The following is a 114,930-nucleotide window of genomic DNA, read 5'->3' as shown; positions in this document are numbered from 1 at the left end:
GCGGCGATCGGCGAGTCGGTGCCCATGGAGCCGAGGGGTTCGCCGGCGGTGCGGGCCATCGGTGCGAGGAGGACGCGGAGCTCTTCCTCGGTGTAGCCGAAGGTCTGCTGGCGGCGGGTGACCGAGGCGTGGGTGTGGACGATGTGCTCGCGCTCGGGAAGGTCCTCGAGCTCGATCTCGCCGGTTTCCAGCCACTCCTCGTACGGGTTCTCGGCGGCCAGGGACGCCTTGATCTCGTCGTCCTCGACGATGCGGTGCTCGGCGGTGTCGACGAGGAACATCTTGCCGGGCTGGAGGCGGCCCTTGCGGACGACCTTGGCGGGGTCGATGTCCAGGACGCCGACCTCGGAGGAGAGGACGACGAGGCCGTCGTCGGTGACCCAGTAGCGGCCGGGGCGCAGACCGTTGCGGTCGAGGACCGCGCCGACCTGGACACCGTCGGTGAAGGTGACGCAGGCCGGTCCGTCCCAGGGCTCCATCATCGTGGAGTGGTACTGGTAGAAGGCGCGGCGGGCCGGGTCCATGGAGGCGTGGTTCTCCCATGCCTCGGGGACCATCATCAGCACCGAGTGCGGCAGCGAGCGGCCGCCGAGGTGGAGCAGCTCCAGGACCTCGTCGAAGGAGGCGGAGTCGGAGGCGTCCGGGGTGCAGACGGGGAAGATGCGGTCGAGCTGCGCCTCGCCGAAGAGGCTGGAGGCGAGCTGGGACTCGCGGGCCTTCATCCAGTTGCGGTTGCCCTTGACCGTGTTGATCTCGCCGTTGTGCGCGACGAAGCGGTACGGGTGGGCGAGCGGCCAGCTGGGGAAGGTGTTGGTGGAGAAGCGGGAATGGACCAGCGCGACCGTGGTGGCGAAGCGGCGGTCGGAGAGGTCCGGGAAGAACGGCTCCAGCTGCCCGGTGGTGAGCATGCCCTTGTAGACGATCGTGCGTGCGGAGAGCGAGGGGAAGTACACCCCGGCCTCACGCTCGGCGCGCTTGCGCAGGACGAACGCCTTGCGGTCCAGCGCGATGCCGGTGCTGGCGCCGTCGGCCACGACGAGCTGGCGGAACTCCGGCATGACGGCGCGGGCGCCGTTGCCGAGGATGTCCGGCGTGACCGGGACCTGGCGCCATCCGAGGACGTCGAGGCCCTCCTCGGCGGCGATCTTCTCGATCTGCTTGACCGCGTCGGTGGAGTCGTCCGCGGGCAGGAAGGCGATGCCCACGGCGTAGGAGCCGGCCTCGGGGAGCTCGAACCCGGCCTCTTCGCGGAGGAAGGCGTCCGGGACCTGGAGGAGAATGCCGGCGCCGTCACCCGAGTCGGGCTCGGATCCTGTGGCGCCGCGGTGTTCGAGGTTGCGCAGTACGGTCAGCGCCTGCTCGACCAGCTCATGGCTGGCCACACCGGTCAGAGTGGCCACGAACCCGACGCCGCAGGCGTCGTGCTCGTTACGGGGGTCGTACATCCCCTGCTGGACAGGGCGACCGTCCATGGGCGACCAGGCGTCGGAACGCATCGGCTCTCCCGTCGTCGTCGTGGCATGTGCTGTGCCGAGGGACGACGCTGGCCCTCTGCGAAATTTCGTGCAGGTTACATGATGGAACGCTTCTCAAAAAGCGGAAAGGCTGTTCCAACATGCGGACACCACGGAGTCGTGGTGTGCGGGGGTCACGATCGGGTGGATCCTTTTGGATCACTGTCCGGGGGAGACCGCAGAGAGCAGGCGTCGTTGCCCGCGAGTGTCTACGGCTCTTGCCCGGCGGTCATGGAATCGAAACCGCCGAGTAACGGCTACTTATGTGTAGCGCTGCATAGCGTCTCATTTTACGGCGGGCGCACCCCATCCGCCCAGTGACGTACACCAAGACGTACATCACACGATCGCAGCGCCGAGAGCCGTGGGGGAAGCCCCGTCCGAGGGGCGGGACGCAACCGGACCGGGACACATCGGACGCCCTGCCGGGCATCAGCCGACTGCCACGCCGAAGAGTGAGCCCAGACCGTAGGTGATCGCCGCGGCGGCGCCGCCGAGCACCAGCTGACGCAGACCGCTGAACCACCAGGTACGCGCCGTCACCCGGGCCACCACCGCGCCGCAGCCGAAGAGGCCCACCAGCGCGAGCAGCACGGCGGGCCACAGGACGGTCGCGCCGAGCAGGTAGGGCAGGACGGGCAGCAGGGCTCCCAGGGCGAAGGCGCCGAAGGAGGACAGGGCGGCGACGAGGGGTGAGGGCAGGTCGCCCGGGTCGATACCGAGCTCCTCGCGGGCGTGTATCTCGAGCGCCTGCTCGGGGTCCCTGGACAGCTGCCTCGCGACCTCCTGGGCGAGGGCGGGCTCGACCCCGCGGGACTCGTAGAGCGCGGCGAGCTCCCGCATCTCGTCCTTCGGGTGCTTGCGCAGCTCACGCCGCTCGACATCGAGCTCGGCCTCGACGAGTTCTCGCTGAGAGGCGACGGAGGTGTACTCCCCCGCGGCCATGGAGAACGCGCCGGCCGCGAGTCCGGCCAGGCCGGTGATGACGATGGTCTGCTGGGAGACGGCCCCTCCGGCGACGCCCGTCATCAGGGCGAGGTTGGAGACGAGACCGTCCATGGCGCCGAACACCGCGGGCCGCAGCCAGCCGCCGTTGACGTCACGGTGGGTGTGGTTGTCGCGGTGGGCCTCGTGCAGTACGGCGTCGGTCTCGATGATGGACACAGCTCTCCCCTTTTCCGGGAGCGGACCTCATGCTCTCCTCCGCCCCGCACCGTCGAAAGTACGCACGAAAAACGCCTCCCGCCAGCAAGGAAGGCCGAACTTACCTGCCCTGAAGTCGTCACCCGGCCAGCCGATTTGTACGAAATGCGCGCCTCTCTTCGGCGGGAGTGGGCAAACCTCGCACAACCGGATGTGCACGGGTGCGAGTGAAGGGTCGACACGATGGAGCTCAAGGCGGACAGCCGGGCGGCGAGCACGGGCGACCGGGCCCGGGGGGCGTTGCTGGGGCTCGCGGTGGGGGACGCGCTCGGGGCGCCGGCGGAGAACATGCGCCCCTCCGAGATCCGTCGCCGCTGGGGCCGCATCGAGGGCTTCGTCAGCGACGATCCCGCCGGGACCGACGACACCGAGTACGCGATCTTCTCCGGGCTGCTGCTGGCCAGGCACGGCTCGGCACTCACCGTCTCGCACGTCGAACGGGCCTGGCACCACTGGATCGCCGATCTGGACGAGGGGCCGTTCCGGGGGGCCGGGTTCAGTGAGCGCGGCACGCTGGAGAACCTGCGCCGGGGCCTCGCCGCCCCGATCTCGGCCCAGCACCGGCACGCCTGGAGCGACGGTCTCGCGATGCGGGCGGCGCCGTTCGGGGTGTTCGCCGCCGGCCGCCCCGCCGAGGCGGCCCGCCTGGTGGCGGTCGACGGGCGGGTCAGTCACGAGGGGGAGGGAATCTACGGCGGTCAGGCGGTCGCGGCGGGGGTGGCCGCCGCCATGGCGGGGGCCGGACTCGCCTCCGTGATCGCCGCCGCGCTCTCGGTCGTGCCGATGGACTCCTGGACCGCCCGCTCGCTGCGCCGCGCCGTCGCGGCCGCGCAGCGCCCGTACCCGGACCGGCTGACGGGGGAGCGTGCGGTGCGCTCGGCGGTGGTGATCGGGGGCTACCCCTGGACGGATCTGGCCCCGGAGGCGGTCGGTCTGGCCTTCGGTGCCCTCACCGCCGCGCGGGGCGACTTCCGTACGGCGGTGCTCACCGCCGTGAACATGGGCCGTGACGCCGACACCACGGCAGCCCTGGCGGGTGCGCTCGCGGGCGCCCTGCACGGGGTGTCGGCGATCCCCCGGGAGTGGGCGGCGGCGATCGGCCCGGTGCGGGGCAGCTGTCTGCCGTCGATGCGGGGGTATCACGTGCTGGACATCGCGGAGCTGCTGACCCCGGACGACGCGGAGGACCGCCAGGGGCCGTCCTCCCCGGGATCGCCGTCCGCCCGGGACGGGGGTGAGGGCGGACCGGCGGCGCCGCCCGCCCCCGGCCGGGAGCCAGCCGCCGCGCCCGCTCACCCCTGGCAGGAGACCTCTTCCGCGGCACCGCCGTCCGGTGCCGTCCGGCGCACACCCGTGAGCACCGGGGCGGGCGCCCGGTCCGCCGGCGTCCGGCAGGACGCCCGGTGACCGCCGGCCGCCGTGCGCCCCAGGGCTCGGCCGTCACACCGGCGGGCGCCGCCTCGCACCTGGCCATCCGGATCACCGCCGAGCCGGTGGCCGCGCCCGCCGGGAGCCGGGACGTCCCGGGCGGGGAGGCTCCGGACAGGCGGGCCCGGATCGAGGGGCTGCTGCTCGGGCTGGCCGCCGGCGACGCCGCCGGGTGGCCGGCCGCCCGGCACCGGGCGGCGCGGATGCCGGAGTGGACGCGGCGGCTCACGCGCGAGCTGGACACCTTCGCCGAGCAGAACGCGACGACGACGCTCCCCGTGCCCATCGCCCTCAACCAGCCGCCGGAGCCGCTGCGGCTCGGGCCGTCCGACGACGCCGAGTGGGCGGCCTTCGCCGCCCGGACGGTACTGGCGGCCGCCGCCGACCACGCGCCGGACCTCTCCCCCGGCCACCGGATGCGGGGCGCGATCGACCGGTCGTGGAACGCGCTGGCCGCGAAGGTCGCCGCGGCGAGCGCCCGGGCGCCCGAGGTCGAGTCGGCGGTCCTGCCGCTCCGGGCCCGGATCTCCGTGCGGGCCGGGCTCGGCAATCTCGCCGCGGGTCTGCGCCCGCCCGCCACCGGCCACGACAACCCGCACTACTTCGACGACGCGGCCTGCGTGCGCGCCGCCGTGCTCGCCGTCGTGCACCCCGGCGACCCGGCGGCGGCGGCCGGTCTCGCCGAGTTCGACGCCCGGTACACCCAGGACGGTGACGGGGTGCACGGCGCACGGGCCGTGGCCGCCGCGATCGCGGTGGCGCTCGCCGGTGCGGACGTGGACACGGCGGTGGACGCCGCGCTCCAGCAGCTGCCCGAGGGCACCGAGATCGCCCGCAACGCCGTCCACGCCGTGCGGCTGGCACGGGAGTTCGCGGACGAGGCGGCCGGGGCGTTCGCGCTCGTGCCGGTGCTGGAGCATCAGATCGTGGACCACGTCTACAGCTACGGGATCGCGGCGGCCGAGACCGTGCCGGTCGCCCTCGCCCTGGCGACCGCCGCCCGGGGCGACTTCACCCAGGCCGTTCCCGCGGCCGCCTGCCTGTCCCGGGTCGCCGACTCCGCGCCCGCGCTCGCCGGCGCCCTGACCGGGGCGCTGGGCGGGACGGCGACCGTCCCCGGGGGATGGCGTGAGGCGTGCCGGACGCTGGCCGGATGCGCGCTGCCCCGGCTCGCCGGCACGGATCTCATCGAACTCGCCGGGCTGCTGGCAGCCACGGAACCGGCCACCCCGGGTGGACAATTCCGGCATGGCACACAAAACATCCGCAACGCTCGCGGCCGGCGCGACCACCACGACGCTCACCCTGGATGAGCGCGTCACCGGAGCCCTCGTCGGAGCGGCCGTGGGCGACGCGCTCGGCGGCCCGGTCGAGGGCTGGACACCGGAGCAGATCACCGAGCGCCACGGCGGCCGGGTGACCGGCGTCGTCGGGCCCTGGTACGGCGACGACTGGCGCACCGCACGCCCCATCGCCCCGTACCACAAGGGCGACGGGCACGTCACCGACGACACCCTGATGACCCATGCGCTGGTCCGGGTGTACGAGACGGTGCGCGGCCACCTCGACGCCTACTCCGTCGCCGACCACCTGGTGCCGGACCTGATGTCACGGCCCCGCTGGATCCCGGAGCTGGAGGCCGAGGCGCTCCCCCTGCAGCGGATCTTCCTCGCCGAGAAGTGGATCGTCACTCGGCTGCACTACGGCCACGCCGACCCGCGGGAGGCCGGTTCGGGCAACGTCGTCAACTGCGGTGCGGCGATGTACATGGCGCCGGTCGGCCTGGTGAACGCGGCCCACCCGCAGGCCGCGTACGCGGAGGCGCTGGACGTCGCGGGTGCCCATCAGTCCTCGTACGGCCGGGAGGCGGCCGGGGTCCTGGCGGCATCCGTGGCGGCCGCGTGCACCCCGGGCGCGACCCCCGTCTCCGTCGTCGAGGCGGCTCTGGCGGTGGCCAAGGACGGCACCAGGTCGGCGATCGAGTCCGTCTGCGAAGCGGCCGCCCACCACTCGGACTTCGAGTCCGCGCTGGTGCCGCTGCGTGCCGCCGTCGCACCGTTCGACACGGTGGGGCCGCACTACCGCGAACCCTCGCTGGGCGCCCGGCGGCCCTCCCGGCTGCACTCCATCGAGGAGCTGCCCATCGCGCTCGGCATGCTGCTCGTCGGCGACGGCGACTACCGTCGCACGGTGCTCGGCTCGGTCAACTACGGCCGTGACTGCGACTCGATCGCCACGATGGGCGGAGCGCTCGCGGGCGCGCTCCACGGCGAGCAGGCGATCCCCCCGGCCTGGGTGAAGACGGTCGGCGAGGCCAGCCGTCTCGACCTGCACGCCCCGGCGCGGGCACTGGCGGAGGTGGCGCGCGAGATCTTCGTACGGGACACGGCCGAGCGCCGTGCGCACGAGGCGGCGTTCGCCGAGCTGGTGGGCGACGGACGGTGACCGTACGCCTGACCTGGGTCCAGCCCGAGGACCTGGTGGGCCACGAACTGCGCCAGGCCGCGCAGGACGGCCGGGACGCCCGGGACATCGAGCGGCGGTGGCTCTCGGCGGGCGGCGCACCGGCCCCGGAGAGGGCGGGTGCCTCGGAGCCGGCCGCGCCACGCCGGCTGCGCGCGCTCGCCGGGCGGCTCCTGGACGAACTCGCCCTGCTGGAATGCCCGTCGGCACGGGACGAGCCGACCGAGCTGTCCGGGATCCGGGCCGCCTGCCCGCGCTGGCCCGCCCCGCGTTCCTCCGCGGTGTCGGTCGGGCCCGACGCCCTGCACGCGGCCTGGCTGGGCCGGGCCGCCGGCTGCCTGCTGGGCAAACCGGTCGAGAAGCTGCCGCTGGCCGGCATCCGCGCCCTGGCGCGCGCCACCGGCAACTGGCCGCTCACCGGCTGGTTCACGGCCCGGGGGCTGCCCGGACCGCTGGCCGCCGCCTACCCGTGGAACCGCCGCTCGGCGCCCACCTCGCTCGCCGAGAACATCGACGGGATGCCCGAGGACGACGACCTCAACTACCCATTGCTGACGGTGCTGTTGCTCCAGCGGCACGGGCGGGGCTTCCGTACGTCCGACCTGGCCCGGCTGTGGCTCGACGAACTCCCCGCGGGCCGGGTCTTCACCGCGGAACGCGTCGCCTACCGCAACCTCCTCGACGGCATCGAGCCGCCGGACACCGCACGTCACCGCAACCCGTTCCGGGAGTGGATCGGCGCACAGATCAGGGCCGATGTGCACGGCTGGACCCACCCCGGCGACCCGGGGGCCGCAGCGGAACAGGCCCACCGGGACGCGGTGCTGACCCACACCGCCAACGGGGTGTACGGAGCGATGTTCACCGCCGCCGCCCTGGCCGAGGCCGCGGGCGGCGAGACCGATGTGCACGGCTGTCTGGCGGCCGGGCTCCGGGTGGTGCCGCCCCGCTCCCGGTACGCGCGCGCGGTGCGCCTCGGCATCGGCGCGGCCCGCGCCGAACGGGACTTCGACACGGTCGTCGACGGGCTCCACGAGACCTACGGGGCCACCCACCACTGGGTGCACGTCCTGCCGAACGCGGCCCTGCTCGCGGCCGCCCTCACCCATGCCGACGGTGACTTCGGCCGCTCCATCGGCTGTGCGGTGTCCGGCGGCTGGGACACCGACTCGAACGGCGCGACGGCCGGCTCGCTCGCGGGCCTGCTGGCCGGGCGGGCCGCCGCGATCCCCGACCACTGGACCACCCCGCTGAAGAACCGCCTCGCCACCTCCGTACCCGGCTTCGACTCGATCGGCTTCGACACCCTCGCGGAACTGACCCATCAGGAGGTACGCCGCCCATGACAGCGATCGCGGTGCTCGGCAGCACCAACATGGACCTGGTCGCCTACGTCGCCCGGGCACCCGGGCGCGGGGAGGCCGTCACCGGACGGGAGTTCCGGACCGTCCCCGGAGGCAAGGGGGCCAACCAGGCCGTCGCCGCGGCCCGCGCGGGAGGCGAGGTGGTGATGATCGGCGCGGTCGGGACCGACGAGTACGGCTCGGCCCTCCGCACGCATCTGGAGCACGCCGGAGTGGACACCGACCTGCTGCACACCGTCGCGGGGCCCAGCGGCACCGCGCACATCGTCGTCGACGACGAGGGGGCCAACTCCATCGTGGTGATCCCGGGCGCCAACGGCAGCGTGACCGCGCTCGGCCCCGGCGAGAGGGCGGCCGTCTCGGCGGCGGGCCTGCTGCTCCTGCAGCTGGAACTTCCGCTGACCGCCGTGACCGAGGCGGCCCGGACCGCGAGGGACCGCGGCGTACGGACGATCCTCACCCCCTCCCCCGTGCGGACGCTGCCGTCCGCGCTGCTGGCCGCCGTCGACCTGCTGATCCCCGACGAGCACGAGGCCACCGCGCTCACCGGCTGCGCGGAACCGCACGCCGCGGCGCAGATCCTGCTCCGCCAGGTACCCGCGGTCGTGATCACACTCGGCCGCAAGGGCTGCCTCTACGCGGCCCGGGGCGCCGAACCGGTCCTCTTCCCGGCCCCCGAGGTCACCGCCGTCGACACGACCGGCGCCGGCGACACCTTCGTCGGCACGCTCGCCGTGGCGCTCGGCGAGGGCCGGCCGGTGCCCGAGGCGGTGGCCTGGGCGTCGTCCGCCGCCGCGCTCTGCGTACAGAGGCAGGGTGCCTCGACGTCCATGCCCCACCGCAGCGAGATCGATGCCGCATGAGCACTCCCACGAACCCCGCGGCCCCGGCCACGACGCCGCCGCTCGCCGGCCTGCGGGTCCTGGACCTGGCCACCCTCTTCGCCGGGCCCCTCGCGGCCACCATGCTCGGGGACTTCGGCGCGGAGGTCGTCAAGGTCGAGCACCCGCGCAGGCCCGACCCCTCCCGTGGCCACGGTCCTGCGAAGGACGGCGTCGGCCTCTGGTGGAAGCTGCTCGGGCGCAACAAGCGGACGCTGACACTCGACCTGTCCTCCCCCGGGGGCCGCGACGTACTGCTGCGGCTGGCCGCGGACACCGATGTGATCATCGAGAACTTCCGGCCAGGGACCCTGGAGCGCTGGGGACTGGGCTGGGAGGAACTGCGTGCCGTGAACCCACGGCTGGTGCTGGCCAGGGTCACGGGCTTCGGGCAGACCGGCCCGTACGCGCACCGCCCCGGCTTCGGCACCCTGGCCGAGGCGATGAGCGGATTCGCCGCCGTCACGGGCGAGCCGGACGGGCCCCCCACCCTGCCGCCGTTCGGGCTCGCCGATTCGATCGCCGCGCTGGCCACGGCGTACGCGGTGATGACGGCGCTGGCCGGACGCGACCGCACCGGGGACGGGCAGGTGGTGGACATGGCGATCATCGAGCCGATCCTGACCGTGCTGGGGCCGCAGCCCCTCTGGTACGACCAGCTCGGTTACGTCCAGCCCCGGACCGGCAACCGCTCCCGCAACAACGCTCCGCGCAACACCTACCGCACCGCCGACGGCCACTGGGTGGCCGTCTCGACGTCCGCCCAGTCGGTGGCGGAACGCGTGATGCGTCTGGTCGGGCGCCCCGAACTGATCGAGGAGCCGTGGTTCTCCGCCGGGAGCACACGCGCCGAGCACGCCGACGAACTCGACGAGGCGGTGGGCCACTGGATCTCCCGGCGCACCCGGGAGGAGGCGGTGGACGCCTTCGAGAAGGCCGAGGCGGCGATCGCGCCGATCCATGACGTACGGGACGTGATGGAGGACCCCCAGTACCGGGCGCTCGGCACGATCACCGAGGTCGACGACCCGGAGCTGGGGCCGCTGCGGATGCAGAACGTGCTGTTCCGGCTCTCGGGGACTCCGGGTGCGGTCCGCTGGGCGGGCCGGCCGCACGGGGCGGACACGGAGGAGATCCTCACCGGGCTCGGGCTCTCCGCATCGGCGATCGCGGCACTGCGGGACGAGGGCGCGTCGTGAGCCCGGTGCCGCTGACCTGGCTGTACGTTCCCGGGGACCGGCCCGAGGTGGTCCGCAAGGCGCTCGGGTCGGGCGCGGACGTGGTGATCGTCGACCTGGAGGACGCGGTCGCCCCGGACCGCAAGGGGTACGCGCGGGCGGCGACGGTGGAGCTCCTGTCGGATCCGGTCGCGGCGGACCCGGTGGCGGTGCCGGTCCATGTCCGGGTGCACGGCGAGGACGACGTGAAGGCGCTGCACGGGCTGCCGGGGCTGTCCGGGATGCGGCTCCCGAAGATCACGCATGCGGCGTCCGTGCACCACGTCGCGGCTCTGGCGCCCGGTGTGCCGCTGTATCCGCTGCTGGAGTCGGCGCTGGCGATCGAGCACGCGTACTCGATCGCCGGGGCCCATCACGCCGTGCGGGGGGTCGCCCTGGGTGAGGCGGACCTCCGGGCCGATCTCGGCGTGCGGGACGACGCCGGTCTCGACTGGCCGCGCAGCCGTGTGGTGATCGCCGCCCGGGCGGCCGGCCTCGATCCTCCGGTGATGTCGGTGTTCCCCGACGTGCGGGACCTGTCCGGGCTGCGGTCGTCCTGTGCGCACGGGAGGGATCTCGGGCTGCTGGGCAGGGCGGCGATCCATCCGCGGCAGCTGCCGGTCATCGAGCGGGCGTTCCGGCCGACGGCACGCGAGGTCGAGGCGGCGGAGGAGGTGCTGGAGGCGTCCCGGACCGGGGTGGGGGCGCAGGCCCTGCCGGACGGGAGGTTCGTCGACGCGGCGGTGGTGGCGACCGCCGAACGCACGCTCTCCCTGGCGCGGCGCCGCCGATGACCCCGCACGTGCGAAGGGGCCGCCGGACCTGTGCGGTCCGGCGGCCCCTTCGCGTCGGTCACGGGGACGGGGAGCGTGTCAGCTCTTGTCGGCCTTCTGCGGGGATCCGTCGGCCTCCGGCGCCTGCTCCTCGGCCACGGGGTCCTTCTCCGGGCCCGCGGCGTTCTCACCGGTCGTGGCCGGAGCGTCGTCGGCGGTGTCCTCGCCGGTCTTCGCCGGGGCGTCGGTGGCGGTGTCCCCGCCGTCCTCGGCCGGGTCCGCCGTGGCGGGCTCGACGACCTCCTCGCGGCCGGGGCGCACCTTCGCGGAGATCACGATGTACGTCACGGCGAGCACGAAGACGATGATCGCGGTCCACACGTTGAGCCGGAGGCCCAGGACGTGGTGCGCCTCGTCGACGCGCATGTACTCGATCCATCCGCGGCCCGCGCAGTAGGCGGCGACGTACAGGGCGAAGGCCCGGCCGTGTCCGAGCTTGAAGCGGCGGTCCGCCCAGATCACCAGGAGGGCGACCCCGACGCACCACAGGGACTCGTACAGGAAGGTCGGGTGGTAGGTGCCCGCGACGCGGTTCGTGCCCTCGCTGATCTTCAGGGCCCAGGGGACGTCGGTCGGCTTGCCGTACAGCTCCTGGTTGAACCAGTTGCCCCAGCGGCCGATCGCCTGGGCGAAGGCGATGCCGGGGGCCAGCGCGTCCGCCCAGGCGGGGAGCGGGATGCCTCGACGGCGGCAGCCGATCCAGGCGCCGACCGCGCCGAGCGCGATCGCGCCCCAGATTCCGAGGCCGCCTTCCCAGATCTTGAAGGCGTCCACCCAGTTCTCACCGTCGCTGAAGTACAGCTGGTAGTCGGTGATGACGTGGTAGAGCCTGCCGCCGACCAGGCCGAAGGGCACGGCCCAGACGGCGATGTCGGCGACGGTGCCGGCTTTGCCGCCCCTGGCGACCCAGCGCTTGTTGCCGAACCAGACGGCGACGAAGACACCGATGATGATGCAGAACGCGTAGCCGCGGAGCGGGATCGGGCCGAGCTCGATCACCCCGGTCGACGGGCTGGGAATGAAGGCAAGGTTCATGACGGGGTCGACGCTACCTTGCCGGACGGGACGTACGGCAAGCCGTCCGGCAACTTCTCCGTAACGAGGCCCTCCGGCGGCGGGCCGCCGGAGGGTTCTCACGGTTCATGACGACGACGGCGTGGCGCCCACGGTGCCGGGCTTCTTGCCCTTGTTGGCCTCGGCGACCCACTTCTTGATGTTGGCCTCGGAGATCTGCTCGTCGCCCTTCTTCGGGAAGATCGGGTCGCCGTTGAGCAGCGCGGTCGGCGTGCCTTCGAAGCCGCCCTCGGCGAACGCCTTGTTCGACTTCTCGACCCAGCTGTCGTGTGTGCCGTCCTCCACGCAGCTGCGGAAGGCGGGGGTGTCCAGACCGTCCACCTTGCCGGCCAGATCGATCAGCTTGCCGTTGTCGCCGAAGGCGTCGTCGGTCTCCGCGGGCTGGTTGCGGTAGAGGACGTCGTGGTACGGGGCGAACTTCCCGACGTCCTGGGCGCAGGCGGCCGCGTTGGCCGCGCGCAGCGATCCGCTGCCGCCGAGGTTGCCGTCGATGATGGTGGCCAGGTGGTACTCCACCTTGAGCTGCCCGCTGTCGGCGAGCTCCGTGATCGTGTCGCGGAAGGCGTTCTCGAACTGGGCGCAGACCGGGCAGCGGAAGTCCTCCCAGATCGTGAGGGTGGACGGCGCGTCGTCGGCACCGACCTGGAGGGCGAGTCCGTCCTCGCCCATCGCCCCGGACGGGGTGACGGCGGGTCCGGCCTCCTTGTCCTTGTCGCCCTTCCCGGCGTTGGCGGCGATCACGCCGATCACGGCTGCCAGCGCCAGCACCCCCACCACGGCTGTCGAGACGATCAGCGTGCGGCGGCGGCGCTCGCGCGCCCGGTCCTGCTCACGCTGCTGGGCGAGCCGGTCGCGTGCGGCTCTGCTTCGGTCCTGGTTCTTCTCGCTCACACCGCGCAAACGAACCGGGGAGGCACGTCAGCGCCTCCCCGGTCCCAGGTCCACCCGTACGGATGACGGGTGCTGTCAGCGCTTTCGAACGCCTTCGGCCAGTTCGCCCGCCAGCGCGCGGACGGCGGCGAGCCCGGCCGCCTCGTCGGGGGCGTCCAGCATCCGCTTCACGAAGGCCGAGCCGACGATCACCCCGTCGGCGAAGCCCGCGACCTGCCGGGCGTGCTCGGCGGTGGAGACACCGATGCCGACGCAGACGGGCAGGTCGGTGGTGGCCCGGGTGCGCCGCACCAGGTCCTGCGCCTGCTGGCCGACCGATTCGCGGGTGCCGGTGACGCCCATCAGGGAGGCGGCGTACACGAAGCCGGACCCGGCGGCCGTGATGGTGGCGAGGCGGGCGTCCTTGCTGCTCGGGGCGACGACGAAGACGGTGGCGAGACCGTGCTTCTCCGCGTGCTCCCTCCACAGGGCCGACTCCTGGACGGGCAGGTCCGGCAGGATGCACCCGGCGCCGCCGGCCTCGGCGAGCTCGGCGGTGAAGCGCTCCACGCCGTACCGGTCGATCGGGTTCCAGTACGTCATGACGAGGATCGGCGCGCCCGTCGCCGCGTGTGCCTCGCGGACCGTGCGCATGATGTCGGCGATCTTGACCCCGCCGCGCAGCGCGATGTCGTCGGCGGTCTGGATGACCGGCCCGTCGAGCACCGGGTCGCTGTGCGGGAGCCCCACCTCGACGACGTCGGCGCCGCCCGCGACGGCCGCCTTGACCGCCGCGATGCCGCCGTCGACGGTCGGGAAGCCGCCGGGCAGGTAGGCGATGAGTGCCGCCCGGTCCTCGGACGCCGCCTTGGCGAGCGTCGCTTCGAGAAGTTCTCGGTTGCCGCTCACTTGGTGACCTCTTCCTCTCCGTCGGCCACGTCGGCCTCGACGACCGCGTCGGCGCCGTCGTACAGCCCGAAGTACCGGGCGGCCGTGTCCATGTCCTTGTCGCCGCGGCCGGACAGGTTGATCAGGATCAGCCCGTCCTCGCCCAGTTCGCGGCCGACCTCCAGGGCTCCGGCCAGCGCGTGCGCGCTCTCGATGGCCGGGATGATCCCCTCGGTGCGGGAGAGGAGGCGCAGGGCCTGCATCGCGGCGTCGTCGGTGACCGCGCGGTACTCGCCCCGGCCGACGTCCTTGAGGTAGGCGTGCTCCGGGCCGATGCCCGGGTAGTCGAGTCCGGCGGAGATCGAGTACGGCTCGGTGATCTGGCCCTCCTCGTCCTGGAGGACGTAGGAGCGTGAGCCGTGCAGGATCCCGGGCTCGCCCGCGGTCAGGGTCGCCGCGTGTTCACCGGTCTCCACGCCGTGTCCGGCGGGTTCGCAGCCGATCAGCCGGACGTCCGCGTCCGGGATGAAGGCGTGGAAGAGGCCGATGGCGTTGGACCCGCCGCCCACGCAGGCGACGGCGGCGTCCGGCAGCCGGCCGGCGCGCTCCAGGATCTGGCGGCGGGCCTCGACGCCGATCACCCGGTGGAAGTCGCGGACCATCGCGGGGAAGGGGTGCGGGCCGGCGACCGTGCCGAAGAGGTAGTGGGTGCGGTCGACGTTGGCGACCCAGTCGCGGAACGCCTCGTTGATGGCGTCCTTGAGGGTCCGGGAGCCGGACTTCACGGCGACGACCTCGGCGCCGAGCATCCGCATCCGCGCCACGTTCAGCGCCTGCCGCTCGGTGTCGATCTCACCCATGTAGATGGTGCATTCGAGCCCGAAGAGGGCGCAGGCGGTCGCCGTGGCGACGCCGTGCTGGCCCGCTCCGGTCTCCGCGATGATGCGGGTCTTGCCCATCCGCTTGGTCAGCAGGGCCTGGCCGAGCACGTTGTTGATCTTGTGCGAGCCGGTGTGGTTGAGGTCCTCGCGCTTGAGGAAGACGCGGGCGCCCCCGGCGTGCTCGGCGAAGCGGGTGACCTCGGTCAGCGCGCTGGGCCGGCCGGTGTAGTCGACCATGAGCGCGTTGAGCTCGGCGGCGAAGGCCGGGTCCGCCTTGGCCTTGTCGTACTCGACGGCGACCTCGTCCACGGCGGCGACCAGTGCCTCCGGGATGAACTTGCCACCGAACGCGCCGAAATACCCCTCGGCGCTGGGGATCAGACCCTCGGGGTCCGGGATGAAGAAGTCGGACGACATGCGACGTGCTCCTCGAATCGCAACGGGTGATGTGACCGTATGCGCCATGGGCGAAGCGCCGCGCCGACCGGTGGGCGGTCGGTGCGGTGGGGCGTGCGGATCCCCCCTGTACGGCGGGGGCGACGGCCGGGGCTCGCTACGGCGCGGACCCCGTGCGCCATCGCATGCCGTTGACCTGTCCCGGCTCGTCACCGATGACGTACCGCACCCGCCGGCCGTGCACACGCCGGGCGGGGGCGCGGCAGCCGCGGTGCCAGAAGGGCGGCGCGCAGCGCCTCGGCTGGGGGTGGCGGAGGGAGACGGGTGCGTGGCAGCCACGCGTCGGCGGCGCGTACGGGTCCCGGGTGCTCGCCCCGGCAGGGCGAAGCACGCCCTGCGGGATGCGGGCGGCGGACACGGGAGAGGTCAGCCCCGTCCGTGCCGGAGCGCGGGGTGGGCGCCGGCGGCGACCAGGTCGGCGACGGCGGCCCGGGGGTCGCGGCCTGTGACGAGGGACTCGCCGACGAGTACCGCGTCCGCGCCGGCGTTGGCGTAGGCGATGAGGTCGTGCGGGCCGCGGACGCCGGACTCGGCGACCTTGACGATGTGGTCGGGGATCTCCGGGGCGACGCGTTCGAAGGTGGAACGGTCGACCTTGAGGTCCTTGAGGTTGCGCGCGTTGACACCGACGATCTTCGCTCCGGCGTCCACGGCGCGCTCCGCCTCCTCCTCGTCGTGCGCCTCGACGATCGGCGTCAGGCCGATGGACTCGGCGCGCTCGATCAGCGAGACCAGCGCCTCCTGGTCGAGGGCGGCGACGATCAGCAGGGCGAGGTCGGCGCCGTAGGCGCGTGCCTCCCACAGCTGGTACGAGGTGACGATGAAGTCCTTGCGCAGGACCGGGATGTCGACCTTGGCGCGGACGGCTTCCAGGTCGGCGAGCGAACCGCCGAAGCGGCGCTCCTCCGTGAGGACCGAGATGACGGACGCCCCGCCGGCCTCGTAGTCCGCGGCGAGCGCGGCCGGGTCGGCGATGGCGGCCAGGGCTCCCTTGGAGGGGCTGGAGCGCTTGACCTCGCAGATGACGGTCACGCCCTCGCCGCGCAGGGCGGCGACTCCGTCCTTGGCCTGGGGAGCGCGCGCGGCGCGTTCCTTGAGCTCGTCGAGGCTGACGCGCGCCTGCCGCTCCGCGAGGTCGGCGCGAACGCCGTCGATGATCTCGTCGAGCACACTCACGCGAGCGGCCCCCTTCCGAAGCGGTGACAAGTACAGGATCAGCCATCTCGATGGTATCCGCAGGAGGGCTCAGGGCCCGCATCCGCCGGTCCCGCGTCCCATTACCTGGGCATTCAGGGGGCCAGCGCGGAACCGAAGGGCAGGTTCCTGACCACGGAGAACACCAGGAGCGCCGCGCCGATGCCCCACCAGTAGCCGGGTGCCAGACCGATGCGCAGGGGGCGTCCCCTGCTCGCGCGGACCACCCAGAGCGCCCAGACCGCGGCGAGGACGACGTAGCCGGCCACGGCGAGGGCGTTGGCGCCGAGCGCGGCGGTGAGGTCTCCGTGGGCGAAGGCATGGGCGCTGCGGAGCCCGCCGCATCCGGGGCAGAACACACCGGTGAGGCGGAGCATGGGGCAGACGGGGTAGTGCCCCGGCTCGTTGGGGTCGACCGCGGCGACGTAGCCGAAGGCGCCCACCACCCCGGCCAGGACCCCGGCCGGGGCGGCGAGCCGGCGGAGCCGGGAGGCCGGGGCGGGGGCCCTCGGAGGGCCGGGGGCTGCTTCGGGGGCCGGGCCGGGGGCGGCGGGTCCGGGCGGGGGCGGGGGTGAGGCCGATGCGTCCACGCGCCGATTGTCCCCGCTCACACGGAGAGGCGCAGCCCGGTCCGGGCTGCGCCTCGCGTCGTGTCCGGGCACCGGCTCCCTCGCGGGGCGGTCCGGGTGGTCCGTCCAGGCCCTGATCCGTCCGGACGCGCGGTCCGTCCGGACCGTGAGCCGACGAGGGCGTGGTCCGTTCAGGCCGTGATCTGGGCCTGGGAGGCGCGGGCCCTGGCGGCCGCCATCTCCTCGGACTCCTTCGGCATGCCGAGCCCGGCCATCTTCATGGCGAGACCGACGACCCCGCCGAGGATGGCGACGGCCACGCCGGCCCAGAAGCCGAGGGTGTTCGCCGCGACCATGAAGAGGCCCGCGATGCAGAAGCCGATGAAGGAGATGATGACACCGGTCCAGGCGGCCGGGGTGTGTCCGTGGCTGCTGCCCGCCATGAGTTGCTCCTAGGTGATGTTGCGCTGAAGGTATCGCTGCTGGGAAAGCCCGCTCCCATTGTCCCGCACCCGCGGGTGGGCCTGAGGCTGGGGGTCATGCCTCGCGCGTCGGGTCCTCGCCGCGGTCGAGGGCCTTCCACAGTTCCTCGGGCCGGTCGGGGTCCGGGGCGGTGCGGGCGGCCCTGCGGGGACGGGGGGTTCCGTCGCGCTCGTACCGTCCGGACATGGCGGGCCAGCGGCTGCCGTAGCGCAGGGCCAGCAGGCCGGCGAGCAGGATCAGGAGCCCGCCCGCCGCGGTGACGTAGGGCCACGCGGTGTGGCTGAGGGCCTGGACGGTGGCCGAGGTGTTGCCCGTGGTCTGCGCGGCCTGCTCGTCCAGGGCGGACCGGTCGGAGGCTCCGGCGAAGGCGCTGATCCCGGCGCCGAGGCCGCTGAGGGCCAGCAGGCCGGCGACGATCAGCCGGCTGCTCCTGCGGACGGCGAAGACGGCGACGAGGGCGGCCAGGCCGACGACGGCCAGGGCCGCCGGGAGGCCGGTGACGTCCTGGCCGTCGGCGCTGAGCGGCAGGACGCCGCCGCCGACGGCGGCCTTGCCCTCGGCCCAGGTCTGCCCGGAGGCGAGGAGGACGACGGTGGCGCCGGCCGCGCCGAGGAGCAGGCCGGCGCCCAGGCTTCGGCGGCTTCCCTCGCTGTCGGGCGCGGAGGCGGCACGGGGCTGGGGTACGGAAACAGCACTCACGTACCCCACTATCCCCTACCGGCTCAGCCGGCCCCGAGCCGGTTCGCCGTATGCACGGCCCGCAGGACCGCCGCGGCCTTGTTGCGGCACTCCGTGTCCTCGGCCACGGGGTCGGAGTCGGCGACGATGCCCGCGCCGGCCTGGACGTACGCCGTTCCGTCGCGGAGCAGGGCCGTCCGGATGGCGATGGCGGTGTCGGAGTCGCCGGCGAAGTCGAGGTAGCCGACGCAGCCCCCGTACAGCCCCCGGCGGCTGGGTTCCAGCTCCTCGATGATCTGCAGGGCGCGGGGCTTCGGAGCACCGGAGAGGGTGCCCGCGGGGAAGCACGCGGTGAGCACGTCGAACGCGGTGCGGCCCTCGGCCACGCGCCCGGTGACGGTGGAGACGATGTGCATCACGTGCGAGTACCGCTCGACGGACATGAAGTCGACGACCTCGACGCTGCCCGGGGCGCAGACCCGTCCCAGGTCGTTGCGGCCGAGGTCGACGAGCATCAGGTGCTCGGCGCGTTCCTTCGGGTCGGCGAGGAGTTCGTCGGCGAGCGCCTGGTCCTCCTGCGGTGTGGCGCCGCGGTGCCTGGTCCCGGCGATCGGGTGGACCATCGCCCGGCCGTCCTCGACCTTGACGAGCGCCTCGGGGCTGGAGCCGACGACGTCGAAGCCGTCGAAGCGGAAGAGGTACATGTAAGGCGACGGGTTGGTGGCGCGCAGCACCCGGTAGACGTCCAGCGCGGACGCCGTGCACGGCGTCTCGAAGCGCTGGGAGGGGACGACCTGGAAGGCCTCGCCGGCCCTGATGCGCTCCTTGACGTCCTCGACGGCGTCCATGAAGGCCTGACCGCCCCACAGCGCGGTGTAGGGAGGGAGCTCGGAGGGCGGCAGGGCGGCGGGGGCGTTCTCCACCGGGCGGGACAGGTCGCGTTCCATGGCGTCGAGCCGGGCGAGCGCGTCCGCGTAGGCCTCGTCGACCCCGGTGTCCAGGTCGTTGTGGTTGATCGCGTTGGCGATCAGCAGGACCGTGCCGGTGCCGTGGTCGAGCACGGCGAGGTCCGAGGTGAGCAGCATCGTCAGCTCGGGTAGCTCCAGATCGTCGCCGCCGTGCTCGGTGATCCGCTCCAGCCGGCGTACGACGTCGTAGCCGAGGTAGCCGACCATCCCGCCGGTGAAGGGCGGCAGGCCCTCGTCGCCGACCAGGTCGCGGGGGGTGTGCAGGGTCTCGACGGTGGCCCGCAGGGCCTGCAGCGGGTCGCCGTCGACGGGCACGCCGACGGGCGGGGTGCCGAGCCAGTGGGCCTGTCCGCCGAGGGCGGTCAGGGTGGCGGCGCTGCGCACCCCGACGAAGGAGTAGCGGGACCAGGTGCGGCCGTTCTCCGCGGATTCGAGGAGGAACGTGCCGGGGCGTTCGGCCGCGAGCTTGCGGTAGAGCCCGACCGGGGTGTCGCCGTCCGCGAGGAGCCGGCGGCTGACGGGGATGACGCGCCGGTCGACGGCGAGCTTGCGGAAGGTCTCGAGATCCATGGCGGCTGACCTTATCGGGGCGCGGTGAGCGGAAGGACGTCCCTGTCGAAGCAGGTGCGGGCGCCGGTGTGGCAGGCGGCGCCCGTCTGGTCGACCTTCACCAGGACGGTGTCGGCGTCGCAGTCGAGCGCGACCGACCTGACCTGCTGGGTGTGCCCGGAGGTGTCGCCCTTGACCCAGTACTCCTGGCGGCTGCGGGACCAGTAGGTGCAGCGGCCCGTGGTGAGGGTGCGGTGCAGCGCCTCGTCGTCCATCCAGCCGAGCATGAGGACCTCGCCCGTGTCGTACTGCTGGGCGATGGCCGGGAAGAGTCCGTCGGGGCCGCGCTTGATGCGGGCGGCGACGGCCGGGTCGAGACTGCTGGCGGGCGTGGGGCCGGGCGTGCTGGTCATGCGCCCATTGTGCCGCGCCGGGCCCGGCTCCCCGGCCGTGCGTCCACTGGGCGGACGGCGGGCGGCGGCCGTACGCTGGCGGGCATGTCGACCCATGCGAAGCGTGAACGTCTTCTGCTCGCCGACCTGTTGGAAGCGGCGGGCCCCGAGGCTCAGACCCTGTGCAACGGCTGGAAGACCCGTGATCTGGCCGCCCATGTCGTGGTGCGTGAACGTCGTGCGGACGCCGCGGGAGGGATCCTGCTCGGTGTCCTCAAGAACAGGCTGGAGCGGGTGCAGGCGGAATTCGCCGCCAAGCCGTACGAGGAGCTGATCCAGCTCATCCGTACGGGTCCCCCGAGGATGTCGCCCTTCGGTCTGAAGCAGCTGGACGAGGCGGCCAACACGGTCGAGTTCTACATCCACGCGGAGGACGTGCGGCGGGCGCAGCCCGACTGGTCGCAGCGGGACCTGGATCCGGTGTTCGCCGATGTGCTGTGGTCGCGCACCGAGAAGACGGCACGGATGATGGGCCGCCGGTCGCCGGTGGGTCTGGTGCTGCGGCGCCCGGACGGCCAGACGGCGGTGGCCCACAGGGGGGCTCCCGTGGTGACGGTCACCGGGGAGCCCGGTGAGCTGCTGCTGTTCGCCGCGGGGCGGCAGGACGCCGCCCGGGTGGAACTGGACGGCGACAAGGACGCGCTGGCCCGCCTGCACACCGCCGAACTGGGGCTGTGAACCGGGCGCTCCCGCACCGGGGCCCCCGCCCTCCCGCTCAGGCGTCGCTCCGTGCGCGGGAGGGCGTCCAGCGGGCGCGGTGACGGTGGCGCTCGCCGGGGGCCGCGGGCCCGGGGCCCCGCCGCGACCCCAGCAGTCCCAGGAGGAATCCCGCCGGGATCGTGACCAGGCCCGGGGTCTGCAGGGGGAAGACGTCGAAGTCCCACTCCGGGAAGAGCGCGACGGGCGTGCCGGAGAACGCCGGTGACAGGACCATCAGGACGCCGATCAGCGGCAGCGTCCCGTACACGGTCCACCGCACCCCGCGGGCGTCGAAGCCCGGCCGGAACAGGGCGTACAGCAGGACGGGCGGCAGGACGGAGGCGGCCGCCGCGAACGAGAGGGAGAGCAGCACCTGCGGGTTGCGGTCGTGGGTGTACGCCGAGAGGAGCACGGCGAGCGCCCCGATCCCGGCGACGGCCAGGCGCGCCCGCCTGATCTCCCTGGAGGAGGCCCTGCCCTCGCCCTGGGCTCCCGACGTCGCGGTGAAGTCCCGTGCCAGGGACGAGGCCGCGGCCAGGGTGATCCCGGCGACCGCGGCCAGGGTGGTGGCGAACGCGGCGCAGGCCACGAGCGCGAACAGGGGGCTGTCCCGTGGGCCCGCCGCACCGGGGTCGAGGGCGCTGGTCACCATCAGCAGGGAGGTGCCGCCCGCCGGGTCCGCGGCGTGCAGCAGGTCCCGGCCCACCAGCGCGGCGGCGCCGAGTCCGACGACGACGATGCCGGCGCACAGCAGGGCGACGGGGCCGACGGCCCAGACGCCCGCCCGGCGCGCGGTCCGGGCGTCGCGGACGGGATGGAGCCGCATCATGATGTGCGGCATGCAGGCGGCGCCCAGCAGGAGGGTGGCCTGGAACCCGACGAGGTCGAGCGTGCCGGCCGGTCCGTGGCCGAACTGCAGCCCGGGGCGCGCGTAGTCGCCGCCCGCCTTGCTGCCGGCCCGGGCGGCGTCGAAGAGGGCGGACGGGGACCAGTCGAAGCGGGCCAGGACGAGTCCCGCGAGCAGCGTGACCGCGCCCAGGACGACGGCCACCTTGAGGATCTGGATGTAGCCGGTGCCGCGCATCCCGCCGAACGCCGAGTAGCAGACCATCAGGGCGCCGCAGGCCACGGTGCAGCCGGTGAGCGCTCCGTCGGGGAGCCCGAACATGGAGCTCATGACACGCCCGGCGGTGGTGAGCTGGACGAGCAGCAGCGGGGCCAGCACGACGAGGGTGGCCACGCCGAGCGCGCGGCGCACCCGGGGGTCACCGAGCCGGTCGGCGAGGAAGTCGCCCAGGGTGAACACGCCTTTCCGGCGCAGGCGTTCGGCGAACAGGCGCATCACCAGGGCCAGTGAGGCGACCGTCGCCAGGGCGAACAGCAGCCCGTCGAATCCGGCGAGCGCCACGGATCCGGTGGTGGAGAGCAGCGTGGCGGCGGAGACGTAGTCCCCGGCGATGGCCAGTCCGGCTCCGACGGGGCCGAGGGACGCGCCTCCCGCGTAGAAGTGCTCGGGATCGTCCTGGTCGGCGGCCGCGAGCCCGCACAGCAGCAGGGAGACGGCGACGAAGCCGAGGAAGATGACCACGGCCAGGGACCGGGCGTCGATCGCGCCGCTCACCGGGTTCGCTCCGCCGGTACGGCTCCGCAAGGGGCAGCTGAGGACATGCGCGCCATGGCAGCAGCCGGGGCGCCGGCGGCACAGGGGGCGGGCGCGGGGCGCGGCGCCGGTACAGCCCGCCCGGCGCAGGACTGTGCGTCGGCACAACGGAACCGCCGCCGCGCACCGTGCCCCCGCCGGGCGGCGGAGCGTCTCAGCCCGCCAGCAGCCGTCGCGCCGCCAGGGCCAGGGACACCTCGACCGCGTCCGAGGGCCGTGTCAGGCAGCGTCCCGTGAGCTGCTCGAACCGGCGCATCCGGTTCAGCACGGTGTTGCGGTGGCAGTAGAGCCTCGCCCCCGCCCGCTGCGCCGAGCCGTCCGAGTCGAGCCAGGCGGTCAGGGTCTCGATGAGCACGTCGCGGTCGGCGGGGTCGAGCCGGTCCAGCGGCCCGAGGACCCGGTCGGCGAGCGCGGCTCCGAGACCGGGCGAGGACACGACGAGGGCGGTGGGCAGGTGCTCGTCGAGCAGGACGGTGCCGCCGGAGGCGGGGCAGGACCGCAGCGCCGTCTCCGCGAGGCGCCGGGCGTCACCGACGGAGGCGAGTCCGTCGACGACGGAGCTGACGCCCACGCGGGCTCCCGGAGGCACCGTCAGACCGGCCGCGAGCGAGGCGAGTTCACCGTGGGAGCCGACGGCGCCGGGGTCCGGGACGCTCTCCGGGCCGCCGTCGCGCGGCGGTTCCGCGTCGGCCGCGGGCGGAGCCGTCCCCAGGGGCAGGATCGCCAGGTCCACGTCCCCCGCCGTGTACCAGAGGGCGGGAGTCCCGTCGGCCAGGCTCAGCGGCGGACGCCCGGTGCCGTGCGGGGCGCGGCGGGCGCCGGCGACCGCGAGCACCGCGTACCGCCCCTGCACGGGGAGCTCCAGCGCCGCCGCGGCGTCCGGCAGGTCCGCGATCCGGGCGGTGCCGTCCAGCAGGGCCGCCGTCATCAGGCGCTGCTGGTTCTCGCGGCGCCAGGAGAGCCGCCGTTCGGCCTGCCGGTACGCCTCCGCCACCACGGCGCAGTGCTCGTCGACGAAGTTCCAGACGTCGGCGGCCACATGGACCAGCAGCCGGGTGTCCTCGGGGTGGCGCCGGGCCGTGTCGTCCACGAGGTCCTGCCAGACCATGGCCCCGCCCATCCGGAAGGCGTGCATGACCGCGTCGAGCGGTACGCCCTGTTCGGCCCGGTTCTCGCCGATCCACCGGGAGGTGCGGTGGGCCGCCTCGCGGAATTCCCTGGGCTGGATCAGGGAGGCGACGTTGTGCCGCAGCGAGTGGTGGACCTCCTGCCAGATCTCGGTGGGTTCGGCCTCCATCGCGGCGCGGTAGGTGGGCTCCTGCTCGCGCAGCGCCTCGACCAGCCGGTCCGTCAGTTCCGGCAGCCTGTCCAGGAGCACCCGGGCCGCCCGGTGGAGCACGGCGACGGCCTCGCGGTCGGCGAGGGAGCGGGCGCGGTGCGGCAACGGGGTGACGGGGGGCGGTCCGTGCGGCGCCCTGATCCGTGAACGTACGACCTGCGGCATGGCGGCCTCCACCGGGAATCGGCCGGCTGCGGTGGGGCCGGCCCCGGTGTGCGCCCGGCCCGGCATTGGGCAGGCGCACACCGATCGATCCTGACGACCGCAGAATGGCATACCGCCCGGTCGGTACCTAGAGGTCTGCGCGCTTCTTCTCATCACGGTCCTGCAACCTCGCCCCGCCCCCGCGGTCCAGCAGCCGTGCGAGCTCGGTCCGGGACCGGACGCCGAGGGCGGCGAAGACGTTGCGGAGGTGGTGGTCGACGGTACGCGGGCTGACCGAGAGCCGCACCGCCACCTCACGGTTGGTGGCGCCCTCGGCGACACAGCGGGCGATCCGCTGCTGCTGCGGGGTCAGCGCGGCCAGCGGCCCCGGACCGCTCCGGTCCGGCGCGTCCACCGCCTCCCCGGCGGCCCTCAGCTCCCCCGCGGCCCGCCCGGCCCAGGCCCGGGCAGAGCAGCGTTCGAACGCGACCAGCGCGTCCCGCAACGGACCGCGGGCCTCACGGGTACGGCGCAGCCGGCGCAGCAGCTGGCCCTGGAGCAGCCGGGTGCGGGCGCGTTCGAAGTCGCCGCCCGCGCGGTCGTGGTGGGCCAGCGCCTCCTCGTACCGGGCGGCGGCCTCCTCGGCGGGCGCCAGCAGGGCCCGGCAGCGGGCCAGCTGGGCGGGGACCTGCGGATCGGTCGTCCGTGTGGTCCACAGGGTGAACTCCTGAACGGCGACGGCGAGTTCGCCGCCGGCCTCGTGTGCGCGCCCGGAGAGCACCACCGCCTCGACGTAGCAGGGCACGGCGAGCATCCGGGTGGCGAAGTGTCCCGTCCCCGGGCCCGGCCTGACCAGCGGACCGAGCCGGGCCGCGGCCTCTCCGGGCCGGCCGGCCGCCAGGTCGGCGCGGGCGACCGCCCAGGTGGCGAGCGTGGCCGCCTGCGCCAGGCCGTGCGGGCCCGCCCCGGTCAGCGCCGCGTCGGCGTGCGCCGCGCACGCCTCGGCCGGCCCCTCCACCGATGCGGCGAGGGCGAGCACGGCGTGCAGATGGGCGGCGGAGTTCCGCTGGCCGGTACGGCGGGCCGCGTGCAGCCCTTCCAGCGCGTGCGCGCGGGCCCTGGCGTGCTGCCCGGAGCGCAGCTCGGCGTACGCGAGTTGCTCCAGGGCGTGCGGCAGCAGCGCCTCGGGCCCCCGGGTGCGTACGACGGCCAGGGCGCGCGCGCCGGCCCGGCACGCGGCGTCGACCTCGCCGAGCACCAGGGCACAGGCACCTGCCCGCAGGAGCTCGCCCGCGTCCTCGGCGCGGGCGGCGGAGTCGAGGCAGCACCGCAGGAGGGCGTGGCCCCGGTCGGGGTGGCCGGCGAGCACGGCGCACATCCCGGCGCGGTACTGGGCCGTCGGCCGGTCGGCCGCGGCGACGGGGACGCGGTTCATGGCGTCCAGGTACGCGATGGCGTCCCCCATGGCCCAGGCCGCCTCCGCGGCCCCGAACAACGCGTCCAGAGTGCGGCGCGGGTCGTGGGGCGCCAGCAGCTCCGCCGCGGCCAGGAGCGCCTCGCGGGCGTCGGCGACGGGTCCGTCCCGGAGCGCGAGCATGCCGCGCACGTAGGGGGCGGCGCCTTCGGCGAGGTGGGGGCCGACACGGGCCAGCATGGCGCGGGCCCGGCCGGTGTCGCCGGCCAGCCGCGCCTGTTCGGCGGCGGCGGTGAACCGGGCCGCGCGCAGGGCGTCGTCCGTGGAGAGCGCGGCGGCCCGGGCCAGCGCGGCGGAGCGTTCGCCGTGCGGGCGCGGGGCGGTGGCCGCCCTCTCCAGCTGTTCGGCGAGACCGGCGTCCGGCCCGGTGGACGCGCAGGCCTTCTGGACGAGTGCGGGCAGCCGCGCGCGGTCCGGTTCACCGCCGCCGAGCAGTCCGGCGAGCAGTTCGTGCACGGCGCGGCGGCGGCCGGGGGGTGCCCGGTGCAGGACCGCGCGGCGCAGCAGCGGGTGGCTGAAGTGGACCCGGCTCCCCGCGCGCTGGAGTGCCCCCGCGCTGCCGGCCGGCGCGAAGAGCACCCGGTCGAGGTGGGAGGCGGAGAGTCCGGCGCGGACCCCCGCCCGCAGCAGCAGGGCCGCGTCGGAGCCCGCCCCGTCCGGCTCGTGCTCCTCCGCCGCCGCGGCCAGCAGGAGCAGGGTGTGGGTGTCACAGGACAGCCCGTCCAGGTGGGCGGCGTGGGCGTCGAGGACGCTCTCGCCGCCGGGCAGCGGGTACGGCAGCGCGGTCCGTCCCGCCAGCTGGCCGGGGGTGAGCCGCCCCGCGAGCCCGGCCAGCAGACGTGGATTCCCGGCCGCTTCCCGCAGGAGTTCGCTGCGCACGACGGGGTCGACGTCGGCGGCGCCGTCGGTGAGCCGGTCCAGGAGCGCGGTCGCCGCGTCGTCGTCCAGCGGGCCGAGGCGCAGGGCGGGCAGCCCGGCGAAGGCCGTCTCGTCGGCCGCGCCGATCACCACCGCGACGCGGCTGCCCGCGCCCAGTCTGCGGGCGGCGAAGCCGAGCGCGGCCCGGGAGTCGGGGTCCCAGAGGTGGGCGTCGTCCACGCAGACCAGCAGGGGCTGTTCGGCGCCCAGGGCGCGCAGGAGCCCGAGCAGGGCGCCGGGGCTGATCCCGGAACTCAGGACCGTGTCGGGTGCGAGGGGCAGCGGGCCGGGGGCGGAGCAGAGCAGGGCGTGGAGTCCGCTGTAGGGAAGTCGCTGTTCGGTGGGGGCGGCGGAGGCGTACAGCACGGGGCCGCCGTGTCCCCGGAGGTAGTGGGCGGCGGCCTGCCGCAGCAGGGCGGTACGGCCGAGGCCGGGCGGCGCGGTCAGCACGAGGGCTCCGCCGTCCCCTGTCCGCAGCTTTCCCAACAGGGTTTCCAGGATGGCCAGTTCACCGCTTCGTCCGTACAGCCGGAGCGGACTGTGCACGGTCGTCGATGGGGTCACACCCGCACGTTACTTCCGCGTAAACAGCGTCGGAAGGCTCGCGTCCGCCTCCGGTTCCCGGCCGGCGCGGAGCGGTGCGGGCTCCCAACGGAACGTCGTACGCGCTGTGCCGGGGCACAGTACGGGACCGTTCGGCTGCGGGCGCCCGTAACGTCGGTGCATGACTGATGAATTGCGTACACACGACGGTTTGACCCTGCGGTACTGGTCCTGGTCCCGGAACCCGGACGGGGCCCTGCCGCCGGTGGTACTGCTCCACGGCTTCGCCGCGCACGCCCGGCTGAACTGGGAGGGCCCGGGGGTCGTCGAGGCGCTCGTGGCGCGGGGACGCCGGGTGTACGCCCTGGACGCGCGCGGCCACGGCGCGTCGGACCGGCCCCATGACGACACGCACTACGGCGAGTCGCTGATGGCCCGTGACGTGCGTCTGCTGATCGACCGGATCGGCGCCGACGAGGTGCACGTGGCGGGCTATTCGATGGGCGCCGTGGTGGCCGTCCTGGCCGCGGCGCAGGACAGCCGGATCAGTCGCCTGGTGACCGGGGGGATCGGCGCGGGCGCGGTCGAGGTGGGCGGGCTGGACACCCGGGTGATGCCTCCCGAGCTGGTCTCGGCCGCCCTCACCGCCGAGGACGCGGCGGACGCACCCGAGCGGACCAGGGCCTTCCGGGTGCTGGCCGACACGGCGGGCGGTGACCGGCTGGCGCTGGCCGCGCAGATACGGGCCGTGCACCGGGGTGCGCTGCCGCTGGACCGGATCACGGTCCCCACGCTCGTCCTCGCCGGTGCGGGCGACCCCCTGGCGACCCGCCCGGAGGTGCTGGCCTCGGCGATCGCGGGGGCGGAGCTGACCGTGCTGCCGGGAGACCATCTGACGGCCGTGCGCGACCCCGGGTTCGCCGAGGCCATCGCCTCGTTCCTCGCCCGGGGCTGACGGCCGGGCCCGCCGACGGGCGAGGGGCCGGACCGCGGCAGGCGCGGCCCGGCCCCTCGGCGGGACCCGGCGGGGGACCGGAGCGGTCCCCGGCGGGGCCCCGGTCACGGCGGTGTTCGGTCGCGTACCGGGCAGTCCCCCTTCGCCGGGTGGTGGACGGCCTCCGTGCCGGGCCCCAGCGGGGCCGGGAGGGTGAACTCCGTGCAGGAGGCGGGTTCGTCGGCCAGGGCCGGGACGGTCGTGACCACGACGCGTACGGCCCCGTCGTCGGACCGGTCCACCCGCCAGGGGTCGGCCCGCGCGACGCGGCCGATCTCCGAGTCCGTGAGTTCCCCGTCCCGAACCGCGTCCGCCAGCTGCCGGGCGAGGCCCTCCACCTGGAGGCGCTGGTTCTCCGTACGTGTGCGGTCGGCCCCTTCGGGCAGCCGGTCCCCCAGCCACCACAGGAGCGTGCCCGCGGCGGCCAGGACCAGCGCCGCCAGGGCGACCGTCACGACGACGACGGCGCCGGCCGGCCGGCGCGCCTTGGCGCGTCCGGCCGGCCGGCCCGTCGGAGGGTGTTCCGTGTGCTCGCTCATCTCACCGACGGTCGTACCGCATCACGAGCCCGTATATCCGAGTGCGGTCAGTCTCGACTTCATCACGTTCGCGTATCCCGTGGTTCCGTCGGACTTCGGGTGGAAGGACTCGCGGCTGAGGCATCCCTCGGGCAGCCAGTCCGCCGTGCAGGAACCGCTGACCTTGGTGACCGGGTCACCCTGATGGAAGTCGCCGTCGCCGTTCGGGCCGATGACGATCTTGTTGATCCACTCGGGGTCGTCGCAGCCCGCGTGACCGACGAAGGCGTCGACCGGGTTCGCGTACGCGATCTTCATGCCACCGGTCTTGAGCTGCCCCACCAGCTTCTCCTGCTGGGAGTCGGCGTGGTTGACCAGCTCGGCCAGCGCCGCGACCTCCGGCATCATGTAGTAGAGCGAACCGGCGCACTTGACCGTGCGGCTGAGCAGTTCCGGATAGCCCATGAGCACGATCTGCGCGTTCGGCGCCTTGAGCGCGATGTCGCTCAGGGTGCTGGACAGGTTGGGGATCATCGTCTGGTCGACGATGCCCTTGTACTTGGGCAGGAAGTTCGGGTCCTCGTTGCAGTTGGTCCCGATGCCCGCGCAGTCCATCATGGCGTTGGTGAACCCGCCGCCGTCGTTGCCGCCCAGGGTGAGCATCACCAGGGTGGTCTCCGGGGTGAGCACCCCGGAGTTGACCTGGTTGATCTCCTTGAACTGCCCTTCGCCGAAACTCTGCGAGCCGGCGTCGAACGGACTGTTCCAGACGTTCCTGGTCATCGCCCCCGAGCAGGCCACGAAGCCGAGTTCGGCCGTGGAGCTCCAGTCGTCCGAGAGCTGGCCCAGCGGGGTCGAGGTGCCCGGCAGGACGACCTTCCGGGACCAGGCGTTGTCGCTGCGCCGGCAGGCGTTCCAGCGGTCGGTGCCGTGGTCCGCGTCGGACTCGGGGCTGTAGTCGCCGGCGCCCTCACCCGAGGTGTAGGAGTCGCCGAGGACGGCCACGATGTGCTTCGGCTTGGCCGGCAGCGGCTGGAAGGCCACCGCGTCCCAGGCCACGTCCTCGCTGCCGTCCCCGTCCGCGGTCTGGCTGCCGAGGCGGACCCGGGGTGTGCCGCTCATGTTGTACACGCCCAGCGAGACCCAGGTGTTGGCCTTGATCTTCTGGTTGACGTACCGGGTGCGGGTGAACGAGCCGGAGCCGGTGTCGATCTCGTACTTGGCCTGCTGGGTGTGCGCCCCGTGGTCGGGGATGTGCACCATCACCCGGGACCAGCCGTTGAGCGCCTTGCCCAGCTTCCAGGTGCCCGTGGTGTTGAGGCGGTTGGCGTCGGTGGTGCCGGTCTTGCGGCTGTGGGTGAACCAGAAGTGGTTGCTGTAGCCGGCTCCGATCTGGTGCAGGTCGATCTTGCCCGGGTAGAAGCCGCCCGAATCGGCGAAGGTGAACTCGAAGCTGCCCGCGGAGGACACCGCCGACGGGCAGCGGTTGGCCGACCCGGACGGCCGGATGCCGCTCGGTACGTCGTCGACGACCAGGGCGTCGCTCGGGACCCCGCCCGAGCAGCGTGGCGCGTAGGAGTTCTCGTCCGGCTGTTCGGGATAGGTGCTGTCGAACCGGTGGATCGCGTTGCCGCAGACCCCGGCGGCGCAGTTCTTCCAGGTGGTCGCCGGGATCGACTTGTTCCACCAGCAGTACAGGTCGCTGCGGGTGCAGGCGCCCATGCCGGGGTCGTTGGAGTCGTTCGGGCCGATCTTGCTGGGGTCGCACTCGTTGGCACTGGTGCAGAACAGCGACTCCGGCGGCTTCAGCGCCGTACGGTCGCCGATGGTCGTCCACCAGGCGGGGCGGTATCCGGCCTGCATGTCACCGGGCTTGAAGAGGGCCGAGATGGGGCGGGCGGCCCAGCCGAGGACCTTCTCCTGGTAGGGCCAGTCCTGCGGGTGCGCGGCGTGCGAGTAGTCGTCGGTGCCGCTCGCGTTCTCCAGGAACGGGGTGCGGTTGGCCTTCCACAGCGGGTTGGCCGGGTTGTTGGTGAAGCCGAGGCCCCACTTGCCCTTGTTCTTGCTCGCGTCGGCCTCGGGGTAGAAGCCCGAGTTGTACGCCCACAGCGCGAAGAACCAGCTCTCCAGGTACTTCGGGTCACCGTTGGCGATGGTCATGCCGCCGGCCTTGGTCTGGTTCCACTTCTCGATCAGGATGTTGACGCCGGCCGCGATGTTCGCGGTGTAGTCGACGGCCACGGCCTTCTGCTGGAGCGAGGACCATCCGGTGTCGCTCGCGCGCATGTTGTCGGTGACCTGCGTGATGCCGTAGCCGCAGTCCGACTCGGACCAGTCGATGGCCCACGGGTCGGGGATCTGGCCGTCGGAGTTGTACTTCGTGCCGTAGTAGTTGCCGATCAGGGAGTTGGCGGTCACCCCGGGTACGGCGTACCGGGTGGCCTGCCACATGTTGGATTCCTGCGCGGTGATCCCGAGCATGACCTGCGCGGGGATCTGGCCGCCGCCGGTGAGCGACTTCAGCGGGAACAGCTGCTGGGGCGCGTAGGAACCGACGCCGGTGTCCTTCCAGTTGGCCGGACGGCTCACCAGCTTGTTCAGGTTGTTGCTGATCGCCTGGTCGACCGCCCACTCCACCTGACGCGGGGTCGGCTGGAACGCCTGCTGGCGGACGTCGCCGCGGGCGACGGCGCAGGTGCGCTCCGCCTCGACCGGGTTGTGCGGGTCGCCCGCGGCCGCGAGCGAGGCGGAGCGCTTTCCGGCGGCCGTGCTGCCGACCCCTTCCAGGGACGGGGAGAGCTTCTGACCGGCGTCCTGGTGCGGCGCGCCGCCGGGCCGGGTCTCCAGGGCGGCCGTCCTCCCGGTGCCCAGGTCCTTGAGGTCGATCATCGCGGTGCGCTCGGCACCGGTGTCCCCGGCGCGGGCCGGGTTCTTGCCGTCGCCGCTCCAGCCGGCCGCGGTCACCAGGACCTTGCCGTCGGTGGAGGCGTGCGCGTCCTTGGGCGCGCCCGCCGGACGGCGCACGGCCGCGGGCAGGGCGGAGACGGCCTGCCGGGTCTCACCGGTCACCATCACGGTGCCGTCGGCGCTCGACGTGAGGTCCATCTTCGCGAGGGTGCCGGTGGCGAGCTTGCTCGGGGCACCCTTCCCGCTCTTCACGGCGGTCGCGTCGACCCGCATGACGGCGCCGTCCTCGGCTGCGGCCGCCTTGGTCCTCGCCGAGGGCGAAACCGCGGGCCGGTCGAGGTAGACGAGGCCGCCGTCACGGTCGGCCTTCAGCTGGAAGGGGATGCGCCGGGTGAGGGCGACGGTGCTGCGCGCGCCCTTCCCGTCGATCCGGACGAGCCGGTTCCCGTCGGCCGCGACGACGTCGTCGCCGTACGGCACGGCCGAGGTCACCTGGCCCGCCAGCGCCAGGGGTTCGGCGGCCTTGCCGGTCGCCGCGTCCACCCGGACGACCCGGGTCTCGTTGCGCGCGGAACGGTCGTCGGCGAACTGCGAGAACACCGCCGTCTCGTCCGTGCCGCACCCCGGCGAGAAGTAGGCCAGGGACGCCTGGAAGGGAAGCTTGGTGACCTTCCCCGTGGCCAGCTCCACGACGGCGGTGAACGCGCCGCGCGACATGAGCTGCTGGTCGTTGGTGAACGTGCGCGGTGCGTACGCGACCACGGCACGCTTGCCGGAGCCGGTGACGCAGACGTTGCCGATCCAGCTGTCGGCCTCGAAGCCCGGCTCGGCCAGGGTGGCCGCCGTGCGCCAGGCGTAGCCGTCCGCGCGTGCGGCGGTCAGCAGGTGGAACCCGGTGGCGTCACCGGAGGTGCTCCACGCGAGGTCGTCGGACGTGGTGTACGACTTCCCGAGCACGGCGGCGCGTTGTTCCTCCGGCAGGGCCGGCTGCCGCGTGGATCCGCCGGACCCGGTCTTTCCGCCGGTCCAGCCCTGGGCGGCCCCCGAGGGCGCCTTCGGCTCCGGTGCCGCGTTCGCTCCCACGGGGAGCGCGGCGATCAGTGCTGCTGCGGTGCTGAGTACGACGGCGGTGCGGACGGCTCTCCCGCGGTGCCGACGGCCCGCCTTCGGCCTGGCTCTCATACGTGCGGCCTCCCGTTGTCTACGTGGTGTGCGCCGCAGATGATGGCTCACGGCCGTCTCGCGCCACTCTCGGCACACGTACCGCGGGACGGGGGCTCCGGCTCCGCTTCTCACAGGGGAGGACGCCCGCGCACGAGAGGTGTGTGCGGACGTCCGGGTGGCACGGTGAGGGCCGCGGCGGGCGGGGTCGGGATCACGCCCCGCCGTAGGCGGTCAGGAGGTGTGCGGGCAGTTGCCCCTGTACTCGGCGATCGTGAGGCCGGCCGACGGCAGCGGGCAGAGGAACTGCTCGTAGCGGGTGTCGTTGTCGATGAACCGCTTCAGCCACGAGATGCTGTACTTCGCGATCGTCGTGTTCGACGAGTTCGGCGTGAAGTGGGTGGCACCCCGGAGCTCCAGGTACGCCTTGTCCAGCGAGCTCGGCAGCGAGGTGTAGAACGGCTCGGAATGCGTCGCGACCGGGGCGACGGTGTCACCGTCCGCACCGATGACCAGCGTCGGCGTCTTCACCTCGGGCCAGGTCTTGTCCGTGTTCCAGCCGGTCAGCGGGATCGCCGCCTGCAGCGACGGACGGTCCTTCGCCGCTTCCAGGGTGCCGCCGCCGCCCATCGAGTGGCCCATCACACCGAGGCGCGAGGAGTCGATCCTGCTCCGCACCGAACTGCTGCCCGTGAGGTAGTCCAGCGCCGCGAGCAACTGGTCGCCACGGCTGGCCGGCTGGTCCGCGGTCGTGTTGGTGTCGATCGTGAAGACCACGAAGCCCTGCGAGGCCAGGCGCGGGCCCAGCCAGGCGATGCTCGACTGGTAGGCGGTGAAGCCGGGCGAGATGGCCACCGCACCGAACGTCCCGTCCGAGGTGGACGTCGGGTAGTAGATCGTCCCGCCGCCGAAGCCTCGGACGCTCAGCGAGGACACGGAGGTCTGGGACGTGGCGTACGGGCCGCGGCTCGCCTCGATGCTCGACGTGCTCGGCGCGGGCCCGCGCTCGTACGGGTTGTCGGCGGCCTGGGCGCCCGGCATCAGCGCGGTGACCAGCGCGGCGGTGGCGGCCGCGGCGGCGACACCCAGCTTCACGGTGCGGGAGCGGCTCTTCGACATCCGGTGGCGGCGCGGGGAGATGTCGCCGGAGGGGAGGTGCTGCTGCACGAGGGGGGATCCTCTCGGTCGTGGCACGACCACGCAGCGGCAGCCGGGGGCCCGTCGTCCGGGACCTTCGGGGGGCACCGCGCGGGTGGCGCCGTCAGTTGCTGACGGCGCCACTCTTGCGCCACGTCCGTCGTACGGGCATCGGCGAGATCGCCGGTCTTCCCGTACGGCTGTCCCCGGGCGGGGTCAGCGAACAGGGTGCCCGGTCTCGCGCAGCGCGCCCTTGACCTCGGAGATCCGCAGGTCACCGAAGTGGAAGACGGACGCGGCGAGGACGGCGTCGGCGCCGGCGTCGATGGCCGGCGGGAAGTCCGCGAGCCGGCCGGCGCCACCGGAGGCGATGACGGGGACGGTGACGTGGGCCCGCACCGCCTTGATCATCTCGGTGTCGTAGCCGTCCTTCGTGCCATCCGCGTCCATCGAGTTGAGCAGGATCTCACCCGCGCCGAGTTCGGCGGCGCGGTGCGCCCACTCCACGGCGTCGATGCCGGTGCCCCTGCGCCCGCCGTGGGTCGTCACCTCGAAGGCCCCTTCGGGGGTCCGCCGGGCGTCGACGGACAGGACGAGCACCTGGCGCCCGAAGCGTTCGGCGATCTCGCGGATGAGCTCGGGGCGTGCGATGGCCGCGGTGTTGACCCCGACCTTGTCGGCCCCGGCGCGCAGCAGCTTGTCGACGTCGTCGGGGGTACGGACCCCGCCGCCGACGGTGAGCGGGATGAAGACCTGCTCGGCGGTGCGGCGCACCACGTCGTACGTCGTCTCACGGTCACCGCTGGAGGCGGTGATGTCGAGGAACGTCAACTCGTCGGCGCCCTCGGCGTCGTAGAGCTTGGCCATCTCGACGGGGTCGCCCGCGTCGCGCAGGTTCTGGAAGTTGACGCCCTTGACGACGCGGCCCTTGTCGACGTCCAGGCACGGGATGACCCGTACGGCGAGCGTCATCGCCCACCTGCCCGGTAGGCCTCGACCTCGACCTCGACGACCAGGGAGGGGTCGACGAAGCCGGACACGATGATCATGGAGGCGGCGGGGCGGACGTCGTCGAAGAGCTCCTTGTGGGCGCGGCCCACCTCGTCGACGTCCCGGGCGTGCGTGATGTACATCCGGGTGCGGACGACGTCCTCGCGGCCGATCCCGACCTGCTTGAGGGCGTCGAAGGCGACCTGGAAGGCGGCGACGGCCTGCTCGTACGGGCTGCCCGCCACGATCTGCCCGTCGACCACGGAGGTGCAGCCGGAGACGAGGACGAGGCCGGTGGGGAGCTCGACGGCGCGGGAGTAGCCGAACTTCTCCTCCCAGGGGGCGCCAGAGGACACGCGGCGTACGGAGTCCGTCATGCGGCGACCGCCTTGAGGGCCTCCTCGAGGGTGAACGCCTCGGCGTACAGCGCCTTGCCAACGATGGCCCCCTCGACGCCTTCCGGGACGAGCAGGGAGATCGCGCGCAGGTCCGCGAGCGAGGAGACGCCGCCGGAGGCGACGACCGGCTTGTCGGTGGCGGCACAGACGTCCCGCAGGAGGGCCAGGTTGGGGCCCTGCAGCGTGCCGTCCTTGGCGATGTCGGTCACGACGTAGCGGGCGCAGCCCTCGGAGTCGAGGCGGGCCAGCGTCTCGTAGAGGTCGCCGCCGTCGCGGGTCCAGCCGCGGCCCCGCAGGGTGGTGCCCCGGACGTCGAGGCCGACGGCGATCTTGTCGCCGTGCTCGGCGATGACCTTGGCGACCCACTCGGGGGTCTCCAGGGCGGCGGTGCCGAGGTTGACGCGGCGGCAGCCGGTGGCGAGGGCCGCGGCGAGCGACGCGTCGTCGCGGATGCCGCCGGAGAGCTCGACCTTGATGTCCATGGCGCCGGCCACCTCGGCGATCAGCGCACGGTTGTCGCCGGTGCCGAAGGCGGCGTCCAGGTCGACGAGGTGCAGCCACTCGGCGCCGGAGCGCTGCCAGGCGAGGGCCGCTTCGAGCGGGGAGCCGTAGGAGGTCTCGGAGCCGGATTCGCCGTGCACGAGGCGGACGGCCTGTCCGTCGCGTACGTCTACGGCGGGGAGCAGTTCAAGCTTCGGCATTACAGCGTCTCGATCCAGTTGGTCAGCAGCTGGGCGCCGGCATCGCCGGACTTCTCGGGGTGGAACTGGGTGGCCCACAGCGCGCCGTTCTCGACGGCGGCCACGAACCGTTCTCCGTGCGTGGCCCAGGTGACCTTGGGTGCGCGGATCTTGGCGTTGGTCACTTCGAGGGACCAGTCGTGCGCCGCGTAGGAGTGCACGAAGTAGTACCGGGCCTCGGGGTCCAGGCCCGCGAAGAGCTGGGACCCCTCGGGGGAGTCGACGGTGTTCCAGCCCATGTGGGGCACGACGTCGGCCTTCAGCGGTCCGACGGTGCCGGGCCACTCGTCGAGGCCCTCCGTCTCGACGCCGTGCTCGATGCCGCGCTCGAACAGGATCTGCATCCCGACGCAGATGCCCATGACGGGCCGGCCGCCGGACAGCCGGCGGCCGACGATCCATTCGCCGCGCGCCTTCTTCAGACCCGCCATGCAGGCCGAGAAGGCCCCGACGCCGGGGACGAGCAGCCCGTCGGCGTTCATCGCGGTGTCGAAGTCGCGGGTGATCTCCACGTCCGCGCCGACATGGGCGAGGGCCCGCTCGGCGGACCGGACGTTGCCGAAGCCGTAGTCGAAGACGACGACCTTCTTCTTGTCGCTCACAGATTCCTCAGTCCCAGAGTCCCTGGATCCGCATGACGCCCGCCACCAGGCACATCACGGAGCCGATCCCGAGGAGCACGACGACGCCCTTGGGCATGCCCTGCTTCCAGAAGGAGTAGACCCCGCCGGCCAGGAAGAGGCCGACGAGGATCAGAACGGTGTTGAGGCCGGTCACAGGGCGCCCTTCGTGGAGGGAAGGATGCCGGCCGCGCGCGGGTCGTGCTCACTGGCGTACCGCAGGGCGCGGGCCAGCGCCTTGAACTGGCACTCCACGATGTGGTGGGCGTTGCGCCCGTACGGGACGTGCACGTGCAGGGCGATCTGCGCCTGGGCGACGAAGGACTCCAGGATGTGCCGGGTCATCGTCGTGTCGTACTCGCCGATCATCGGCGCCATCTTCTCCGGCTCGGTGTGCACCAGGTAGGGGCGGCCGGAGAGGTCGACGGTGACCTGGGCGAGCGACTCGTCCAGCGGGACGGTGCAGTTGCCGAAGCGGTAGATCCCGACCTTGTCGCCGAGCGCCTGCCTGAAGGCGGCGCCGAGCGCGAGGGCGGTGTCCTCGATGGTGTGGTGCGAGTCGATGTGCAGGTCGCCCTCGGTCTTGACCGTGAGGTCGAAGAGGCCGTGGCGGCCGAGCTGGTCGAGCATGTGGTCGTAGAAGCCGACCCCGGTCGCCACGTCGACCGTGCCGGTGCCGTCGAGGTTGATCTCGACGAGCACGGAGGTCTCCTTGGTGGTCCGCTCCACTCTTCCTACGCGGGCCTCGCGAGTCATGCGTCGTGCTCCTTCTTCAGTTCGCGCACCGCATCGAGGAACGCGTCGTTCTCGGCCGGGGTTCCCGCGGAGACCCGCAGCCACCCCGGTACGCCGTTGTCCCGGACCAGGACGCCCCGGTCGAGGATCTGCTGCCAGGCCGTGCGGCTGTCGGCGAAGCGGCCGAACTGGACGAAGTTGGCGTCCGAGTCGGTGACGGCGAAGCCGAGCTCCCGCAGTCCGTCGACCAGCCGGTCGCGCTCGCTCTTGAGCTGCGCGACGTACCCGAGCAGCGTATCCGTGTGCTCCAGGGCGGCGAGCGCGGTGGCCTGGGTGACGGAGGACAGGTGGTAGGGCAGGCGCACCAGCTGGACCGCGTCGACGACGGCCGGAGCCGCCGCGAGGTAGCCGAGGCGCAGGCCGGCGGCGCCGAACGCCTTCGACATGGTGCGGGAGAGCACCAGGTGGGGGCGGCCCTCGATCAGCGGGAGCAGCGAGGGGTGGTGGCTGAACTCGCCGTACGCCTCGTCGACGACGACCATCGAGGGCCGGGCCGCCTGGGCGGCGTCGTACAGCGCGAGGACGGTCCCGGCGTCCACGGCGGTGCCGGTGGGGTTGTTGGGCGAGGTGATGAAGACGACCTCGGGCCGGTGCTCGGCGATGGCCTTCCGCGCGGCCTCCACGTCGATGGTGAAGTCCTCGTTGCGCGGTCCGGAGATCCAGCCGGTGCCGGTGCCGCGGGCGATGAGGGCGTGCATCGAGTACGAGGGCTCGAAGCCGATCGCGGTGCGCCCGGGACCGCCGAAGGTCTGCAGCAGCTGCTGGAGGACCTCGTTGGAGCCGTTGGCCGCCCACACGTGGGCGGCGGTGACCTCGTGCCCGGCGGTGCGGGTGAGGTAGCGGGCGAGCTCCGTGCGGAGCTCCACGGCGTCGCGGTCGGGGTAGCGGTTGAGGTCGCGGGCGGCCTCGCGGACCCGCTCGGCGATGCGGTCGACGAGCGCGTCGGGCAGCGGGTACGGGTTCTCGTTGGTGTTCAGCCGGACCGGTACGTCGAGCTGGGGCGCGCCGTACGGGGACTGCCCGCGCAGTTCGTCGCGGATCGGGAGCGCGTCCCACGCGTTCGGGGGGGTGGTGCTGTTCGTCACGCTTGCGGAACCTTCCAGCCGAACCTGGCCTTGAGCGCGGCGCCGTGGGCGGGGAGGTCCTCCGCCTCGGCGAGGGTCACCACGTGGTGGGTGACTTCGGCGAGCGCGTCGCGGGTGTAGTCGACGATGTGGATGCCGCGCAGGAAGGACTGCACGGACAGGCCCGAGGAGTGGCAGGCGCAGCCGCCGGTGGGCAGGACGTGGTTGGAGCCGGCGCAGTAGTCGCCCAGGGAGACGGGGGACCACGGGCCGACGAAGACCGCTCCGGCGTTGCGGACCCGGTCGGCGACGGCGGCGGCGTTCTCCGTCTGGATCTCCAGGTGCTCGGCGGCATAGGCGTCGACCACCTTGAGGCCGTCCTCCAGGTCGTCGACCAGGACGATCGCGGACTGGCGGCCGGCCAGTGCGGGCTCGATCCGGTCGGTGACGTGGCGGGTCGCGGCGACCTGCGGCGCCAGCTCGGCCTCGGTGGCGGCGGCGAGCTCCTCGGAGTCGGTGACAAGGACGGCGGCGGCCATCGGGTCGTGTTCGGCCTGGCTGATCAGGTCGGCGGCGACGTGCACCGGGTCGGCGCTGCGGTCGGCGAGGATCGCGATCTCGGTGGGACCGGCCTCGGCGTCGATGCCGACGCGGCCCTTGAGGAGACGCTTGGCGGCGGCGACGTAGATGTTGCCGGGCCCGGTGACGAGGTTCACGGGCGGGCAGTCCTCGGTGCCGTACGCGAACATCGCGACGGCCTGGGAGCCGCCGGCGGCGTACACCTCGTCGACGCCGAGGAGGGCGCAGGCGGCGAGGATCGTCGGGTGCGGCAGGCCGCCGAACTCCTTCTGCGGCGGGGACGCCACGGCGATGCCCTCGACGCCGGCCTCCTGCGCGGGGACGACGTTCATGACGACGGAGGAGGGGTAGACCGAGCGTCCGCCGGGGACGTAGAGCCCGACGCGCTCGACGGGCACCCACTTCTCGGTGACCGTGCCGCCGGGGACGACCTGGGTGGTGTGCGTGGCGCGGCGCTGCTCGCGGTGGACGAGGCGGGCGCGGCGGATCGACTCCTCCAGGGCGGCGCGCACGGCGGGGTCGAGCGCCTCGAGGGCGTCGGTGACCGCGTCGGCGGGGACCCGGATCGAGTCCAGCCGGACCCCGTCGAACTTCTCCCCCCAGTCGATCACCGCTGCTGAGCCACGATGGCGTACGTCCTCGCAGATGGGCCGCACCGTCTCCAGGGCGGCTTCCACGTCGAACTCGGCACGGGGCAGCAGGTCGCGCAGGGCGCCGCCCTCGGGGAGGGCGGTGCCGCGCAGATCGATTCGAGAGATCACACCGCAATTCTCTCAGACCGGATCCGGCGCCCGGTCGCCCGTATCACTGGCTGATACATGTCCCGGCTGTCACTGCTGACCGTTAGCTTTCGCACGGTCACACAGAGGGAAGAACGACAGTACGGGCGCGGGGTGATCCGCGCGTGTGGAGGTGACGCGGTGACGGAACTGCAGGACGGCGAGATCCCCGACGGGCTGAGCGCCGCCGAGCTGGGCATGTGGCAGTCCTTCCGGAACGGCACCACCTACGATCTGCGCGCGCACGACGCGGTGCGCGACGATCCGTTCGCCCCGCACAGCTGGGGCCCGGAGCGGAGCGTCGGTGCCCGGACGGTGGCGCGGCTGCTGCTCAGCGGGCCGGCGGCGCGGCCGGGGCGGGTGGCCGCGCTGAAGCTCCGGGGTGTCCGGATCACGGGGAAGCTGGACCTGGCCGGCGGGCACGTCTCGCCGTACGTGGAGCTGACGGGATGCCGCTTCGAGCAGGAGGTGGTGCTGCCCGAGTGTCATTTCACGACGCTGCGGATGGTGGGCTGCGCGCTGCCCCGGCTGGACGCGGCCCGGCTGCACACGGAGGGCGATCTGCACCTGCCGCGCTGCCGGGTCGATCGCGGGATCCGGCTGACCGACGCCCAGATCGGCACGGACCTGCTGATCAACCAGCTCCGCGTCGGACCCGACCGGCGGGGCCGCGCCTTCGTGGGCGACGGGATGTCGGTGGCGCAGGACCTGCAGGCCGAGATGATCGAGACGCTGGGCGAGCTGAGCATGCGCGGGGCGAAGGTCGGCGGTTCGCTGAGCCTGCGGGGCAGCCGGCTGCGCGCCACGGACGGGCGGCGGGCGCTGAACGCCCCGCAGCTGAGCGTGGAACGCACGCTGTACATGACGGAGGCCTGGGTGAGCATCGACACGGGGAACCAGGGCACCACTCCCCCGTTCGGTGTCGCGCGCGGCGGCGGCCCGGCACGCGGGACCCGTGCGCAGGTCTTCGAGTGCCGGGGCGCGGTACGGCTGGACGACGGGCGGTTCGGTGACGCGGTGGACCTGCACAAGGCCCGGTTCGTGCTCGCCGACCGCGAGGAGCTGTCGCTGCGCCGGATCGTCACCCCGGAGCTGCGGTTCAACGCGGAGCGGCCGCGGGAGGGCCGGGTCGTACTGAACGGCGCGCGGGTCGTGACCCTGATCGACGTGTCGGCCAGCTGGCCGGGGCCGGGCGGCCTGGCGATGGGCGGCTTCGTTTACGAGAACCTCGTCCCGTACGGCCACTTCCCGCTGTCGAGACGGCTGGAGTGGGTGCTGGCCGCGACCCCGGAGTACGTCCCCGAGCCGTACGAGCGGCTCGCGGCCGTGCTCCGCAGCTGCGGGGAGGACGCGGACGCCCGCGAGGTGCTGCTGGCCAAGCAGCGCCGGCGGCGCGAGACGCTGCCCCCGGCGGGGAGGATCTGGGGCTATCTCCAGGACTGGGCGGTGGCGTACGGCTACCGGCCCGGCCGTGCCTTGGTCTGGATGGCGGTGCTGTGGGCGGCGGGTGCGGTGGCCTTCTCGCAGTACAGCCCGGAGTCGATCAAGGGGGACGAGCACCCGCAGTGGAATCCGGCGCTGTACGCGCTGGATCTGCTGGTGCCGGTGATCGATCTCGGGCAGGACGGGTACTGGCTCCTCGAGGGGGGCTGGCAGTGGGCGGCCGCGGCACTCGTGCTGCTGGGGTGGATATTGGCCACGACGGTGGCGGCGGGTGCGTCGCGGCTCCTGCGGCGCGGCTGACCCGGGGCGGGCGCCGCGTCCGCGCGGATCCCTGCCGGGACGGCGGCCGAAAGGCCGGTCGAGGTCCGGCAGGGCGGACGAGGACCGGCGACGGGAAGGTCGGATTCGGGCCAGCCCCGACCGCTTCCTTTGCCCTTTCTTGACCTCGCCCAGGGCAACCCTTCCACTCGCCACAGAAGCTTCACAGGGGCCCTCTGGCGCCGCTCCCACCTGGGCTTTTCAATGGTCTGCACCATGGCTTTCCTCCGTGCACTGCTGAGTTCCGCGCGCACGTTCCGGTACGGCCCCGGGCTGTCCGCCGGGCTGCCCGCGGACGACGCGGTGCTGCTCGACGCCCCCGACGAGTGGCTGTCCCCCGCCCTGGTGGCGGCGGCCCTGGGTGAGTACGAGCCCGCGGCCAAGCTCCTCGCCACCACCCGGGACGCGGCCGACTGGGAGACCCGCGACCGCGCCCTCGCGCGGCTGGTCGCCTTCGCACGCGGCCGCGACGGCTGGCTCACCGGCTGGCTGGCCGCCGCTCCGCGGGATCCGGACGCGCTGCTGGTCAAGGCAGCGCTGGCGGTGCGCCGCGCCTGGGAGTCCCCCGCCCACTCCGAGCTGCTGCGCGAGGTGGGGCCGCTGATCACGGCGGCGACGGAGGCCGACCCGCGTGACCCGGTGCCGTGGCGGCTCGCGCTCGACCACGCCCGCGGCACGCATGCGCCGCACACGGTCTTCGAGTCCTTGTGGGAACAGGCGGTGCGCCGCTGTACCCACCACTACGGCACCCATGTCTCCGCGCTCCGGTACCTCTCGGCCGAGTGGTACGGCTCCCATCGCGAGTGCTTCGACTTCGCCGAGCGGGCGGCCGAGGACGCCGCCCGGGACTCCCTGGTGCAGGCGCTGCCCGTCCGCGCGGCCTTCGCCCTGCTGCGCGACGAGAAGGCCGCGGCGCGGGCGAACTCCGTGCAGGTCGACCGGGTCGACGCGGCCGCCGACCTCGCGATCGGCCTCTCGGCCGGATTCCCCGCCGGTGACCCCTGGCCGGCGGAGGTGCGCAACCTCCTCGCCTACGTCCTGGCCGCCCGGGGGCGCTCGGCCGAGGCCCTGGAGCAGTTCCGGCTGATCGGGACCTGTGCCACCTCGTTCCCCTGGGCGTCGGTGACCGGGGACACGCTCGGGGCGTTCCTCGACGCACGGGCCGACGTCCGGCTCCGGGTGGCCTCGTCCACGCCCCTGTGCGGGAGGCCGGAGCGCGGCGGGCTCCGCGGCCATTAGGCTTGACCGCTGTGACCACCGCTCGTCTTCCCCTCTTCCCGCTGAACGCGGTGCTGTTCCCCGGCCTCGTGCTGCCGCTCAACGTCTTCGAGGAGCGGTATCGCGCCATGATGCGCGAGCTGCTCCGGATCGACGAGGACGAGCCGCGCCGCTTCGTGGTGGTCGCGATCCGCGACGGCCGCGAGACCGCCCCGACGGCGACCGGGATGCCGGACACCGCCGCCTCCGCGCCTCCCGCCGAACGGGCCCCCGCCGACGGCTTCGGGCCGGATCCCGTCCAGACCTTCCACCGGGTCGGCTGCGTCGCGGACGCGGCGAAGATCCGTGAGCGGGCCGACGGCAGCTACGAGGTCCTGGCGACCGGCACCACACGGGTCCGTCTGCTCTCCGTCGACGCGAGCGGCCCGTTCCTGACCGCCGAGGTCGAGGAGCTGCCCGAGGACCCCGGGGCCGTGGAGGGCGAGGACACGGCCGAGGACGAGGCGGGAGCCCTGGCCGAGGGAGTGCTGCGCGCCTTCCGCAGCTACCAGAAACGCCTCGCGGGGGCGAGCGAGCGTTCCCTGACGACCGGCGCCGACCTGCCGGACGACCCGTCCGTCGTCTCGTACCTGGTGGCCGCCGCCGCCGTGCTCGACATCCCGTCGAAGCAGCGGCTGCTCCAGGCCCCGGACACCGCGACCCGGCTGCGCGAGGAGCTGGCGCTCCTGCGCAAGGAGACCGCCGTCATCCGGTACCTGCCCTCGCTGCCCGCGGTCGACCTGACCCGCGACCCCACGCACCCCAACTGATCCGAGGACCTGCCCGGTGGCGAAGAAGGCCAGGAAGCAGCAGCCCGGCGGTACCCCGGCCACGGTCGCGCTGACCACGGCCGGGACCGCGTTCACGGTGCACGCGTACGACCACGATCCCTCCGCGCCGTCCTACGGCGAGGAGGCGGCCGAGGCGCTCGGGGTCTCCGCCGACCGGGTGTTCAAGACCCTGGTGGCCGAGGTCGACGGCGAACTGGTCGTCGCGGTCGTCCCGGTCGCCGGGTCGCTGGACCTGAAGGCCCTGGCGTCGGCGGTGGGCGGGAAGCGGGCGGCCATGGCGGACCCGGCGGCGGCCGAGCGCACCACGGGGTACGTGAGGGGCGGCATCTCCCCCCTGGGCCAGCGCAGACGCCTGCGTACGGTGCTGGACGCGTCGGCCGGTTCCCATGCCACGATCTGCGTCTCGGCGGGCCGGCGCGGCCTGGAGGTCGAGCTCTCCCCCGCCGACCTGGCGGCCCTGACGGGTGCGTCCCTGGCCCCGATCGGCCGGGCCTAGCGCAGCCCCGCGCGCGGAGCACACGGAATGCGGCCCCGGACGCGGCCGTTGCCACGGAGGTGAACACATTCTCCCCGGCCGTGGGCGACGGACCGGGCGACCGGATCTCCGTCCGCGAACGGCTGGACGCGGAACGCCGCGACACGGAGGCCCGTATCGCGGCGCTGCACGGTGACTTCGACGCGATCGTCGAGGCGAACGCGCTGGTGGCGGTCGACGACGAGCACGACCCCGAGGGATCGAGCACCGCCTTCGAACGGGCTCACACCGCCTCGCTGCTGGCTCGGGCGCGGGACCACCTGGCCGAGGTGGACCGGGCGCTGGAGCGGCTGGAGCGGGGCGACTACGGCCGCTGCGAGCGGTGCCGTGAGCCCATCCCGCCGGGCCGCCTGGAGGTGCGTCCGGCGGCGACGACCTGTGTGCGGTGCGCCGCGGGCACGGGCCGCTGAGCCCGGCCGCGGCCGCCCCGCCGGAGCCTCCCGGCGGGCACTCAGTGCTTGAAGGTGTCCTTCGCCTTCTCCTTGGTACCGCGGCCCTTGCCCCGGGCCTCCAGCGCCGCACCCTTGGCCGCCGTGGTCTCGTCACCCACCGCGTGGGCCACCTTGCGGACAGCCTTCCCGACGATCTGCTCGGTCTTGGCCTTGGTCTTCTCTCCGGCACTCATGTCGGTCCTTTCGTCGGTGCTCATCCACCCGCCTGCCCGTGCGACCGGGGCGGAAACACCCGAGCGGAAGCGGCCCGCGGGAGAGCGCTACGAGCCGTCCGACGGCCGGCCGCCCCCGGGCGCCTGCCCCTCGGCGGAGCCGGGCGCCGCGCCCTCGGCGCCACCGGGCGTCTGCCCGGACGCGCCGCCGGGTGCCGCGTCCTGAGCGCCGTACGGGGACATCCACTCGGGCTCGGGATCGCGCGGCCCGAACAGGGCCGTCAGCCCCAGGTGGACGGCCGTCGCCGCGATGGGCCAGGCCAGCACCGCGGCGCCGACCGCGTGCAGCTTCAGCGGCGCGTCGAAGGTGACGCCCTTGCCGACCTCCTTGGCGTGGGCCACCACGTCGGACGTCGGTCCCAGCCAGGTGCCGAGCCCCCACGCCAGCAGGGATCCGAGCAGCCCGCCCAGGGCGAGGCCCACCACCAGCGGGATGCCGCCGCGACGGCGGAGGAGGAAGACCGCGACCGCCGAGACGAGTCCGAAGGCGAGTGCCAGCAGCACGAAGGTGCCGTCGGCACCGATGGCCTCCTCGCCCTCGCTGTTCTTCAGGAACACGGCGGTGTCGTCGGAGACCAGGGGTACGCGCGGCGCCAGCCAGAGCCAGAGGAGCCCGAGGGCGACTCCCGCGACCGTCAGGACCACGGCGACCAGCGCGCCCTGCAGGAGCTCCGTACGCCGCTCCTGCGCGTCCGGGTCCTTGCCGGGCAGGACGTGCGACCCGGAGGGCGGTGCCTGCCACGGGTCGTTCGGCTGGGGCTGGTGCGGCGGCGTCAACGGTGCTGTCACGGTGCCATCGTGCCAGGCCGCCGCGATCACTGCCTCACCGGACCGCCGCACGCCGGTACGCCCAGGTGGCCACGGCCAGCGAGAGCACACCGACCGCCGCGCACACCGCGAGGTCGAGGGCCACGACCGCCCAGTCGGGGTGGGCGTCGAAGGACCGGGACAGCGCCTCGACGCCGTAGGTCGAGGGAAGGAGGTCGCGTGCCCAGCCGACGGGGCCGGGGAGGCGCTCGGCCGGCAGCACGCCCAGCAGCAGCGCGGCCGACATGCCCAGCTGCCCGAGCAGCGTCGCCAGCTCCTGCCGGGGCGCCAGCAGTCCCAGCGCGGCACCCAGTCCGGAGAGCGCGGCTCCGGAGAGCGGGATGACGGCGACGAGCACCCACAGATGAGTCATCGGAAGCCCGAACAGCGCGCTTCCGGCCACCGCCGTGACGATCGTGCCGGGCACGGTGAACGAGGCGTACGCCCCCGCCGCCCCCAGCACCACCGCGGCGGGCGGCACCGGCAGCGTCGCGTAGTGGTCGAGCCCGCCGCCCGCCCGGAGCTGGCCGAAGTACTGGGCGAGCAGGTTGAGCGCGACGAACGCCACGACCAGCACGCTGGACCCGGCGACGACGGCGCGGGCCTCCGAGCCGCCGTCGACGACACCGCGCATCAGCACCATGATCCCGACGGACTGGAACGTCGCGACGAACAGCAGCGGGATCCGCGCGACCCGCGCCCGCGACAGCTGCGCCCGGTACACGGCGGCCAGCGACGGCAGCAGTCCGGCCCTCGGAGCGAGCGCCGCGGGGGCGGTGCGGGCGGGCCTGCCGTGCCGTACGGCCGCGCTCGCGCCGGGGGTCCGGCCCTTCGGCGTCGTCTTCGCGGACTCCGTGGGAACGATGCTCGTCACCTGGCCGTGCTCCCGTTCGTCTCCGACCCGCATCCCGACACGTTCACCGTCCTGATCACGCCTTCACCAGTCCCTCGGTGGCCCTGGCCGCGTCCCCGCCGAGCGCCAGGTAGACATCCTCCAGGCTGGGTGTGGCCAGCGTGAAGTCGTCGAGCGAGGAGAAGGCCGCCCCGCCGGTCACCGCGGCCACGGCGGCCCGCGCCTCGTCGGGTCCGAGCCGCAGCACCCATCTGCGCCCCGACTCCTGCGCGGACTCGCGGAGCGCGGCCACCTCCGGGACGTCCAGCGGTGCCCGCTCACGCCACACGAGCTCGACACGGACCTCGCCGGCCACCTGTTCCTTGAGACCCGCCGGGGTGTCGCAGGCGATCACCCTGCCGGCCTCCATGACGGCCACCCGGTCCAGGACCGTCTCCGCCTCGATGACGTTGTGGGTCACGAGCAGGACCGTCGCCCCGTGCTCGGCCCGCCGCCGGTCGACGGCGGACCAGACGGAGCGCCGGGCGACCGGATCCATTCCGGTCGTCGGCTCGTCCAGCACCAGGACGGGGCGTTCACCGACCAGCGTCGCGGCGAAGCAGGCGAGCCGGCGCTGCCCGCCGGACAGCTTCTTGATCGGCCGCCCGGCGAGCCCGGTGAGCCCGAGCTCCTCCAGTACGTCGTCACGGGCGGCGCGGGCCTCCCGTACCGGCATGCCCCTGAGGCGTCCGGTGGTCTCCGCGGCGAGCGACACGGTGAGTTCGTCGAGGGCGGTGGATTCCTGGCCGAGGTAGCCGATCAGCCGCGAGGCCCGCTCGGGGTGGCGCACGAGGTCGTGTCCCAGCACCTCGACGCTTCCGGAGTCGGGACGCATCAGGCCGGTCAGCTGGCGTACGAGGGTGGACTTGCCCGCGCCGTTGGGTCCGAGCAGTCCGAAGATCTCCCCGCGCCGGACGTCGAGACGGACCCCGTCGGTGGCGCGTACCTCGGGAGTGGCCGCACGGCCGCGTCGGCCGCGCACGGCGGGGTAGGTCTTGACCAGGTCACGCACCGCGCACACGGTGCCGGTCCCCGCCTGTGCTGCGCCCGTAGCCTGTGCTGTGCCCGTACTCACGAGGTATGAGACTACGGGGTCGGATGCCCCGTATTGCGTCCGGGTCAGGGCGGTGCGGCCCCGCTCACTCCCCCGCGGGGGCGTGCTCGGCGGCGGCCCGTACGTCGATCTCACGCCAGAACCCCGCCCTGATGGCATAGCGGTCGTGCTCGTCGATCTGGTCGTCCTTGTGCGCGAGCAGCCCGAAGCGTGCCGCGTACCTGAGGAGTTCGCCGTCGATGCGGTGCGGGATGCGGGGGTACATCGTGGACAGCTTCTGCAGGTGGACCGTCTCCGGGAGCCGTTCCATCCAGCGCCGGGCGAAGACCTGGCCGACCTCGAAGGGGTCGCCGCCGACGGTGGTGATGTCCTCCTCCCGGTCCGCCCAGCGCTGTTCCGCACTGGTGAGCTGGGCGAGGGTCGGCAGTGAAGCGGTCTCGGACGGCTCGCCGAGGGGGCCCTGGCGCTCCACCCAGCCCTTGTCGGACGACCAGCGCAGGGTCGCGTTGCCGGCGGGCTGCGGGACGGGGTGCTGCGCGGTCTGCGTCCCGGGCGCGCGCAGGCTCGCCAGGTCCTTGGGGGTGGGCACGCCCTTGTGGGCGGGTCCGGGCTGCGGGTGGGGGACGGCCTCGTCGGCCGGCGGGACGCCGGTGCCGTTGCGGGCGGCCGCGGCCTGCGCCTCCGACGCCCGCTCGGCGGAGGCGGCGAGGGCGGCCTCGGGCAGCGGCGCCGAGAGGATGGCGGCGATCTCGGGGCGCGGGGCGGGCGGGGGCGGGCACACGCCGCCCGTGTCCTTGGCACGCACGGCCTTGGTGATCCAGGCGCGGTCGAGCACCCGCCGCTCGTCGGCCTCGGCGACCAGGTCCTCGGACTGGTTGTAGTCGCCGTCGGCGGCCTGGACGGCCCACAGATGGACGGCTACGCCGTGTTCCTTCGCGGACATGAGGCCGGGCAGCAGATCGCCGTCGCCGGTCACCAGCACCACGTCGGAGCAGGCACGGTTTCTGGCCAGTTCGGTCAGCTCGGCGTGCATGGCGGCGTCGACGCCCTTCTGCGCCCACCGCCCGTCACTGCGGGTGAGGGCGCCCAGCCGAACGGTCACCCGGGGCATGACCCGCAGCCTGCGGTGCTCGGGCTGCGGGACGCGGTCGGGTGCGCCGTCGAACCAGTAGATGCGCAGCAGGGGCTGTTCCGTGTCGGCCTCGGCGCGCTCGCGCAGGCCCTGGATCAGCGCGGTGTGGTCGACGGTGATGCGGGAACGGGCGGGCTCTCCGGCCAGCAGACTCGCGGCTGCGCCCAGCAAGTAGCCGGCGTCCACCAGGACGACGCAACGATCCACGCGTTCCACCCTCTTCCAATTCGGCGGAGGGCCGGCGGGCCCGGACATGGGGGGTGGGTCCGCCGACCCGGGGTTCGCTCACTCAGGGTTTCCTTCGAGTCTGCCCGACACCACCGGCGTCAAGGGCCGGAACTCGATCATCGGCGTGGCGGATCGGGAAACCGCGCATGATACCTCGGCTACTACGCTCAGCAATGATCCAACATGCGGCCTTTATGGTGATATGTGAGTCTGACAGCGGTTCTGGACCCCCAGATCTCCCACAGGAGGCATCACGATGGCGAAGAACAAGAACCGCAAGCAGGGCAGCCAGCACGACCGCGCATCCGCCGCGGAGCGTGGCGCGGAGGAGGCCAAGTCGACGGCGTACGAGACGCAGACGCAGGCCCAGGGCAGCCCGGCCGATGTCGCGCGCAAGCACCAGAAGCGCTTCGGCCACAACTGACGGTTCGTACGGCCGGCAGGCCGAGAGGGGTGCCCCGCCGGTCGGCGGGGCGCCCCTCTCGCGGGTCGGTGTCCGGGGCGTCAGCCGGCCAGGCAGGACGGGCCGAGCAGCACCTTGAGGTCGCCGAAGAGGGCGGGGTCCGGCTTGACGCGGTGCCGGTCCAGCCGGAGCACGGTGGTCTTGCGGGGGCCCTGGAGCCTGATGCGCACCTCGGTGTCGCCGCGGTGGTGGCTGAGCACCTCGCCGAGCCTGCTGACCATGGGCGGGGTGACCCTGACCGTGGGGATGGTCAGGACGACGGGTGCGTTCGACCCGGCGTTCGAGATGTCGGGGACCTGCATCTCCATGGCGACCAGGCGCGGCACGTCCTCGCGCTTGTCGAGGCGTCCCTTGACGAAGACGACGGTGTCCTCGACGAGCTGGGTGGAGACCAGCTGATAGGTCGCGGGGAAGAACATGCACTCGATGGAGCCCGCGAGGTCCTCCACGGTGGCGATGGCCCAGGCGTTGCCCTGCTTGGTCATCTTGCGCTGCAGGCCGGAGATGATGCCGCCCACGGTGACGATCGCGCCGTCCGCGTGCTCGCCCCCGGTGAGCTGGGAGATCGCCGCGTCCGACTTGTCGGACAGGACGTGCTCCAGGCCGAAGAGCGGGTGGTCGGAGACGTAGAGGCCGAGCATCTCGCGTTCCTGGGCGAGCAGGTAGGACTTCTCCCACTCGATGTCGGAGAACTCGACGTCCAGGCCGAAGCCGGGCTCGTCGCTCGACTCGTCGCCCATGCCGCCGAAGAGGTCGAACTGTCCCTCGGCCTCCTTGCGCTTGACCTGCACCACGTTGTCGATCATCGGCTCGTGGTGGGCGACGAGTCCCTTGCGGGTGTGCCCCATCTCGTCGAACGCACCGGCCTTGATGAGCGACTCGACGGTCCGCTTGTTGCAGACGACCGCCTCGACCTTGTCGAGGAAGTCGGGGAAGGTGGAGTACTTCCCCTTCGCCTTGCGGCACCTGATGATCGAGTCGACCACGTTCGACCCGACGTTGCGGACGGCGGTCAGTCCGAAGAGGATCACGTCGTCACCCTGGGCGGCGAAGTTCGACTCGGACTCGTTGACGTTCGGCGGGAGGACCTTGATGCCCATGCGCCGGCACTCGTTGAGGTAGACCGCGGACTTGTCCTTGTCGTCCTTGACGGACGTCAGCAGGGCCGCCATGTACTCGGCCGGGTAGTTCGCCTTGAGGTAGGCGGTCCAGTAGGTGACCAGGCCGTACGCCGAGGAGTGCGCCTTGTTGAAGGCGTATCCGGCGAACGGGACCAGGACGTCCCACAGGGCCTTGATCGCCGCGTCGGAGAAGCCGTTCTTCTTGGCTCCGGCCTCGAAGAGGACGAAGTTCTTCGCCAGCTCGTCGGCCTTCTTCTTGCCCATCACACGGCGCAGGATGTCGGCCTCGCCGAGCGAGTAGCCGGCGACGATCTGGGCGGCCTTCTGCACCTGCTCCTGGTACACGATCAGGCCGTAGGTGAGGCCGAGGACCTCCTTGAGGGGCTCCTCCAGCTCCGGGTGGATCGGGGTGATCTCCTGCCGGGCGTTCTTGCGCTCGGCGTAGTTCGTGTGCGAGTTCATGCCCATCGGGCCCGGCCGGTAGAGGGCCGAGACGGCGGAGATGTCCTCGAAGTTGTCGGGCTGCATCTGGCGCAGCAGCGACCGCATGGGGCCGCCGTCGAACTGGAACACCCCGAGCGTGTCACCGCGGCACAGCAGCTCGTAGGTCTTGGGGTCGTCCAGGGGCAGGGAGAGCATCTCCAGGTCGACGCCCTTGTTGGCCTTCACCATCTTGATGGCGTCGTCCATGATCGTCAGGTTGCGCAGGCCCAGGAAGTCCATCTTGAGCAGGCCGAGCGACTCGCACTGGGGGTAGTCCCACTGCGTGATCGTCACGCCGTCGGTGTGCCGCACCCAGATGGGCGCGTGGTCGACGATCGGCTCGCTGGACATGATCACGCCGGCCGCGTGCACACCCATCTGCCGGACGAGGCCCTCCACGCCCTTGGCGGTGTCGATGACCTTCCGGACGTCGGGCTCGTTCTCGTACATCCCCCGGATCTCGCCCGCCTCGCTGTAGCGCGGGTGCTTCGGGTCGGTGATGCCGTTGAGGTCGATGCCCTTGCCGAGGACGTCGGCGGGCATGGCCTTGGTGAGACGGTCGCCCATCGCGTAGGGGTAGCCCAGGACGCGCGCGGAGTCCTTGATCGCGTTCTTGGCCTTGATCTTGCCGTAGGTGCCGATCATGGCGACCTTGTCGGCGCCGTACTTCTCGGTGACGTACCGGATGACCTCGACGCGCCGGCGCTCGTCGAAGTCGATGTCGACGTCGGGCATGGAGACGCGCTCGGGGTTGAGGAAGCGCTCGAAGATCAGTCCGTGGGTGATCGGGTCGAGGTCGGTGATGCCCATGGCGTAGGCGACGATCGAACCGGCGGCGGAACCACGGCCGGGACCCACCGCGATGCCGTTGTTCTTGGCCCACATGATGAAGTCGGCGACGACGAGGAAGTACCCCGGGAACCCCATCTGGATGATGATGTCCATCTCGTACTCGGCCTGCTTCTGCCGGTCCTCGGGGACGCCGCCGGGGTAGCGGCGGCCCATGCCGGCCCGGACCTCCTCCTGGAACCAGGTGATCTCCGTGAAGCCTTCCGGGATGTCGAACTTCGGCATCAGGTCGCGCTTCTCGAACATGCCGGTCGTGTCGATCTGCTGCGCGACAAGGAGGGTGTTGGCGCAGCCCTCCTGCCAGGCGTCCGAGGAGTCGACGCCGTACATCTCGTCCGTCGTCTTGAGGTAGTAACCCGTCCCGTCGAAGCGGAAGCGGTCGGGGTCGGAGAGGTTCTTGCCGGTCTGGATGCAGAGCAGGGCGTCGTGCGCGGTCGCCTCGTTGGCGTACGTGTAGTGCGAGTCGTTCGTCACGAGCGGCGGGATGTCCAGCTTCCGGCCGATCTCCAGGAGCCCGTCGCGGACCCGGCGCTCGATCTCGATGCCGTGGTCCATCAGCTCCAGGAAGTACCGGCCCTCACCGAAGATGTCCTTGTAGTCGGAGGCCGCCTGGACGGCCTCGTCGAACTGACCGAGCCGCAGCCGGGTCTGCACCTCGCCGGACGGGCAGCCGGTGGAGGCGATGAGCCCCTCGGACCACTGGGAGATGGTCTCCCTGTCCATGCGGGGCCACTTCTGCAGCCAGCCCTCGGCGTACGCGTCCGAGGAGAGCTTGAAGAGGTTGTGCAGCCCGGTGCTGTTGGCCGCCCAGATCGTCTTGTGGGTGTAACCGCCGGAACCCGAGACGTCGTCCCGCTTCTGGTGCGGCTGCCCCCACTGGACCTTGCGCTTGTGCTTGCGGGACTCCGGGGCGACGTAGGCCTCGATCCCGATGATCGGCGTCACCCCGGCCTTCTTCGCGGAGTGGAAGAAGTCGTACGCCCCGTGGAGGTTGCCGTGGTCGGTCATCGCGATGTGCGACATGCCCATGTCGTTGCACGCCTCGAACATGTCCTTGAGCCGCGCGGCACCGTCCAGCAGCGAGTACTGGGTGTGGACGTGCAGGTGCGTGAAGGGCGGCTTGCTCACGGCGCTGTGCCTCCGGGTCGGTCTTCAGGGCGGCGCGAAGCGCCACGATGAGGGTGGTGGTGGGACGACGGGCGGGAGATGACGGTCGGGGGGGACAGCGTGGAAGTCTACGTCGCCGAGGGCACGGACGACGGGCACTCCACGGTACGGTCACGCGTTGGAAGACGCGGGGACGCCCGTCCCTTTTGTCATGAACGCCATGTACCAGGAGGCACCCAGCGATGTCGGACACGCAGACCGGCGCAGAGCAGCGCGGGGAGCAGATCCTCGCCGTTTTCGACACCGCGTTCGGGCAGCTCCTGGCCGCCGACCCCGCAGCGTTCCGTGTGAAGTTCCGCAAGATGGCGGGTTCGGCCTTCGCGTTCTACCGGGGCTCGGCGGGTCTGTTCTACTCCGACCTGGACCGTGAGCAGCACACCGGCCCCTACCTGGACGAACGCACCAGCCGGGTGTGGATCCACGGTGACCTGCACGCCGAGAACTTCGGCACGTACATGGACGCCAACGGCCGGCTCGTGTTCAACGTCAACGACTTCGACGAGGCCTATGTGGGCCCCTTCACCTGGGACCTCAAGCGGTTCGCCGCGTCCGTCGCCCTGATCGGCTACGCGAAGGCGCTCGGCGACGACCAGATCACCGAGCTCGTCCGTGTCTACGCCGCCGCCTACCGGGAGCGGATCCACGCCCTGGCGACGGGCGCAAAGAACGACGAGGTGCCGCCCTTCACCCTGGACACCGCCGAGGGCCCGCTGCTCGGCGCGCTGCGCGACGCCCGCTCGCTGACCCGGTTCGGGCTGCTCGACTCGATGACGGAGATCCGGGACTTCGAGCGCCGGTTCACCGCCGACGGCGGTGCGATCGACCTGGACGCGGCGACGCGCTACAAGGTGCTGGCGGCGTTCGACGGCTATCTGGAGACGCTGCCGGAGTCGAGCCTGACCCGGCCCGACTCGTACCGGGTGAAGGACGTGGTCGGCCGCCGGGGCATCGGCATCGGTTCGGCCGGTCTGCCCTCGTACAACATCCTCCTCGAGGGCAACAGCGACGCCCTGGAGAACGACGTGGTGATCTACCTCAAGCAGGCCCAGACCCCGGCGGTCTCCCGGCACATCGACGACGCCTCCGTGCGGGACTACTTCCAGCACGAGGGGCACCGCACGGTGATCTCGCAGCGCGCGCTCCAGGCGCACGCCGACCCGTGGCTGGGCTGGACCGAGCTGGACGGTTCCGGTCAGCTGGTCGCCGAGGTCTCCCCGTACGCGGTCGATCTGGACTGGTCCGACATCGACGAGCCGGACGAGATCGCGGCGGTGGTCGCCGATCTCGGCCGGGCCACGGCCACGATGCACGCGGCGGCGGACGACGAGAGCGGGCACTCGCTGGTGCCGTTCTCCACCGAGCGCGCGATCGACGCGGCCATCGCCGCGGACGAGGAGGGCTTCGCCGAGCTCCTGGTCGACTTCGCGCACAGCTACGGCGCGCGCACCCGGGCCGACCACCAGATCTTCGTCGACCTCTTCCGCAACGGCCGCATCCCGGGCCTCTAGCACCTTCCGCGGGAGCCCGGGCCACCGGGCCCCGCGGATCCTTAGTGCTCGCTTACAGGGGCGCATGGCACACTCTCCGGCGATGGACGTATCAGGGACGCAGATGAGAGCGATGCGCGCGGGGCTGTTCACCGCGCTCGTCGTCACGCTCTCCTCCGCGTCCCATGTGCTGCTCTCCCGGGTCCCGCTGCCGCTGACCGCCGTCGCGCTGCTGGCCGGGGCGGTCTTCGCCGTGGCGTTCGCGCTGGCGGGCCGTGAGCGCGGCTTCGGGGCGATCGCCGGTCTGCTGGTTCCGCTGGAGCTGGCGGCGGACACGGTGTTCACCACGGGCCAGCACCTCTGCTACGGCGCCGCGGGCGGCCCGATCGCGGGCCCGCTGCGCTCCGTGGGCGTCGACGTGCTCTGCGGCGGGGAGGCCGGGTCCGGGGCCGACGGACTCTCCGGCGTGGCCTCGGTCGGCACCCCGCTGGCCGGGGTGACCGGGAACGGCGGCCACGCAGCCGCCCTGCTCGCCTCTCCCGGCCCCGCCGTCCCCTGGCTGCTGCTCGCCGCCCACGTGGCGGTGGGCCTGCTGGCCGCCGCCTGGCTGCGGCGCGGCGAGTCGGCGCTGGCGGGGCTGCTGCGCGCGGCGGCCGCCGTCGCGTTCCGCCCGCTGCTCACCGCGGTCGCCGTGACCGGCACGGCCCGGCGCCGCGGACGGCCCGGCGCCGCCCGCACCGGCCGCCCGCACCCGCTCGCCCCCGTCCGCCTCCTGGTGCACTCCGTGGGACGGAGGGGCCCGCCGTACCCGGCCTTCACCCCTGCCTGAGTACGCGGTACGCCCCCTTTCCGAGCCACCCCACCTACGGAGCACCCCCATGAGCAAGCGCAACAGCCAGGCCAGCAAGTCCGCCGCCCGCGAGCGGCTGCGCGCGGAGCGCGAGCGCCAGGCCAAGAAGGACAAGGCACGCAAGCAGATCGTCGTCGGCGTCTCGGTCGTGGCCGTGCTGGCGATCGCCGGCGGTGTCAGCTACGGCGTGATGCAGCTGAACAAGCCCTCCGCCTGGGAGGCCGCGGCGGACGCGAAGAACGTCACCGCCCCCAAGAACACCTCGGGTGACGACGGCACGACCGTCGTGATCGGCGAGTCGAGCGCCAAGAAGACCCTGGAGCTCTACGAGGACTCGCGCTGCCCGATCTGCGCCACGTTCGAGCAGGCGGTCGGCGAGACCGTGTCCAAGGACGTCGACGCCGGCAAGTACAAGATCAAGTACGTCGGTGCGACCTTCATCGACAACTCGGACAGCGGCGAGGGCTCGAAGAACGCCCTGAGCGCGCTGGGCGCGGCGCTCGACGTGAGCCCCGAGGCCTTCCTGGAGTACAAGACCGCGCTGTACTCCGCGAAGTACCACCCCGAGGAGGCGAACGACAAGTTCGCCAAGGACAGCTACCTGATCGAGGTGGCGGACTCGGTGGACGCACTGAAGGGCAACAAGGCCTTCCGGAAGAACGTCGAGGACGGCACGTTCGACGCCTGGGCGATCAAGATGTCCAAGGCGTTCGACAAGAGCGGGGTGCAGGGCACGCCGACCCTCAAGATGGACGGCAAGAAGCTCACCGCCGAGGGCAGCGAGAACGCCCCCATGACGGTGGCGGACTTCAACACCGCGGTCACCAAGGCGCTGAAGGGCTGATCCACGGCCGGCCCGCGCCGGCAGCCGGGCCGCCCGGCAGGAGATCACGCGGCCGGAAGGGGCCCTCGGGCACCACTCCCGGTGTCATCCGGCCAACAGGCGGGCGAACTTCCTGTGTTCCCCCGCCTGTTCGCTCTACTCATCAGTAGGGTGATCGCCCGTGACCAGTCGACAGTTCTCCACCGCGCCCACCCGCCGCACGGTCGTCAAGGCCGCCGCCGCCACCGCGGTCGCCGGTTCCGTGCTCGCCGCCGCCACGAGCGCCCGCGCAGCCGGCGGCCCCGCCTTCCTGCACGGCGTCGCCTCCGGCGACCCGCTGCCCGACGGCATCCTCCTGTGGACCCGCGTCACCCCCGCGCCGGACGCCGTACCGGGCTCGGGGCTGGGCGCGGACACCCCGGTGGTCTGGGAGATCGCCGAGGACAAGGCCTTCTCCCGCGTCGCGGCCCGGGGCACGGCCGTCGCGCGGGCCGGCTCCGACCACACGGTCAAGGCCGACGTCCGGGGGCTGCGCCCGGCCACGGCGTACTTCTTCCGCTTCTCCGTGGCCGGCGGCGGGGCGGAGGACGGGCAGGGTGTCCTCTCCCCCGTCGGCCGTACCCGCACGGCGCCCGCTGCCGGGACCTCGGTCCCGGGAATCCGTTTCGGCGTGGTGTCCTGCGCCAACTGGGAGGCCGGCTGGTTCTCCCCGTACCGCCATCTCGCGGCACGTGCCGACCTGGACGCCGTCCTGCACCTGGGTGACTACATCTACGAGTACGCGTCGGGCAGTTACCCGACCCAGGACACCGTCGTCCGCCCGCACGCCCCGCTGCACGAGATCGTCTCCCTCGCCGACTACCGGCTGCGGCACGCCACGTACAAGACGGACACCGACCTCCAGGCGCTGCACGCCGCCCATCCGGTGATAGCCATCTGGGACGACCACGAGTTCGCCAACGACGCCTGGTCGGGCGGGGCCGAGAACCACACCCCGGGCACCGAGGGCCCGTGGACGGCCCGGATGGCCGCCGCGAAGCAGGCGTACTTCGAGTGGATGCCGGTCCGCGCCTCCACGGAGGGCACCGTCTACCGACGCCTGCGCTTCGGCGACCTGGCCGAACTGCACCTGCTCGACCTGCGCAGCTTCCGCTCCGAGCAGGCGTCCGTCGGCAGCGGGGCGGTCGACGACCCGGAGCGCTCGATCACGGGGCGTGCGCAACTGGACTGGCTGAAGGCGGGACTGACGGCATCGGACGCCCGCTGGAAGCTGGTCGGCACCTCGGTGATGATCTCGCCGGTCGCCTTCGGGGCGTTGCCGGCCCATCTGCTGGCGCCGCTCGCCGAGCTGCTGGGGCTGCCGGCGGAAGGGCTCGCGGTCAACGTCGACCAGTGGGACGGCTACACGGACGACCGCAAGGAGCTGATCTCCCATCTGCGGGACCACGCCGTGACCGACACGGTCTTCCTGACCGGCGACATCCACATGGCGTGGGCCAACGACGTACCCGTCCAGGCGGCGACGTATCCCCTGTCGGCGTCCGCCGCCACCGAGTTCGTGGTCACCTCGGTCACCTCGGACAATCTGGACGACATCCTGCGGGTGGCCCCCCGGACGGTGTCCGTCGTCGCGGCGACGGCGGTCAAGGCGGCGAACCGCCACGTGAAGTGGGTCGATCTCGACTCGCACGGCTACGGCGTCCTCGACGTGACGGCCGAGCGCTCGCAGATGGACTACTACGCCGTCTCCGACAAGACGGACAAGGGAGCGGCGTCGTCCTGGGTCCGCTCCTACCGCACGCTCAGCGGCACCCAGCGGGTCGAGCGGGTCGGCGCCCCGGTGCGCTGACCCGCCCGGACACCCGTGACGGGCCGCGTCCCCGGGGCGCGGCCCGTTCCCGTGAAGCCGTTCCCGTGGCGCCGTTCCCGGCGTGGCGCTACAGCGTGGCCAGGAAGCCGAGCGAGACCTTCCAGGTCAGTTCGGCCGCGTCCTGGTCGAAGTCGGGCAGCTCCGGGTCCGTGAACAGGTGTCCGGCCCCCGGGTAGCGGTAGACCTCGACGTCGGCGCCGGTCCGCTGCATCTGGAGGTACCAGCTGGTCTGCCAGTCGTGCGACTCGAACGGGTCGGGGTCGGCCACGTGCAGCTGTACGGGCAGCTCGTCCACCGAGGCGTTCTCCGCGATGTCCGAGGTGCCGTGGAGCAGCAGCAGCCCGCGGGCCTTGGCGTCGCCGAGCGCGAGGGTCTGCGCGACCGACGCCCCGAACGAGAACCCCGCATAGACGAGGCCCTGGTCGGAGTAGGGCGCGGCGGCCAGGACGGCACGCTTGAGCAGCTCGTCCTTGCCCACCTGGTCCTTGAAGGCCATTCCCTCCTCGACGGTGTCGAAGGTGTGCCCCTCGAAGAGATCGGGCACGCGCACGTCGTGGCCGGCTGCGCGCAGCCGGTCGGCAGCCGCGTGCACAGCGGGCCTCAGACCGTAGGTCGAGTGGAAAAGCATGATGTTCATGCGTCCCATGGTGCCAGTTGTGCCCCGATCGCTTGGAGGACGACGGAATGGAGAACGTACTGCGGCCCCTGCTCGTGGTGGGCGGGTCGCTGATCATCACGCTGCTGGTGGGCTGGCTGGTGGACCTGCTGCTGCGCCGCGCCGACAGCCGCCACCACGAGACGCCCTTGTGGGGCCTGCTCCGGCTCTGCCGCCCGCCGCTGCAGGTGGTCCTCTGCACGGCGCTGCTGCGGGCCAGCTTCGGCCAGATCAAGCTGGACGTGGTGCGGGACCACCGGGCGGGGATCGGCCAGGTCCTGACCCTGGTGCTGATCGCGGCGTCGGCCTGGCTGGTGATCCGTGCCGCGGCCACCGTCGTGCAGTCCTCGTACGCCCGTTACGCGACGTCCACCCGCGATCCCGCGCGGGTCCGCCGGGTCCGCACCCAGGTCACCCTGATCCAGCGGGTGGTCACCGCGGTGGTGGCGACGGTCGCGATCGCCGCGATGCTGCTCACCTTCCCCGCGATGCGCACGGTCGGCACCTCGATGCTGGCCTCCGCCGGTGTGATCGGCATCGTCGCCGGTGTCGCCGCCCAGTCGACGCTCGGCAACCTCTTCGCCGGCTTCCAGATCGCCTTCGGCGACATGGTGCGCATCGGTGACACCGTGGTGGTGGACGGGGAGTGGGGGACGATCGAGGAGATCACCCTGACCTTCCTCGCCGTACGGACCTGGGACGAGCGGCGGATCACGATGCCGGTGTCCTACTTCACGAGCAGGCCGTTCGAGAACTGGTCGCGCGGCGGGGTGCAGATGACCGGCACCGTCTTCCTGCAGCTCGACCACTCGGCGCCGATCGCGGCGATGCGCGAGAAGCTCCGGGACATACTCGGCGAGTGCGCCGCCTGGGACGGCCGCGACTGGTCCCTGGCCGTGACGAACACCACTCCGACGACGATCGAGGTGCGGGCCGTGGTGACCGCGAAGGACGCGGACGACATCTGGACGGTGCGCTGTGCCGTGCGGGAGCAGATGATCGGCTGGCTGCGGGACCACCACCCCTACGCCCTGCCCCGCGTGGTGACGTCACCCGCGGCGCTGCCGCCGGGCGACCACTGGCGGGAGCTGACGGGCGCGGAGTCCCTCCGGACCCCGTCGGTCGGCAACGTGCCGACCCCGGACAAGGCCCCCCGCACGGGGCGCGGCTGAACCACCGTGCGGCGGTGGCTCCTCAGCGCAGGCTGCGGACGTCGAGGTAGCGCAGCACCCGGTCGACGACCTCCGGGTCCGATCCGGGCTCGCTGCGGGCCGAGAGCACCTCGTGCCGGGCTGCCGACAGCAGCTCGCGCTGCACCCGGCCGAACGCCTTGAAGCGCTCCGCGCGCTGCGCGTAAGCCTCACGCCGCTCGTCGTCGACCATGTCCGGGCTGATCCGGGCCCCGATGTCGTACGCGGCGCGCTGGAGCCTCTCCTGGACCTCCTCGGGGAAGTCCTCGACGCCCTCGATCTCCTTGAGCCGGCGCTTGGCCGCCTTCGCCGCCCGGATCGCGAGTTCCCGTTCCAGGGCCTGTTCCGCGTCCGTGTCGGCCCGGACCCCGAGCTTGCGCACCAGCCACGGCAGGGTCAGGCCCTGGAACACCAGTGTGGCCATGATCACGGCGAACGCGACGAAGATGATCTCGTCGCGGCCGGGGAAGGGTTTCCCGTCGTCCGTCTCCAGCGGGATCGCGAGGGCCAGCGCCACCGAGGCCACGCCGCGCATCCCCGCCCACCACATGACGACGGTCTCGCGCCAGCTGGTGGGGATCTCCTCGCTGTAGTCGCGGCGGGTGTGCAGCCGCTTGGCGAGCCAGGTGGCCGGCAGCAGCCACAGGAGCCGTACGCCGACGACGACCGCGACGATCGCCAGGCCCCAGCCGACGAACTGCAGCTCACGGCCGTCGGCGGTGCCGAACACGCTGTGGAGTTCCAGTCCGATGAGGCCGAAGGCGACTCCGGTCACCAGGGTGTCGACGATCTCCCAGAAGGACCGGCCGGTGAGCCGCCCCAGGACGTCGTCGGCGTCCGCGGTGTGCTCGGCGAGGAAGAGCGCGGTGGTGAGGACGGCGAGGACGCCGGAGCCCATCAGCTCCTCGGCGAGGACGTAGCTGACGAAGGGCACCAGCAGGGTGAGCCCGACCTGGAGCGTGGCGTCGCCCAGCAGGCCCATGAGCTTGATGGTCAGCCAGCCGAGCACCAGGCCGACGACCACGGCGACCACCGCGGAGAGGACCAGCAGCCCGAACGCCTCGGGGAGCGAGAAGGTGCCGCTGACGGCTGCGGCGATCGCCACGTGGTACAGGACGATGGCCGTGACGTCGTTGAACAGACCCTCGCCCTCGAGGATCGAGACGAGCCTGCGCGGGAGCCCGACCGAGCCCGCGACCGCGGTGGCGGCGACGGGGTCGGGCGGGGCGACGAGGGCGCCCAGTGCCACGGCGGCGGCGATGGGCAGGCCGGGCACCACGGCGTTCGCGACCGTGGCGACGGCCGCCGTCGTGACGAAGACGAGGGCGACCGCGAGCAGGAAGATCGGCCGTTTGTTGGCCGCGAACTGCCGCCAGGAGGTCCGCTGCACCGAGGCGTAGAGCAGCGGAGGCAGCAGGGCGGGCAGGATGATCTCCGGCGGGATGTCCACGTCGGGGACGAAGCTCGCGAAGGCCATGGCGATGCCCGCGAGCGTCATCAGCACCGGTGCGGGGAGGCCCAGCCGCTCCCCCAACGGCACGGTGACCACCGCTCCCAGGAGAAGCAGGAGCAGGAGTGCCATCTGGTCCACGTCGTACCTTCCGCAGCGCGCCGGGCCGGGGCCCGTTGATCAGCCGGTCAGGGCCCCAGCGTGCCACGCGGGACCGGCGGACCTGTGGCGCCCTCCGGGCGGGCCGGGGTCAGAGCGCGCGGCGCATGGCCCGGTGCGGCATCCCGGCGTCCGGGAACTCGGGGCCGTACGCCGTGTAGCCGAGCCGTTCGTAGAAGCCGAGCGCCTGTGTCTGGGCGTGCAGGTCGACGGCGGCCAGGCCCAGGGCGCGGGCCTCGTCCTCGATGGCGCGGACCAGGGCCGCCCCGACGCCCAGACCGCGGGCCTCACGCGTCACGGCGAGCCGGCCGAGCGACCCGACGGTGTGGGCGCCGCCGGTCTTCCCCGCCGCCGCCTCACCGTGCAGCAGCCGTCCCGTGCCGAGCGCGGAGCCGTCCGCGGCCACGGCGAGGACGTGCACCGCCGTGGCGTCGTGGGTGTCGTACTCGATGTCCTCGGGCACCTGCTGCTCGCCGACGAAGACGTCCTTGCGGACCTGGAAGCAGGCGGCGAGGTCGCTCTCGTCGAGGGCCCTGCGCGTGCTGTACGGGGCGGTCGGGGCGGTCACTGGCTCTCCGCCGCGATGGTGTCGAGTGCGTGGCGCAGGTCGTCCGGGTAGGTGCTCTCGAATTCCACCCAGCCGCCGTCGGCGGGGTGCTCGAAGCCGAGCCGGACCGCGTGCAGCCACTGGCGCGTCAGGCCGAGGCGCTTGGCCAGCGTGGGGTCGGCGCCGTAGGTCAGGTCGCCGACGCAGGGGTGGCGGTGCGCGGACATGTGCACGCGGATCTGGTGCGTGCGTCCCGTCTCCAGCTTGATGTCGAGCAGGCTGGCCGCGCGGTAGGCCTCGATGAGGTCGTAGTGCGTCACGGAGGGCTTGCCCTCGGCGGTGACGGCCCACTTGTAGTCGTGCTGGGGGTGGCGGCCGATGGGGGCGTCGATGGTGCCGCTCATCGGATCCGGGTGGCCCTGGACCAGCGCGTGGTACTTCTTCTCGACGACCCGGTCGCGGAACTGCGCCTTGAGCAGGGTGTAGGCCCGCTCGGACTTGGCCACGACCATCAGGCCGGAGGTACCGACGTCCAGCCGGTGCACGATGCCCTGGCGCTCGGCGGCGCCCGACGTCGAGATGCGGTAGCCGGCCGCGGCGAGGCCGCCGATGACGGTGGTGCCGGTCCAGCCCGGGCTGGGATGGGCGGCGACACCGACCGGCTTCATGATGACGACGATGTCGTCGTCGTCGTGCACGATCTCCATGCCCTCGACGGGCTCGGCGACGATCTGGACCGGAGCGGGTGCCTGGGGCATCTCCACTTCCATCCAGGCGCCGCCGTGCACCCGCTCGGACTTCCCGGCCACGGCACCGTCCACCTGCACCTTCCCGGCCGCGGCCAGCTCGGCGGCCTTGGTGCGGGAGAAACCGAACATCCGGGAGATGGCGGCGTCGACGCGCTCGCCCTCCAGGCCGTCGGGTACGGGCAGGGTGCGGACCTCGGGATACGTACTCACCAGTCGAGTATGCCTTGCGCCCACTAGTCCTTGTGCACGGTGCCGTCGGGGTCCAGGCCCTTGAAGGAGAGGATCACGATGAGGATTCCGCCGCACACGATCGCGGAGTCGGCGAGGTTGAAGACGGCGAAGTGCGCCGGGGCGATGAAGTCGACGACCGCGCCCTTGAAGACGCCCGGCGCGCGGAAGATGCGGTCGGTGAGGTTGCCGAGCGCCCCGCCGAGCAGGAGCCCGAGGGCGATGGCCCAGGGCAGGCTGTAGAGCTTGCGGGCGAGCCGCACGATCACGACGATCACGACGGCGGCGATGGCCGTGAAGATCACGGTGAACGCCTCGCCGATCCCGAACGCGGCGCCCGCGTTGCGGATCGCGTCGAACTTGAGCCAGTCGCCGAAGATCTCGATGGGCTCCTCGTGCTCCAGCTTCGCGACCACGATCATCTTGCTGATCAGGTCGAGCAGGTAGGCGAGCACGGCCACCACGAGGAGGACGAGGACCTTCTTCCTGCCCCGGCCGCCGCCGGTGTCGTCGCTCCCGGCCGGGAGCGAGCCCTCGGAGGGCTGCTGGGGCTCAGCCCCGTCGGCCCCCTCGGCATCGGGGATGTCCGGCGTACCGATGATGCGCTCCGCCTCTGCCACGTGAGTCCCTCAACCCTAGGTACCTGACTGAGGACGAGGGTACGACACACCCGGGGTTTCAGGGGCCTCAGGCCCCGGACGACCTGCCCCGACGCGCCGCGGGTACGGCCGGGCCCGGTACGGCCTCGCGGGGTGCGGACCGACCGGGCCAGGGGGACTAGCCGCGCCGCTCCTGCTTCTGCTTGTCCTCCACGCAGAGCGTGGCCCGGGGGAAGGCCTGCATCCGCGCCTTGCCGATCGGCTTGCCGCAGATCTCGCAGAGGCCGTAGGTGCCCGCGTCGAGCCTGGCGAGGGCGCGCTCGGTCTGGTCCAGGGTCTCCTGGGCGTGGGCCGCCAGGGACAGCTCGTGCTCGCGGGTGATGTTCTTCGTGCCGGTGTCCGCGTCGTCGTCGCCCGCTCCGTCCCCGGAGTCACGCATCAGACCGGCCAGGGCCTCGCCCGAGGCCTCCAGCTCGCTGCGCAGCCGCAGGACCTCGCCGGTCAGTTCGGTCCGTGCCTCCTCGACCTCCTCGGGGGTCCAGGGGTCCTCCCCGGGCCTGACCGCCAGGTCCGCGGGCGCCGTCGCCACACCGCCCCCGGCCGGGGGGACCGCCGTGGCGGTGCCCTCTCCTGCAGCCGCGGACCGGGCCGCGCTCTTCTTGGCTACCACCGTGTGGACTCCTGTCTGCTCGGCGGCCTGAGCCGCCCCCGTGGCCTTCTTCGACGCCTTCTTCGACGCCTTCCTGGCTGCGCTCTTCTTCGCCGTGCTCTTCTTCGCCGCGCTCTTCTTCGCGGGCCTGCCGTGCACCGCGTCCGGGCCGGCCTGTTCCGGCTCCTGCGGATGCGACGCCGCCTTCTTCCTGGCGGCCGTCCTCTTCGCGGCCTTCCTCGCCGGCTCCTCCCCGCCCGTTCCCTCGCCGGTCCTCCCGCCCGCGTTCGCGGTCTCCTCCTCGGCAGCCGCAGCCGTGGATCTCTCGGACGCCGTTCTCGATACGGCGGTCTTCTTCGCCACCATGGCCGCGGCCCCTTCACATATTGTGATCTTGCACGCGAATCGTGCTGGGACGATAAATCGACCCCAGGCCCGCGGCAACGGGGCACGCCGCCGTTTCGCCCTCCGCACGACATGCCGGTGGTGCGCCTGCAACCGTTGTGCCCAGCTCCCCGCGTGGTAATCCGCCGCCGCACGGGCCTCCGGGACTCCTTCCGCCCCGACTGGCCATTCGGGTCAAGCCCCTCCCCGGGAACAAACGGGTCGGCCGTCGCCCGTGAGGGCCCGTACACTGGCCCCAGCGAGAGGCAGGGACGGGACGAGTAGCGTCGTACGCAGCCAGCAGCGAACCGGGGACGGTGGGAGCCCGGGGGCGAGCGCGCCGTGAAGATCACCCCGGAGCCGCCGGAAGAAAGCTTCGGACACGTGGGCTCCGCCCGCGGACACGAGGTCACTAGAACCGGCATCGCGACCCCAATGAGGGGGCCACGGGCGCACGCCCGCGGCCAAGGAGGGTGGTACCGCGGGAGCAGATCCGGCTCTCGTCCCTCCGACGGAAGTGGAAGACGTCCGCCGGAGGAAGCCCGCACATGACATCGCCGCAGTACCGCCAGGTACCCGCCCAGGTCGACCTGCCCGCCCTCGAGCACGCCGTGCTCGACTTCTGGCGCGACAGCAAGGTGTTCGCCAAGAGCCTCGAACAGTCCGAGGGCCGTCCCGAGTGGGTCTTCTACGAGGGCCCGCCGACCGCCAACGGCATGCCCGGTGCCCACCACATCGAGGCACGCGTCTTCAAGGACGTCTTCCCCCGCTTCCGCACCATGCAGGGCTACCACGTCGGCCGGAAGGCCGGCTGGGACTGCCACGGCCTGCCGGTCGAGCTCGCGGTGGAGAAGGAGCTGGGCTTCAACGGCAAGAAGGACATCGAGGCCTACGGCATCGCCGAGTTCAACGCGAAGTGCCGTGAGTCCGTCACCCGCCACACCGACGCGTTCGCCGAGCTCACGACCCGCATGGGGTACTGGGTCGACCTCGACGACGCCTACCGCACGATGGACCCGGAGTACGTCGACTCCGTGTGGTGGTCGCTGAAGGAGATCTTCGGCAAGGGCCTGCTGGTCCAGGACCACCGCGTGGCGCCCTGGTGCCCGCGCTGCGGCACCGGTCTGTCGGACCACGAGCTGGCCCAGGGGTACGAGACGGTCGTCGACCCGTCGGTCTTCGTCCGTTTCCCGCTGACGAGCGGGCCGCTGGCCGGCGAGGCCGCGCTGCTGGTCTGGACGACGACCCCCTGGACGCTGGTCTCCAACACCGCGGTCGCCGCGCACCCCGACGTCGACTACGTGGTCGCGACGGACGGCTCGGAGAAGCTGGTCGTGGCCCGGCCTCTCGTCGAGAAGGCGCTCGGCGAGGGCTGGGAGCTCACCGGTGAGGCCTTCACCGGCCGTGAGATGGAGCGCTGGACCTACGAACGCCCCTTCCAGCTGGTCGAGTTCCCGAGCGAGGCGCACTTCGTCGTCAACGCCGAGTACGTCACGACCGAGGACGGCACGGGTCTGGTCCACCAGTCCCCCGCGTTCGGCGCCGACGACCTCCTGGTCTGCAAGGCGTACGGCCTTCCCGTGGTGAACCCGGTCCGCCCCGACGGCACCTTCGAGGAGGGCCTCCCGCTGGTCGGCGGCGTCTTCTTCAAGAAGGCCGACGAGGCCCTGACCGAGGACCTGGACGCGCGGGGCAAGCTCTTCCGCCACGTCCCGTACGAGCACAGCTACCCGCACTGCTGGCGCTGCCACACGGCCCTGCTGTACTACGCGCAGCCGTCCTGGTACATCCGCACCACCGCGGTCAAGGACCGGCTCCTCCAGGAGAACGAGAAGACCAACTGGTTCCCGGAGTCCGTCAAGAACGGCCGCTTCGGCGACTGGCTGAACAACAACGTCGACTGGGCGCTGTCCCGCAACCGCTACTGGGGCACCCCGCTGCCGATCTGGCGCTGCGAGGACGACCACCTGACCTGTGTCGGCTCCCGCGCCGAGCTCTCCGGGCTGACCGGCCGCGACCAGTCGGACCTGGACCCGCACCGCCCGTTCATCGACGAGATCACCTTCACCTGCTCGCACGAGAACTGCCAGCTGGAGGCGTACCGCGTCCCGGAGGTCATCGACGCCTGGTACGACTCGGGTTCGATGCCGTTCGCGCAGTGGGGCTACCCGTACAAGAACAAGGAGGTCTTCGAGTCCCGCTACCCGGCGCAGTTCATCTCGGAGGCCATCGACCAGACCCGTGGCTGGTTCTACACGCTGATGGCGGTCGGCACCCTGGTCTTCGACAAGTCCTCGTACGAGAACGTGGTCTGCCTGGGCCACATCCTCGCCGAGGACGGCCGCAAGATGTCCAAGCACCTGGGCAACATCCTCCAGCCGATCCCACTGATGGACCAGCACGGCGCCGACGCCGTCCGCTGGTTCATGGCGGCCGGCGGCTCCCCGTGGGCGGCACGCCGCGTGGGCCACGGCACGATCCAGGAGGTCGTCCGCAAGACGCTCCTCACGTACTGGAACACGGTGGCCTTCCAGGCCCTGTACGCCCGTACGTCCGGCTGGGCGCCGTCCGCGGCCGATCCGGCCCCCGCCGACCGCACCGTCCTGGACCGCTGGCTGCTGAGCGAGCTCGGCACCCTGGTCGACGAGGTCACGAAGGCGCTGGAGGCGTACGACACCCAGCGCGCCGGCAAGCTGCTCTCGGCCTTCGTCGACGACCTGTCCAACTGGTACGTCCGCCGCTCGCGCCGCCGCTTCTGGCAGGGCGACAAGGCGGCGCTGCGCACCCTGCACGAGGTCGTGGAGACCGTCACCCGGCTGATGGCCCCGCTGACGCCGTTCATCACGGAGCGGGTCTGGCAGGACCTGATCGTTCCCGTCGCCCCGGACGCCCCGGAGTCGGTGCACCTGTCGTCCTGGCCGACGGCGGACCCGGCGTCGATCGACCCGTCGCTCTCCTCGCAGATGGCCCTGGTACGCCGCCTGGTGGAGCTGGGCCGGGCCACACGCGCCGAGTCGGGGGTCAAGACCCGGCAGCCGCTGTCGCGCGCCCTGGTGGCGGCCTCGGGCTTCGAGTCGCTCACGCCGGAGCTGCGCGCCCAGATCACGGAGGAGCTGAACGTCTCCTCCCTGGCCTCCCTCTCCGAGGTGGGTGGCTCGCTGGTCGACACCACGGCCAAGGCGAACTTCCGCGCGCTGGGCAAGCGGTTCGGCAAGGGCGTCCAGGCGGTCGCCAAGGCCGTCGCCGACGCCGACGCCGCGGCGCTGAGCCTGGCGCTGCGCGAGGGAACGGCCTCGGTGGAGGTCGACGGCGAGCAGATCACCCTGGCCCCCGACGAGGTCATCATCACGGAGACCCCCCGCGAGGGCTGGTCGGTGGCCTCCGACTCGGGCGCGACGGTCGCGCTGGACCTGGAGATCACCCCGGAGCTGCGGGCCGCCGGACTGGCCCGTGACGCGATCCGGCTGATCCAGGAGGCCCGCAAGAACAGCGGCCTGGAGGTGTCCGACCGCATCGCGGTGCGCTGGACCTCCCCGTCCTCCGAGACCGCCGAGGCCCTGACCGCGCACGCGACCCTCATCGCGGACGAGGTCCTGGCCCTGGACTACGCGCGGGGCGAGGCCGACGACACGTACGGCACCCCGTTCGAGGACGAGGGCCTGTCCCTCACGTTCCGCCTCCGCAAGACCGAGGCGTAGCCCCCACCCGAAGGGCGCGGCCGGACACACTCCGGCCGCGCCCTTCGTCGTACCCGGCCTATGTCGAACCGGGGACACCGGAACCCGGCCCCTCCGGCGATCGAGGAGCGGGGTCCGGGGGCGGATCCCCGGTTGCAGGGGAGGCGGGCAGGGGACGAGCCCCACGCAGCGGCCCCGTCCCGCGACCGGGCAGCGCAAAAGGGCCGGGCCCCGGGGAAAACCCCGGGGCCCGGCCCTAGCCTGCCGACGGCTACGCGCTCAGCGAGCGCGAACCGCTCAGTTGTCGTCCTCGTCGATGAGGAACCCGCGCATCGGCGACGGGGCCTGCTGCATCGGCTGCGGCGCCTGCGGCCGCACCGGTGCCATCGGCTGCGTCATCGCGGGCGACATCTGCTGCTGGCCGCCACCGTAGGACGGGCCACCGCCCATCGACTGGTTGCCGCCGCCCATCTGCTGGCTGCCGTGGCCACCGTGGCTGCCGCCCATGGCGTGCCCCATCGAACCCGCACCGGCCGGAGCCAGCGAGGGCGACGGCGGCAGCGAGGCGGCGGCGGGGGTCCGCGGCGGGGCCAGCGAGTCGTCGGCCTGGGTCTCCAGCTGACGCAGCTGGCTCTCCAGGTAGGACTTCAGACGGGTCCGGTACTCGCGCTCGAAGCCACGCAGGTCCTCGACCTTGCGCTCCAGCGTCGCGCGGGCCGACTCCAGCGAGCCCATCGCCACGCGGTGCTTCTCCTGCGCGTCCCGCTCCAGGGCGTCCGCCTTGGCACGGGCGTCGCGCTCCAGGCCCTCGGCACGGCTGCGCGCCTCACCGACGATCTTGTTGGCCTCGGAGCGGGCCTCCGCGATCGCCTGGTCGGCGGTCTGCTGGGCGAGGGAGAGGACACGGGCGGCGCTGTCGCCACCGGGGCCCTGACCGGGCTGCTGCATCTGCTGCTGCTGTTGCTGTTGCATCTGCTGCTGCATCTGCTGCTGCTGAGCGTGACCACCCATGGGGCCGCCCATCGGGCCACCCATGGGACCGCCCTGCATCGGGCCGGGGCCGTGCGGGCCCTGCGGACCGGGACCGTGGCCGCCCTGGGGGCCATGGCCGCTGGGACCGGCGGGCAGCTGCGGAGCGCCACCGGGCAGCTGGGGGGGACCCATCTGCGGAGGCTGCTGCTGCTGGACCGGCGGACCCGATATGGCGGCGGGCACCGGGGCGCCCGGCCTCTCCTGCTGCTGCTGCTCCGGCGGTTTACGCATGCCCTGCTGCTGCTGGTTCTGCGCGGCCGCACGCGTGGCGGCGGCCAGCTTGGCGCGCAGGTCCTCGTTCTCACGGAGCAGCCGGGTCAGTTCCGACTCGACCTCGTCGAGGAAGGCATCGACCTCGTCCTCGTCATAGCCTTCTCGGAGGCGGACGGTCGTGAACTGCTTGTTCCGCACGTCCTCGGGGGTCAGCGGCATCTCTTCTTCACCTCTACGTAGTCGTCGGCAGTCGGCAAGACCGTATCGTTCACACGCTGCTCGCAAGCTTGCCCACGAGGCTGAGCAGAATGTAGACGATGATCATCAGAACGAAGAAGGACAGGTCAAGTGCCACGCCCCCGAGACGCAACGGCGGTATGAACCGCCGCAGAAGCTTCAACGGTGGATCCGTGACAGTGTAAGTGCCCTCGAGAACGACCACCATCGCCTTGCCTGGCTGCCATGAACGTGCGAACTGGAAGACATAGTCCATGACCAGCCGGAAGATCAGCACGATGAGGAAACACATCAGCGCGATGTAGACCACATCCAGTGCGACGCCCATGTCCCGCGCTTCCCTCTCCCCTGGCTTTCGTAGCCCCGGCCTCCCGGCCGGCTTTGTTCCCGGTGTTCTCAGCTCTGGTTGAAGAACCCGCCCTCTGCGATGCGGGCCTTGTCCTCCGCCGTGACATCGACGTTAGCAGGCGACAACAGGAACACCTTCTGCGTCACACGCTCAATGCTGCCATGGAGACCGAAGACGAGTCCCGCGGCAAAGTCGACAAGTCGCTTCGCATCGGTGTCGTCCATCTCCGTGAGGTTCATGATCACCGGAGTGCCCTCGCGGAAGTGTTCCCCGATGGTACGGGCCTCGTTGTAGGTCCTGGGGTGCAGCGTGGTGATCCGGTAGGGCTCACGCTCGGACACGACCTTGGGCATGATCACCGGTGCGTTCTTCTCCAGGTTCGGACGGTCAGGTGTGATGGATGCCACGGGGGCGATTCGGGCGGGTCGTCCGCTTTCCGCCGGGAGCTGAACCGGTTCCCGTGGTGCGGGCGGTTGCACCGATCGCACCGGTTCGTCCCGTTCCCGCTCCACCGGATGCGCGGGCTGGTGCCGCCGCCGGTCGCGCTCGGGCTCCGGCTCGGGTTCGAATTCGTCGTCGGGGTCGAACCCCGGACCGTCGTACCCATCGTCCTCCACGAGGCCGAGGTAGACCGCCATCTTGCGCATCGCGCCGGCCATGCTCCGAGTCCTCCGCTCTGTGGTGGATCGGCATTCGTGTCACCAAGTGCCCGCGATCCACTCCGGCCAGTCCGCGTGAGCGGGAATGACCATATTTTCTGCTGTGGTCCGACCTGCTTCGCGACGTTACCCGAGCCGGGGTCGGACTCCGAGTACCGCCGTACCGACGCGTACATGTGTCGCCCCGGCCGCGATCGCGTCCTCGAGATCCGCGCTCATCCCGGCAGAGACCATGTTCGCAGCCGGATGGTTCCCGCGCAGGCGGGACGAGAATTCCACCAGCCGGTCGAACGCGGCCCGTTGCCGGCCGGCGTAGGGACCGGCGAGCGGCGCGACCGTCATGAGTCCGTCGAGCCTGAGGCCCTCCGCCTCCTCCACCGACGCGGCCAACTCCTCGATCGCGTCCGGTGCGACGCCGCCCCGGTCCCCGCGCTCGCCGCTCTCCGCGTCGAGGGCGACCTGGATGAGGCAGCCGAGTTCGCGCCCGCCCCTGACCGCCGCCGCCGAGAGCGCGGTGACCAGCTTCACCCGGTCCACCGACTGCACGACTCCGGCATAACCGGCCACGGAACGGACTTTGTTGGTCTGCAGCTGTCCGACGAAGTGCCAGGTGAGCGACAGATCCGCGCAAGCGGCGGCTTTCGGCGCCGCATCCTGGTCACGGTTCTCCGCGACCTGACGCACGCCGAGTTCGTACAGAATGCGCACATCGCTCGCGGGGTAGGTCTTGGTGACCACGATGAGGGTCACGTCCTCCCGCTCGCGGCCCGCCGAGGCGCAGGCGGACGCGATGCGCTCCTCCACCTGTGCCAGGTTCTCGGCGAGTTGGGTCCTGCGATCCGTCATGCCCTATCAGTCCAACCAGACATAACCGGCGAGCCGCCCCGTGGTGCGGTCCCGGCGGTACGAGAAATGGTCGCCGGACTCCAGGGTGCAGAACGGCGAGCTGTGCCGGTCGACGACGCCGAGCTCGTCGAGCTGGGCGTGGACCCCGGCCGTGACGTCCACCGCGGGAGTGCCCCAGCTGGTCTCCGACCACGAGGCCGGGACCGCCGCGGCGACCTCGGCCCGCATCTGCTCCGGGACCTCGTAGCACCGTCCGCAGACGGCCGGTCCGGTGTACGCGGTGATCCCGGACGGTTCGGCACCGAGCGCGATCATGGCCTCGACCGCGGCCGGAACCACCCCCGCGACCAGACCGGGCCGTCCCGCGTGGGCGGCCGCGACGACGCCGGCTGCCGGATCGGCGAGCAGCACGGGGGTGCAGTCGGCGGTGAGCACCGCGAGCGGGAGACCGCGCCGCGACGTCACGACGGCGTCCACCGCGGGGACGTCCGCGGGGGCGTCGCCCCACGGGCCGTCGACCACGGCGACGTCCCGCCCGTGCACCTGGTTCATCCAGACCACCCGGGCCGGGTCGAGACCGAGGGAACGTGCGGCGCGCGCGCGGTTCGTACGGACGGCGGCGGGGTCGTCACCGACCGCGCCGCCGAGGTTGAGCTCCTCGTACGGAACGGCGCTCACTCCGCCCCACCGGTCGGTGAAGGCGAAGTGGGCGCCGCCCGCCGAAGACCCCGCGGCTCTCACCGCGTGCTGCGGACCTATCACTTCAAGAAGTCCGGGACGTCCAGCTCTTCGGCCTGGGTGTCCTGGTAGGGGCGGGCCGTCGGGACGTGCGGCGGGGTCACCGGCAGCGACGTCTCGTTCGCCACGGGCGCCGGCTCGGCCGCCGGGGCCTGGGGCTCCTCGCGCGGGGGCACGGAACCGAGCCCACCGGTCTGGCGCGCCGGCTCGGGGGTGCGGGCCGGCGGGGCGGGCTCCTCGCGCTTGGCCGCGCTCGACCCGAGCACGTTCTCCCGGCGCGCCGGCGGCTGCCCGCCGTCGAAGCCCGCGGCGATGACGGTGACCCGCACCTCGTCGCCGAGCGCGTCGTCGATGACCGCGCCGAAGATGATGTTCGCCTCCGGGTGGGCCGCCTCGCTCACCAGCTGGGCGGCCTCGTTGATCTCGAAGAGACCGAGGTCGCTGCCGCCGGAGATGGAGAGCAGGACACCGCGGGCGCCGTCGATGGACGCCTCCAGGAGCGGCGAGGAGATCGCCATCTCCGCGGCGGCCACCGCGCGGTCGTCACCGCGGGCGGAGCCGATGCCCATGAGCGCCGATCCGGCCTCGGACATGACCGACTTGACGTCGGCGAAGTCGAGGTTGATCAGGCCGGGGGTGGTGATGAGGTCGGTGATGCCCTGGACACCCGAGAGCAGCACCTGGTCGGCCGACTTGAACGCGTCGAGCACGCTGACCTGGCGGTCCGAGATGGACAGCAGCCGGTCGTTGGGGATGACGATGAGGGTGTCGACCTCTTCGCGGAGCTCGGCGATGCCGTCCTCCGCCTGGTTCGCGCGCCGCCGGCCCTCGAAGGTGAACGGGCGGGTGACCACACCGATCGTCAGGGCGCCCAGCGAGCGCGCGATGTTGGCGACGACGGGTGCGCCGCCTGTGCCGGTGCCGCCGCCTTCTCCGGCGGTGACGAAGACCATGTCGGCCCCCTTGAGGACCTCCTCGATCTCCTCACGGTGGTCCTCTGCCGCCTTACGACCGACGGCCGGGTTCGCCCCGGCGCCGAGGCCACGGGTGAGTTCACGGCCGACGTCGAGCTTGACGTCGGCGTCGCTCATCAACAGTGCTTGCGCATCGGTGTTGATGGCGATGAACTCGACGCCCTTGAGACCGACCTCGATCATTCGGTTGATGGCATTGACACCACCGCCGCCGACACCGATGACCTTGATGACTGCGAGGTAGTTCTGCGGTGCTGCCACGTCGAAGGCCTCTCGCCTCGAGTTATGTGTCGTCGCTTCGCGGTAGTCCTGCCGCGACGACGGATGCCGATTGGGTCGGTCCGGACGCCGACCCAAACCCTAACGCTGAAGTTTAGGGTTACCAGTGTGTCTGCTTCGTGGACTCTTCCGAACAGGACACTAAGTCGACAAGTGGCGCACGTTCAACGAACACGCCGAACCTCCCGGTTTTCTTTTCACCCTATGTGATCACCCGTAGCGCTGACCAACCAGGGGGCTGGCCAGGCGAAACGCGCGTCAACTCTTCGACACCGCAGGGGCGGTGGGAGCACTCACGTCGAAGTGTCCCGCTTTGGGGGACGCTTTCATGAGAGCGGTCAGGACCCGCGCCTTCGCGGGCCCCTCCTCGCTGCTACCCCACATCACGGTGCGTCCACGGGTCAGTTCGAGGACGGCGGAGTCGTACGAGGTCACCCGTACGGTCCGGGTCTCCCCGGCCACCTTCCCCGGGAGGTCCCCCGCGACACGGACCGCTTCCCGCAGCAGACGGTCGCCGCCGAAGCGGCGCAGGCTCGCCGACCTGTCGGGCTTCATCTCCAGCATCGGCACGTGCGGGGGCGCCTCGTCCACGGTCGCGAAGCGCACGCCCTTCGCGTCCACTTCGATGAACTTCTCGCCCTTTGCGACCAACAGGACCGGTTTACGCTCGGTCACTTCGAGGCTGACGCCGTGCGGCCATGACCGTACGACATCCACGGAGTCGATACGCGGCAGCTTCCGCCGCAACCGGTCCGCGATCGCGTCGGTGTCCACGGAGACCAGCGGAGAGCCCAGAGGGGCCGCTGCCGCGGTCTCGACCTCGCTCCGGGTCAGGACGTCGGTGCCGGTGGTCGTCACCCGCTCCAGCCGCAGCCAGGAGGACCCGTAGAGGACCCAGACGACGGCCGCGGCGATCAGGACCGCGCCGACCGCCGCCAGGATCAGTCGCGTCCTGCCGGTCAGCCGGCGCCCCTCGGGGCCGATGTGGGGCGGGCGGGCCGGGGTGTCGGCCCGCTCGGCCTCGCCGCGCTGGGCGGTCGTCGGTCCGGCCACGCTCGCTCCTTCGCCGGGCCCGGGGCGTGCGCCCCGGACCCGCCCGGCCTCACGCCTGTCGGCGTGCGGCGATCGCCTCGTACACCATGCCGACGAGCAGGTCGTCGGCGTCCCGGCGCCCGAACTCCGCGGCCGCGCGGGACATCTCGTACAGCCGGTGCGGATCCGAGAGCACCGGCAGGACGTTGCCCTGCACCCACTCCGGGGTCAGCGCCGCGTCGTCCACCAGCAGACCGCCGCCGGCGTTGACCACCGGCTGGGCGTTCAGCCGCTGTTCGCCGTTGCCGATGGGCAACGGGACATAGGCGGCGGGCAGTCCGACGGCGGAGAGTTCGGCGACGGTCATCGCACCCGCACGGCAGAGCATCATGTCGGCCGCGGCGTACGCGAGATCCATCCGGTCCACGTACGGTACCGGGATGTAGGGCGGCATCCCGGGCATGTTGTCGATACGCGGCAATTCGTTCTTCGGCCCGACCACGTGGAGGATCTGGATCCCGGAGCGCTGGAGCAGCGGCGCGATCCGCGTGACGACCTCGTTGAGGTGGCGGGCGCCCTGCGAGCCTCCGGAGACCAGCAGGGTCGGCAGGTTGGGGTCGAGCCCGAACGCGGCCCGGGCCTCAGGACGGACCCGCGCACGGTCCAGCGTGGCGATGGTCCGGCGCAGCGGGATGCCGATGTAGCGGGCGCCGCGCAGTTTGCTGTCCGGGGTGGAGACGGCGACGCCGTGGGCGTAGCGCGAACCGATCTTGTTGGCCAGGCCCGGCCGGGCGTTGGCCTCGTGGACGACGATCGGGACGCCGACGCGCTTGGCCGCGAGATAGCCGGGCAGGGCGACGTAGCCGCCGAAGCCGACCACGCAGTCCGCCTTGGTGCGTTCCAGGATCTGCTCGGCGGCCTTGATGGTGCCGCGCAGCCGTCCCGGGACGGTGATCAGCTCGGGTGTGGGCTTGCGCGGCAGGGGCACGGCAGGGATCAGTGCCAGGTCGTACCCCCGCTCGGGTACGAGCCTGGTCTCGAGTCCGCGTTCCGTGCCGAGGGCAGTGATTCCCACGGTCGGGTCCTGCCTGCGCAGGGCGTCTGCGAGGGCAAGCGCGGGCTCGATGTGCCCGGCGGTCCCCCCGCCGGCGAGTACGACATGCACCGAAATTCACCGCTCTCCGGACGGACGCTTCATGACGCGCCGTCTCATCGTCTTCCATCTGACCCCGGGCCTCCGCATGGCCAGGGCCGCTCTCGCGGCAGGGTCCTCCCGCGCGAAGGCAATCATGAGCCCCACGGCGAACATGGTCGGCAGCAGGGCCGAGCCCCCGTAGGAGAACAGCGGCAGCGGGACACCGGCGATCGGCAACAGGCCGAGCACCGCACCGATGTTGATCACGGCCTGCGCCGTGATCCAGGTGGTCACGCCTCCCGCTGCGTACCTCACGAAGGGGTCCTCCGTGCGTCCGGCCACGCGGATACCCGCATAGCCTAGAGCCGCGAAGAGGGCCAGCACCGACAGCGTCCCCGCCAGGCCCAGTTCCTCCCCTGTGATGGCGAAGATGAAGTCGGTGTGAGGCTCGGGAAGTTGACCCCATTTTTCCACACTCGCGCCGAGCCCGGAACCGAACCAGCCGCCGGAGGCGAGCGCGTAGATTCCGTGCACCGCCTGCCAGCACGAGTCACCGGGGCCCGGCTCGGACGCTCCGATGCAGGAGAGCCGGGACATCCGGTTGGGGCTGGTCTTGATGAGCAGGAATCCGATGAGCACGGCGAAGCCGAGCACCCCGGCGAAGAGCCGGGTGGGGGCCCCGGCCAGCCAGAGCAGGCCGAAGAGGATCGCGGTGAGGATGATCGCGGTGCCCATGTCGCCACCGAGCATGATCAGCCCGAGCAGCATGAAGGCGACCGGAACCAGCGGCACCAGCATGTGTTTCCACTGGGCCAGGAGCCGTTTGTCCTGCTTCCGGGCGAGCAGGTCCGCACCCCAGAGGATCAGGGCGAGTTTGCCGAACTCACTGGGCTGGAGCTGGAAGGGACCGCCCAGGTAGATCCAGTTCTGGTTGCCGTTGACCGACATCCCTATCCCGGGCACCTGCACCAGGACCATCAGGAAGACCGTGCCCGCGAGCAGCGGGTAGGCCAGCGCCCGGTGGAGTTTGAGGGGCATGCGGGAGGCCAGCATCATCAGCCCTGCCCCGATCACGGCGGCGATGAACTGCTTGCGGAAGAAGTACGTGCTGGGCCTGGACAGCTCCAGGGCCTTGATCATCGAGGCGGAGTAGACCATGACGAGCCCGAGGACGGTGATCAGCAGCCCGGCACCGAGGATCAGGTAGTACGCCGTCAGAGGGCGGTCCCAGGCCCGTCGTGCCCGTTCGTAGGTCTGCCGCACCCCGGCCCTGCGGCCCGGCCGGGGCGGAGTGCCCGCTCCGCGGCCTCCGCGCGGCGCGGGGGGCCGCCGGGATCCGGTGGCCGGCCGGCTCCGCAGGGCGAGCCCGGCGAAGGGCGCGGGTCCCGCGGGCAGCGGCCCGGCGAGCAGGGGCGGGGTGAGCGCCCGGCTGATCGCCGCTCCCGCCCGTGAACGGTCGGTCCCGCTCGCGGCTGAGCTCTCGTCGGCCGGCATCGTCGCTGTCCCCTCCACTGCTCGTGCCCGGGGCTGTCGCCGGGGCGCGGCCCCGGCGGTGCTGCTCATGACCGGGTCCCGGACGCTCAGGTCCTCCGGCACGGTACGACGCGGGGGCCGGACCCGTCAGGCGCTCTCGTCGGCGAGTCGGCGGACCGCGTCCGCGAACGCCTCGCCCCGCTTGTTGTAGTTGACGAACATGTCCATCGAGGCGCAGGCCGGAGCCAGCAGGACGGTGTCGCCCGGCCGGGCCAGCCGTGCCGCTTCGAGGACCGCCGCCGGCATCGCCCCAGTGTCGGTCCGGTCGAGGTCGACCACCGGTACCTCGGGGGCGTGTCGCGCCAGGGCTTCCTTGATGAGCGCCCGGTCGGCGCCCATCAGCACGACGCCCCGCAGCCGTTTCGCGGCACCGGTGACCAGTCCGTCGAAGGTGGCCCCCTTGGCCAGGCCGCCGGCGATCCAGACGATCGGTTCGTAGGCGGCGAGCGACGCCTCGGCGGCGTGGGTGTTGGTGGCCTTGGAGTCGTCGATGTAGGTGACACCGGCGACGTCGGCGACGTGTTCGATGCGGTGGGCGTCGGGGCGGAAGGCCCGTAGCCCGTCGCGAACGGCCGCGGGCGGCACGCCGAAGGCGCGGGCCAGTGCCGCCGCGGCCAGGGCGTTGGCGATGTTGTGGGGGGCCGGTGGATCGACGTCGCCGACCTCGGCGAGCTCCTGGGCCTGCTTCTGCCGGTCGGCGACGAACGCCCGGTCGACGAGGATGCCGTCGACCAGTCCGAGCTGCGAGGGGCCGGGTGTGCCGAGGGTGAAGCCGATGGCCCGGCAGCCCTCCTCGACGTCGGCCTCGCGCACGAGGTCCTCGGTCGCCGCGTCCTGCGCGTTGTACACGCAGGCGACGCTGTTGCCCTCGTAGATCCGGCCCTTGTCCGCGGCGTAGCCGGCCATGGAGCCGTGCCAGTCGAGGTGGTCGGGGGCCAGGTTGAGGACCGCCCCGGAGTGGGCGCGCAGGGACGGCGCCCAGTGGAGCTGGTAGCTGGAGAGCTCGACGGCGAGCACGTCGTACGTCTCGTCGCCGAGCACCGCGTCCAGCAGGGACACCCCGATGTTCCCGACGGCGGCCGTGCGCAGGCCGGCCGCTTCGAGGATCGAGGCGAGCATCCGCACGGTCGTGGTCTTGCCGTTGGTGCCGGTGACCGCGAGCCAGGGTGCGGCGTCGGGCCCCCGCAGCCGCCAGGCGAGTTCGACGTCGCCCCACACGGGGACGCCCGCCTCGGCGGCTGCCAGGAAGAGCGGCTTGTCGGGCTTCCAGCCGGGAGCCGTGACGACGAGCTCGGTGGACTCGGGCAGGGTGTCGCCGTCACCTAGGCGGACGGTGATGCCTTCGCGTGACCCGCCACCGCCCTCGCCGGAGGCACTGCGCGCGGCAGCCCATTCCTCCAGTTCGGCGGCCTGGGCGCGGGAGCGCTCGTCGTCGCCGTCGTTGACGACGGTGACGAGGGCTCCCCGCTCGTGCAGGGCGCGGGCCGCGGGGATCCCGCTGACGCCGAGCCCGGCGACCGTGACGTGCTTGCCCTGCCAGTCCACGTTGCTCACTTCTTGGCTGCCCATCCGGCGTAGAAGAGGCCCAGTCCGACGATCACGCACATGCCCTGGATGATCCAGAAGCGGACCACCACCAGGACCTCGGACCACCCCTTGAGTTCGAAGTGGTGCTGGAGCGGGGCCATGCGGAAGACGCGCTTGCCGGTCATCTTGAAGGAGCCGACCTGGATGACCACGGACATCGTGATCATCACGAACAGGCCGCCGAGGATGGCCAGCAGGAACTCGGTCCGGGAGCAGATCGCGAGACCGGCGAGCGCGCCGCCGAGGGCCAGCGAGCCGGTGTCACCCATGAAGATCTTCGCGGGCGAGGTGTTCCACCACAGGAAGCCGAAGCAGGCGCCCATCAGGGCGGAGGCCACGACCGCGAGGTCGAGGGGATCGCGTACCTCGAAGCAGGCGCTGGGGTTGGTCAGGGTGGTGGCGTTGGCGCAGGACTCCTGGAACTGCCACAGCCCGATGAAGGTGTACGCACCGAAGACCATCACCGACGCACCGGTGGCCAGACCGTCCAGACCGTCCGTCAGGTTCACGCCGTTGGACATGGCGAGGATCATGAACAGCGCCCAGACGACGAAGAGCACCGGCCCGATGGACCAGCCGAAGTCCTCGACGAAGGAGAGCCGGGTGGAGGCCGGGGTGTTGCCCCTGAGGTCGGCGAACTGGAGCGAGAGCACCGCGAAGGCGATGCCGACGATCAGCTGGCCGGCCATCTTCGCCTTGGCCCGCAGCCCCAGCGAGCGCTGCTTCACGATCTTGATGTAGTCGTCGAGGAAGCCGACGAGGCCCATCCCCGCCATCAGGAACAGGACGAGCACACCGGAGAAGCGCATCTCCTCGCCGGTGATCACCTTCGCCAGTACGTAGGCGATGATCGTGGCCAGGATGAAGGCGATACCACCCATGGTGGGCGTGCCCTTTTTGCTGCCGTGGGTACGCGGGCCGTCGTCCCGGATGAACTGCCCGTAGCCCTTGCGGGCCAGAAGTTTGATCAGCAGCGGAGTTCCGACCAGGGTCAGGAAGAGCCCTATGGCCCCCGCGAAGAGGATCTGTCTCATCGGACGGCGACCTCGCCCTCGGTCGTCTCCAGCAGTGCCAGGGCGACCTTCTCCAGGCCGACCGACCGGGACGCCTTCACCAGCACGACGTCTCCCGGGCGCAGTTCACTGCGCAACAGGTCGACGGCCGCCTGTGCGTCGGACACGTGCACCGACTCCTCACCCCACGAACCCTCGTTATATGCGCCCAGTTGCAGCCAGGAGGCTTCTTGTCCTCCGACAGCGACGAGCTTGCTGACGTTGAGCCGGACGGCGAGCCGTCCGACCGCGTCGTGCTCGGCGAGCGACGCGTCACCGAGCTCGGCCATCTGACCGAGCACCGCCCACGTGCGCCCCCCGGCTGCCTGTCGGGCCTTGCCCATGGCGGCCAGCGCACGGAGTGCGGCCTTCATGGATTCGGGGTTCGCGTTGTAGGCGTCGTTGACGACCGTCACACCGTCCGGACGCTCGGTGACCTCCATGCGCCAGCGGGAGAGGGTGCCCGCCCCGGAGAGCGCATCGGCGATCTCGGTCACGGACATGCCCAACTCATGGGCGACGGCGGCCGCGGCGAGCGCGTTCGACACGTGGTGCTCACCGTACAGGCGCAAGGTCACGTCGCTGCACCCGGTGGGTGTGTGAAGGGCGAAAGCGGGCCGCCCGTCGTCCGTGAGCCGCACGTTCTCTCCCCGTACGTCCGCATCCGGGGCCTCCCCGAAGAGGATCACCCGGGCCTTTGTGCGGGACGCCATCGCCCGCACGAGCGGGTCGTCGGCGTTCAGGACCGCCGCGCCGTCCTCGGGCAGGACCTCGACGAGTTCGCCCTTGGCCTGCGCGATCGCCTCGCGGCTGCCGAACTCCCCGATGTGGGCGCTGCCCACGTTGAGGACCAGGCCGATCCGAGGGGGCGTCAGGCCGGCGAGGTACTCGATGTGGCCGATGCCCCGGGCGCCCATCTCGAGCACGAGATGGCGGGTTTCCGCCGTGGCGCGCAGCGCGGTGAGCGGGAGTCCGATCTCGTTGTTGAGGGAGCCGGGCGTCCAGACCGTGGGCGCCTTGCGTTCCAGGATCTGGGCGATGAGGTCCTTCGTGGACGTCTTGCCCGCCGATCCGGTCAGCGCGACGACGGTGGTGCCGAGACGTTCGACGGCCGCACGGGCGAGGGCGCCGAGGGCGGCCACGACGTCGTCGACGACGATCGCCGGGACGCCGACGGGGCGGGCCGCGAGCACGGCCACGGCACCCGCCTCGACGGCGCGCTCCGCGTAGTCGTGGCCGTCGACGCGTTCACCCGCGAACGCGGCGAACAGGGAGCCCTGCCGCACCTCCCGGGAGTCGATGACGACGGGGCCCGTGACGGTGGCGGACAGGTCCGGCACGTCGTGCGGCTGCCCGCCGACGATTCCGGCGATCTCGGCGAGGGAGAGGGCGATCACTTGGTCATCCCTGACTGTTGTTCTCGTGGGTGTGTACGTGGTCCTCCGAGGCGTGCCCGGCGCCGGTGCGTCCCGAGCGCTCGATGGCCTCGCGCAGGACCTTGCGGTCGTCGAAGGGGCGTACCACGCCGTGGATGTCCTGCCCCTGTTCGTGGCCCTTTCCGGCCACCAGCACGGTGTCCCCCGGTTCCGCCCGGGCGACCGCGGCCGCGATGGCCGCGGCCCGGTCGGCGTCGACGAGCACGTCGCCGCGTTCGTGGACGGGTACTTCGGCGGCGCCGGAGAGCATCGCGGCGAGGATCCCGAGCGGGTCCTCTGAGCGGGGGTTGTCCGAGGTCAGTACGGCGGTGTCGGCGAGCCGGGCCGCGGCGGCGCCCATCGGGCCGCGCTTCGTCGTGTCCCGGTCACCACCGCAGCCGAGCACGATGTGCACCCGGCCCTCGGTGACCTTCCGCAGGGAGCGCAGGACGGACTCGACGGCGTCGGTCTTGTGCGCGTAGTCGACGACCGCGAGGTACGGCTGTCCGGCGTCGATCCGTTCCAGCCTGCCGGGGACACCGGGGACGCCCGCGACGCCGTCGGCGGCGATCTGCGGGTCGATGCCCGCGACGGCCAGGGTGACGATCGCGGCGAGGGTGTTGGCGACGTTGAACGGGCCGGGCAGCGGAGCCTTGGCGGTGACGCGCTCGCCCTTGGGGCCGATCACGGTGAAGGTGCTGTCCCGGGGGCCGACTTCGACGTCCTCGGCACGCCACTCGGCGTCCGGGTGGCCCTCCGCGGAGAAGGTGACGACCGGGACGGACGCCTCGTCGACCAGCCTGCGGCCGTACTCGTCGTCGAAGTTGACGACGCCGAGCTTGCTGCGCTCCGGGGTGAACAGCTGCGCCTTGGCCTGGAAGTAGTCCTCCATCCCGGAGTGGAACTCCATGTGCTCCGGGCTGAGGTTGTTGAACACGGCGACGTCGAAGACGCAGCCGTCGACCCGGCCGAGCACCAGGGCGTGGCTGGAGACCTCCATGGCCACGGCCTCGACACCGCGTTCGCGCATGACGGCGAACAAGGCCTGGAGATCGGTGGCTTCCGGGGTGGTGCGCTCCGACTTGATGCGCTCGTCGCCGATGCGCATCTCGACGGTGCCGATCAGTCCGGTGCTGCGTCCGGCGCCGCGCAGCCCGCCCTCGACGAGATACGCGGTGGTGGTCTTGCCGGACGTTCCGGTGATCCCGATCTGGAGGAGGCCGACGCCCGGCCGTCCGTAGATCTCGGCCGCGAGGTCGCCCATCCGGCCGCGCGGGTCGTCGGTGACGAGGACCGGGAGGCCGGTGGCGGCGGCGCGTTCGGCGCCTGCCGGGTCGGTGAGGATCGCGGCCGCGCCGAGGCCGGCGGCCTGTGCGGAGAAGTCGGCGCCGTGGAAGCGGGCACCGGGCAGAGCCGCGTACACGTCCCCGGGGCGCACGGCCCGCGAGTCGTGGGTGATGCCGGTGACCTCACCGGCGTCCTGCGGTCCGGCACCGAGCCGGGCTGCCAGCTCTCCGAGGGACGTCGGCCTGAGCCGGTCCGGTCGGGGCGCTCCCGGGTAGTTCACAGGCGCGTCCTTCTGAGTGGTTTGGAACTGATCAGCGTGGGGCACGGCGGTGAGCGTACCGGGCGGACCCGGCCTCCCGCGAAGTGAGGGGGCGGGGTGGCGGTACTTCTCGTTCCGGTTCCCGGGATCAGGGGTGATGGTCGTCACTGAGGGTTCCCCCGAGTCACTCGCCGGGCTTGAAGGACACCGGCAGCCGGGCGGGGGCCTTGCCGGACGGGGGTGTCTGGAGGGTCTTGAGGGCGAACTCCATGACCTTCTTGTAGATCGGGCCGCAGATCTGACCGCCGAAGTAGCTTCCCTCGGTGGGGTTCTGGATCGCGCAGTACACGGTGACCTGGGGGTCGTCGGCGGGCGCGAAGCCGGCGAACGACGCGGTGTAGCCCTTGTAGACGCCGCGCACCGGGTCGACCCGGTTGGCCGTGCCCGTCTTGCCGGCGACCCGGTAGCCCTGGATGTGGGCCTTGGTGCCGGTGCCCTCCCTGTCGTCCACGACGGACTCCAGCATCTTCGCCAGGGTTCCGGCCGTCTTCTCGCTGACCACCCGGGTCCGCTTCGGGGCGTCCGACGCGGTGTAGCGGCCGCCCGCGTCCTTGGTCCCGCGGACGAGGGTGGGCTCGATCCGGACCCCGCCGTTGGCGATGGTCTGGTACACCGAGGCGGCCTGCATGGCGTTGAGGGAGAGGCCCTGCCCGAACGGGATCGTGTACTGCTGCGAGGTGGACCAGTCCTGGGGCTTGGCCACGATGCCGGGCGATTCGCCCGGGTAGTCGAGCCCGGTCGTGCTGCCGAGGCCGAACTTGCGCAGGTAGGAGTACAGCACCTTGTTGGCCTCGGGCTGGGTCTTCCCCAGCTGCCCGGTGGCCAGGATGGTGCCGATGTTGCTCGACTTGGCCAGTACGCCGTTGAGCGTGAGGTACCAGGTGGGGTGGTCGACGTCGTCCCTGAAGAGCCGGTCACCGCGGTGCAGCCGGTTGGGGACGGTGACGTGCGTGTCGGGTGTGGCCGCGCCCTCCTCCAGCACGGCGGCGATGGACATGACCTTGCTGGTGGAGCCGGGTTCGTACACGTCCTGGAGGGCCGCGTTGCCGAGGGCCGCGGAATCGCTCTGCGCGAGGTCGTTCGGGTCGTAGCCCGGGGCGTTGGCCATGGCCAGCACCTCGCCGGTCCTCGTGTTCTGGACGATCACGTAGCCGCGGTCGGCCCGGGACTTCTCCACCTGGTCGGCGATGGCCCGCTGGGCGGCCCACTGGATGTCGCGGTCGATCGTCAGCTCGACGTCGGTGCCGGCGACGGCCGGGATCTCCGTGGAGCCGGCCGTGGGGACGGGGCGGCCGCCCGCCTGGGCGTAGCGGATCTTGCCGTCCTCGCCTTGGAGCTTCTTGTTCAGCTGCGCCTCCAGGCCGCCGCCGCCCTTCCCCTCGGCGTTGACGAATCCCAGTATCCCGGCGGCGAGGTTGCCGTTGGGGTAGACGCGTCGGGTGGTCGGCTCCTGGAGGACTCCGGCCAGCACGTTGGCCCCGGGGCCGCCCTTCGCCCTGTCCTCGGCCGCCTTCTCCGCGAAGACGGACTTGAGGTCCTTGATCTGCTTCCAGACCTGCGGGGTCTGCCTCCGGGCCAGGACCGTGTAGCGGCTCTTCGGGGTGGAGAGCTTCTTCGCCAGTTCGGCCTCGTCCTTGCCGAGGATCGGGGCGAGCAGCGCCGCCGCCTGCTGCGGGGCGTCCGGGGCCTTGCTGTCCTCGGGGGTGAACAGCTTGGGGTCGGCGGTGATGTCGTGCGCGTCGACGCTGGTGGCCAGGGAGATTCCGCTGCGGTCGGTGATCTCTCCGCGCTCGGCGGCGATCGTGTACTCCAGGTACCGGTTCTTCTCGGCCTTGGCGGTGTACGCGTTGGCGTCGACCGCCTGGACCTGGAGGAGCCGGACCACGAAGGCCAGCATGACGAGGGTCAGGCAGAGGCTGATCAGGCGCAGCCGGGGGCGCGGGCTGCCCAGGCGGATGGCCTGCGGGGAGGCACCGCGCCGTTTCGCGGGCGCCGCCGGGCGCCGGGGGCGGCGGTCCTCGGCTCGGGCCGCGGGCCGCGCGCGCCCCGGTCCGCCCGCCGCGTTGCGGGAGCGCGCGGGGCCGGGTACGCGACGGCGCGGCGGTTCCTTGGACGGCACTGCGTCACCTGCCGGTGGTGGTCGGGGCGGGGGTGGTGGCCGCCGTGGACGGCGTCACGGGAGAGTCCGAGGGCGCGGGTGACGCGGAGGGGGACGTCGGGCCGGGCGGGGAGGGCTGCCCGGTGGGCACCGGAACACTCGCCTCGGGTGCGGGAAGCGCGGTGGGGGTGGAGGGCTGCGCTGTGGCCCGTTCGGGCACTCCGCTGACCGTGCCGTCCGGGTTCAGGAAGGCGGGGCTGCCGCCGGGCACCATGCCGAGCTCCCTGGCCCGGCGTTCGAGCGCGTCCGGCTCGGAGTAACTGTCGACGTCCCGCTGGAGGGCCTGCTGCTCGTCGGTGAGCTCGGTGGTCTCGCGCTTGAGCTTGCTCAGCCTGAACGATCCTTCATTGAGCGCCGAGTTCAGCAGGAGGAGCGAGATCAGGCCACCCGCGAGGAGCAGCACGACCAGCAGGACGAAGGGGGTGCGGGCGGCGGTGCTCGGCCCCGACGGCATCAGCCGGGCGAGCCGGCCGGCCCTCCCCTTCGCCTGCTCGGCCGTCCTGGTCACCGGGTCTCCACCGTCCTCCTCGGCGTGCGGCCCGCAGGGCGGGGGGAGCTCATCGCTCCTCCTCGCGGATCCGCTGGGCGCCGCGCAGCCGGGCGGGGGCGGCACGCCGGTTCTCGGCGACCTCCTCCTCGGTGGGCAGTTCGGCACCGCGGGTCAGCAGCTTCAGCCGGGGCTGGTAGCGCTCGGGCACGACGGGCAGTCCGGGCGGCGCCGTGTTGGCCGCACCGGCCGCGAACACCTGCTTGACGAGACGGTCCTCGAGGGAGTGGTACGACAGGACGGCGATCCGGCCGCCGACGGCCAGACTCCGGACGGCGGCCGGAACGGCCCGTTCCAGGACGGTGAGTTCGCCGTTGACCTCGATGCGCAGCGCCTGGAAGGTGCGCTTGGCCGGATTGCCGCCGGTGCGCTTGGCCGCCTGCGGCAGGGAGTCGCGGATCAGCTCGACGAGGCGCGCGCTGTTGCTGAAGGGCTCCTTCTCGCGTTCGCGCACGACGGCCGAGACGATGCGCTTGGCCTGCTTCTCCTCGCCGTACGCGCGCAGGATCCGCACGAGTTCGCCCGGCGGGTAGGTGTTGAGCACCTCCGCCGCGCCGATGCCGGTCGTCTGGTCCATGCGCATGTCGAGCGGCGCGTCCTGCGCGTAGGCGAAGCCGCGGTCGGCCTCGTCCAGCTGCATGGAGGAGACGCCGAGGTCGAACAGCACGCCCTGGACCTTGGGGATCCCCAGCCGGTCGAGGACCTCGGGGAGTTCGTCGTAGACGGCGTGCACCAGGGTGGCGCGGTCGCCGTACGGTGCGAGGCGCTCGCCGGACAGCCTCAGCGCCTCCTTGTCGCGGTCCAGGGCGACCAGCCGGGCCGCGGGGAAGGCCGCGAGCAGCGCTTCGCTGTGGCCTCCGAGCCCGAGGGTGCAGTCGACGACGACCGGGGGCTGCGGTCCTGTCGCCTCCAGAGCCGGGGCCAGCAGGTCCAGGCATCGCTGGAGCATCACCGGGACGTGTCGGGTCTGGCTCAAAGCGCCCTCTCAGGCTCTGCCCCGTGTGGCCGTACATGCGGTCTGGTCCCCACCCGCCCGGAAGGGGAGGTCGGCCGGCGCCGGGGAAGAGGCGTCGGCCGGCCGACGGGCGGGAGAGGGCCGGGCCGCAGGTACGCCGCACATCACGGGGAACTCGAAACATGTACAAATATGCAGAATGTGCAGGCGTGTCGGTAACTTCGGGTCACTTTAGTCCACCCTGCCATTCGATCCATTCCCGATCAACGAACCGCGCTGCGCGTCGCAGCGCCCCGGCGGTGGTCGGGAACCTCACACGGCCGGCGGGGCGGATCGCAGGGCGTGTGGGTTACCTCACAACAAGCGACGTTGACGTTCTTTGTCCCCTTCCACAGCACGCTCCGAGCGGTCGCGAAGGTTAACGTCGTAGCCATGTCGACTTCTGCGCAGTCCTCCGCCGAGACCGATTCCCCCACCACCTCCGGTGCCGCCGGCGAAGGGACGGTCACCGACCGTCTGCTCGGCCTGAACACGCGGTACGCGGAGGCGTTCACCGATCCGGGCATGGACGCGCGCCCCGTACTGAAGGTCGCCGTCGTCGCCTGCATGGACGCCCGCCTCGACCTCCACCGGGCGCTCGGTCTGGAGCTCGGCGACTGCCACACCATCCGCAACGCGGGCGGCGTGGTCACCGACGACGTGCTCCGCTCCCTGACCATCAGCCAGCGGGCGCTCGGTACCCGCAGCGTCATCCTCATCCACCACACGAACTGCGGCATGGAGTCGCTCACCGAGGGATTCCGGCAGGAGCTGGAGCTCGAGGTCGGGCAGCGCCCGGCCTGGGCGGTGGAGGCCTACTCGGACGCCGACCAGGACGTCCGGCAGTCGATGCAGCGCGTGCGCACCTCGCCTTTCCTCCTGCACACGGACGACGTCCGCGGCTTCGTCTTCGACGTGACCACGGGCAAGCTGCGCGAAATCCTTCCCGCCGCCTGACGCACCCCCCGACATACGGACCACACCCGGCATTTCACGCTCACTTGCCGGGAGGCGAGTGACACGAAGCGGTAACGGCAACAAGAATGCGGGTGTGACGTCTCTCCGGGTCCTCCGGGGAGCGTCCGCATGTCGGGGCGGGCCGGCAGCTTCTGCGCGGGCCCGAGCACAAGGGGCCGAGGAGGGCCGGGTGACGACCTATGACGATCGAGCGAGCCTCACAGATCTGACCACCACAGCCGAGCGGGTACGCAGGTCGGTCGAGGGTGTGATCGAGGGCAAGCCCGAGGTCGTGCGGCTTTCGCTGACCGTACTGCTCGCGGAGGGGCACCTCCTGATCGAGGATGTGCCCGGCGTCGGCAAGACGATGCTGGCCAAGGCGCTGGCGCGGTCCATCGACTGTTCGGTGCGGCGCATCCAGTTCACGCCGGACCTGCTGCCCTCGGACATCACCGGGGTGTCGATCTTCGACCAGCAGCGACGGGACTTCGAGTTCAAGCCGGGTGCCATCTTCGCGCAGATCGTGATCGGCGACGAGATCAACCGCGCCTCGCCCAAGACCCAGTCGGCGCTGCTGGAGTCGATGGAGGAACGGCAGGTCACGATCGACGGGCAGACCTACGAACTGCCCGACCCCTTCATGGTGGTGGCCACGCAGAACCCGGTGGAGATGGAGGGCACCTATCCCCTCCCCGAGGCGCAGCGCGACCGGTTCATGGCCCGGGTGTCGATCGGGTACCCGAGCGCCGAGGCCGAGCTCCAGATGCTCGACGTCCACGGCGGGCCGTCACCGCTGGACGACCTCCGACCGGTGGCGCACGCCCACGACATCGTGAAGCTGATCGAAGCGGTGCGCACGGTCCACGTGGCGGAGGCCGTCCGCCGGTACGCGGTGGACCTGGTGTCCGCCACCCGTCAGCACCCTGACCTCAGGCTGGGCGCCTCGCCCCGCGCGACCCTCCACCTGCTGCGGGCCGCCAAGGCGTCGGCCGCGCTGAGCGGGCGGGACTACGCCCTGCCGGACGACGTCCAGGCGCTGGCGGTCGCGGTGCTGTCCCACCGGCTGCTTCCCACCGCGCAGGCGCAGCTCAACCGGCGCACGGCCGAGCAGGTCGTGACGGACATCATGCAGCGCACGCCGGTGCCGACCTCGGGCGGCGGGGTCTCCGCCCCCGCCCAGCCCCAGCACCGGCCCGCCGGCCCGGTGTACGGCCGGCAGCCCGGCGCCCGGCGCCTGTGATGACGGCCGGGTCGCCCGGCCCCGTGGACGACAGCGACGACAAGGGCGGCCTGCGGGCCGCTCTGGGCGGTCTGACGACACGCGGCCGGTCCTTCCTCGCCGCCGGTGTGGCGGCGGCGGTCTGCGCCTTCGTGCTGGGCCAGGGCGATCTGCTCCGGGTCGGGCTGCTGCTGGCGGTGCTGCCGCTGGTCTGCGTCACCGTCCTCTACCGCACCCGCTACCGGGTGGTCGGCAGCCGGCGGCTGTCGCCGTCGCGCGTGCCGGCGGGGGCGGAGGCGCGGGTCCACCTGCGCATGGACAACGTGTCCCGGCTGCACACGGGCCTGCTCATGCTCCAGGACCGCGTCCCGTACGTCCTCGGCCCCCGGCCCCGGTTCGTCCTGGACAGGGTGGAGCCGGGCGGCGTGCGGGAGGTGTCCTACCGGGTCCGCTCCGACCTGCGCGGACGCTATCCGCTGGGGCCCCTGCAGCTGCAGCTGAGCGATCCGTTCGGGATGTGCGAGCTGACGCGTTCCTTCAGCGCCTACGACACCCTCGTCGTCGTCCCGCGTACCGAGCCGCTTCCGCCGCTGCGGCTGGCCGGGGAGGCTTCGGGATACGGCGACGGCAGGCAGCGGTCCCTGGCGCTGGCGGGCGAGGACGACATCATCCCGCGCGGCTACCGCCACGGCGACGACCTGCGACGGGTGCACTGGCGCTCCACCGCGCGCCACGGCGAGCTGATGGTGCGTCGCGAGGAGCAGCCGCAGCGGGCGGGGTGCACGGTGCTGCTGGACACCCGGCGGATCGCCTACCAGGGCGGCGGGCCGGGTTCGGCCTTCGAGTGGGCGGTGTCCGGGGCGGCGTCCGCGCTGGTCCACATGCTGGAGCGGGGCTTCGCGGTCCGGCTGCTCACGGACGAGGGGAGCGCCGCGCCGGGCGGGGACACCGACGGCTTCCCGGGATCGATACACGAGTCCGCGGAGTCGGCTGGTCTGATGATGGACGCCCTCGCGGTCGTCGGTCATTCCGACGGCGGCGGGCTCTCCCGCGCGCACGACGTGCTGCGCGGCGGCGACGAGGGGCTGCTGGTGGCGTTCTTCGGTGATCTCGACGAGGAGCAGGCGGCGGTGGCGGCCAGGATGCGGCAGCGCAGCCGCGGGGCCGTCGCCTTCGTGCTGGACAGCGGTGACTGGACACGCGACGGGCGGACCGCGGCTCCCGCCGTGGGCTCCGAGCGCCTGCGGCTGCTGCGTGAGGCGGGCTGGACGGCGCTGCCGGTGCCCCCCGGTGCGGAACTCGCCCGGCTCTGGCAGCAGGCGGGCCAGGAGGGACCCGGCGTGCGGTCGTCCGCGGCCGGGACGACGACAGGGTTCTCCGGGGGTCGGTCATGAGCGGGCGTACCCGACTGGCGCTGTGCGCCTACGCGGCCACGATGATGGCCGCGGGAGCACTGCTGCCCCTGGTCGAGACCTCGGCCTGGGTGCTGCAGGCCGCGTTCCTGCTGGCCCTCCAGACCGGGGTGGGCGCGCTCGCCCGCCGGATGCGGACGGCTCGGGTCCTCACGGTCGCCCTCCAGGTGCTGGGCACGCTGCTGGCGCTGACCGTGGTCTTCGCGCGGGAGCACGCCTGGTTCGGCGTGCTGCCCGGCCCCCAGGCGGGCCGGTACCTCGCGGAGCTGCTGACGACAGGGGCCGACGACGTCGGCAGGTACGCCATTCCCGCGCCGGCGACGGAGGGCATCCGGCTGATGCTGATCGGCGGGGTGCTGCTGATCGGGCTCGCCGTGGACGTCCTCGCGGTGACCTTCCGCGCCGCCGCTCCGGCCGGTCTTCCGCTGCTCGCGCTCTACTCGGTCGCCGCGGGGCTCTCCGACGGCGGGGCGGGATGGCTCTGGTTCCTGCTCGCGGCGTGCGGCTATCTGGTCCTCCTGCTGGCCGAGGGCCGGGACCGGCTGTCCCGGTGGGGGCGCGTCTTCGGCGGGGTCTCCCGTACGTCGGGCGGTCTGGCGGCCGGCCTGGAGGGGTCCGGGCGGGCGTCGGCGTCGGTGCGTACGGGACGGCGCATCGGAGCCGTGGCGCTGGGCATCTCGCTCGCCGTTCCGGCGGCTCTGCCCGCTCTGGACGGCGGGCTGCTGGGCGGCACGGGCGGCGGGTCGGGCAAGGGGAGCGGCGGAGGCACGATCTCCGCGGTGAACCCGCTGGTCTCGCTGCAGAACAACCTGAACCAGCCGGAGAACCGGGAGGTGATGACGTACCGCACCGACTCCGGGAACCCGCAGGACTTCTATCTGCGCATCCTGGCCCTGGACCAGTTCGACGGCAGTGAGTGGCGTCCGTCGACCCGCAGGCTGCAGGACGTGCCCGACCGGCTGCCGCAGCCGGCCGGGCTGGGGGCGGACGTCTCCGTCACCGAGATCAGGACGAACATCTCGGCGTCCCGCTCCTACCAGCAGACCTACCTGCCGCTCCCCTACCCGGCGAGCGAGGTGGACATCCAGGGCCGCTGGCGCTACGAGCCCGAGGGACGCACCCTCGTCGGCGACGACGGCCAGACGACGCGCGGCGTCCGGTACGAGGTCAGCAGTCTGTCGGTGGAGCCGACGGCCGAGCAGCTCGCCGGGGCGAGGGCACCGCGTTCGGACCTGGCCCGTGAGTACACACGGGTGCCCCGGTCGCTGCCCGATGTGGTCGGACGGACCGCGCGGCAGGTGACCGAGGGCGCGTCGGACGACTACGAGCGGGCCGTGAAGCTGCAGGACTGGTTCGCCTCGGAGGGCGGTTTCCGCTACGACACGACGGTGACGTCGGGCACCGGTACGGCGGCGATCGAGCGGTTCCTGAAGGACAAGGAGGGGTTCTGCGTCCACTTCTCCTTCACGATGGCGGCGATGGCCAGGACCCTGGGCATTCCCGCACGGGTCGCGGTGGGGTTCACCCCGGGCACGGTCCAGGCGGACGGTTCGGTGTCGGTCGGGCTGCGCGACGCGCATGCCTGGCCCGAGCTGTACTTCGAGGGCGTGGGCTGGACCCGCTTCGAGCCGACGCCGTCCCGGGGCAGCACTCCGGCGTACACCCTGCCCGACACGCCCTCGCAGGACCCCAGCGATCCCGCGCTGCCCACGGACGGCGCCTCCGCGGCTCCCACGGCGGCTCCCTCCGCCACGGAGTCCTGCCCCGCGCAGATGCGCAGGCAGGGTGAGTGCGGCGCGTCCGCGGCTCCCGGCGCGGTGGGCTCCTCCGGTCCGGGGAACCCGGCGGGCAGGATCGCCCTGTGGGCGCTCGGCTCGCTGCTGGTCGTCGTACTCCCGCTGCTTCCCCTGCTCTGGCGGAGCCGGGTCCGCGCCCGGCGGCTCGGTTCCTCCGGCGGGCGGACCCCCGCGGACGCGGCGGCACGGGTGATGGCCGGCTGGCGGGAGATCACCGACACGGCCTGGGACCACGGCATCCCGCCGGACGAGTCGCAGACCCCGCGTAAGGCCGCGGCCCGTGTCGTGCGGCTGGGCGGCCTGCAGGGCACGGCTGCCGCCGCGATCCACCGGGTGGCGGGAGCGGTGGAGCGGGTGCTCTACGCACCCGAGCCGGGACCGGCGTCCGCGGCGGCCGAGGACGTGCACGCCGTGCGGGCCGGGTTGCGGGCATCGGCCGGCCGCTGGGGCAGGCTGCGGGCGACTCTCGCACCACGTTCGTCCGTTCGGGTGATCTGGGCGCTCTCGGAACGGCGGGCGGAACTCGGCCGCCGGTGGTCGGCCCGTGTGGGGCGCGAACGCTGGGCGGCCCGGCTCCGCCGCCCCTCGCGTCAGCAGGGCTGACCAACCGGGGTGCTCGTCCCGCCCGGGGGGTGTCCTCCGACCCGAGGACACCCCCGAGCCGCCCCGGGAACGCACGCGGGGGTCATGGACAGGCGTGAGGGGCGGTCGCTGTGAAGCGACCGCCCCTCAGGTGAGGTCCGGCATCGCGTCCCGGTGTGTGTCCGGTCCGCACCCGTGCCCCAGGGCCGGTGCGGTCACCGGCCGCCGGGACGCGGAAAGCTCACTGGCCCTGTTCGTCGCGGCGGCGCTGCCACCGCTGTTCGATCCGGTTCATCATCGACCGGCGCTGCCTGGGGTGTCGGCTTTCGCCCCCGCCCCCGCTCGCACTCCCCGCCGGTTGCTGCTCACCGGGCTTCGGCGCCTTGCGCCATCCGGTGACCGCCAGCACGGCGCAGCCCAGCATGACGAGGAAGCCCGCCACACTGACCCAGGTCTGCTGGAAAACCATTCCGGCCATGAGGAGCGCGATACCCACCAGAAAACCGGCCACCGCCTGGTAGACCCGTCGCCGGGTGTACCTGCGCAGCCCGCTTCCCTCAAGCGCTGTAGCGAACTTGGGATCTTCGGCGTACAGCGCTCGCTCCATCTGCTCGAGCATGCGCTGCTCGTGCTCCGAGAGCGGCACGGAGTCCTCCTCGTCGTCGGCCGCGGGGGCGACCGGTATGCGGCCCTTCCAGGATAGGCAGGGATTCGCCCCCGTGAAACCCGCCCTCTAGCCATAGCCAGTCCGGACCGCCATGTCGGCTCGGCTGCTGAGGCGTAGATTCCCCGACCTCCGATCCGTCATGCCGGATGGTGTCACCCGATCATACGGGGCTCGCGGCCCGATCGGGTGTTCCGGGCGGTACTCCGTCTGCAGCTGCGTTGCTGATCAGCCGGGCTCCCGTCGCTTTCCGGCCTCTGGTCCGACGGTGTCACCGTCCGGTCAGGCGCGCTTCTCTCCCAGAACGTGCAGCTGGGTCGCCACGGAGTGGAAGGCCGGCAGTTCCGCGACGGCCGCCTCGAGCCTGAGGAGCTCCTCCATCGCACCCGGCTCGGTGTCCACGAGAACGCCCGGCACCAGGTCGGCGAAGACCCGTACGCCATGGACCGCGCCGACCTCGACGCCCGCCGCGTCGACGAGTCCGGTGAGCTGGTCGGCGGTGAACCTGCGGGGCACGGGGTCCCCGGCGCCCCAGCGCCCGTCGGGGTCCGTCAGGGCTTGCCGGGCCTCGGCGAAGTGTCCCGCGAGCGCCCTGGCCAGGACGGCTCCGCCGAGGCCTGCGCCGAGGAGGCTGAGCGCCCCGGACGGGCGGAGCGCGTCGACCGCGTTGCGCACGCCTTCGGCGGGGTCGTCCACGTACTCCAGGACGCCGTGGCACAGGACCGCGTCGTATCCGGCGCGGTCCACCACCTCGAACAGGCCGAGGATGTCGCCCTGGACACCGCGGACCCGGTCGGCCACGCCGGCCTCGTCCGCACGGCGCTCCAGCGCGAACAGGGCGTTCGGGCTGGGGTCGACGACGGTGACGCGGTGGCCGAGCCGGGCGACGGGCACGGCGAAGTTGCCGGTGCCGCCGCCGGTGTCGAGCACGTCCAGCGCTTCCCTGCCGGTGGCCTTGACCCGGCGCTCGAGGGCGTCCTTGAGGACCTCCCAGACCACGGTGGTACGGAGGGAGGCGCGGGGGCGCAGCTGGTCCGACACGGCAGTTGACTCCTCGGCACGGTGCCGCCGCGGACGGCGGAGCGTGAACGGTGCAGGTGGTACGGGTGCTCTCCACCTTATTGCCTCGCGCCGCCCGCGCGGTCACTCCGCCTCGGGCCGCTGTCCGGGGCCGTCCTTCCTGGGCTGCGGGAGGACCGGCTGGAGGACGAGCAGCCGCTCGACCAGGCGCAGGAACATGGCCGCGTCACGCAGCAGGTCGTCGGCGTCGCGGCTGCCGGCCGCGCCGGGTATCCCCGCCTCCGCGCGCGCCCTGCGCGCGGCACCGGACGCGAACAGGGCGCTCCACTCGGCGAGTTCGGGCGCGATGTCGGGGAGAACCTCCCAGGCACTCCGGATGCGTTCGCGGCGGCGTCCGCCGGTCTCGGGACGGCCGCGGGCGGCGAGCACGGCGGCGGCGGTGCGCAGAGCGGCGAGGTGGGCGGTGGCGTACCGCTCGTTGGGCACGTCGAGCCCGGCGGCCTCCTCCAGGCCCGCGTGGGCCTGGGCGAGCAGGTCGAGGGCGGCGGGCGGCGCGGTGGTGCGGCGCAGCACGGGGTGCACGTCGGTTGCCGGTCCGGTCAGTGAGGGGGCAGGGCTGACTGCGCGGCGCCGCGGGGCGGCGGCTGCGGACGAGCTGGCCATGACGAACCTCCTGTCGTCGTGTGACGGCTCGGTGGCCGTCTGTGTCCATCGTGACGGTCGGCACTGACAATCCCTCAGAAACGCCGCTGACCAGGCACTTTGCTTCGAGCGCGAGTTCGGGGGTAGTTTTTTGCACTGACCAGTCAGTTCAAATGATGGGGGTGGGGTCGTGGAGAGCCCGCACGGGGCGGCACTGAGCACCGAGGACTTCGGGCTGAAGGGTCCGCGCGGCTGGGCCTTCCGGGGCGTGGAATTCACCGCCCCTCCGGGATCGCTCGTCGCGGTCGAGGGCCCGTCCGGTTCGGGGCGCACCTGCCTGCTGCTCGCGCTCACCGGCCGGATGCGGTCCACCCGGGGCCACGCCGAGGTGGGCGGCGAGCGTCTGCCCGGACGGCTCGCCGCGGTTCGCGGATTCAGCGCGCTGGGTCCGGTCCCCGGGGTGAGTGAGCTGGACCCGTCCCTCACCGTCGCCGAGCACCTGCGGGAACGGGCCCTGCTGCGCCGCCGTTTCGACGGATCGCTGCGCTCCCTGCTGCGCCCCCGCGCGGAACGCGCGGCGACGGCCCGGGACACGATCGACGCCGCCCTCTCGGACGCGGGGCTCGACCTCGCGACGCTCCCCAAGGCCGAACGCACCTCCGTGCGGGACCTGGAGCGCCTGGAGGCCCTGCGCCTGTCCGTCTCCCTCGCCCTGATGGGCCGTCCCCGCCTCCTGGCCGTGGACGACACCGACCTCAAACTCTCCGCCACCGACCGCGCCCTGGCCTGGGAGCTGCTGCGCACCCTCTCGGCCGGCGGGACCACGGTGCTCGCCGTGTGCAGCGAGGCACCTGAGGACGCGCTCACGGTGCGGACCCGCCCGGCGCCCGGGACCGACGCGCCCGACGACGACACGACGACCGGGAAGGACACGGCAGATGCGATCACCGAGACTGGCAGCGCTTGAGCTGCGGCGGTTCGGCAGGGGCAGGATGCCCCGCGCCGCCCTCGTGGCACTCCTCCTGCTGCCCCTGCTGTACGGAGCGCTCTACCTCTGGTCGTTCTGGGACCCGTACGGGCGTCTCGACCGCATACCCGTGGCGCTCGTCAACGAGGACAAGGGCGCGAGCGCCGAGGGCGAACACCTCGCGGCCGGTGACGAGATCACCGGCCGGCTGCTCGACTCCAAGGTCTTCGACTGGCACGAGGTCGGCTCCGCCGAGGCCGAACGGGGCGTCGAGGACGGTACGTACTACCTCTCGCTGACCATGCCGTCCGACTTCAGCGAGCGGATCGCCTCGAGTGCCGGGGACTCCCCCGGCACCGGCGCCCTGCGGGTGCGCACGAACGACGCGAACAACTACATCGTCGGGCAGATCTCCCGGACGGTCTTCGCCGAGGTCCGCAGTGCCGCGTCGGCCAAGGCCTCACGCGGTTTCCTGGACCGGATCTTCATCGACTTCTCGGGCCTGCACGACGCGACCGCGAAGGCGGCCAAGGGCGCCGACGACCTCGAGAGCGGCCTCACGAAGGCGAAGAAGGGCTCCAAGGACCTCGCTGACGGTCTGAAGGACGCCAGGTCGGGCAGCGGCGCCCTCTCCGCGGGTATCAAGAAGCTGAACAAGGGCGCGGGCGACCTGGAGACGGGCTCCCGACAGGTCGCGGGCGGCACGCAGCTGCTCGCCGACAAGGTCGGCGCGGTCGCCGAGGACGTGCGCCCCTTCCTGAAGGACAACGGGAAGGCCATCGGCGACACCGCCCGGCTGGTCGCCGACTCCTCCAAGGCCGTGCGGGACAACCTCGACCTGCTCGCCGAGGCGGCGCCCGTCGCCTCCGCCGCCGCCCACACGGCCTCGGACGACCTGACGGAGGTCTACCGCGTCCGGTGCGAGGAGCAGCCGCTTCCGGACCCGGGCGTCTGCCCGCAGCTGAAGCGCGCCAAGACCGCGGCGGAGGACGTCGCCGCGGTGTCCGACGACGTGGACGCGCTGGTGAAGAACCAGAACGGCGACCTGACGAAGCTCCGTACGCGGCTGACCGACCTGGAGAAGCAGGCCGACGCCCTGGCGAAGCGCTCACCGCGTCTGGACACCGATCTGGAGTCAGCAGTCTCGAAGATCAACGCGCTCAACAGCGGCGCGCACGAGGTCGCCAAGGGGGCCGACGCGCTCCACACCGGGCTCGGCACCGCGAGGACGGGGGCCGGGAACCTGGACACCGGCGTCAAGAAGCTCGACACGGGCGCCAAGGATCTCAAGAGCGGTCTGTACCGGCTGGGTGACGGCTCCGCGACCCTCGCCCAGGGGCTCAACGACGGAGTCGGCAAGATCCCCGACTACGACAAGGACGAGCGGGACGCGCGGACCGGCGTGATGGCGGACCCGGTGCAGCTCGCCTCCTCCTCCCTGCACGCGGCACCCAACTACGGCACCGGCTTCGCCCCGTACTTCATCCCGCTCTCGCTGTGGGTGGGCGCGATGGTGGCGTACATGCTGATCCAGCCCCTCAACCGGCGGGCCCTCGCGGCAGGGGCGCCCGCCTGGCGCATCGCCCTCGCGGGCTGGCTCCCGGTGGCCGCGATCGGCCTGCTGCAGGTCGCCGCACTGATGTCGGTGCTGCACTGGCAGCTCGGTCTGCAGATGACCCACGCAGCCGGGACGATCGGCTTCCTGGCCCTGGTGACCTGCTGCTTCGCCGCGATCGTGCAGTGGCTCAACGCCCGCTTCGGCGCCGCCGGCCGCATCCTCGTCCTGGCGGTGCTCATGCTCCAGCTGACCTCCGCCGGGGGCACCTACCCCGTCCAGACCAGCCCGGGCTTCTTCGGGGCGATCCACCCCTACCTGCCGATGACGTACGTCGTGGACGGGCTGCGCCGGCTGATCACGGGCGGCGGGCTCGGCCCGGTCTGGCAGGGCTGCGCCGTACTGCTCCTCTTCACAGCGGGCGCCCTGACGCTGACCGCGCTCTCCGCCCGCCGCAAACAGGTGTGGACCCTGGACCGGCTCCACCCGGAGCTGAGTCTGTGACCGCTCCCGCACCTGTGAGAATCGTGGCCATGGACAGCAGTAGCACCACACGCCGCCAGATCACCCGGCAGAAGCTCTACGAGGCGGCGGTGACCCTCATCGCGGAGAAGGGGTTCTCCGCGACGACGGTCGACGAGATCGCCGAACGCGCCGGGGTCGCCAAGGGCACGGTCTACTACAACTTCAAGAGCAAGACCGAGCTCTTCGAGGAGCTGCTGCGGCACGGGGTCGGACTGCTCACGCAGTCGCTGCGGTCCGCCGCCGACGCCACGGACGCACGCGGTGGCACCCGTGTGGAGGCGCTGGACGCGATGATCAGGGCCGGTCTGGTCTTCATCGACCGCTATCCGGCCTTCACCCAGCTGTACGTCGCCGAGCTCTGGCGCACCAACCGCGCCTGGCAGTCCACCCTCCTGGTGCTGCGTCAGGAGGCCGTCGCCGTCGTCGAGGGCGTCCTGCGGGAAGGGGTCGCGGGCGGCGAGCTCAGCGAGGAGATCGACATCCAGCTGACGGCGGCCGCCCTGGTGGGCATGGTCCTGGTGGCCGCCCTCGACTGGCAGGCGTTCCAGCCCGAGCGGACGATCGACGACGTGCACTCGGCCCTGTCCCTGCTGCTGCACGGCCGGGTCAGCGGACGATGAGGCCCTGAAGGCTCCGACGGCTGGGCGGCTGGACGGCCCCGACGGCCCGCGGACGGAGAAACGCCGGCCCGGTGGAATTCGATCCCCCCGAATTCCACCGGACCGGCGTCCGGTGCCGCCGCCGAGCCCTCCCCCGTGACCCCGTGTCCCCCGTGGTCCCGGAGCTCCGCGCCGTCTGCCCCGTCGCGTCCGGGGTGCCGCGCCGTACCGCCGCCCCGTGCCGGCGGTCCGGGCGCAGCGCCCCTTCCGTGGTCTCCACTCTTCCGTCCGCACAGGTGGGAGCCCATCCGCGCCCCTACTCATCTCCAGGACTAGGTAGGGATACTCAGGACTGCGCACAAGCCCCGTCCGGGTGCCCGCCGGACTGGCTACGATCACGTCCGTGTCCGTACTCCCCCTGGTGTTCACGAGCGGCTGGGCGAGCGGGATCAACGCCTACGCGGTGGTCCTGCTCCTCGGCCTGTTCGGCGCGACCGGTCTGACCGACGAGGTGCCCGAGTCGCTGCAGCGCACCGACGTGCTCGTGACCGCCGGGGTGCTGTTCCTGTTCGAGGCGGTGGCCGACAAGATCCCGTACGTGGACTCGGCCTGGGACGCGGCCCACACGGTGATCCGGCCCGTGGCCGGTGCGGTGGTCGCCGCGCTGCTGGCGGGCGGGAGCGGGTCGCTGCCGGAGCTCGCGGCGGGAGCCGTCGGCGGCTCGACCGCGCTGATGAGCCATCTGGTGAAGGCGGGCACCAGGATGGCGGTCAACACCTCGCCCGAGCCGTTCAGCAACGTCGGGGTCAGCGTCGCGGAGGACCTCGGTGTCGCGGGGATCCTCACCTTCGCCGTCTTCAACCCGGTGGCGGCGGCCGTGATCGCCGGGGTCCTGCTCCTGCTGGGCCTCGTGACGCTGCTCTTCCTGGCCTCCCGGATCCGGAGGTTCCTGCGGCGCCGGGCGCAGCGCCGGGAGGAGGGACGCCTGGCCGGGACGGGCGGGCACCGGCCGCGCGAATGAGCTGCCGACGGCACCCCGTAAGGTCACTGACATGGCACGAATTGCGGTGATCGGCGCCGGGACCGGCGCGATGGCGGCGGCTGCCCGGCTCTCCGTGGCAGGCCACCGGGTGACGGTGTACGAGCGCGCGGAGACCTACGGCGGCTCGCTCGGGCGGTTCGCCCGTGACGGCTTCGTCTTCGACACCGGCCCCGGGCTGCTGCATCTGCCCGCGGTCTACCGCGACCTGTTCGTGAAGACGGGCAAGGAGAGCCTGGAGCAGTGCGTCACGCTGACCCAGGTCGACCCGGCGAGCCGCCATCTCTTCGCGGACGGCACCGCGGTCTCGCTGCCCAACGCCTCGCGGGCCGGTGTGACCGGTGCGCTGGACCGGGCGCTCGGCGAGGGGGCCGGGGCCCGGTGGGGCGACTTCCTGGACCGGGCGGGCGAGGCCTGGAACCGGTCGCGCAGGCCGCTGCTGGAGGAGCCGCTGCCGGAGGACCGGAGGGCACTGGCCCGCGATCCCTACCCGGCGGTCCGGCACCGCAGGCTGCTGCGTCCCGCCCGGCAGGCGGGGACGGTGGCGGAGGTGGGCGCCTGGGAGCTCACGGACCCCCGGCTGGCGTCCCTGCTCGACGGATACGCCCTGTCGTACGGCCTGGACCCGCGCCGGGCCCCGGCGGCCGCCGCGCTCCTGCCGTACATGGAGGAGACCTTCGGCAGCTGGTACGTCGCCGGGGGTGTGCGCGCCCTGGCCGACGCGGTGTACGCGCGCTGCCTGGCCCGCAAGGTGGAGTTCGTCTTCGGCGCCGAGGTGGTCCGGGTGGCCGAGAAGGACGGCCGGGCGGCGGGGATCGAGCTGGCGGACGGCGCGAGCGTGGAGGCCGACCACGTGGTGCTCGGCGCGCAGCCGGCACCCGGGCTGCTGCCGGTCCGTGACGGAGGGCGCCCCGCGGGCGCGCCGTCGGTACCGGGCCGCTTCCAGGTCCTGCTGTCGCTGCGCGGCGCCCGGGAGGCCGGCGCCGTCCACCGCACGGTGGTGCACACCGCGGACCCGGGTGCCGAGCAGGACGCGGTGTTCGGCGGCCGGACGGCGGAGCTGCCCACAGTGACCGTCCTGCGTCCGGACGACCCCGCGACCCGCCCGGACGACGCGCACGAGGCGGTGACCCTCACCGTGACCGTGGCACCGCACGGGCCGGTCGACTGGACGGACGCGGCCCTGCGCGAGCGGTTCGCGGACACGGTGATCGCCCGGGCCGCCGAAGCCGTTCCCGGCCTCCGGGAGCGGACGCTCCACGCGGAGGTGCGTACACCGGCCGAGACCGAGGCCGAGACGGGCGCGGAGGGCGGTTCGGTGCCGGCCCCGGCCCTGGCCGGGGCGGAGGGCTCCTACCTGCACGCGGCGAACCTCTCGCCGCTGCCGGGGCTGTACCGGGCGGGCGGCTGGTCGCATCCCGGCGGGGGCCTGGCCCACGCCGGGATGTCGGGTGCCCTGGTCGCGGGCCTCGTCGTGGAGGGCGACGGCTTCCGCGGCTCGCAGTGAGCCCTCGGCCGGAGACCGGGGGCGCGCGGTCGGCCGACGGCCGGGGTGCCCGGGCCGACCGCCGCCTCAGTAGCGGTACTGCTCGTTCTGGCCGGTGTCGTAGCCGTTGCCGTACGGGGCGGGCCTGACGGGAGCCTCCGGCGGCAGCGGGGGGTGCTGGTCGCTCTCGCGCTGCTGCGGGACCCACACCCCGCCCGGCGGGGTGTCCGTGTACTGCCCGGCGTACGGGTCCTCGGGCTGCTGATGACCGGTGGCGTAGGACGAGGGATCGTAGCCGTTGCCGTAGGTGTCGTACGGGGTGTACTGCCCGGTGCCCGCGGTGGTGGCGGTGTACGGGTCGGTGTAGGCGGAGTGGTCCGTCCCGTCGGTGCCGTGGCCGTACTGGCCCGCCGCGTAGCCGCCCTGGTCCTGGTCCTGGTAGCCGCTCTGGCCCTGATAGGCGCCCTGGTCCTGGTAGTTCCCCTGACCGCCGTAGGGGTCCTGGGACGTCTGTCGGCCGTAGCCGTTGTACGGGTCGTAGGCGTCGTACCGCTGCTGTTCGCCGTGCTGGTCCTGGTGGCCGTCACCGCCTGCCCGGGCGGGGTCGGTGTAGACGCCGTACTGCCCGGTGTCGTCCGGCATCGGCTCGGTCGGGTAGACCGCCGCCGGGGCAGGGTCCGCCTCCTGAGGCGCCCCCTCGTACTCCAGGCCGGAGACCTCGAGCACGGGCTCCCGGCTCTCCGCGCCGCCCGCCCTGCGGCGGCGCCGGCTCTCACCGGGGCTGCCGCCGATGGCCCAGCCGGTCGAGAAGCCGCGCCGGAAGGAGAGCGTCACGTACGTCTGGCCCGTGGCGAAGGCGATCGCGCCGATGATGATCACCAGTACCGAGGGGATCAGGACGCCGAGGACCACACCGAGGAAGCCGCCGAAGGCGAGCAGTCGCCAGCGCAGCCGCGCCTTGTACTGCAGGAGCACCTCGCCCAGCAGCCACAGCGCCACTATGCCGAATGCGATGTAGAGGACCGTCCAGCCCACGCCCGCCCCCTCCTACGGCCACCGCCCCGGTCGGTGGCGGGTACGGCCGGTCACGACTGCTTGTGCAGTCCGAGATTCTCGTAGATCTCGAGTGTCGCCGTCGAGTTGTTGAGCGTGATGAAGTGCAGCCCCGGAACACCCTCCGAGAGCAGTTTCGCGCAGAACTCCGTGGCGAACTCGATGCCAATGGAGCGTACAGCGGCCGGGTCGTCCTTTGCGGCGAGGATGCGTTCTTTCAGCGCGGAAGGCAACGACGCGTTGCTGAGCTGCGCGAATCTCTCCAGCTGTTTGACGCTGGTGAGCGGCATCACCTCGGGAATGACCGGGGTTTCGCAACCCGCAGCGACGACGCGGTCACGCATCTGCAGATAGCTCTCCGGCTGGAAGAACATCTGTGTGATCGCATAGTCGGCACCGGCGCGGCACTTGTCCACGAAATGACCGATGTCGGAGTCCCAGTCGGTGGACCGGGGATGCATTTCCGGAAAAGCCGCGACGCCGACGCAGAAATCACCGGCCTCCTTGATGAGCCGGACGAGATCGGCCGCGTACCGGACGCCCTGCGGGTGCTCGACCCACTCCCCCATCGGGTCACCGGGCGGGTCTCCGCGCACCGCGAGGATGTTGCGGATCCCGGCGTCGGCGTACTGCCCGACCATGTTGCGCAGCTCCGCGACCGAGTGGTCGACCGCGGTGAGGTGGGCGACCGGCGTGAGCGTGGAGTCCGCGGCGATCTGCTGGGTGGCCCGCACCGTGCCGGCACGGGTCGAACCGCCGGCCCCGTAGGTCACGGAGACGAAGCTCGGCGCCACGGCCTCGACCCGGCGCAGGGCGTTCCAGAGGTTCCGCTCGCCCTTCTCGGTCTTGGGCGCCCAGAACTCGAACGAGAACGACGTCTCGCCGGTCGCGAGCAGCTCACGCACGGTGCGCGCGTGATCTGTCCTGGTGGAAGGTGTGCCAAGAGCCATACTGGGAGGTTAACCAGGGGCTGGCGGTACCCCAACCAGGCAGCCGGATTTAACCGGAATGTGGCGGATTTTGTCCACCCCTCGGACACCTCCGCGGAGCGCTCCTGGTTCAGACGGCGCGTTCCCGGACGCGCCGCGCGAGCGAAGCGGCGGCCTCGGCCGGATCCGCCGCCTCGGTGATCGCCCGGACGACGACGACGCGGCGGGCACCGGCGTCCAGCACCTCGTCCAGATTGCCCGCGTCGATCCCGCCGATGGCGAACCAGGGCCGGGTCGTGCCGAGCGACGCGGCATGGCGCACGAGGCCGAGCCCGGGCGCGTGCCTGCCGGGCTTGGTGGGCGTGGGCCAGCAGGGGCCCGTGCAGAAGTAGTCCACGCCCGCCTCCGCGACGGCGGCGTCGACCTCGGCCTCGGCGTGGGTGGAGCGGCCGATGATCACGTCGGCGCCCAGGACGGCACGTGCGGCGGGCACCGGGAGGTCTCCCTGCCCGAGGTGCAGCACGTCGGAACCGATGGCGTGGGCCACGTCGGCGCGGTCGTTCACCGCGAGGAGCGCGCCGTGGCGCTTGCAGGCGTCGGCGAGGACCGCGAGGTGTTCGAGCTCCTCGGCGGCCTCCATGCCCTTGTCCCTCAGCTGCACGATGTCCACCCCGTTGGCCAGCACCGCGTCGAGGAACTCGGGGAGGTCCCCCTGCCGTTTGCGGGCGTCGGTGCACAGGTAGAGCCGGGCGCCGGAGAGCTGGTCGCGAGGCGTGGACATGATGAATTCCCCCGTCGGTGTGTGGATGGATCACTGGTGCGGTGGCGGAGCGTCCGTACGTCGGCGGACCGCCGTCCCGGCAGGTCCGGTGACGGCGGAGTGCGGGCCGCGCACGCAGCGGCCCGCACTCCCTCCGCTCACGGTCCTCCGGTCAGACGGCGAGCGCCTGGGCCCGGCGCTTCACCTCCGTGCCGCGATTCTCGCTCAGGGCCTGCGCCGGGGTTCCGGGCAGGCTCGGGTCGGGGGTGAAGAGCCAGTCCAGCATCTCTTCGTCGTTGTAGCCGTCGTCCCTCAGGAGCGTCAGGGTCCCTACGAGGCCCTTGACCACCTTGTTGCCGTCGATGAAGGCGGCAGGCACCTGGAGCGCGCGGTTCTCACCACGGCGCACGGCGATGAGCTGGCCTTCCTTCACCAGCTGCCGTACACGCGTCACCTCGACATCGAGCATTTCCGCGATGTCGGGAAGGTGGAGCCATGCGGGGACGAGAGCATCGATCTTTGCGTCAATCTCGGTCACGAGGACAAGCGTGCCATCCCGGACCGACAGTCGGTAGCCGGGCCGGGCGTACGGGGCCGCGCCCGCCCCTAGAGAGCAGCCGATTTCAGCGGTACGGAGGAGTCCGCGGCCCGCGCCGGATCGATCCGTGCCCCGGCTTCGACGAGCCTGCGCCCCTGCGCCAGGTCACGCGGCCTGCTGACGGCCAGCACGGCGACCAGGACCCCCTGCCGCAGCCAGCAGACCGTCCAGGCCGGGTCCGCGGGGTCCCCGCGCCACAGCAGCGTGTCGGCACCGGTGTGATGACCGGCGTACTGCACGAAGCGCCCGAACTGCTCGGACCAGAAGTAGGGCACCGGGTCGTACGCGGTCTCCGCGCCGCCCGCGAGGGCGGCGGCGACCGTCCGGGGCCCTTGGAGGGCGTTGTCCCAGTGGTGGACGAGGAGCCGCTCGCCGTAGCGGGCGGAGGGGAACGACGCGCAGTCCCCCACCGCGCGGACGTCGGGCAGCGAGGTGCGCAGCGAGCGGTCGGTGGTGACGGAGCCGTCCGGACCGAGGGCGATGCCCGAGCCCGCGAGCCATCCGGTCGCGGGGCGGGCGCCGATGCCGACGACGACCGCCCCGGCGGGAATCACCCGGCCGTCCGCGAGGTGGACGGCGCCCTCCTCGACGCGTGCGACCCGGGCGCCGGTGAGGAGTTCGGCGCCGCTCTCGGCGTACCAGTCGGCCATCGGGGCGGCGACCTCGGCCGGCATCGTGCCCGCGAGCGGGCGGTCGGCGGCCTCGACGACGGTGACCGCGCAGCCGGCCGCGCGGGCCGCGGTGGCGAACTCGGCGCCGATCCAGCCCGCTCCGACGACGACCACGTCGTGCTGCCGCTCCAGTACGGGCCGCAGCCGCGCGGCGTCGTCGAGGGTGCGCAGCAGATGGACTCCGGGGACGCCCTCGGAGCCCGGCAGTCCGACCGGCTCCGCACCGGTGGCGAGGACCAGGGTGTCGTAGGCGACGGGCCCCTCGGCGGTGTCCAGTTCGTGCGCCCCGGTCCGCAGGCCGGTCACGTCGAGCCCCAGGCGCAGCGTGATGTCCAGGGCCTCGAAGTCGACGTCGAAGGCGGAGTCCTCGGCCTTGCCGAGCAGGACCGCCTTGGACAGGGGCGGCCGGTCGTACGGCTGGTGCGGCTCGGCCCCGATCAGGGTGACCGGGCCGGTGAAGCCCTGTTCGCGCAGGGCGACGGCCGTCTGCACACCGGCCATGCCGGCGCCCACGATCACGACGTCCCGCGGCCGTTCCCGCGCTGCGGGGTCCTTCGTCTGCTCGCTCACCCGTCCACCCTAGTCACGTGACCCGGCGTCAGCCGGTGAGCTCCTCCACCACGCTCGTCCCGCTGCCCCGCAGCGACTCCCATTCCCATGTCTCGTCCAGCCTGACGCGGCCGTCGGGCAGCTCCGTGACGGCCGAGACGCAGTGCCCGGAGGAGGTCGTCCCGTCCTGCTTCAACTGGACGTAGCGGAAGTCCAGGGTGTCCGCGTCCCGCGTCCCGACGAGGTGGCCGTGGACGATGTCGCCGCCCTCGTACTCGGCCCATATCCGGCCGTCCCGCTCGTGGTACGTGAACCGGGTCCGGGTGCCGACCTGGCCGGGCGCCTGGTCGGCGACGGGCGAGAGGACGAGTCCGTCGAGCGAACGGGCCATGGGTGCTGCTCCCTTACTTGCCGCGGGGTGCGGGGTCTAGGCTGGCCACCGTAAGGCAACCGCGGGAGCCCGGACGCACCGGGCTGAGAGGGAGGCTGACCGGCCTCCGACCGTACGAACCTGATCCGGGTCATGCCGGCGAAGGGAGGGGCTGGACGCCCATGCGCATCTCCGGAGACAGTTCCGACGTCCTGGTCGTCGGAGGCGGCATCATCGGCCTGGTCACCGCCTGGCGGTCGGCCCAGAGGGGTCTGCGCACCACGCTGGCGGATCCCGCGCCGGGCGGCGGGGCCGCCCAGGTGGCCGCCGGGATGCTCGCCGCCGTCACCGAGCTCCACTACGGCGAGCAGACCCTGCTGGGCCTCAACGTCGCCTCGGCGGAACGCTATCCGGCGTTCGTGGCCGAGCTGGAGGAGGCGAGCGGGCTGACGACCGGCTTCCGCTCCTGCGGCACCCTGTCCGTGGCCCTGGACTCCGACGACCGGGCGCATCTGCGCGAGCTGCACGCGCTGCAGCAGCGTTCGGGGCTGCGGTCCGAGTGGCTGAGCGGCCGGGAGTGCCGCCGCCTGGAACCGATGCTCGCGCCCGGTGTGCGCGGCGGGCTGCGGGTCGACGGCGACCACCAGGTGGACCCCCGGCGGCTGGCCTCGGCGCTGGTCACCGCGTGCGAGCGGGCCGGGGTGCTCTTCCGCCGCGCCTGGGTCCGGCGGCTCACCGTCACGGGCGGCCGCGCCACGGGCGTCGTCCTGGCCGACGGCACGGAGCCGGCCGCCGGCCAGGTGGTGCTCGCCGGCGGCAGCCTGAGCGGGCGCCTCGCGGGGCTTCCCGAGGCCGTCGTGCCGCCGGTGCGCCCGGTCAAGGGGCAGGTGCTGCGGCTGACCGTGCCCTCCGCGTACGCCCCCTTCCTCAGCCGCACCGTGCGGGCGGTGGTGCGCGGCAGCCACGTCTACCTGGTGCCGCGGGCCGACGGTGAGCTGGTGGTCGGTGCGACCACCGAGGAACTCGGCTGGGACACCACGGTCACCGCGGGCGGGGTGTACGAGCTGCTGCGTGACGCCCATGACCTGATACCGGGCATCACCGAGCTGCCGCTGACCGAGACACGGGCCGGGCTGCGGCCCGCGTCGCCCGACAACGCGCCGCTGCTGGGCCCCACGGCGCTGCCCGGTCTGCATCTCGCCACCGGGCACCACCGCAACGGGGTGCTGCTGACGCCCGTCACCGGTGACGTGATGGCCCACGTGCTGACCACGGGCGAGCTGCCCGAGGTGGGCCGCCCCTTCGCACCGAGCCGCTTCGCCTCCGCCTCCCCGGAGGCCGGACAGAGTTCCCCTCCCGAAGACACCGCCCCCGCGCCGCAGGAGCAGCCCGTATGACACAGCCCGTGCCCACCGCCGTTCCCGTCCACGTCTCCGTCAACGGGGAGCGCCGCGCCCTCCCCTCCGGCACCGCCCTGGACACCCTCGTCGCGCAGCTGACCACGGCTCCCTCGGGTGTCGCCGCCGCGCTCAACGAGACCGTCGTGCCCCGTTCCCGGTGGTCCGCGACCGCGCTCGCCGACGGCGACCGCGTCGAGGTCCTCACCGCCGTCCAGGGAGGCTGAGCGTGTCCGACGACCTCCTCACCCTCGGTCCCGCCACGTTCTCGTCCCGGCTGATCATGGGGACGGGCGGAGCACCCAGCCTCGACGTGCTGGAACGCTCCCTGATCGCCTCCGGCACCGAGCTGACCACGGTCGCGATGCGACGGCTCGACCCGACCGTCCAGGGTTCGGTGCTCTCGGTCCTGGAACGTCTCTCCATCCAGGTGCTGCCCAACACCGCGGGCTGTTTCACGGCGGGCGAGGCCGTGCTGACGGCCCGGCTGGCCAGGGAGGCGCTGGGCACCGACTGGGTCAAGCTGGAGGTCGTGGCCGACGAACGGACCCTGCTGCCCGATCCGGTCGAGCTGCTGGACGCCGCGGAGATCCTGGTCGACGACGGCTTCACGGTACTGCCGTACACCAACGACGACCCGGTACTGGCCCGCAAGCTCGAGGACGTGGGGTGCGCGGCGGTCATGCCGCTGGGCTCCCCCATCGGGTCCGGGCTCGGTATCCGCAATCCGCACAACTTCCAGCTCATCGTCGAGCGGGCCGGGGTCCCGGTGATCCTGGACGCCGGCGCCGGGACCGCGTCGGACGCCGCGCTGGCGATGGAGCTGGGCTGTGCCGCTGTGATGCTCGCCTCGGCGGTGACCCGGGCGCAGGAGCCGGAGCTGATGGCGGCGGCCATGCGTCACGCGGTGGACGGCGGGCGGCTGGCGTACCGGGCGGGACGCATCCCGCGCCGCCATTTCGCCGAGGCGTCCTCGCCGGCGGAGGGCCGCGCGGCGCTGGATCCGGAGCGTCCCGCCTTCTGAGGACCGGGGCTCCGGGGCGGCCCGCAGGTCACAGCACGTGCATGCCCCTGTCACGGCTCCGCACCGGAACGGCCCCGGGGAGGCCCTGGGCCGTCCGGTGTGTCCGTGGCAGCTCGTAGAATCGCTGCGTGGACACGACCCTCCAGGACCCCCTTGTCGGGCAGCTGCTCGACGGCCGCTACCGCGTCGACGCGCGGATCGCCGTCGGCGGTATGGCCACGGTGTACCGGGCCGTGGACACCCGGCTCGACAGGGTGCTCGCCCTCAAGGTGATGCACCCGGCGCTGGCCACCGACGCCGCGTTCGTCGAGCGCTTCATCCGCGAGGCCAAGTCGGTCGCCCGGCTCGCCCATCCGAACGTGGTGGGCGTCTTCGACCAGGGTGCGCAGGGGGCGTACGTCTACCTGGCGATGGAGTACGTCGCCGGGTGCACCCTGCGTGACGTCCTGCGCGAGCGCGGGGCGCTGCAGCCGCGGGCCGCGCTGGACATCCTCGAACCGGTGCTGGCCGCCCTCGGCGCCGCCCACCTCGCGGGCTTCGTCCACCGCGACATGAAGCCGGAGAACGTCCTGATAGGGGACGACGGGCGGGTCAAGGTCGCCGACTTCGGCCTCGTACGCGCCGTGGGCACGGCCACGGACACCACCGGATCGCTCCTGGGCACGGTCTCCTACCTCGCCCCCGAACAGATCGAACAGGGCACGGCCGACACCCGCTCCGACGTGTACGCCTGCGGTGTCGTGCTCTACGAGATGCTGACCGGCGGCAAGCCCCACGGCGGGGACACCGCCGCCCAGGTCATCTACCAGCACCTGAACGAGGACGTCCCCGCTCCGTCGGGCTCCGTCCCGGGTCTGGCCGCCGGGCTGGACGAGCTGGTGGCCGCCGCCACCGCACGGAACCCCGACCTCCGCCCGTCCGACGCGGTGGCCCTGCTCGCGGCGTCCCGGGTGATACGCGAGGCCCTCACCGAGGAGCAGCTCGACGCGATGCCCCCGCAGGCCCTCGCGGAGACGCACGACGCCGCCGAGGACCGTACGAGCGTGATCCCCCGGGTGATCCCTGCGGGCCAGGGCACCGCGCACCACACCAGCAGGCTGGAGATGCCCCGGCCCGCGCTCCCCGAGCCCGGGCTCGGCCGGCGCGTGCCGTTGGCCTTCCGCGGCAGGCGGGGGGTGCTCACCGCGGTCGTGACCGTCCTGCTGGTGCTCGCGGCCGGGGCGGGCGTCTGGTACATCAACTCGGGTCAGTTCACCCGGGTCCCCGCCCTCCTGGGCAAGACCCAGAGCGCCGCCGAGGAACGCCTGGCGGACGAGGGTCTCGACCTGAAGGGCGTCGAACGCGCCTACAGCGACACGGTACGGCGCGGCACGGTGATCAGCAGCGATCCGGGCTCCGGGGAGCGGATCCGGGGCAACGACGCGGTGAAGCTGGTGATCTCGCGCGGCCCGGAGACCGTGAAGGTGCCGGACGTGGAGGGGCTCGCCCTCGCCGACGCCCGGCGCGAGCTGAAGAAGTGGGGTCTCGCGCCGGGGATGGCGACCCGGGAGTTCAGCGAGGAGATCGACCGGGGCAAGGTCATCCGCACGGATCCCCGTGCGGGCACCGAGCGGCACACGGACTCGGCGGTCGCCCTCGTCGTCAGCAAGGGCAGCCCCGTCGACGTACCGGATGTGACCGGCCTGTCGGTCGACGACGCCACGGCCGCGCTGGACGAGGCGGGTCTGAAGGCCGAGGTGCTGCCCGAGCGGGTCAACTCCGCCGAGGCGCAGGGTGAGATCGCCCGGCAGACACCCGGCAGTGGCGCGGAGGCCGCCGAGGGCGACACCGTGGAGCTGACGGTCTCCAAGGGCCCGCGCATGCTCCAGGTCCCCGATGTCACGGGCAAGGACGTCGACGAGGCCCGCAGCACACTGGAGGACGCGGGATTCGAGGTCAAGGTCGACCGCCCGTTCCTCTCCTTCAGCGACACGGTCGGCAGCCAGTCGGTCGAGGGCGGCGAGAAGGCCGCCGAAGGATCCACGATCACCATCAGGACCAAGGCCCTGTAGACCCACCGAGGACTGGCGGCACATGCGCAACCCGATAGGCGGCCACGTTCCCGTGGCCGGCGGACTCGCCAAGGTCGGTCTCGGCCACGCCCGGGCCCTGGAGGCGGAGACCGTACAGGTCTTCGTCGCCAACCCGCGCGGCTGGGCGACGCCGCCCGGGAACCCCGCCCAGGACGAGCTGTTCCGCTCCGAGTGTGCGGCGGACTCGGTTCCGGCGTACGTCCACGCCCCGTATCTGATCAACTTCGGTTCGCACACCGAGGCCACCGTCGAGCGGTCGGTCGTCTCCCTGCGCCACTCGCTGCGCCGGGCGAGGGAGATCGGGGCCCTGGGTGTGGTGGTCCACACGGGCTCGGCCACCGGCGGGCGTGCGCGCGAGGAGGCCCTCGCCCAGGTGCGGACGCACATGCTCCCGCTGCTGGACGAGCTGACCCATGACGACGATCCGTTCCTGCTGCTGGAGTCGACCGCGGGGCAGGGCTCCTCGCTGTGCTCACGGACCTGGGACTTCGGCCCGTACTTCGAGGCCCTGGACTCCCATCCCAAGCTGGGGATCTGTCTGGACACCTGCCACATCTACGCGGCGGGCCACGACCTGACCGGTCCCGCGGGCATGCGGCAGACGCTGGACCTGCTGGTGGACACCGTGGGTGAGGGCCGGCTGAAGCTGATCCACGCCAACGACTCCAAGGACGTGGTGGGCGCGCACAAGGACCGGCACGAGAACATCGGCGCGGGTCATATCGGCGCCGAGCCGTTCCGTGAGCTGTTCCGGCACCCCGCGACCGAGGGCGTGCCGCTGATCATCGAGACGCCCGGCGGCAAGGACGGTCATGCCGCGGACGTGGCACGGCTGAAGGAGCTCCGGGGCACGGCGGCCGTCTGAGGTCCGGCCGCGGCGCCGCTCAGAGTTCGGGGCCGTCCCCGATCTCCTCCTGGTACGAGTAGCGCTGCTCGCTCCACGGGTCACCGATGTTGTGGTAGCCGCGCTCCTCCCAGAACCCGCGGCGGTCGGCCGTCATGTATTCGATGCCCCGGACCCATTTGGGCCCCTTCCAGGCGTACAGATGCGGCACGACGAGACGCAGCGGGAATCCGTGTTCGGCGGTGAGCAGTTCGCCGTCCTTGTGGGTGGCGAACAGCGTCCGGTCCGAGGCGAAGTCGGCGATCCGGAGATTCGAGCTGAATCCGTATTCGGCCCAGACCATCACATGGGTCACTCCGGGGCCGGGCGGTGCGAGTTCCAGCACCTCGCGGGCGAGGATTCCGCCCCATTCGGCTCCGAGCATGCTGAATTTGGTCACGCAGTGGAGGTCGGCGAGGACGGACGAGAAAGGCAGTGCCGTGAATTCCTGATGATTCCAGCAGTGCTTGTCGCCGTCGGCCGTCGCCCCGAAGACCCGGAACTCCCAGCGGTCCGGTTTGAACTTGGGTACCGGACCGTAATGGGTGACCGGCCAGCCACGCTGCAGCCGCTGCCCCGGTGGAAGCCCGGACTGTTCCGCTGTGCCGCGTTCCCGGCTTTCCGGCTGACCCATGCCTCCATGGTGACAGACAGGCAGGGGTGGTCATGACCAGGGGAGAGTCGATTCGGGCAACTCATACTAAGCGTGCACTTACTGGACGGCCGGGGGGGCCGATGCGAGGATGCGCCGGAAACGTGCCCAGTTCACCGGTTGGAAGGAGCCTCTGCGATGCAGGGCGACCCCGAGGTCCTCGAGTTCCTCAACGAACAGCTGACCGCCGAATTGACTGCCATCAATCAGTACTTCCTGCACGCGAAGATGCAGGAGAACTTCGGCTGGACGAAGCTCGCCAAGTACACCCGGTCGGAATCGTTCGACGAGATGAAGCACGCGGAGATCCTCACCGACCGGATCCTGTTCCTGGACGGCCTGCCCAACTATCAGCGGCTCTTCCACGTCCGGGTCGGTCAGACCGTCACCGAGATGTTCCAGGCCGACCGTCAGGTCGAGGTGGAGGCGATCGACCGCCTCAGGCGGGGCATCGACGTGATGCGCGGCAAGGGTGACGTCACCTCCGCGAACATCTTCGAGTCCATTCTCGAGGACGAGGAACACCACATCGACTATCTCGACACCCAGCTGGAGCTGATCGAGAAGCTCGGTGAGCCGCTTTACATCGCGCAGCTGATCGAGCAGCCGGAAAGCTGATCCCCCGGGGCGGCGCGGCGGGCCCGAGGTCCCGGCAGGGCGCCTCAGGCGGCGTCGGGGAGCCTGACGTCCGGCGTGGCGCCGAGGGCGGCGGGCGCGCCGGCCGGGGTGCCCGCCGGTGCCGCGCGCCTCTCGGTGAGATCGCGGCGCGGCTGGTCGCCACGGCCGAGCAGCGCCTGGATCCTGCGGACGCAGCCGCCGCAGTCGGTGCCGGCCTTGCAGGCGGAGGCGATCTGCCGGGGCGTGCACGCGCCGCCGTCCGCATGCTTCTTGACCTGGTCCTCCGTGATGCCGAAGCAGGAACATACGAACATGCGGTTCACCTCCCGACGGGTCGATCGCTGCGCCGTCCCGATTTCCCGGTGAGGCTAACCTAACCTTACCCGCGTGGCTCCGGCCGCAAAAGCCCCGGTACGCCTGTGGGGCACGGATCACATCGATCCGTGCCCCACAGGCGTCGTACGGGGTGGTCCTACTGGTCGCGGTACATCTCGGCGACCAGGAAGGCCAGGTCCAGGGACTGGCTCCGGTTGAGCCGCGGGTCGCAGGCCGTCTCGTAGCGCTGGTGCAGGTCGTCCACGAAGATCTCGTGGCCGCCGCCGACGCACTCGGTGACGTCGTCACCGGTGAGCTCGACGTGGATGCCGCCGGGGTGCGTCCCGAGCTGCTTGTGCACCTCGAAGAAGCCCTTGACCTCGTCCAGGACGTCGTCGAAGCGGCGCGTCTTGTGGCCGGAGGCGGCCTCGAAGGTGTTGCCGTGCATCGGGTCGGTCACCCACACCACCTCGGCTCCGGAGGCGGTGACCTTCTCGACCAGCTCGGGGAGCCTGTCGCGGACCTTGTCCGCGCCCATGCGGACGATGAAGGTCAGCCGGCCCGGCTCACGCTCGGGGTCGAGGCGGTCGATGTAGCCGAGCGCCTCGTCGACGGTCGTCGTGGGGCCGAGCTTGATCCCGATGGGGTTGCGGATCTTCGAGGCGAACTCGATGTGCGCGCCGTCCATCTGGCGGGTGCGCTCACCGACCCAGACCATGTGGCCCGACGTGTCGTACAGCTGGCCGGTCCGCGAGTCGGTGCGGGTCAGCGACGACTCGTAGTCGAGCAGCAGGGCCTCGTGCGAGGCGTAGAACTCGACGGCCTTGAACTCGGCCGGGTCCGTGCCGCAGGCCTTCATGAAGTTCAGCGCGTTGTCGATCTCGCGCGCCAGGGCCTCGTAACGCTGCCCGGACGGCGAGGACTTCACGAAGTCCTGGTTCCAGGCGTGCACCTGGCGCAGGTCCGCGTACCCACCGGTGGTGAAGGCGCGCACCAGGTTCAGCGTGGAAGCGGACGCGTGGTACATCTGCTTCAGCCGCTGGGGGTCCGGGATCCGGGCGGCCTCGGTGAACTCGAAGCCGTTGACGGAGTCGCCGCGGTAGGTCGGCAGCGTCACGCCGTCGCGGGTCTCGGTCGGCTTGGAGCGCGGCTTGGAGTACTGCCCCGCGATCCGGCCGATCTTGACGACCGGCACGGAGGCCGCGTACGTCAGAACGGCGCTCATCTGGAGCAGGGTCTTCAGCTTGGCCCGGATGTGCTCGGCGGACACGCCGTCGAAGGCCTCGGCGCAGTCACCGCCCTGCAGCAGGAACGCCTCGCCCTTGGCGACGGCTCCCAGGCGGGCGCGCAGCTGGTCGCACTCGCCCGCGAAGACGAGCGGAGGATACGACTCGAGGTCCGCGAGTACGTCGCGCAGAGCCTCGGCATCGGGGTACTCGGGCTGCTGCGCCGCGGGAAGGTCTCGCCAGGTGTGGCCACCGGCGACGGAGGTATTGGCGTTCACGGTCACATCCACAACATTACGGGGTGCGCGAGCCCGTCCCGTCCGGCCGCTCAACACATGAGACGCGCGCCCGTCCGTCCACCACTTCCGATAGGGTGCGGGGCATGTTCGCGCAGACGACCCAGAACTGGTGGTGGACCGCTCATCCGGCGGCCCGCTGACTCATCGCGCGTACAGACTTCGCGAAGGCCGCCCGGGGGGCGGCCTTCTCTGCGTTTCGGCGCCGGGAGCCGTTCCTCCCTCAGGAAGAGGAACGCACATGCCCGAGACCGTGCCCGACCGTGCCGAGGACGCCGCGTCGGTCCTGTCCGACCTGCTCCGTGACGACGCCCCGCCCTTCGCGCTGCTGCGCAGGCGCACGCCCGGCCGGGACCACGACACCGTCGAGGTGCTGACCGGGGCGGTGGTGGAGGCCGCACGGCTCGCCGACATCCCGGTGGGAGAAGGGCCCTCGCTGGCCCTGGTGCCCTTCCGGCAGATCGCCGAGCGCGGTTTCGACGTGCGGGACGACGGGACCCCGCTGGCCGTGCTGGTCGCCGACCGGGTGCGCGAGCTGCCGCTGGCCGAGGTGCTCGCGCACCTGCCCGCCCATGACGTGCGGGTCGAGGGCGGCGCCTTCGACGTCCCGGACGAGGCGTACGAGGACATCGTCCGCCGGGTCGTCGAGGACGAGATCGGGCAGGGCGAGGGCGCCAACTTCGTGATCCGGCGGACCTTCGGCGGCGAGATCCCGGGCTTCGG

General features: G+C 72.4%; 104 protein-coding genes and 1 riboswitch (2 of these 105 only partly in view). Of the genes, 38 read left to right on the top strand and 66 right to left on the bottom strand.

Annotation, left to right across the window (positions count from 1 at the left end):
* A protein-coding gene (gene gltB, locus IA22_RS0104785) for a glutamate synthase large subunit (RefSeq protein ID WP_014156814.1) crosses the window boundary here: on the bottom strand, positions 1-1,496 show its 5' portion. It extends 3,064 nt beyond the left edge of the window; the window shows 1,496 of its 4,560 coding nt (coding positions 1-1,496); the start codon lies at positions 1,494-1,496; its stop codon lies off the left edge, out of view.
* Between the two features lie 450 nt (positions 1,497-1,946).
* Entirely contained in the window at positions 1,947-2,678 is a 732-nt protein-coding gene (locus IA22_RS0104780; protein ID WP_014156813.1) for a VIT1/CCC1 transporter family protein, read from the bottom strand.
* A 222-nt stretch (positions 2,679-2,900) separates the two neighbouring features.
* Here IA22_RS0104780 and IA22_RS0104775 point away from each other — a divergent pair, with 222 nt between their 5' ends.
* Genes IA22_RS0104775 through IA22_RS0104745 form a run of 7 tightly spaced genes read left to right on the top strand, consistent with a single transcriptional unit; the run spans position 2,901 to position 10,864 of the window.
* Positions 2,901-4,124, top strand: coding sequence for an ADP-ribosylglycohydrolase family protein (locus IA22_RS0104775; RefSeq protein WP_030122816.1), 1,224 nt, complete (start codon positions 2,901-2,903; stop codon positions 4,122-4,124).
* Complete coding sequence (locus IA22_RS0104770) at positions 4,121-5,458, top strand: ADP-ribosylglycohydrolase family protein (RefSeq protein WP_030122815.1); 1,338 nt, start codon at positions 4,121-4,123, stop codon at positions 5,456-5,458. Before IA22_RS0104775 ends, IA22_RS0104770 begins: the two co-directional genes overlap by 4 nt.
* Positions 5,394-6,590 (top strand): ADP-ribosylglycohydrolase family protein, encoded by a 1,197-nt coding sequence (locus IA22_RS0104765; RefSeq protein ID WP_030122814.1) that lies wholly within the window; start codon positions 5,394-5,396, stop codon positions 6,588-6,590. The genes IA22_RS0104770 and IA22_RS0104765 overlap by 65 nt, the downstream gene beginning before the upstream one ends.
* Positions 6,587-7,954 carry an ADP-ribosylglycohydrolase family protein gene (locus tag IA22_RS0104760; RefSeq protein ID WP_030122813.1) on the top strand — a complete coding sequence of 456 codons (1,368 nt, stop codon included), beginning with the start codon at positions 6,587-6,589 and terminating at the stop codon, positions 7,952-7,954. Before IA22_RS0104765 ends, IA22_RS0104760 begins: the two co-directional genes overlap by 4 nt.
* Positions 7,951-8,835, top strand: a complete 885-nt coding sequence (locus IA22_RS0104755) for a ribokinase (RefSeq protein ID WP_030122812.1) — start codon at positions 7,951-7,953, stop codon at positions 8,833-8,835. The genes IA22_RS0104760 and IA22_RS0104755 overlap by 4 nt, the downstream gene beginning before the upstream one ends.
* Entirely contained in the window at positions 8,832-10,052 is a 1,221-nt protein-coding gene (locus tag IA22_RS0104750) for a CaiB/BaiF CoA transferase family protein (protein ID WP_014156807.1), read from the top strand. The genes IA22_RS0104755 and IA22_RS0104750 overlap by 4 nt, the downstream gene beginning before the upstream one ends.
* Positions 10,049-10,864 carry an HpcH/HpaI aldolase/citrate lyase family protein gene (locus tag IA22_RS0104745; RefSeq protein ID WP_015576790.1) on the top strand — a complete coding sequence of 272 codons (816 nt, stop codon included), beginning with the start codon at positions 10,049-10,051 and terminating at the stop codon, positions 10,862-10,864. Before IA22_RS0104750 ends, IA22_RS0104745 begins: the two co-directional genes overlap by 4 nt.
* 78 nt (positions 10,865-10,942) lie before the next feature.
* Here IA22_RS0104745 and lgt read toward each other — a convergent pair whose 3' ends face one another.
* The 10 genes from lgt to hisI all read right to left on the bottom strand — a co-directional run bounded on the left by lgt (position 10,943) and on the right by hisI (position 19,926).
* Positions 10,943-11,938 (bottom strand): prolipoprotein diacylglyceryl transferase, encoded by a 996-nt coding sequence (lgt, locus tag IA22_RS0104740; protein WP_014156805.1) that lies wholly within the window; start codon positions 11,936-11,938, stop codon positions 10,943-10,945.
* Positions 11,939-12,043: 105 nt separating this feature from the next.
* Complete coding sequence (locus IA22_RS0104735; protein ID WP_014156804.1) at positions 12,044-12,868, bottom strand: DsbA family protein; 825 nt, start codon at positions 12,866-12,868, stop codon at positions 12,044-12,046.
* Positions 12,869-12,943: 75 nt separating this feature from the next.
* Positions 12,944-13,756 carry a tryptophan synthase subunit alpha gene (gene trpA / locus IA22_RS0104730; RefSeq protein ID WP_015576792.1) on the bottom strand — a complete coding sequence of 271 codons (813 nt, stop codon included), beginning with the start codon at positions 13,754-13,756 and terminating at the stop codon, positions 12,944-12,946.
* Positions 13,753-15,033 (bottom strand): tryptophan synthase subunit beta, encoded by a 1,281-nt coding sequence (trpB, locus tag IA22_RS0104725; protein ID WP_014156802.1) that lies wholly within the window; start codon positions 15,031-15,033, stop codon positions 13,753-13,755. Before trpB ends, trpA begins: the two co-directional genes overlap by 4 nt.
* Positions 15,034-15,438: 405 nt before the next feature.
* A complete protein-coding gene (gene trpC, locus IA22_RS0104720; RefSeq protein WP_014156801.1) occupies positions 15,439-16,248 on the bottom strand; it encodes an indole-3-glycerol phosphate synthase TrpC in 810 nt (269 codons plus the stop codon).
* A 113-nt stretch (positions 16,249-16,361) separates the two neighbouring features.
* Complete coding sequence (locus IA22_RS0104715; RefSeq protein WP_030122811.1) at positions 16,362-16,856, bottom strand: DUF2752 domain-containing protein; 495 nt, start codon at positions 16,854-16,856, stop codon at positions 16,362-16,364.
* 170 nt (positions 16,857-17,026) lie between these two features.
* Positions 17,027-17,278 (bottom strand): HGxxPAAW family protein, encoded by a 252-nt coding sequence (locus tag IA22_RS0104710; protein WP_014156799.1) that lies wholly within the window; start codon positions 17,276-17,278, stop codon positions 17,027-17,029.
* Positions 17,279-17,372: 94 nt separating this feature from the next.
* Positions 17,373-18,026: a TIGR02234 family membrane protein gene (locus IA22_RS0104705; protein WP_030122810.1), complete on the bottom strand. Its 654-nt coding sequence runs from the start codon at positions 18,024-18,026 to the stop codon at positions 17,373-17,375.
* A 14-nt stretch (positions 18,027-18,040) separates the two neighbouring features.
* Positions 18,041-19,534: an anthranilate synthase component I gene (locus IA22_RS0104700; RefSeq protein WP_014156797.1), complete on the bottom strand. Its 1,494-nt coding sequence runs from the start codon at positions 19,532-19,534 to the stop codon at positions 18,041-18,043.
* 11 nt (positions 19,535-19,545) lie between these two features.
* Complete coding sequence (gene hisI / locus IA22_RS0104695) at positions 19,546-19,926, bottom strand: phosphoribosyl-AMP cyclohydrolase (protein ID WP_014156796.1); 381 nt, start codon at positions 19,924-19,926, stop codon at positions 19,546-19,548.
* 84 nt (positions 19,927-20,010) lie between these two features.
* Here hisI and IA22_RS0104690 point away from each other — a divergent pair, with 84 nt between their 5' ends.
* Complete coding sequence (locus IA22_RS0104690) at positions 20,011-20,643, top strand: TIGR03085 family metal-binding protein (RefSeq protein WP_030122809.1); 633 nt, start codon at positions 20,011-20,013, stop codon at positions 20,641-20,643.
* A 37-nt stretch (positions 20,644-20,680) separates the two neighbouring features.
* Here IA22_RS0104690 and IA22_RS0104685 read toward each other — a convergent pair whose 3' ends face one another.
* The 3 genes from IA22_RS0104685 to IA22_RS0104675 all read right to left on the bottom strand — a co-directional run bounded on the left by IA22_RS0104685 (position 20,681) and on the right by IA22_RS0104675 (position 26,763).
* On the bottom strand, positions 20,681-22,285 hold the full coding sequence (locus IA22_RS0104685; protein WP_030122808.1) for a sodium/solute symporter: 1,605 nt from the start codon (positions 22,283-22,285) through the stop codon (positions 20,681-20,683).
* Between the two features lie 193 nt (positions 22,286-22,478).
* The gene (locus tag IA22_RS0104680) at positions 22,479-23,828 is read right to left on the bottom strand and encodes a PucR family transcriptional regulator (RefSeq protein WP_014156793.1); all 1,350 of its coding nucleotides are present in this window, start codon (positions 23,826-23,828) and stop codon (positions 22,479-22,481) included.
* A 127-nt stretch (positions 23,829-23,955) separates the two neighbouring features.
* Entirely contained in the window at positions 23,956-26,763 is a 2,808-nt protein-coding gene (locus tag IA22_RS0104675; protein WP_386186253.1) for a helix-turn-helix transcriptional regulator, read from the bottom strand.
* Between the two features lie 160 nt (positions 26,764-26,923).
* Between IA22_RS0104675 and IA22_RS0104670 the strand changes: the two genes are divergently transcribed.
* Positions 26,924-27,697 (top strand): alpha/beta fold hydrolase, encoded by a 774-nt coding sequence (locus tag IA22_RS0104670; RefSeq protein WP_030122806.1) that lies wholly within the window; start codon positions 26,924-26,926, stop codon positions 27,695-27,697.
* A gap of 104 nt (positions 27,698-27,801) precedes the next feature.
* On the opposite strand, the gene IA22_RS0104665 is transcribed toward IA22_RS0104670, so the two are convergent.
* The 11 genes from IA22_RS0104665 to hisD all read right to left on the bottom strand — a co-directional run bounded on the left by IA22_RS0104665 (position 27,802) and on the right by hisD (position 39,406).
* A complete protein-coding gene (locus IA22_RS0104665; RefSeq protein WP_030122805.1) occupies positions 27,802-28,275 on the bottom strand; it encodes a hypothetical protein in 474 nt (157 codons plus the stop codon).
* Positions 28,276-28,296: 21 nt separating this feature from the next.
* The gene (locus tag IA22_RS0104660; protein ID WP_030122804.1) at positions 28,297-32,343 is read right to left on the bottom strand and encodes a golvesin C-terminal-like domain-containing protein; all 4,047 of its coding nucleotides are present in this window, start codon (positions 32,341-32,343) and stop codon (positions 28,297-28,299) included.
* Positions 32,344-32,556: 213 nt separating this feature from the next.
* Complete coding sequence (gene bdeA, locus IA22_RS0104655; RefSeq protein WP_014156788.1) at positions 32,557-33,489, bottom strand: bis(hydroxyethyl) terephthalate hydrolase; 933 nt, start codon at positions 33,487-33,489, stop codon at positions 32,557-32,559.
* A 186-nt stretch (positions 33,490-33,675) separates the two neighbouring features.
* Positions 33,676-34,431 (bottom strand): imidazole glycerol phosphate synthase subunit HisF, encoded by a 756-nt coding sequence (gene hisF, locus IA22_RS0104650; RefSeq protein ID WP_030122803.1) that lies wholly within the window; start codon positions 34,429-34,431, stop codon positions 33,676-33,678.
* Positions 34,428-34,826 carry a RidA family protein gene (locus IA22_RS0104645; RefSeq protein WP_015576806.1) on the bottom strand — a complete coding sequence of 133 codons (399 nt, stop codon included), beginning with the start codon at positions 34,824-34,826 and terminating at the stop codon, positions 34,428-34,430. Before IA22_RS0104645 ends, hisF begins: the two co-directional genes overlap by 4 nt.
* Positions 34,823-35,548 (bottom strand): bifunctional 1-(5-phosphoribosyl)-5-((5-phosphoribosylamino)methylideneamino)imidazole-4-carboxamide isomerase/phosphoribosylanthranilate isomerase PriA, encoded by a 726-nt coding sequence (gene priA / locus IA22_RS0104640; RefSeq protein ID WP_014156785.1) that lies wholly within the window; start codon positions 35,546-35,548, stop codon positions 34,823-34,825. The genes IA22_RS0104645 and priA overlap by 4 nt, the downstream gene beginning before the upstream one ends.
* Positions 35,548-36,189, bottom strand: a complete 642-nt coding sequence (gene hisH / locus IA22_RS0104635; RefSeq protein ID WP_015576807.1) for an imidazole glycerol phosphate synthase subunit HisH — start codon at positions 36,187-36,189, stop codon at positions 35,548-35,550. Before hisH ends, priA begins: the two co-directional genes overlap by 1 nt.
* A gap of 7 nt (positions 36,190-36,196) precedes the next feature.
* Positions 36,197-36,364: a hypothetical protein gene (locus IA22_RS37050; protein WP_014156783.1), complete on the bottom strand. Its 168-nt coding sequence runs from the start codon at positions 36,362-36,364 to the stop codon at positions 36,197-36,199.
* Positions 36,361-36,963, bottom strand: a complete 603-nt coding sequence (gene hisB, locus IA22_RS0104625) for an imidazoleglycerol-phosphate dehydratase HisB (RefSeq protein ID WP_014156782.1) — start codon at positions 36,961-36,963, stop codon at positions 36,361-36,363. The genes IA22_RS37050 and hisB overlap by 4 nt, the downstream gene beginning before the upstream one ends.
* Complete coding sequence (locus IA22_RS0104620) at positions 36,960-38,087, bottom strand: histidinol-phosphate transaminase (RefSeq protein ID WP_015576808.1); 1,128 nt, start codon at positions 38,085-38,087, stop codon at positions 36,960-36,962. Before IA22_RS0104620 ends, hisB begins: the two co-directional genes overlap by 4 nt.
* Positions 38,084-39,406, bottom strand: coding sequence for a histidinol dehydrogenase (gene hisD, locus IA22_RS0104615; protein WP_015576809.1), 1,323 nt, complete (start codon positions 39,404-39,406; stop codon positions 38,084-38,086). Before hisD ends, IA22_RS0104620 begins: the two co-directional genes overlap by 4 nt.
* 159 nt (positions 39,407-39,565) lie before the next feature.
* Between hisD and IA22_RS0104610 the strand changes: the two genes are divergently transcribed.
* From IA22_RS0104610 to IA22_RS0104590, 5 genes are all read left to right on the top strand, one after another.
* Positions 39,566-41,167 (top strand): hypothetical protein, encoded by a 1,602-nt coding sequence (locus tag IA22_RS0104610; protein WP_014156779.1) that lies wholly within the window; start codon positions 39,566-39,568, stop codon positions 41,165-41,167.
* 222 nt (positions 41,168-41,389) lie between these two features.
* Entirely contained in the window at positions 41,390-42,424 is a 1,035-nt protein-coding gene (locus IA22_RS0104605; RefSeq protein WP_014156778.1) for a hypothetical protein, read from the top strand.
* Positions 42,425-42,435: 11 nt separating this feature from the next.
* Positions 42,436-43,212, top strand: a complete 777-nt coding sequence (locus IA22_RS0104600; protein ID WP_030122802.1) for an LON peptidase substrate-binding domain-containing protein — start codon at positions 42,436-42,438, stop codon at positions 43,210-43,212.
* Positions 43,213-43,228: 16 nt separating this feature from the next.
* Entirely contained in the window at positions 43,229-43,729 is a 501-nt protein-coding gene (gene ybaK, locus IA22_RS0104595) for a Cys-tRNA(Pro) deacylase (RefSeq protein WP_014156776.1), read from the top strand.
* A gap of 80 nt (positions 43,730-43,809) precedes the next feature.
* Positions 43,810-44,178: a TraR/DksA family transcriptional regulator gene (locus IA22_RS0104590; protein ID WP_015576812.1), complete on the top strand. Its 369-nt coding sequence runs from the start codon at positions 43,810-43,812 to the stop codon at positions 44,176-44,178.
* A gap of 41 nt (positions 44,179-44,219) precedes the next feature.
* Here IA22_RS0104590 and IA22_RS36755 read toward each other — a convergent pair whose 3' ends face one another.
* The 5 genes from IA22_RS36755 to IA22_RS0104565 form a co-directional block, all read right to left on the bottom strand.
* The gene (locus IA22_RS36755) at positions 44,220-44,417 is read right to left on the bottom strand and encodes a hypothetical protein (protein WP_014156774.1); all 198 of its coding nucleotides are present in this window, start codon (positions 44,415-44,417) and stop codon (positions 44,220-44,222) included.
* A gap of 63 nt (positions 44,418-44,480) precedes the next feature.
* Positions 44,481-45,251, bottom strand: a complete 771-nt coding sequence (locus IA22_RS0104580) for a hypothetical protein (RefSeq protein WP_030122801.1) — start codon at positions 45,249-45,251, stop codon at positions 44,481-44,483.
* Between the two features lie 4 nt (positions 45,252-45,255).
* Complete coding sequence (locus tag IA22_RS0104575) at positions 45,256-46,146, bottom strand: ABC transporter permease (RefSeq protein WP_014156772.1); 891 nt, start codon at positions 46,144-46,146, stop codon at positions 45,256-45,258.
* Positions 46,147-46,168: 22 nt separating this feature from the next.
* Complete coding sequence (locus IA22_RS0104570; RefSeq protein ID WP_014156771.1) at positions 46,169-47,152, bottom strand: ABC transporter ATP-binding protein; 984 nt, start codon at positions 47,150-47,152, stop codon at positions 46,169-46,171.
* A 118-nt stretch (positions 47,153-47,270) separates the two neighbouring features.
* On the bottom strand, positions 47,271-48,533 hold the full coding sequence (locus IA22_RS0104565) for an NYN domain-containing protein (RefSeq protein WP_030122799.1): 1,263 nt from the start codon (positions 48,531-48,533) through the stop codon (positions 47,271-47,273).
* A 268-nt stretch (positions 48,534-48,801) separates the two neighbouring features.
* Between IA22_RS0104565 and IA22_RS37045 the strand changes: the two genes are divergently transcribed.
* A complete protein-coding gene (locus IA22_RS37045; RefSeq protein WP_014156769.1) occupies positions 48,802-48,969 on the top strand; it encodes a hypothetical protein in 168 nt (55 codons plus the stop codon).
* Between the two features lie 80 nt (positions 48,970-49,049).
* On the opposite strand, the gene dnaE is transcribed toward IA22_RS37045, so the two are convergent.
* Positions 49,050-52,589: a DNA polymerase III subunit alpha gene (gene dnaE, locus IA22_RS0104555; RefSeq protein WP_030122798.1), complete on the bottom strand. Its 3,540-nt coding sequence runs from the start codon at positions 52,587-52,589 to the stop codon at positions 49,050-49,052.
* Positions 52,590-52,810: 221 nt separating this feature from the next.
* Between dnaE and IA22_RS0104550 the strand changes: the two genes are divergently transcribed.
* The 4 genes from IA22_RS0104550 (at position 52,811) to IA22_RS0104535 (ending at position 57,637) form a co-directional block, all read left to right on the top strand.
* Positions 52,811-54,136 (top strand): DUF2252 domain-containing protein, encoded by a 1,326-nt coding sequence (locus IA22_RS0104550; protein ID WP_015576816.1) that lies wholly within the window; start codon positions 52,811-52,813, stop codon positions 54,134-54,136.
* A gap of 82 nt (positions 54,137-54,218) precedes the next feature.
* Positions 54,219-54,944 (top strand): hypothetical protein, encoded by a 726-nt coding sequence (locus tag IA22_RS0104545; protein WP_030122797.1) that lies wholly within the window; start codon positions 54,219-54,221, stop codon positions 54,942-54,944.
* Positions 54,945-54,993: 49 nt separating this feature from the next.
* Complete coding sequence (locus IA22_RS0104540; protein WP_014156765.1) at positions 54,994-55,809, top strand: DsbA family protein; 816 nt, start codon at positions 54,994-54,996, stop codon at positions 55,807-55,809.
* 160 nt (positions 55,810-55,969) lie between these two features.
* Positions 55,970-57,637, top strand: a complete 1,668-nt coding sequence (locus IA22_RS0104535; protein ID WP_030122796.1) for an alkaline phosphatase D family protein — start codon at positions 55,970-55,972, stop codon at positions 57,635-57,637.
* Positions 57,638-57,725: 88 nt separating this feature from the next.
* Here IA22_RS0104535 and IA22_RS0104530 read toward each other — a convergent pair whose 3' ends face one another.
* Positions 57,726-58,304 (bottom strand): dienelactone hydrolase family protein, encoded by a 579-nt coding sequence (locus IA22_RS0104530; protein WP_030122795.1) that lies wholly within the window; start codon positions 58,302-58,304, stop codon positions 57,726-57,728.
* A 38-nt stretch (positions 58,305-58,342) separates the two neighbouring features.
* Between IA22_RS0104530 and IA22_RS0104525 the strand changes: the two genes are divergently transcribed.
* Positions 58,343-59,485 (top strand): mechanosensitive ion channel family protein, encoded by a 1,143-nt coding sequence (locus IA22_RS0104525; RefSeq protein ID WP_030122794.1) that lies wholly within the window; start codon positions 58,343-58,345, stop codon positions 59,483-59,485.
* A gap of 22 nt (positions 59,486-59,507) precedes the next feature.
* On the opposite strand, the gene IA22_RS0104520 is transcribed toward IA22_RS0104525, so the two are convergent.
* From IA22_RS0104520 to IA22_RS0104500, 5 genes are all read right to left on the bottom strand, one after another.
* Positions 59,508-61,094 (bottom strand): Na+/H+ antiporter, encoded by a 1,587-nt coding sequence (locus tag IA22_RS0104520; RefSeq protein WP_030122793.1) that lies wholly within the window; start codon positions 61,092-61,094, stop codon positions 59,508-59,510.
* A gap of 109 nt (positions 61,095-61,203) precedes the next feature.
* Complete coding sequence (locus IA22_RS0104515; protein ID WP_014156760.1) at positions 61,204-61,680, bottom strand: GNAT family N-acetyltransferase; 477 nt, start codon at positions 61,678-61,680, stop codon at positions 61,204-61,206.
* Positions 61,677-62,618 carry an RluA family pseudouridine synthase gene (locus IA22_RS0104510; protein WP_014156759.1) on the bottom strand — a complete coding sequence of 314 codons (942 nt, stop codon included), beginning with the start codon at positions 62,616-62,618 and terminating at the stop codon, positions 61,677-61,679. Before IA22_RS0104510 ends, IA22_RS0104515 begins: the two co-directional genes overlap by 4 nt.
* 23 nt (positions 62,619-62,641) lie before the next feature.
* Positions 62,642-63,256: a signal peptidase II gene (gene lspA / locus IA22_RS0104505; protein ID WP_014156758.1), complete on the bottom strand. Its 615-nt coding sequence runs from the start codon at positions 63,254-63,256 to the stop codon at positions 62,642-62,644.
* 157 nt (positions 63,257-63,413) lie between these two features.
* Positions 63,414-64,250 carry a TraR/DksA family transcriptional regulator gene (locus IA22_RS0104500; protein WP_014156757.1) on the bottom strand — a complete coding sequence of 279 codons (837 nt, stop codon included), beginning with the start codon at positions 64,248-64,250 and terminating at the stop codon, positions 63,414-63,416.
* Between the two features lie 566 nt (positions 64,251-64,816).
* Here IA22_RS0104500 and ileS point away from each other — a divergent pair.
* Positions 64,817-67,966 (top strand): isoleucine--tRNA ligase, encoded by a 3,150-nt coding sequence (ileS, locus tag IA22_RS0104495; RefSeq protein ID WP_030122792.1) that lies wholly within the window; start codon positions 64,817-64,819, stop codon positions 67,964-67,966.
* Between the two features lie 276 nt (positions 67,967-68,242).
* On the opposite strand, the gene IA22_RS0104490 is transcribed toward ileS, so the two are convergent.
* The 16 genes from IA22_RS0104490 to rsmH all read right to left on the bottom strand — a co-directional run bounded on the left by IA22_RS0104490 (position 68,243) and on the right by rsmH (position 86,313).
* A complete protein-coding gene (locus IA22_RS0104490) occupies positions 68,243-69,409 on the bottom strand; it encodes a DivIVA domain-containing protein (protein WP_030122791.1) in 1,167 nt (388 codons plus the stop codon).
* 49 nt (positions 69,410-69,458) lie between these two features.
* On the bottom strand, positions 69,459-69,755 hold the full coding sequence (locus IA22_RS0104485) for a YggT family protein (protein ID WP_014156754.1): 297 nt from the start codon (positions 69,753-69,755) through the stop codon (positions 69,459-69,461).
* Between the two features lie 68 nt (positions 69,756-69,823).
* A complete protein-coding gene (locus tag IA22_RS0104480) occupies positions 69,824-70,435 on the bottom strand; it encodes a cell division protein SepF (protein ID WP_014156753.1) in 612 nt (203 codons plus the stop codon).
* 126 nt (positions 70,436-70,561) lie between these two features.
* Complete coding sequence (locus tag IA22_RS0104475; RefSeq protein WP_014156752.1) at positions 70,562-71,281, bottom strand: YggS family pyridoxal phosphate-dependent enzyme; 720 nt, start codon at positions 71,279-71,281, stop codon at positions 70,562-70,564.
* A gap of 6 nt (positions 71,282-71,287) precedes the next feature.
* Positions 71,288-72,022 carry a peptidoglycan editing factor PgeF gene (gene pgeF, locus IA22_RS0104470; protein WP_015576825.1) on the bottom strand — a complete coding sequence of 245 codons (735 nt, stop codon included), beginning with the start codon at positions 72,020-72,022 and terminating at the stop codon, positions 71,288-71,290.
* A gap of 17 nt (positions 72,023-72,039) precedes the next feature.
* Positions 72,040-73,254, bottom strand: a complete 1,215-nt coding sequence (ftsZ, locus tag IA22_RS0104465) for a cell division protein FtsZ (protein WP_014156750.1) — start codon at positions 73,252-73,254, stop codon at positions 72,040-72,042.
* Between the two features lie 276 nt (positions 73,255-73,530).
* The gene (locus IA22_RS0104460) at positions 73,531-74,325 is read right to left on the bottom strand and encodes a cell division protein FtsQ/DivIB (RefSeq protein WP_030122790.1); all 795 of its coding nucleotides are present in this window, start codon (positions 74,323-74,325) and stop codon (positions 73,531-73,533) included.
* Positions 74,326-74,374: 49 nt separating this feature from the next.
* Complete coding sequence (gene murG / locus IA22_RS0104455) at positions 74,375-75,469, bottom strand: undecaprenyldiphospho-muramoylpentapeptide beta-N-acetylglucosaminyltransferase (RefSeq protein WP_014156748.1); 1,095 nt, start codon at positions 75,467-75,469, stop codon at positions 74,375-74,377.
* Positions 75,470-75,475: 6 nt separating this feature from the next.
* Positions 75,476-76,933, bottom strand: a complete 1,458-nt coding sequence (gene ftsW / locus IA22_RS0104450; RefSeq protein ID WP_015576826.1) for a putative lipid II flippase FtsW — start codon at positions 76,931-76,933, stop codon at positions 75,476-75,478.
* 126 nt (positions 76,934-77,059) lie between these two features.
* Positions 77,060-78,541, bottom strand: coding sequence for a UDP-N-acetylmuramoyl-L-alanine--D-glutamate ligase (murD, locus tag IA22_RS0104445; RefSeq protein WP_199818250.1), 1,482 nt, complete (start codon positions 78,539-78,541; stop codon positions 77,060-77,062).
* Positions 78,523-79,593: a phospho-N-acetylmuramoyl-pentapeptide-transferase gene (mraY, locus tag IA22_RS0104440; protein ID WP_014156745.1), complete on the bottom strand. Its 1,071-nt coding sequence runs from the start codon at positions 79,591-79,593 to the stop codon at positions 78,523-78,525. Before mraY ends, murD begins: the two co-directional genes overlap by 19 nt.
* A complete protein-coding gene (locus IA22_RS0104435; RefSeq protein ID WP_014156744.1) occupies positions 79,590-81,008 on the bottom strand; it encodes a UDP-N-acetylmuramoyl-tripeptide--D-alanyl-D-alanine ligase in 1,419 nt (472 codons plus the stop codon). Before IA22_RS0104435 ends, mraY begins: the two co-directional genes overlap by 4 nt.
* Positions 81,009-81,012: 4 nt before the next feature.
* Positions 81,013-82,740: a UDP-N-acetylmuramoyl-L-alanyl-D-glutamate--2,6-diaminopimelate ligase gene (locus IA22_RS0104430; RefSeq protein WP_014156743.1), complete on the bottom strand. Its 1,728-nt coding sequence runs from the start codon at positions 82,738-82,740 to the stop codon at positions 81,013-81,015.
* A gap of 16 nt (positions 82,741-82,756) precedes the next feature.
* Complete coding sequence (locus tag IA22_RS0104425) at positions 82,757-84,751, bottom strand: peptidoglycan D,D-transpeptidase FtsI family protein (RefSeq protein ID WP_030122786.1); 1,995 nt, start codon at positions 84,749-84,751, stop codon at positions 82,757-82,759.
* A gap of 4 nt (positions 84,752-84,755) precedes the next feature.
* Positions 84,756-85,298: a cell division protein FtsL gene (gene ftsL / locus IA22_RS0104420; protein WP_030122785.1), complete on the bottom strand. Its 543-nt coding sequence runs from the start codon at positions 85,296-85,298 to the stop codon at positions 84,756-84,758.
* A gap of 49 nt (positions 85,299-85,347) precedes the next feature.
* A complete protein-coding gene (gene rsmH / locus IA22_RS0104415) occupies positions 85,348-86,313 on the bottom strand; it encodes a 16S rRNA (cytosine(1402)-N(4))-methyltransferase RsmH (protein ID WP_014156740.1) in 966 nt (321 codons plus the stop codon).
* A 411-nt stretch (positions 86,314-86,724) separates the two neighbouring features.
* Between rsmH and IA22_RS0104410 the strand changes: the two genes are divergently transcribed.
* The 4 genes from IA22_RS0104410 (at position 86,725) to IA22_RS0104395 (ending at position 92,318) form a co-directional block, all read left to right on the top strand.
* Positions 86,725-87,288: a beta-class carbonic anhydrase gene (locus tag IA22_RS0104410; RefSeq protein WP_015576831.1), complete on the top strand. Its 564-nt coding sequence runs from the start codon at positions 86,725-86,727 to the stop codon at positions 87,286-87,288.
* A 190-nt stretch (positions 87,289-87,478) separates the two neighbouring features.
* Positions 87,479-88,528, top strand: coding sequence for an AAA family ATPase (locus IA22_RS0104405; protein ID WP_014156738.1), 1,050 nt, complete (start codon positions 87,479-87,481; stop codon positions 88,526-88,528).
* The gene (locus IA22_RS0104400; protein ID WP_030122784.1) at positions 88,528-89,901 is read left to right on the top strand and encodes a DUF58 domain-containing protein; all 1,374 of its coding nucleotides are present in this window, start codon (positions 88,528-88,530) and stop codon (positions 89,899-89,901) included. The genes IA22_RS0104405 and IA22_RS0104400 overlap by 1 nt, the downstream gene beginning before the upstream one ends.
* The gene (locus IA22_RS0104395; protein ID WP_030122783.1) at positions 89,898-92,318 is read left to right on the top strand and encodes a transglutaminase TgpA family protein; all 2,421 of its coding nucleotides are present in this window, start codon (positions 89,898-89,900) and stop codon (positions 92,316-92,318) included. The genes IA22_RS0104400 and IA22_RS0104395 overlap by 4 nt, the downstream gene beginning before the upstream one ends.
* 220 nt (positions 92,319-92,538) lie before the next feature.
* On the opposite strand, the gene IA22_RS0104390 is transcribed toward IA22_RS0104395, so the two are convergent.
* The 3 genes from IA22_RS0104390 to IA22_RS0104380 form a co-directional block, all read right to left on the bottom strand.
* Entirely contained in the window at positions 92,539-92,943 is a 405-nt protein-coding gene (locus IA22_RS0104390; RefSeq protein WP_014156735.1) for a DUF3040 domain-containing protein, read from the bottom strand.
* A gap of 300 nt (positions 92,944-93,243) precedes the next feature.
* Positions 93,244-94,002 (bottom strand): class I SAM-dependent methyltransferase, encoded by a 759-nt coding sequence (locus IA22_RS0104385; RefSeq protein ID WP_030122782.1) that lies wholly within the window; start codon positions 94,000-94,002, stop codon positions 93,244-93,246.
* 102 nt (positions 94,003-94,104) lie between these two features.
* Entirely contained in the window at positions 94,105-94,644 is a 540-nt protein-coding gene (locus IA22_RS0104380; protein ID WP_014156733.1) for an SAV_6107 family HEPN domain-containing protein, read from the bottom strand.
* Between the two features lie 169 nt (positions 94,645-94,813).
* Here IA22_RS0104380 and IA22_RS0104375 point away from each other — a divergent pair, with 169 nt between their 5' ends.
* The 5 genes from IA22_RS0104375 to IA22_RS0104355 all read left to right on the top strand — a co-directional run bounded on the left by IA22_RS0104375 (position 94,814) and on the right by IA22_RS0104355 (position 100,815).
* The gene (locus IA22_RS0104375; RefSeq protein WP_014156732.1) at positions 94,814-95,590 is read left to right on the top strand and encodes an ATP-binding cassette domain-containing protein; all 777 of its coding nucleotides are present in this window, start codon (positions 94,814-94,816) and stop codon (positions 95,588-95,590) included.
* Positions 95,562-97,649 (top strand): YhgE/Pip family protein, encoded by a 2,088-nt coding sequence (locus tag IA22_RS0104370; protein WP_030122781.1) that lies wholly within the window; start codon positions 95,562-95,564, stop codon positions 97,647-97,649. Before IA22_RS0104375 ends, IA22_RS0104370 begins: the two co-directional genes overlap by 29 nt.
* A 29-nt stretch (positions 97,650-97,678) precedes the next feature.
* Entirely contained in the window at positions 97,679-98,290 is a 612-nt protein-coding gene (locus IA22_RS0104365) for a TetR/AcrR family transcriptional regulator (RefSeq protein ID WP_014156730.1), read from the top strand.
* Between the two features lie 382 nt (positions 98,291-98,672).
* Positions 98,673-99,290: a DUF4126 domain-containing protein gene (locus tag IA22_RS0104360; protein WP_030122780.1), complete on the top strand. Its 618-nt coding sequence runs from the start codon at positions 98,673-98,675 to the stop codon at positions 99,288-99,290.
* A gap of 31 nt (positions 99,291-99,321) precedes the next feature.
* Positions 99,322-100,815: a phytoene desaturase family protein gene (locus IA22_RS0104355; RefSeq protein ID WP_030122779.1), complete on the top strand. Its 1,494-nt coding sequence runs from the start codon at positions 99,322-99,324 to the stop codon at positions 100,813-100,815.
* A 66-nt stretch (positions 100,816-100,881) separates the two neighbouring features.
* Here IA22_RS0104355 and IA22_RS0104350 read toward each other — a convergent pair whose 3' ends face one another.
* The 6 genes from IA22_RS0104350 to IA22_RS0104325 all read right to left on the bottom strand — a co-directional run bounded on the left by IA22_RS0104350 (position 100,882) and on the right by IA22_RS0104325 (position 105,745).
* Positions 100,882-101,829, bottom strand: coding sequence for a hypothetical protein (locus IA22_RS0104350; RefSeq protein WP_015576838.1), 948 nt, complete (start codon positions 101,827-101,829; stop codon positions 100,882-100,884).
* Positions 101,830-101,879: 50 nt separating this feature from the next.
* Complete coding sequence (gene metF / locus IA22_RS0104345) at positions 101,880-102,797, bottom strand: methylenetetrahydrofolate reductase [NAD(P)H] (protein ID WP_014156726.1); 918 nt, start codon at positions 102,795-102,797, stop codon at positions 101,880-101,882.
* A gap of 109 nt (positions 102,798-102,906) precedes the next feature.
* Positions 102,907-103,557, bottom strand: coding sequence for a thiamine phosphate synthase (gene thiE / locus IA22_RS0104340; protein WP_014156725.1), 651 nt, complete (start codon positions 103,555-103,557; stop codon positions 102,907-102,909).
* Positions 103,558-103,708: 151 nt separating this feature from the next.
* Positions 103,709-104,074: an Rv2175c family DNA-binding protein gene (locus IA22_RS0104335; protein ID WP_014156724.1), complete on the bottom strand. Its 366-nt coding sequence runs from the start codon at positions 104,072-104,074 to the stop codon at positions 103,709-103,711.
* 68 nt (positions 104,075-104,142) lie between these two features.
* Entirely contained in the window at positions 104,143-105,375 is a 1,233-nt protein-coding gene (locus IA22_RS0104330) for an NAD(P)/FAD-dependent oxidoreductase (protein WP_030122777.1), read from the bottom strand.
* A gap of 28 nt (positions 105,376-105,403) precedes the next feature.
* A complete protein-coding gene (locus IA22_RS0104325; protein WP_014156722.1) occupies positions 105,404-105,745 on the bottom strand; it encodes an avidin-fold protein in 342 nt (113 codons plus the stop codon).
* Positions 105,746-105,796: 51 nt separating this feature from the next.
* Positions 105,797-105,909: riboswitch (TPP riboswitch) on the top strand.
* On the opposite strand from IA22_RS0104325, the gene thiO reads away from it, so the two are divergent.
* From thiO to IA22_RS0104300, 5 genes are all read left to right on the top strand, one after another.
* Positions 105,907-107,121 carry a glycine oxidase ThiO gene (gene thiO, locus IA22_RS0104320; RefSeq protein ID WP_030122776.1) on the top strand — a complete coding sequence of 405 codons (1,215 nt, stop codon included), beginning with the start codon at positions 105,907-105,909 and terminating at the stop codon, positions 107,119-107,121. (Overlaps the previous riboswitch by 3 nt.)
* Positions 107,118-107,348 (top strand): sulfur carrier protein ThiS, encoded by a 231-nt coding sequence (gene thiS, locus IA22_RS0104315; RefSeq protein ID WP_014156720.1) that lies wholly within the window; start codon positions 107,118-107,120, stop codon positions 107,346-107,348. The genes thiO and thiS overlap by 4 nt, the downstream gene beginning before the upstream one ends.
* Before the next feature lie 2 nt (positions 107,349-107,350).
* The gene (locus IA22_RS0104310) at positions 107,351-108,145 is read left to right on the top strand and encodes a thiazole synthase (protein WP_014156719.1); all 795 of its coding nucleotides are present in this window, start codon (positions 107,351-107,353) and stop codon (positions 108,143-108,145) included.
* Positions 108,146-108,273: 128 nt separating this feature from the next.
* Positions 108,274-110,196: a Stk1 family PASTA domain-containing Ser/Thr kinase gene (gene pknB / locus IA22_RS0104305; protein ID WP_030122775.1), complete on the top strand. Its 1,923-nt coding sequence runs from the start codon at positions 108,274-108,276 to the stop codon at positions 110,194-110,196.
* Positions 110,197-110,218: 22 nt separating this feature from the next.
* The gene (locus IA22_RS0104300) at positions 110,219-111,082 is read left to right on the top strand and encodes a deoxyribonuclease IV (RefSeq protein ID WP_030122774.1); all 864 of its coding nucleotides are present in this window, start codon (positions 110,219-110,221) and stop codon (positions 111,080-111,082) included.
* Positions 111,083-111,101: 19 nt separating this feature from the next.
* On the opposite strand, the gene IA22_RS0104295 is transcribed toward IA22_RS0104300, so the two are convergent.
* Entirely contained in the window at positions 111,102-111,734 is a 633-nt protein-coding gene (locus tag IA22_RS0104295; protein WP_014156716.1) for a sulfite oxidase-like oxidoreductase, read from the bottom strand.
* A 156-nt stretch (positions 111,735-111,890) separates the two neighbouring features.
* Here IA22_RS0104295 and bfr point away from each other — a divergent pair, with 156 nt between their 5' ends.
* Entirely contained in the window at positions 111,891-112,370 is a 480-nt protein-coding gene (gene bfr / locus IA22_RS0104290; protein ID WP_015576843.1) for a bacterioferritin, read from the top strand.
* A gap of 44 nt (positions 112,371-112,414) precedes the next feature.
* Here bfr and IA22_RS0104285 read toward each other — a convergent pair whose 3' ends face one another.
* Positions 112,415-112,684: a (2Fe-2S)-binding protein gene (locus IA22_RS0104285; RefSeq protein WP_015576844.1), complete on the bottom strand. Its 270-nt coding sequence runs from the start codon at positions 112,682-112,684 to the stop codon at positions 112,415-112,417.
* 158 nt (positions 112,685-112,842) lie between these two features.
* Positions 112,843-114,189, bottom strand: coding sequence for a class II 3-deoxy-7-phosphoheptulonate synthase (locus IA22_RS0104280; RefSeq protein ID WP_030122773.1), 1,347 nt, complete (start codon positions 114,187-114,189; stop codon positions 112,843-112,845).
* 104 nt (positions 114,190-114,293) lie between these two features.
* Here IA22_RS0104280 and IA22_RS38190 point away from each other — a divergent pair, with 104 nt between their 5' ends.
* Both IA22_RS38190 and IA22_RS0104275 read left to right on the top strand, forming a co-directional pair.
* Positions 114,294-114,350, top strand: coding sequence for a trp operon leader peptide (locus IA22_RS38190; protein WP_124277238.1), 57 nt, complete (start codon positions 114,294-114,296; stop codon positions 114,348-114,350).
* Positions 114,351-114,448: 98 nt separating this feature from the next.
* Positions 114,449-114,930, top strand: the 5' portion of a protein-coding gene (locus IA22_RS0104275) for an anthranilate synthase family protein (protein ID WP_030122772.1). The gene runs 1,459 nt beyond the window's last position; 482 of the gene's 1,941 nt are visible here — the first part of the coding sequence; the start codon lies at positions 114,449-114,451; the stop codon falls past the right edge of the window.

Source organism: Kitasatospora papulosa (assembly GCF_000717245.1).
GTDB lineage: Bacteria > Actinomycetota > Actinomycetes > Streptomycetales > Streptomycetaceae > Streptomyces > Streptomyces papulosus.
This window is presented reverse-complemented; position numbering and strand designations above follow the sequence as displayed.

Bases quoted from the DNA above. Each gene is read 5' to 3' on its own strand.
- IA22_RS0104325 (WP_014156722.1), bottom strand. From the start codon at position 105,745: ATGGCCCGTTCGCTCGACGGACTCGTCCTCTCGCCCGTCGCCGACCAG.
- bfr (WP_015576843.1), top strand. From the start codon at position 111,891: ATGCAGGGCGACCCCGAGGTCCTCGAGTTCCTCAACGAACAGCTGACC.
- trpB (WP_014156802.1), bottom strand. From the start codon at position 15,033: ATGTCGTCCGACTTCTTCATCCCGGACCCCGAGGGTCTGATCCCCAGC.
- IA22_RS0104575 (WP_014156772.1), bottom strand. From the start codon at position 46,146: ATGCGGGTCGGAGACGAACGGGAGCACGGCCAGGTGACGAGCATCGTT.
- IA22_RS0104765 (WP_030122814.1), top strand. From the start codon at position 5,394: ATGGCACACAAAACATCCGCAACGCTCGCGGCCGGCGCGACCACCACG.
- IA22_RS0104475 (WP_014156752.1), bottom strand. From the start codon at position 71,281: ATGACGGATCGCAGGACCCAACTCGCCGAGAACCTGGCACAGGTGGAG.
- IA22_RS0104690 (WP_030122809.1), top strand. From the start codon at position 20,011: ATGTCGACCCATGCGAAGCGTGAACGTCTTCTGCTCGCCGACCTGTTG.
- IA22_RS0104400 (WP_030122784.1), top strand. From the start codon at position 88,528: ATGACGGCCGGGTCGCCCGGCCCCGTGGACGACAGCGACGACAAGGGC.
- IA22_RS0104680 (WP_014156793.1), bottom strand. From the start codon at position 23,828: ATGCCGCAGGTCGTACGTTCACGGATCAGGGCGCCGCACGGACCGCCC.
- IA22_RS0104775 (WP_030122816.1), top strand. From the start codon at position 2,901: ATGGAGCTCAAGGCGGACAGCCGGGCGGCGAGCACGGGCGACCGGGCC.
- IA22_RS0104485 (WP_014156754.1), bottom strand. From the start codon at position 69,755: ATGGGCGTCGCACTGGATGTGGTCTACATCGCGCTGATGTGTTTCCTC.
- IA22_RS0104755 (WP_030122812.1), top strand. From the start codon at position 7,951: ATGACAGCGATCGCGGTGCTCGGCAGCACCAACATGGACCTGGTCGCC.
- murD (WP_199818250.1), bottom strand. From the start codon at position 78,541: ATGGGCAGCCAAGAAGTGAGCAACGTGGACTGGCAGGGCAAGCACGTC.
- IA22_RS0104295 (WP_014156716.1), bottom strand. From the start codon at position 111,734: ATGGGTCAGCCGGAAAGCCGGGAACGCGGCACAGCGGAACAGTCCGGG.
- IA22_RS0104540 (WP_014156765.1), top strand. From the start codon at position 54,994: ATGAGCAAGCGCAACAGCCAGGCCAGCAAGTCCGCCGCCCGCGAGCGG.
- IA22_RS0104545 (WP_030122797.1), top strand. From the start codon at position 54,219: ATGGACGTATCAGGGACGCAGATGAGAGCGATGCGCGCGGGGCTGTTC.
- ftsW (WP_015576826.1), bottom strand. From the start codon at position 76,933: ATGCCGGCCGACGAGAGCTCAGCCGCGAGCGGGACCGACCGTTCACGG.
- lgt (WP_014156805.1), bottom strand. From the start codon at position 11,938: ATGAACCTTGCCTTCATTCCCAGCCCGTCGACCGGGGTGATCGAGCTC.
- IA22_RS0104750 (WP_014156807.1), top strand. From the start codon at position 8,832: ATGAGCACTCCCACGAACCCCGCGGCCCCGGCCACGACGCCGCCGCTC.
- hisI (WP_014156796.1), bottom strand. From the start codon at position 19,926: ATGACCAGCACGCCCGGCCCCACGCCCGCCAGCAGTCTCGACCCGGCC.
- IA22_RS36755 (WP_014156774.1), bottom strand. From the start codon at position 44,417: ATGAGCACCGACGAAAGGACCGACATGAGTGCCGGAGAGAAGACCAAG.
- thiE (WP_014156725.1), bottom strand. From the start codon at position 103,557: ATGTCCACGCCTCGCGACCAGCTCTCCGGCGCCCGGCTCTACCTGTGC.
- IA22_RS0104480 (WP_014156753.1), bottom strand. From the start codon at position 70,435: ATGGCCGGCGCGATGCGCAAGATGGCGGTCTACCTCGGCCTCGTGGAG.
- IA22_RS0104355 (WP_030122779.1), top strand. From the start codon at position 99,322: ATGGCACGAATTGCGGTGATCGGCGCCGGGACCGGCGCGATGGCGGCG.
- IA22_RS0104605 (WP_014156778.1), top strand. From the start codon at position 41,390: ATGGTCTGCACCATGGCTTTCCTCCGTGCACTGCTGAGTTCCGCGCGC.
- thiO (WP_030122776.1), top strand. From the start codon at position 105,907: ATGCGCATCTCCGGAGACAGTTCCGACGTCCTGGTCGTCGGAGGCGGC.
- IA22_RS0104700 (WP_014156797.1), bottom strand. From the start codon at position 19,534: ATGGATCTCGAGACCTTCCGCAAGCTCGCCGTCGACCGGCGCGTCATC.
- IA22_RS0104660 (WP_030122804.1), bottom strand. From the start codon at position 32,343: ATGAGAGCCAGGCCGAAGGCGGGCCGTCGGCACCGCGGGAGAGCCGTC.
- IA22_RS0104550 (WP_015576816.1), top strand. From the start codon at position 52,811: ATGTCGGACACGCAGACCGGCGCAGAGCAGCGCGGGGAGCAGATCCTC.
- IA22_RS0104670 (WP_030122806.1), top strand. From the start codon at position 26,924: ATGACTGATGAATTGCGTACACACGACGGTTTGACCCTGCGGTACTGG.
- priA (WP_014156785.1), bottom strand. From the start codon at position 35,548: ATGCCGAAGCTTGAACTGCTCCCCGCCGTAGACGTACGCGACGGACAG.
- IA22_RS37045 (WP_014156769.1), top strand. From the start codon at position 48,802: ATGGCGAAGAACAAGAACCGCAAGCAGGGCAGCCAGCACGACCGCGCA.
- IA22_RS0104370 (WP_030122781.1), top strand. From the start codon at position 95,562: ATGCGATCACCGAGACTGGCAGCGCTTGAGCTGCGGCGGTTCGGCAGG.
- hisF (WP_030122803.1), bottom strand. From the start codon at position 34,431: ATGACGCTCGCCGTACGGGTCATCCCGTGCCTGGACGTCGACAAGGGC.
- IA22_RS0104410 (WP_015576831.1), top strand. From the start codon at position 86,725: ATGTCGACTTCTGCGCAGTCCTCCGCCGAGACCGATTCCCCCACCACC.
- hisB (WP_014156782.1), bottom strand. From the start codon at position 36,963: ATGACTCGCGAGGCCCGCGTAGGAAGAGTGGAGCGGACCACCAAGGAG.
- thiS (WP_014156720.1), top strand. From the start codon at position 107,118: ATGACACAGCCCGTGCCCACCGCCGTTCCCGTCCACGTCTCCGTCAAC.
- ileS (WP_030122792.1), top strand. From the start codon at position 64,817: ATGACATCGCCGCAGTACCGCCAGGTACCCGCCCAGGTCGACCTGCCC.
- IA22_RS0104365 (WP_014156730.1), top strand. From the start codon at position 97,679: ATGGACAGCAGTAGCACCACACGCCGCCAGATCACCCGGCAGAAGCTC.
- IA22_RS0104530 (WP_030122795.1), bottom strand. From the start codon at position 58,304: ATGGGACGCATGAACATCATGCTTTTCCACTCGACCTACGGTCTGAGG.
- IA22_RS0104490 (WP_030122791.1), bottom strand. From the start codon at position 69,409: ATGCCGCTGACCCCCGAGGACGTGCGGAACAAGCAGTTCACGACCGTC.
- mraY (WP_014156745.1), bottom strand. From the start codon at position 79,593: ATGAGACAGATCCTCTTCGCGGGGGCCATAGGGCTCTTCCTGACCCTG.
- IA22_RS0104665 (WP_030122805.1), bottom strand. From the start codon at position 28,275: ATGAGCGAGCACACGGAACACCCTCCGACGGGCCGGCCGGCCGGACGC.
- metF (WP_014156726.1), bottom strand. From the start codon at position 102,797: ATGGCTCTTGGCACACCTTCCACCAGGACAGATCACGCGCGCACCGTG.
- IA22_RS0104395 (WP_030122783.1), top strand. From the start codon at position 89,898: ATGAGCGGGCGTACCCGACTGGCGCTGTGCGCCTACGCGGCCACGATG.
- IA22_RS0104645 (WP_015576806.1), bottom strand. From the start codon at position 34,826: ATGACGGACTCCGTACGCCGCGTGTCCTCTGGCGCCCCCTGGGAGGAG.
- IA22_RS0104500 (WP_014156757.1), bottom strand. From the start codon at position 64,250: ATGGTGGCGAAGAAGACCGCCGTATCGAGAACGGCGTCCGAGAGATCC.
- IA22_RS0104710 (WP_014156799.1), bottom strand. From the start codon at position 17,278: ATGGCGGGCAGCAGCCACGGACACACCCCGGCCGCCTGGACCGGTGTC.
- IA22_RS0104285 (WP_015576844.1), bottom strand. From the start codon at position 112,684: ATGTTCGTATGTTCCTGCTTCGGCATCACGGAGGACCAGGTCAAGAAG.
- IA22_RS0104380 (WP_014156733.1), bottom strand. From the start codon at position 94,644: ATGGCCAGCTCGTCCGCAGCCGCCGCCCCGCGGCGCCGCGCAGTCAGC.
- IA22_RS0104300 (WP_030122774.1), top strand. From the start codon at position 110,219: ATGCGCAACCCGATAGGCGGCCACGTTCCCGTGGCCGGCGGACTCGCC.
- IA22_RS0104525 (WP_030122794.1), top strand. From the start codon at position 58,343: ATGGAGAACGTACTGCGGCCCCTGCTCGTGGTGGGCGGGTCGCTGATC.